Below are 115,343 nucleotides of genomic sequence, written 5' to 3' on the forward strand. Positions count from 1 at the left end.
ACCACTGTGCCGAGGTGGACGGGCATACCACGCGCAGGTTCTCGTCCGCGCACAGTTGCAGGAACCGGCCGAGATAGCCGCTCGAATGCTCCGGACCCACGCCCTCGTGGCCGTGCGGCAGCAGCACCGTCAGCCGCGATCGGTAGCCCCACTTCTGTTCGCCTGCCGCGAGGTACTGATCGACGAACACCTGCGCGCCGTTTACGAAGTCGCCGAACTGCGCCTCCCAGATCGTCAGCGCGTCGCGCGTCGCGACGCTGTAGCCGTACTCGAAGCCGAGCACGGCCTCCTCGGTCAGCGGCGAGTTGACGATGTCGAACCTGACGTGGTGGTCGGCGGCGATCGCGCCGAGCGGGGTGTGCAGGCTGCCGGCATCGGCGCCGCCGTCCTGCAGATGCCATACGGCGTGCCGATGCATGAAGGTGCCGCGCCCCACGTCCATGCCCGAGAGCCGCACGCCGAAGCCGTCGTCGAGCAGCGACGCATAGGCCAGGCTCTCGGCGAAGCTCCAGTCCACGCGGTCCGTCTTGCCGGCGGCCGCATCGCGCCAGCGGTCGATCAGCCCGGCCACGAATTCGTGCAGGCGCGCGCCCGGCGGCACGCGCGTAAGCTCGGCGGTCAAGCCGCGCAGCCGCGCGAGCGACAGCGCGTGCAGCGGCCTGATGGCGGCGGCAGCGGCGCCGGCGGTGTCGTCGTGGCTCGCCTCGTCATGCAGCAGCGCATGCTCGGCCGCCTCGCGCAGCGCGTCGAGCGGCGGCACGCCGTCGAGCGACGCATGGTACAGCTCCGCCACGCCCGGATGCGCGTCGATCGCCGCCTGCAGCATCGGCTGGGTGAGCGCCGGGATGTCGTGCTCGGAATGGCCCAGGCGGCGGTAGCCGATCAGGTCGATGACGATGTCGGCATGAAAGGCCGTCCGGTAGTCGAACGCGATCGCCACGGCGCGCAGTACCTCGTCCGGACGGTCGGCGTTCACGCGCAGCACCGGCGCATCGACGCTGCGCGCCACGTCCGTGCAATAGGTGTGCGCCTCGGCGTTCATGCGGTTCGGCGTGGTGAAGCCGATCTGGTTGTTCACGATCACATGCAGCGTGCCGGCCGGCGAATAACCGGCGTTGCGCGCCAGATTCAGCGTTTCGGTCACGACGCCCTGGCCGGCGAAGGCGGCGTCGCCATGCACCACCACCGGCAGGCAGGCGGCCGCGCCGTGCGCGTCCTGGTAGGCGCGCGCCATGCCGACCACCACCGGATAGACGCTTTGCAGATGCGAGGGGTTGTGCGCCAGCTGCACCGTGATCTCGCCGTGCGGCGCGCGCCGGCGGGCGATGCCGCCGAGGTGGTAGGGCAGGTCGGCCTGCGTCGCGGCGAGCGCCGAGTCGGGGTCGAGCCGCGCCAGGATCTGCGTCGCGCTCATGCCCATCACGTTCACGAGCGCGTTGAGCCGGCCGCGGTGCGGCATGCCGAGGAACAGCCGGCCCACCCGGTGGCGGGCGGCGGTGTCGATCACGGCGGCCAGCAGCGGAATCAGGCTTTCGCAGCCTTCGAGCGAGAAGCGCTTCGCGCCGGCGAAGCGGCCGGCCACGATGCGTTCCCAGCTTTCGGCCGCGAGCAACTGGGCCAGCACGGCTTGCTGCTGCTCGGGTGCCGGCGCGCGGTTCGACGCGGCGGACTCGAGCCGGCCGAACAGCCAGCGCCGGCGCGTTTCGTCGCGCACGCCGCTGCAATCGAGCGCGACGGCGCCGCAGTAGCGTTGCTTGAGCTGCCGCGCCAGCTCGCCGACGGTGCGCGCCGTCTCGAAGCCCACGAGCGGCGCGTCGAGCGGCTCGTCGGGGCTGAGCCCGTGGAAGCCCGGATCGAGTTCGGGGATGCGGGCCGGCGCGACGGTCCGCAGCGGATCGATGTCGGCCACGCGGTATCCGGCGTGGCGGTGCGCATCGACGAAACGGCCGATCAGCAAGGGCTTCGCGCTTTGCGAAGCGTCTCGCACCTCGGCGCGGACAAAGCCGGCGGTGGTGGCGTATTCGGGATATCGGCTGAACATGACGAGTGCCTGTAGGGACAGAATCAATTAATCGAAGCTCGCCATTCGAACGCCGGCACGCCGCTTCCCTGACCATTCCCGAACCATTCCGACAGGGGGGGGCGTGCCAACGGACGGCGATCCTGCCGGAGCGCCTGCCCTGCTTGGCATCGACGCTCCGGCATGCGGCAGCGGCCCGTGCTTCGGGCCGTGTCTGCGTTTCTGATGCCGGGAGCGACCGGCTCTCAGGTGACGGAGAGCATGGGCATGGGGGTCGCCCGTTGCGAGGGTCGGGCCGCCGCGGTGACGGGGCGGCGCGCGTCGCCTTCGAGCCGGAACGCGGCCACGGTATCGGCCAGCGCGTCGGCCTGGTTGCGCAGCGCCTGCGCCGCCGCGGCGCTTTCCTCGACCAGCGCCGCGTTCTCCTGCGTGACCTGATCCATCTGCGTGATGGCGTGGTTGATCTGCTCGATGCCGTCGCTCTGCTCGCGGCTCGACGCGCTCATCTCGTTGACGATCGACGACACCGCCGTGATGCTCTTGACCACCTGCCGGATCGTCTCGCCGGCCTGCTCGACGATGCCGGTGCCCACCCCGACGTGGCTGACCGAATCGTCGATCAGCGTCTTGATCTCCTTGGCCGCCACCGCGCTGCGCTGCGCGAGGCTGCGCACCTCGCCCGCCACCACCGCGAAGCCGCGGCCGTTCTCGCCGGCGCGCGCGGCCTCCACCGCCGCGTTCAGCGCGAGGATGTTGGTCTGGAACGCGATGCCCTCGATCACGCCGATGATCTCCACCACCTTGCGCGAGGAGGCATCGATCGCGTTCATGGTGTCCACCACGCGGTCTACCGCCTCGCCGCCCTTCACGGCCACCGCCGAGGCGTCGCCCGCGATCTGGTTGGCCTGCTGCGCGTTGCTGGCGTTCTGCTTGACGGTGGAGGTGAGCTGCTCCATCGCGGCGGCGGTCTGTTCCAGCGCGCTCGCCTGCTGCTCGGTGCGCGTGGAGAGATCCATGTTGCCGCTCGCCACTTCCTGCGAGGCGAGCGTGATGGCGTGGGTGCCGCCGCGCACGTTGCCGACGATGGTGTTGAGGCCCTCGATCATCTTGCCGAGCGCGACCAGCAGGCGCGAGACCTCGTCGCGGCCCGTCACGTCGAGCCGATGCGTGAGGTCGCCGCTCGCCACGGCCTCGGCCAGCGCCACCGCGCCGTGGATCGGCCGGGTGATGCTGCGCGTGATGAACCAGCCGGTCAGCACCGAGGCCACCAGCGCGCAGAGCGCGATGACGCCCATCTGCAGCTTGGCCCAGTGGCCCTCGGCCGTGGCCTCGGCGACGTCGTTGTTCATCTGGGCCGCCTGGAAGTCGACCATCTTGTCGACCAGCGTGTAGTAGTCGTCCTGCAGACGCGCCATGTCGCCCTGGTAGAGGTCGCGCGCGCCGTTACGATCGTTGGCGGCCACCAGCTCGAAGAATTTCTTGACGCTCTGGCCGTAGGCGCTGCGCGCTTCGAACTGACTCCTGAACAGCGCGCGGCTCGGCTCGTCGGTCAGCTGCTTTTCGAATTTCGCGTAAGTGTCGGCGTTCAACTTGCGGATGACGGCATAGTCATCCATGTACCGTTTCGCCTGGTCCGCCGTGGTGGCCAGCAGCAGGTGGCTGAGAATGGCGTTGGCCTTGTAGCCGTTGTTCTTGATCTGACTGCTGGCGGCGATTAGCGAATAACGCTGACCGACGATGCCGTTCATGCGGTCGACGCTCGATTCGATGTGGCGGATGCCGAGCAACGTCGTGCCGATCAGCAGCAAGACGACGATTCCGAATGCCGCGCTTAAACGAACCCCGATTTTCAAGTCGGAAATTTTCATGGTGCATTTCCTTGTCAAGAACACCTTTTTTAATAGTGCATTCCTTTCTTCGGGGACCGAACCCGCCACCACCAGACTGCGTCTTTATCAGTCGTCGATGGCGAATTCGGCCCGTTGCGCGATCAGGGTTTCCTGGCGTGGATACCGGATCGGGCGGCCGAAGAACTGCAGGCCCCGGGCACTATCTCTCAGGCATGTTTACGGCATGGGCCTCAAACCTTTGAATTTTTTTTCGACGAATCAGACGTTGCGGCCGCATCGACTTTTCGGCAGTGCGGTGCAATAACGCCCCCGGCCTTTGTGCACGCCGTTTCGGTGGTTCGTTCGCTGTTCTGCGGAAATAGGAATTCGATCGCGATGCGATTTATCCAGGAATAAGAACAGCAATTTTTATGGGTCAGATTGCCGCAACTATTGAAAAGGGGCCTATGAGACGCGGCCATGCCGGCGACGCCACGGACCGGGCGGTGAAGTCCGCCGAATCGACCGCCCGCCCGGCGACACCGACGGATTTCGCCGGGCGGGCAGGCGACAGCCGGCGCGGGCGGCGCCTGACGGCTGGCCGCTGGCGCGGCCGGGCAGGCGGCCACCCGCGCCGCGCGCTGCGTCCAGCCTCCAGGCACGAACGTCGCCGGCGGGGCGGTGCCGACGCGGTGCGGGCGGCCGTCACGGCCGGGCGCGGGCGGCAAGGGCGGCAAGGGCGGCAAGGGCGGCAAGGGCGGCAAGGGCGGCAAGGGCGGCAAGGGCGGGCCGTCTGGACGGCGGCCCGGCGCCGGGCCATGGCCGGCGGGGCGGGGCCGGCGGGGCGGGGCCGGTGCGGCATGGCGCGGACGGTCCGGGCGGCGCTCCGCGCCGGGCCGCCGATACGGGTACGATCAAGCTTGTTGCGTTTCCGGCCGATAAGACGGAGAGCAGCACGCCAGTTTGGCGTGTCACCGGAGATTGCATGAACGACAAACCCATCCTCATCCATCCGGCGGACGGCGCCGTGCCCGCCCAATGCACGGGCTGCCGGACCCCGCCCGGTCAATTCGGGAAACTCAGGTTTGCGTTCCAGCCGATCGTCGACACCGGCACCGGCGCCGCCTATGCCTACGAGGCGCTGGTGCGCGGTCCCAACGGCGAGCCGGCCGCGGCGGTGCTGGAGACGGTCGACGAGGCGAGCCGCTACCATTTCGATCAACGCTGCCGGACCTCGGCCATCGAACAGGCCGCGGCGCTGAACATCGACGTGCATCTGTCGATCAATTTCATGCCGAACGCCGTCTATCGGCCCGAAGCCTGCATCCGCAGTACGCTCGAGGCCGCCGAGAAATTCCAGTTTCCGAGCGATCGCATCATTTTCGAGACGGTCGAGGGCGAGAACATCCTCGGCCGCTCGCATCTCGTGGATATTTTCCGCTCCTATCGCAGCTTCGGGTTTCAGACCGCCATCGACGATTTCGGCGCGGGCTTTTCCGGGCTGAAGCTGCTGGCCGACTTCCAGCCCGATCTGATCAAGCTGGACATGGATCTGGTGCGCGGCGTCGACACCAACGCCGCCCGGCAAAGCATCGTGCGTGGCGTGGTGTCGATGTGCCGCGAGCTGGACATCCGCGTCATCGCCGAAGGCGTCGAGACGCTCGGCGAGCGCGATTTCTTCACGGCGCACGGCGTCTCGCTGATGCAGGGCTATCTGTTCGCGAAGCCCGCGTTCCATTCGACGCCCGAGCCCGGCGCCGAGTGGCTGGCCGGGGCCGCGCGACTGTCCTGACCGGGCGGGGCGGCTCTGCCGCTCGGGCGATGATTTTTTTTGGGGCGCGACCCCTTAAGGTGCCGGAACCTCGCGGCCGAGGCCGACGAGGGCGCGTAGCCGAAATTGAAGGGGACCGATTCGGCGCGGCGCCCGCTTCCGGGCATCGCGAGCGCGCCCCGGCTGCCGGCTGCGCGGCGCCCGCCATCGCGACCGAGCCCAAGCTCAAGCTCTGCTGCGGGCATGTTCTCCGCCGCCGGTGGCTCGGCCCGTGCAACCGCTCCGATCCCGGTATCGGCCCAATGTCGAGGTTCGCGAACCGCCGCGAGGCCCCGGCGGCCCCTGGCCGGGGGCGGGCGCCGCAGCCTGTTCCCCGCCGGCCTGAGCTGGGCGAGCCCCGCGGGGCGAGCGAGACACCGGCACGCGGCTCGCGTAGGATCGTCGACTCCGGCGAAGCGCCGTCCCGCGATTCGCCCAGCTTCTTCGTTCGGCACCTCCGGAGCCCCCATGTCCGATCCCGAGATTCAGCAGGTTTCCCTCTACGATCTGTTCCAGCCGCGCTGGCGTGCCGATCCCTATCCGCTGTACCGCCGCCTGCGTGACGAGAGCCCGGTCCACGCGGACCCGAACGGCAACGGCTGGATCGTCTCGCGCCACGCCGACGTGGTGGCGGTGCTCGACGACGCGCGTTTCTCGGCCGCGCGCCTGGGCGGCATCGAGGACCCGGGCGGCGCCGAGCAGCTGATCCGCCGCACGCTGTCGAGGCAGATGCTGTTCCTCGACGGTGCCGATCACACGCGCCTGCGCAAGCTGTTCGCGAAGGCCTTCACGCCGCGCCGGCTCGACACCTTCCGGCCGCGCATCGAGGCACTCGCGCAGCGGATGCTGGCGGCCCGGAAGGGGCACACGATCGACTTCATCGGCGAGTTCGCGGTGCCGTTGCCGGTGATGGTGATCGCCCTGGTGCTCGGCGTGCCGATGGACGCGCATGCGCAACTGCACGACTGGTCGCTCGCGTTCGGCAGCGTGATCAGCGGCCGGATGCTGTCGGAGGCGGAGACGGCGCACGCGGAGGCCGGCATCGCCGCGTTCGGTGCGTATTTCGCGGCGCTGATCCGCGAGCGCCGGCGCGAGCCCTGCGACGACATGCTCAGCGATCTGCTCGCGGCCGAGGAGGCCGGCGACCGCCTGGACGAGCCGGAGCTGATCGCGAACCTGATCCTGCTGCTGGCGGCGGGGCACGCCACCACCACCCACCTGCTCGGCAACGGCCTGCTCGCGCTGTCGCGCGAGCGCGAGCAGTGGCGGCTGCTGGCCGACGACCCCGCCATCGCGCCGGCTGCCGTCAACGAGCTGCTGCGCTTCGACGCGCCGGTGCAGCTGACGGGGCGCGCCGCGCGGGAAGACGTCGAACTGGGCGGACAGCGGCTGCCGAAGGGCGCCTATGTCTATACGCTGCTGGGCGCGGCGAACCGCGACGAGCGCCATTTCGCGGCGCCGGACACGCTCGACGTGCGGCGGCCCGTGTCGCGCGTGCTCTCGTTCGGGCACGGCGTGCATACCTGCCTCGGCGCGCTGCTCGCGCGCATCGAGGCGCAGATCGTGTTCACTTCGCTGGCCGCGCTGTATCCCGGCATCGAGGTGGATGCGCAACAGGCGCAGCGCACCGAGAGCCTGTCGTTCCGCGGGCTGCGCAGCCTGCCGGTACGGCTGGTGTGAGCGGCCCGTGCCGTCGGGGTTGCGCCCGCGAACACCCTCGACTGGCCTGAAGGTCGAAGCCGGCGCGCGCCTGGGGCGGGCGGCTCGCAACGATGCTGCCGTACCGCACCTCGCGCGAGCGCTCGCTGCCGCCCAGCGGCGAACTGCCGTGCGATCCAGCCAGGGAGCGCGAAGCGCCGGACCGAACACGGCAGCGGACCCGGCAAGTATCGTTGGGTGGTCGAACGCACGGCACGCCTGGCTTCACCGTTTACGTCGCCTACGGACTCGCTTCGAGCGACGTGCTGACGTTCACGCAACCATGCTTGAGACTCGCCGGTGCGCTTGTGTGGTGGAACATATTTAGGCATACCGAACAGAATTTGAACCGGCCTGTCAGAGAGGCCCCACGCGAAGCGCGAAGGCCCGGCCCGCAGCGCAGGACGACGCCCGGCCCGTCATGTCGATCGAACGGCCGATCAGCTGGCCTTCGACGACCGCGTAGATACAACGGGCTGACCTGCACAATCGGCAAGCATGCAGCATGCGGCACGGTTCGCGCAGGCGGGCTTCTCCCTTGCTGCGGCGGCCACCGGGCGCAATCGCCGATTCCGTCCACCCGCTCGCCGGCAGCGCGTCCATCACTACGCAGCGCAATCAGCCTCTCCTGACAAATGATTTACCAAGTATTTTTAATTGCTTTCGTTCAGCGAAATTATTATGTCGCACCGCTGCTGTAAGGCAAATGGAATTGCTTCGTGGATGCGCTGCCATGCTTCGATTGGACAGGAAAAAATGACTTGTCTGCGGCAGGGCATCTGGCTTATTTGCCGATATGGACGTGAATTACGATTTTCAGTGGGAAAGAATTGTAAACCCCAGGCGATCCAGCCCGATTGACTGTCGGATGGCATTGCTAGAAGCCCTCCGCCATCTCTAAAATCCGAACCGGTCGAAAACATAAAACTTCCGGTACGGCGCATGGCTTCCGAATCGCTGAGCAGAACATTACGAGGTGGTTATGCGCAGTTCGAGCGCGTGGTCAAACTCGACACGCCCGCAGGCCCCGACCGGTTGGTGCCGCTCTGGGTCAAGGGCACTGCCCGCCTGGGCCGGGACTACGAATTCGTCGTCGAGGCCGCCGCGCTGCTCGACGGCGGCGACATCGATGCACGGGCCATACTCGGCTCAGCGGTCACCTTGTGGATCAGGCAAACCGACCGCTCCTACATGCCCATTCACGGCTACGTTCATCACTTCGCCGAATTGGGCGCGGACGGCTCGTGCGCCTACTATCAACTCCGATTCTCGTCGTGGCTCTACTTCCTGCGCTTGCGCCGCGATCAGCGTGACTGGCAAGAAACGACCGGCGAACAAATTCTGATCGACGTTTTTCGAGCCCACCCTCAGGCAACCACACATAACGCCTACCGTTTCGATCTGAACGAGCCGATGCCGGCATATTCCTACCGCATGCAGTGGGAAACCGATCTGAATTTCGTGTACCGGAGCATGGAGGAAGCCGGCGTGTTCGGGCGCTTCGAATTTGCCGAAGACGGCCGCTCGCATACGTTCGTCGTGACGGACAGCGTCTCTCAGGTGCCGGTGCTCAAGCAGAGTGTCGTGCAGCTCAGCCACGCGGGCGATAACGAGGAGTTCGACGGCTTCGTCTCGTTTCGCGAGCGGATGCAGTTGCAAAGCGCGCGACTTACCGCCAACACCTTCGACTACAAGCAACCCAGCGCCGACAAGCGCATCGAATGCGCCACCGCATCGCCGGACGGGCTGCCGGTTGACGGCGAAGTGTACGACTACACCGGCGCCTATACCTGGGGGGCAGACAGCGACGGTGAGCGTTACGTGCGCAACCGTATCGAGGCGTGGGAATCGCAGATCCAGCGATTCGACGCGGTGGGCGGCTTGCGGGCTGCGATGCCCGGCTATCGGTTCACGCTTTCGCGAGGCGCGGCGCTCGACAGCGGCCAGTCAGGCGACAACGAATACGTCATTCTCGGTGTGGACTGGATGATCCGCAACAACGTGCCGGGCCTGGACGCCTATCCGTCGCTCGAGGACAGCCTGCGCGACGAGCTCGCGGCACGGGCCGCCGGCCGGGCAGGCTCGGCGGGCGGGGACGTGGACGGCAGCCAGGGCTTCTTTCAGGTCAAGGTGGAATTGCAGCGGCGCAGCACGCCATTCCGCCTGCCTCGGGAGCATCGCAAGCCCACCATGTCGCTGATGAACGCCGTCGTCACCGCACCCAACGGCGAAGAAGTGCTCACCGACCGCCTGAACCGCGCGAGGCTGCACTTCCCCTGGTATCGCGACGCGCAGGCCTGTTGCTGGGTACGTACGGCGTTTGCCGATGCGGGCTCCCAGCGCGGCGCGGTTCATCCGCTGCGCGATGGCGATGAAGTTCTCGTGGACTTCGTCGGCGGCGATTGCGACCGCCCCGTGGTGGTTTCGCGTGTCTTCGGCGGCGACACGCAACCGGTGTGGCACAGCGATGGACTGCTCTCCGGCTATCGGTCGAAGGAATATAGCGGCAGCGGCTACAACCAGCTGGCGCTGGATGATTCGACCGGGCAAAACCGCGTCCAACTTTACTCGAGCAGCTATCAGACTCACTTGCATCTCGGCTATCTCATCCAGCACGAGAACAATAGCCGCGGAGCCTTCCTGGGCCGGGGCTTCGACCTCAAATCCGACGCCTACGGCGCCTTGCGGGCCGGTCAGGGATTATTCGTGTCGACGCATCCGACCACAACGGCGCAGCCGCTCGACGTGGCCCCGGCGGCCGATCAGCTCGCCGGCGCACGTCAGGTTGCCGACCTGGCCTCGCAGGCCAGCGCGGCGAATCGTGCGGAAGGCCTTGACGACGGGTTGCACGCACTCGATCGGTTTACGCAGGCGACCCACTACAGCAACGCCGGCAGTGTGGCTGGAGGGCGTACCGCGGGCGGCGGGCAGGGAAGCGCCAACGGCTTCGCCATGCCGGTCATGCTGCTGGCCAGCCCCGCCGGCATGGGGCTGTCCACGCAGGACTCGCTTCAGGCCACCGCCAGTCAGCACGTCAACGTGGTCAGCGGCCAGAGCACGCACGTCGCGGCGGGCAAATCGTTTCTCGTGAGCGCGATGGAAAAGCTCAGCCTGTTCGTGCAGAACGCCGGCATGAAGCTTTTTGCGGCCAAGGGCAAGGTCGAGATTCAGGCGCAAAGCGACGCGATGGCGCTCTCGGCGCTCAAGGATCTGACGATCACGAGCGCCAGCGGGCGGCTCGTGCTGTCGGCCGACAAGGAAATCTGGATCGGCGCCGGCGGCTCGTATATCAAGATCACGCCGGACCTGATCGAGAACGGCACCACGGGCCAGATCCTCGAAAAATGCGCGAGCTGGGACAAGCCCGGCGCCGCCTCGATGCGCCTGCCCGCCGAACTCCCGAGCGCGGCAAAGAGCTGCGCATGGAGGATGGGCGGCGCCGCGGCCGACAGCGCCTCGAGCGTAGAGCTGGGATGACCATGAGCGACCTGAATATGCCCACGCTGGGCAACACCGATCCCACCAGTCCCCCAGCCGTCGAAGCTGTCGTCGTCGCCTTGCGCAAATATTTCAGCCGCAACCGCGAGATGCACTGCCTGCTGCTCGTCGATCCGCATCCACGTGAGCTGCCGGCGCCAGACAAGGGCAAACCGTCGCTGCTTGAACTCTCACGCATCACCATACCGATTGGGCACGACGCATTCCCGGCGCATCAGTCGCCCTACCTGCTGGAGCTCGATCCATCGGCGCCCCAGTTCGGCGCGCTGCTGGCCGACAGCGTGCGCGTCGCGCTGGCGGACCGGCGCCCCGAGGCGATTGCGCGCGGCCCCGGGCAGCGCATCGGCGGCTGGCTGGCGACGCCCGCACCGGCGCAGGATGTCGCGCGGCACTTGGCGAGCCACGTATTGCAGACCGACGACCAGGGCGTGACATGTGCGCTGCGGTTTTACGATTCGCGCGCCCTTGCCCTGCTGTGGCCGGTGTTGACGCTGATGCAGCGTGAAACGTTGCTCGGCCCGGTGAAGGCCTGGCACGCGCTCGATGCCGGCGCCCTGCCGAAGGCCTACACCGGCCTGTATCCGGCCATGCACAGTGAGCTCGCGCTCAAACCCGAACAGTGGGCCGCGATCCGCCGGCATGGCCTGGTCAATCGCGCGCTCGCGCTGCATATCAGCGCCACCGGACGACAGCCCGATGCGCAGACGGTGGAAGCTGCGGTGGCTGCCGCCGCCCGCGCGGAACATCACCGCCTCGCGGATCGCGACGACAAGCTCGCCTTCATCGGTCACGCGCTCGCCTGGCACCCGCACTTCGACACGCATCCGCGGGTGGCCCAGGCGCTCGGCGAGGTGTCGCCCGAGTACTTCTACACGGCGGCCGTGAGCGAATTGTCGACGGATGAAATCGACGAAATCCGGCGCGGCGAGTGGCATGGCGCACAGAACAACGACGGGGATCGATTGCCAGCATGACCCAAGAGACGACCCGCAAGAAGAACTGCGCCAACTGCGAAAAGACCGGCTTGCCGATTCTGCCGGTGCGCTACGCGGTGTTGCCGAAGAATGCCCATCTCAAGCTGCCGGCCGGCATCACCGGCAAAGGCATGACCGATATCGCGCTGCAGGAACACCAGTACGGCCTGCGCACGCTGCGTGAGGGCTGGCTGTTCGTGTTCTACGAGCGCGGCGCGCGCGGCCGCGATTATTGGCAGGCCTACCGGGTGACGCCGGACGGGCGACTGTGGAAGCAGGACCTGCCGTTGCCGCGCGAGCCGCGCACGGACCCGGCCTGCGTGCAAACGGGCGTCGCGCTCCAGATGGACATCATCACCGTCGAGCAGCCGCAGAAATGCGGCACGGTCTGGCTGGCGTTTTCCGAGCACGCCTGGCACGACGAGATCTTCAAGCAGTACGCCAGCAATGCCGCGCTGCGCGCCCAGCGCATGCAGTCGATCGAGCCGGCGCAGTGGATCGGGTCGGGCACGGATCCGCATGGTCACGCCGTGCTGGCGACACAGGCCTGCGTCGACGACGTGGTCGAATACATGCCCGGCTTCGATCCCAAGCTGCTCAATCCGCCCCCGGCAGCGCTCTCCGATGGGACCGGCCAATACAAGCCGGACCTGCTTGCCCGCGTGGCGACGCGGTATCCGTTGGCGATCCGTCAGGCGACGCCCGACTCGGCCAGCACGCAGCTGGTGAAGCTCATGCATACCGTCGGCGAAACCAGCCCCGGCAAGTCGCATCCGCCGATGCTGCTGGCTCTGTGGGATGGCATCGGCGCGGTGCATGAGCTCAATGGTTTCCGTAACGACGCCGGAAGCATGCTGCAGCTCTACGTCAAGGAGCGGGCCGCGCAGGTCGACGCCATGCAGTCGATTGACGAGGCCGAAATCCTCGTCCGCAACGGCGCGGTGGCATCCAAGAGCCGGATGCGCTCGGCCCTGCAGGCGGGGTGGGAGGCGCTGAAGGCGAACCCCTACGCCGGCGACGGCGTGGTGCCGATCACGCCCCTCCTCTCGCCCGCCGAGCAGGCGGCATCCGACAGACGCATCGAAGCTGCGGGCGAGATCAGTCCCGCCGAGGCGCAGCGCATCGGCAACGAAGCCTGGCCGAAGTACCGCGAGAAGCTCGACATCACGAAGCTGGAGCACTTCAAGTCGCGGTTCGAGGCACTCCAGCACGACATTGAGGCGCTACAGGCCAAGCGTGCCGATGACATCGATGCCTGGTTGAAGGCACCGGTACTGCTCGCCACGCTTCACGACTACAGCGAAACCGACATCGGCGACGGCGTCGCGTTCGATGGCGTGGTGGCCGAGGCCATCACCGGCCTGCCTTCCGAGGCAAAGGGCGAGAAGATCGTCGAAACCCTGGTCAATCAAACGGACCCGACGCAGGCCACGAGCCTCGTCTGGCGTGCCTATGCGTACAACCAGCGCGAGCCGAAAGCCGAGATCAAGGAACTGCTCGCGCAGGCGACCGCCTACCGCGCACCGCTAGGCGAGCAGCTCGCGGAGTGGTCGGAGAAGATCGCCAAGGCACTGGAAAAGCTGAAGACGTTCTCGGAACTCCGAGAGAAGATCGGGGAGGTGGATGAGCACGCGACGCCCGTCTCCTCGACCGAAGCGGCGCTCAAGAAGTATCACACCGACCGGCTGGTCGTCGCCACTGGCAACGCGCTCTTCAAATGGACCGGCATCGGCAAGACGGGCGATTGCGCCGGCGAGTACCTGATCCGCGCCGTGCTGATGATGCGCGTGGGCATCAGCAAGGACGATACGGTCAAGATCGTGAAGGAAGCGGTGAAGGCGGAGCCCGCGCTGCGGGAAGCGTTCGAACGCGGCTACCAGGCGCTCAGGCGGGCCGGCGTACCAGCACAACGGGCTTTCACGGAAGCGATGCGAGATCTGGCGGCGGATAAGCGCGGCGAGGTCATGCGTGCACAATGGAACGCCGTGCGAGTCACGAAGGAAGGCGAGGAAGCGGCCACTGGCATCCGAATCGCCGGCGTGCTGGCGATCATCGAGGTGTTCTGCTTCGCGGCAGCACTGACGAAGGTTGACAAGAGCGGGCAGGATTATGCGCTGCTCGTGGCGAGCGGCTTGTCGGCCACGTCGGCCTGCCTCACGGCGTCCACCAAGGCAATGACCGCGATGGCAGAGCATGCCGCGCAGACGTTGGCGAATCTTAAGGCGATCACGGGGTATTTGGGGGGGGTATCGGCGCTTATCGGCGCCGTCGTGGACGCAGGTAAGGTATCCGACAATTTCAAAAATCGAAAGTATTCGCTCGGGGTGGCCTACGTGTTCAAAGTAGTCTTGGGATTGGGGACCGTATCTGCCAATCTTCTGACGGCGATGTCCTCGTCGGCACCACTGATCGCGCGCGTCGCTGGAGGAAAAGTAGCCTGGCTCGGCAAGATCGGCGCAGGAATTGAAGGTGCGGCGGCGCGAACGGAGGCACTGGCTGCTGGCAAGGCTGTTAACGTCGCAGTTACTACGGCCATGGATGCAGCGGCTGAGGAAGCGGGGGTCGTCATTGGCGAGCGCGCTGCGCTGCTGATGCTCGGCCGCGCCGTGCTGTTCCTGTCGGGATGGGAAATCGCGATCGTTATTATGGTGATCCAGTTGCTGATCGCGTGGTGGGAAGACGACGAGATGCAATCGTGGCTAGAGAAATGTGTATTCGGTAAATCGCCCAATTCGCCACCTTGGTCTGCGGGTAAGCAACACGAAGGATTCGAAAAAGCGTTGAAGGCAGTCGGTCTTCAGGCAGAGGGAGCAAAGGAATGACAACGAAAGTTACGCAGGGTACCGCACAGTTGTTGCGCGGCCGCATCCAGAACCTGCGCAAGACGCGCTGCCGTCGGGATTTCGTCTTTACCGCGAGTGACCGCACCAACATGGGTGCCACGGCAATCGCAGCAGGTCTTACCGGACTTGGAGGTGTCGCGGCCGGATTGGGCACGATGGCAATGGACACGACAGAGGAGGCCGACCTCCTCGAGTTCGAACTCGACGGCAAGTCGGTTCAAGCGTGGATCTGGATATCAGTTTTTAAGGAAGGGGACGAGGTAGAAGTCGTGGCCGAGCCCGGCAGCGAAGGTTGGATCGGATATGGCATCCGTCGAGTCGACGACCGCATCGTCGCATTACATCCACATTGCAGCCGGGGACGCTACGCTCACTATAAAGCATCGTTTTCGTGGTTCTGCAAGCTAGTCGGGGGATTACTGTTCGCTTCTTGGACATTGATAGCGATAGTCGCCTATTTTAAATCAGTTTCTGCCGCAGACATTGTTCCTTTCATATTGGTTTGTCTTGCAGGAGGTCTCCTTGCCGCACTGATCTACGGAGTCATAGCCTATCGAATCGCCAAACGGTTCATGGGCTTTGTACATCTAGCAGAAGGTATCTTCGAAGTTTTCGGCTGGCCGAATGTCAAACACATCGACCTGCCAGCGATCACGAAGAAGACCAAGACGCCGAGCGATCCTGGTGCGCTCGGCATACTCTATTTCCGCTACTGAACCGCCGACTTCCATGATGAATCTAGTGCGCCTCGGCGACGACACCGACCACGGCGGAAAAGTCATCACCGCCTCCACCACGATGCGCTTCGACGGCCGTTTCGTGGCCCGCAAGGGCGACGAAGTGTCGTGTCCCCGGCATCCTGACGTAAAGCCCAATGTCATCGTCGAGGGAGACGCCTCGATGACTGACAACGGCGTGCCGATCGCGCGGCATGGACACAAGGCAACGTGCGGATGCGCGCTGATTTCGAGTTTAGCGGCCTCGGCATAGCAGGCTCCGGGTCATCTTCACAATGAAGTGCGGGCCGTTATGCCGAGCGTCAGTGGCCTCGCATCGGCGTGCCGTGAATTCCCTTGAAGACTTCGCGCGGGCCCCCGCCCGGCGGGGCGGCGGCACACGCCCGTCCGCCCGGGTTCGCGATTTCCAGTAAGCTTGCACCGCGGCGGCCGCGCTCCTGGCGGCCTTCGCCATCGTCGGGTGCCGGCGCCCGTGTACGATCGTGCCTGACGGCGTCCGGGCCGGCCGATTCACGGCGCGCACCGCCGCCGGCCAACGGGACGGAGGCCGCCGCGAGGCCTCGCCAACCGCTTCTTTTCACAGGCCGCCCATGCCGAGACTTCCGTTTTCCACTCAGATCGTCGCGCTCTGGATTCTGGTCGCGGTCCTCTGCAGCCTGCTCACGGCTGCGGTGTGGCTGATGCTGTCGTCGGCGCTCGGCGAGCGCGTGGCGCTCGGCACGCAGCAGGCTTCGGCGGCCTGCGCGACGGTCGCCTCGCGATACGACCTGTCGATGCAACGCGCGAACGAAGCAAACGTGGATCTCATGCACGCCGTGCTCGATCTCGTGCTGAGCCGCAGCGAGGGCATCGAAGGCGGCTTCTGGCTGCGCGGGTCCGCGGCCGCGGCGGGCGGCTTCCAGGCCTACGCGTTCCCGACCTACGACGGCAGCGGCGTGAAGCGCGACATTCCCGAGGCGGAAACGCCGCTGATCCTGCGCGCGCTGGCGGACACGGCAGCCGCGGGCCGGACGCGCTCGCATGTGGTGTCGAGCGGCGCGGATGCGGTGATCGCCGTGGGCTGCCCCGTGCCGCATCACGAGGCCTTGTTCGCCTGGACGCTGACGCGCGCGCATCCGCCGCTCGGCCCGCGCGGCGAAAGCGCCGCGCAGGTGCTGGCGGCCATGCTCGCGATCATCCTCGTGCTGGCCGTGTTCCTGGCGCTGGCGCTGCGGCGCTGGCGGCGCGACCTGACGCGGCTGGAGCGGGCGCTCGCCCCGGCCGGCGCGTTCGAGCGCGGCGAGCGGCTGGCGCCGCTCGGGGAGCGCGATCTCGACCAGATCGTCGATGCGCTGAACCGCTACGCCGAGCGCGCCGCGACGCTGCAGCGCGAGACACGGGCGCTCAGCGAGCAGCTCGCGCAGGCGCAGCGGTTCAGCACCCTGGGCAAGCTGGCCGCGCAGGTCGCCCACGAGATCCGGAATCCGGCCGGCGCCATGCGCCTGAAGGCGGAAAACGCGCTCGCCGGCGACGATGCCCGCCGCGAGGCGGCGCTGCGTACCATCATCGTGCAGCTCGGGCGCATCGAGACGCAGGTCGCCAGCCTGCTGGCCCTGACGCGGCCGGTGACGGTCCAGGCCTGCGAGGTCGATCTGCCGGCCTGGCTTGCCGACATCGTGCATACCCACGAACCGAACGCCGAGCGGCGCGGCCTGAAGCTGACCGTCGAGGCCGCACCCGGCACGTCGCGGCCGGTGTTCGATCCCGCCCAGCTTGCTCGCGCGCTCGACAATCTGATCCTCAACGCACTGCGCCACGCGTCGCCCGGCGGCCAGGTGTCGGTGCGCGCGCTTGCCGCGCAGGCGCCCGAGGGCGAACGGCTCCGGCTGGAGGTGAGCGACGACGGGCCGGGCGTCGGCGCCGCCGAGCGCGACCGGATCTTCGAGCCGTTCGTGACGGCCCGCCCCGACGGGGCCGGCCTCGGCCTCGTCGTCGTGCGGGAAATCGCTGCGGCGCACGGCGGCCGTGCCTGGCTCGCCAGCGACGCGAACCCCACCTGCTTCGTGATCGAACTGCCATGGCGACCATACTGATCATCGACGACGACGATGCGTTTCGCGAAGGCCTCGCCGAAACCATCGAGGACCTCGGCCACGTTCCGCTCGAGGCCGGCTCCGGCGACGAGGCGTTCGCGATGTTGCGGGCCGGCGCCGCGCCCGCCTGCGTGTTCCTCGATTTCCGGCTGCCCGGCGCGGACGGCCTGGCGGTGCTCGAAGCGCTGCGCGCCATGGACGGCGCCGACCGCGTGCCGGTGGTGATGCTGACCGCGCATGCGACGAGCGCCAACACCATCGGCGCCATGCGGCTGGGCGCCTTCGAGCACCTGACCAAGCCGGTCGGCCGCGCCGAGATCGCCGCGCTGCTCGGCCGCGTGCTCGCCGGGCAGCGCGAGGCGGCCGACGCCGAGGCGCCGTCGGCCTTCCTCGACGACGCACCGTCCGACGGGCCGCAACTGCTCGGCATCAGCGAGGCCATGCGGGGCGTGCAGAAGCGCCTGGGGCGTGCCGCGGCGGCCGATTCGACCGTGCTCATCACCGGCGAGACGGGCACCGGCAAGGAGGTGGCCGCCCGCGTGCTGCACCGCGAGTCGGCGCGCGCCGGCGGCCCGTTCGTCGCCGTCAACTGCGCGGCGATCCCCGAGGCGCTGCTCGAAAGCGAGCTGTTCGGCCACGACAAGGGGGCGTTCACGGGCGCCCACGCGCCACGGCAGGGGCGCATCGCGCAGGCGCACGGCGGCACGCTGTTCCTCGACGAGATCGGCGACATGCCGATTGCGATGCAGGCCAAGCTGCTGCGCGTGCTGCAGGAGCGCCAGGTCACGCCGCTCGGCGCGGCCCGCCCGATGGCGGTGGACGTGCGCGTGGTGGCGGCCACCCACCGCGACCTGCAGGAGCGCGTCGCGGCCGGCGCGTTCCGCCAGGACCTGCTGTATCGGCTCGACGTGATCCCGCTGCATATCCCGCCGCTGCGTGAGCGCGTGGCCGACATCCTGCCGCTCGCGGAGCACTTTCTCGCCGCGCTTGCACCGGCGGCGGCGCGCAAGCGGCTTTCCGTCGAGGCGCAGCGCCTGCTCGTCACCTTCACCTGGCCCGGCAACGTGCGCGAGCTGGCCAACGCGATCGAGCGCGCCAGCGCGCTCGCGCCAGGCCCACTGCTCACGCGCGACGACTTCGCGTTCCTTCTCGATGCCGCGGCCGGCGCCGCCGACGCCGACGCCGACGCGGTGCCGGCCCAGTTCGCCGAGCTGCCGCTCAACGAGGCGCTGGCGCAGCTCGAGCGCGCGCTGATCGTGCGCGCGCTGGCGTCCAGCAACGGCAACCGCGCCGAAGCGGCGCGCCGGCTCGGCATCAGCCGTCAGTCGCTCTACACCCGGCTGGCCAGCCTGGGCATCACGTCTGCCGACGCCGAGCCGGGCGCCTGACGCGGCGTGCCGGTGTCAAGCATCCGGACGCAGGTGTCCGGTTTGTTTGACACCGGCAGCCCCATGCGCGCGGCGCGCGCCCCACGCGACGGGGCTCGCGCCGGTGGCACGGCGTTTGCATGAGACCTGGCGTGACTTCTCAAGGAGCGCAACATCATGCAAATCTCGTCGACATTCCCGGGCCGCCGCGTCGCCGCCCACCTTCTCGCTGCGGCCAGTCTTGCCGCGCTGTTCGCGGCAAGCGGCGCGTGCGCCGCGCAGCCGGCCCCCGGCGCCGTGCCGCCCGTGCCCGCGATGCCGCCCGCCGCGGCGGTGCCGCCGCCTCCCCCGGGCGTGGCGCCCGCACCGGACGCCACCCTGGACGCGACCGTGACGCGCTTCGTCACCAATCCGGACGGCGACATCGACGGTTTCATCGGCGACGGCGGCGCGCTGGTGCGCTTCTCCCCCGGCCTGGGCGCGCGCCTGGCGGCCGACGTGCGCGTCGGCGATCGGGTGCAGGTGAGCGGCACGCGCGACGGCGCCGGCAATGTCATGGCGCAGCGCGTCGTCGCCGGCAATGGGCGGCAGTTCGTCGATCTGCCGCCGGCCGACGCGTTGCCGCCCCCGCCGCGCGAGGCGCGCGGCATCGCGCTGTCGCGCCTGGGCGTGCAGGGCCGGGTGGCGCACGTCACCACCGCCCCGCGCGGCGAGCCCGACGGCGTGGTGCTGACCGACGGCACCGTCATCAAGCTCACGCCGCCCGTCGCCCAGCGGTTCGCCACGCTCGTGCAGCCCGGCGCGGAGGTGGCGGCGCAAGGCTACGGCACGCGCAACCGCTACGGCACGGCGCTGCAGGCCACCGCGTTCGGCGCGCCGAACAACCTGACCCGGCTCTACGACGACGCGCCGCCGGCCCCCTGATCGCGCGGCCCGATTCCCACATTGCTCCCAATTCACAAGGATGATCGACATGCACTGGATCGACCCTGAAAGCCTTCCCGAATCGCGCGGCACGGTCACGCGCTTCCTGCTGAATCCGCACGGCGAGATCGACGGTTTCGTGCTCGGCACGCGGCAGCCGCGCCAAGTCCACGTGCCGCCCCACCTGTCGGCGCTGATCGAGCGCCAGGTGGCGGTGGGCGACGAGATCCGCGTGCGCGCGGTGAAGCCGCGCGGCGTGGAGATGCTCACCGCGGTCGCGCTGACGACGCGGCGCGGCACGACGATCGTCGACGAGGGGCCGGGCCACGGCGGGCCCGCGCACGACAAGCCGCGCCTGGAGCCGAAGCCGATGGAGGCGAGCGGCGAAGTGGTGCTGCCGCTGCATGGCCCGAAGGGCGAGCTGCGCGGCGCGCTGCTCGACGACGGCACCTCGCTGCGCATGCCGCCGCACGCCGCCGCCGAGCTGGCTGCGTATCTCGCGCGCGGGGCGCACGTGCAGGCCTGGGGGCGCGGCGTCAGCACCCGGCGCGGCCGGACCATCGACGTCGACGAGATCGCGGAACTGATCGACGCGCAGGACTGACATGTCCGCCGTTCAACCCACCGGGCGGGCCCGGCACGCGCTCGAAGCGCTGAATTTCTTCATGGCCGACGTGCAGGCCGGGCTCGGCCCGTTCCTCGGCGTGTTCCTGCAGGCGCAGGGCTGGCGGGCCGACGCGATCGGCACGGTGATGACGCTCGGCGGCATCGCCGGCATGCTCGCGACCTCGCCGGCCGGCGCGCTGGTGGACGCGAGCCGCCGCAAGCGCGGCATCATCGTCGTGGCGGCCGTGTTGACCACGCTCGCCTCGCTCGTGCTGTGGTTCTCGCAGCGCGGCTGGGTGGTGGCCGTATCGCAGGTGTTTACCGCGCTGACCGGCGCCGTGCTCGGCCCGGCCGTGATGGGCGTGACGCTCGGCATGGTGCGCGAAGGCGGCTTCGACCGGCAGTTCGGGCGCAACCAGATGGCCAATCACGCAGGCAACGTCGTCGGCGCGGCGCTGTCGGGCTGGCTCGGCTGGCACTTCGGCTTCGCCGCGGTGTTCTTGCTGGCGGGGGTGTTCGGCGTGCTGACGGTGGGCGCCACGCTGCTCGTGCCGGGCGGGGCGATCGATCACGACAGCGCGCGGGGGCTCGGCGCGACGCATGCCCCGGCCGGCGGCGCGCGCGTGCTGCTCGGCAACCGCTCGCTGCTGCTGCTCGCGGCGGCGCTCGCGCTGTTCCATCTCGGCAACGCGGCGATGCTGCCGCTTTACAGCCTCGCGGTGGTTGCGGCACACGCGAGCAACCCGAGCGCGCTGGCCGCGCAGACCATCGTGGTCGCCCAACTGGTGATGGTGGCCGCGGCCTGGGTCGCGCCATCGCTGATCCGGCGCCTCGGATACTGGAACGTGGTGCTGCTCGCGTTTCTCGCGCTGCCGCTGCGCGGCGCGCTCGCGGCCACCTTCATCACGGCGTGGGGCGTCTGGCCGGTGCAGGTGCTCGACGGCATCGGCGCCGGGCTCCTGGGGGTGGCCGTGCCGGCGCTCGTCGTGCGGCTGCTGCGCGGCAGCGGGCGCATGAATGCCGGGCAGGGCATGGTCATGACGGTGCAGGGCGTCGGCGCGGCGCTGAGCCCCGCGCTGGGCGGCATCGTCGCGCAACACTTCGGCTACGCCGCCGCGTTCGTCACGCTCGGCGCGGTGTCCACCGGCTCGCTCGCGCTGTGGCTCGGTTTCGGCGCCACGCTGCGGCGGGCTTGCAGCCCGAGCGGCGCGGCGCCCGCCGATGCGTCGCCAACGGCGTGAAGCGGCGGCGGGGCGGCGCCGCGCGCCGCGTTGCATCGGCGCCATGCCGGCCCGCCGCCAGCGGCGCGTGATGGCGCCGGGCACGCGCATCGTGCGCATCGGGCAGGAAGCGATGCGCAGCCGCCGTCATGCTCCGGATGGGCGAGGCCGCGGCATTGCCGGCGCGGCCGCGTGATCTGCGCCCGATGCGCGGGGCGCATCGGCCGAGGTGGAATCGCACGGCGGGCTTGCCCGGCCTCGGCCCGGCTGCCGCGAAAATGACGGAGTGCGAAGCAGGCGAACCGGAGCACGTCTTGCCCTCGAAAGGACCGCCTCCTGCCAAGCTGGACGACAGATCGGCTTCGGACGGCATAGCTGTATGCCAATGATTCGGACAACGGACGGGCCGAGGATGAGGCCGTGTCGCCCGTGTCGCCCGTGCCGTCAGGACCGGCCGACGCCGGACGCCAGCAACTCCACCATCAGCAGGTTCGTATCGTCACGCGCGATCCAGGCGATGTCCGGTTCGCTCCTCACCGCCGCGCCGCCCGGCTCCGCGCTCAGATCTGCTGCTGGCCGCCATCGACGAACAGTTCCGCACCGTTCACGAAGCTCGCATCGTCCGAGGCCAGGAACAGCGCGGCGCTGGCGATTTCCTCCGGCTCGCCCAGGCGCTCCAGCGGAATCTGCGCGGCCAGATAATCGGCCAGCTCCTGCCGCTGCGCTTCGTCCTGGCCGGCCAGGTCGAGCAGGCCGGGCGTGCGCGTCGAGCCCGGGCTGAGGGTGTTGACGCGGATGCGTCGCGGCTTCAGGTCGAGAATCCAACTGCGGGCGAACGCGCGCACCGCCGCCTTCGAGGCCGAATAGACGCTGAACGCCGCGGTGCCCGAGCTGCCGGCCGTCGAGCCCGTGAGGATCACCGACGCGCCGTCGGCCAGCAGCGGCAGCGCCTTCTGCACCGTAAACAGCACGGCCTTCACGTTGCGATCGAAGGTGTCGTCGAAATGCGCCTCGGTGATCTCGCCGAGCGGCAGCATCGAGCCGCCGCCGGCGTTGGCGAACAGCACGTCGAGGCGGCCCTGTTCCTCGCGGATCCGCGCATACAGCGCATCGAGTTGGTCGAGCCGGGTGGAGTCCACGCGCAGGCCGGTGGCCGTGCCGCCGGCCGCGCGGATCGAGGCGACCGCCGCCTCGAGTTCGGCCTCACGGCGGCCGGTCAGGTAGACCTGCGCGCCTTCGGCGGCGAAGCGCTGCGCGGTGGCGAGGCCGATGCCGCTGGTGGCGCCGGTGACGAGTGCGATCTTGTTGTCGAGCTTGCGTGCCATGATGATTCTCCTGGTTTCGATCCGTTCGGTCGGGGCGACGCCGCGGTTCGCGTTGGGCGCGGCGTGCCGTGTGCTGCTGCGATGTAGGGAGAATATCGACCTGCTTATCTTTTCGAAATAGAATGCATTGCAAACCAGCATTGCATTTTTGAAATGATGAGCGCCGATGTCGAAGCTGCCTGATTTCGAGGGACTCGCGATGTTCGCCAAGGTGGCGGAGGAGGGTTCGTTCGCCGCGGCGGCGCGCGAGATGGGGGTGTCGGTGGCCACCGTGTCGCGTGGCGTGGCGCGGCTGGAGGACCGGCTCGGCGCGCGCCTTTTCAATCGCACCTCGCGCCAGCTTGCGCTGACGGAGTTCGGCAGGGCGCTCTGCGAGAAGGCCGGCGAGATCTACCGGCAGGCCGAGGCGGTCGAGGGGGCGGCGCGCGAGCTGTCGGTGCAGCCGCGCGGGCTGGTGCGGCTGGCCGTGCCGATGTCGTTCGGGCTGCGCTGGGTCGCGCCGCTGATGCCGGGCTTCTTTCGTCTATATCCGCAGGTGTCGGTCGATCTGCATCTGGCCGATGCCACCGTCGATCTGGTCGCCGAGGGCTTCGACGCGGCGCTGCGCATCGCCGCGCTGCCCGATTCGTCGCTGGTCGCGCGGCGCCTGTGCGCGGTCACGCAGTATCTGGTGGCCTCGCCCGGCTATCTCGCCCGCGAGGGGCGCCCCTCGCATCCGCGCGAGCTGAACGGGCGCGCCTGCCTGTCCTATGCCTATCGCGCGCACAGCGACGTCTGGCGCTTCACCAACCAGGCCGGCGACGAAGAGCCGGTGATGCCGGCCGGCCCGCTGCGCGTGACGAATTCGGATGCCTTGCTGCCGATGCTGCTCGAAGGGCTCGCGATCGCCGAGCTGCCCGAGTTCATCGCGAGCGAGTATCTGGCCGACGGCCGGCTCGAGGCGATTCTCACCGACTGGTCGCTCACGCGCGGCGGCCTTTACTTCGTCACGCCTTCGGCGCGCGCGCGGCCCGCCAAGGTCAGCGCGCTGTCCGACTACTTCGCCGAGCACCTGAGCGAGCCGGCCTGGCGCTGGCCGAAATGACGGCGGGCGGCGGCCGGCACCTGCCGGTCGTGCGGAGCCAGCGCATCGCTGCTGCCGGCCGCCGGCTCATTTCGGAGCCGCCGCGATGCGGTCGCGTTCCAAGGCGATTCGCACCGTCGTGGACGCCACATGCAGGGCGTGCTGCAGGATCGCCTCCATCGGCACGCCGGCGTCCAGATACGCCTGGACCGTCACGACGGTAGGCTTTCGAGGCCGCGCTTGACCGGCCGGGCTCACGGTGATTTCGACCTCGGCGGGCTTGTTCGTCGTTGCCACGGTGACGTTGGTGCCCGATACGGTTGTCGCCAATTTTGCCATGCTCTCGTTTTTCTCCAGGTCTCCCACACTGCCTTGCGGCCCTCGTGGCGACTGAGTGGATGGGACGGCGCCCAGGCTGCGTCGCGCGTCCGATCCGGCCCCCGCGCCGGCATGTGCCTCGCGCTCGCTGCGCCGCGCCGCTGCCGGCGTCGCGGCGGCACCGCCCCGCAATATTACCCGTCGATGGCCGCGCGCCGCGCGCGCGACCCCGATTTCAGCGGCCCGCACCGCGCTTATCGGAGCGAGGCGAGGGCACCGCGTCCGGTCCGCCCGCCCGTAGGCCACCGGAATTGAAAAAAGGAAAGGCGCGCGCCTGCCCTTGAAATTTCTGCCAGGAACACTATCTTCCATTCCGCTCAGGCAGTCGCGCCGCTACCCGGCGCGCTGCGTGTTTCGATTTGTTTGCCCGCGGCACGGCAGACGGACTGGAGCGCGTAGGCCGGTTCGTCTTCCTGCTGCTTTCCAGGAGGAAATGACGATGAGCGATCTCGAGTACGGGGCCGACCTTTTCCGGGAGTTCGACCGGCTGCAACGGCAGATGGCCGGCCTCTTCAGTGGTTTTCCTTCCAGCATCCGCGCCGGGCGCGCCGGAGACTTCCCGCCCGTCAACATCGGCTCGACCGACGACTCGATCGAGATCGTCGCGTTCGCGCCGGGTGTGGACCCGGCGAAGCTCGACGTGTCGATCGACAAGGGGCTGCTGACCATCAGCGGCGAGCGCTCCCGTGCACGGCCCGAAGCGGCCGGCGACGACTCGCGCGTCTACGCGCAGGAGCGGTTTTCGGGCGCCTTTAGGCGCGTCATCGAACTGCCGCGGCATGCGGACCCCGACAAGGTCACGGCACGGTACACCAATGGTTGCGTGACCGTGAGCATCGGCAAGCGGGAGACCTCGAAGCCGCGAGTCATTACCGTGCAATGAAACCCGTCGCAGAACCGAGGAGGACATCATGAACGACACGACAGCACTTGCAAGGAAGGACGACACGGCGCTGGCCCGGCGCGAAGACGGCGAGCCGCAGCGTCGCATCACGCTGACGCCGCCCGTGGATATCGTCGAGGACAGCCAGGGCATCACCCTGTGGGCCGATCTGCCCGGCGTGACGAAGGACCGGCTCGAGGTGAAGGTACACGACGGCAACCTGCACATCGAGGCAGAGGCGGTGGTTCCCACCCCGGCGGGGCTGCGCCTGCAGCACGCGGAGCTGGGCCAGCCGCACTTCGCTCGCGCCTTTTCGCTGGGGGCCGAGTTCGACGCGTCGAAAATCGACGCGAATCTGAAGGACGGCGTGCTGAAGCTGGCGATACCGCGCCGCGACGACGCCCGGCCGCGCCGCATCGAAGTGCGGACCAGCTGACGCCGGCAGGTGCGCGGCAAATGCCGCGAGGCAGCCGGGCGGCGGCCGGCCGCCCGGCTGCGATACCGCAGAGGAGGATACGATGAACACCGACCTGAAGAAGTGGAATCCCTTCAAGTTCCTGCGTGGCGCGGGGCGCAAGCCCGACGCGGACAGCCCGGCCGGCACGCCGGCGGGCGAATCGTGGCGCGCTCCCTGGAGCGAGATGCCGAGGATTTTCTCGCGCGAACCGTGGCGTGCGGTCGAGGAGTTCTTCCACGATCCGTTCGCCGGACGCGGCGCGCTGGAGCGATGGTTTGGCGACTTCAGTTCATCACGCTTCCAGCCGCGTATCGACGTGGTCGATGAAGGACGGGTGCTGCGCGTGACCGCCGAGCTGCCCGGCATGGAGCGAGAGGAACTGAGCGTCACCGTCGAGGACGGAGCGCTCGTGCTGCGCGGCGAGAAAAAGCAGGACGTGCGCCGTGAGGAGGACGGCTGCTACCGGCTCGAGCGCGCCTATGGACGATTCGTGCGCACGATTCCGATGCCGGAAAACGCGGACCCCGATCACACCCTGGCGAAGTTCGACAACGGGGTACTCACGCTGACCGTGCCGAAATCGGAGTCGACACGCGCCGCGAGCCGGACGATCGACATCGGCTAGCGGTTTGCTCCCCGGCCGAAGCACCGGCGCGGACCGTCCACGGTGATTCGGCCGGGCTCTCGTGCGGCCCGACGCGCCGCCACCGCGCTGCCGCCCGCCGCGGGCGAGGTTCCCGCCAAGGCTGCCGCGATCGCATCCGACGCCGCATCGGCGGCGCCGTTCCGCAAGAGCTTGCCGGCCCGATTGAAACAGGATGCCGCGCCGGGCAAGAACGGCGCGGCCCCCGCACCATACCCGGGCGGACATGAAAGCATGGGCAATAACAAATGGAATGAAGTTTCCATTCAGCTCCCGCTCCTGGTTGATTCATCTGTCGGATGGTTTGACATATTCCCGAAATATTTCTTCGAGTCGAATGGTGGCATTCAATTGCGCATGCAATCGTTAATGCGGCTGGCGGTTCATGCTGATTTGGTGAAATCGAATCGTCAGGAGAATTCTATTTTCACGAATCCCTCGATTCTGATTCGAGGGAATTAATCTCCGTCGAGCCGGCAATACATCCGTTTTCGACGGATTCGTAATGGAAGCCGGGGCTCGCCGACGCAAGCCATCCATGCGGTGTGCGCCGCCGCCCGCGCCTGGCCGATGCGGCGAACGCCTGAATCAGCATGGCCGGCGCCATCCACGCTTGCTTGCCGATGGCCTGGCAGCCGCCTGTTCGGGTTGGATCGGCCGTGGTAAGCACTCCACAGCACTGCGCTCATCAGCTGCCCGATTTCAGCAGGACGGCTGCCCGGATACCGAAATGCGCATGCAGGCATGCCGACCGTGCGCAACGCCATGATCGAATCCGGCACGCACTGGCACGATTCACTTCATTCGGCTTACTAAAACAAAGTGACTTGTCCGGGCATGCCGGGGCAAGTGCGGGGCCGGTGATATTGATATGCCAATCTGTTTGACGCACTGCACGATGCAGGAATAGATTTCTGCACATAGTCCGAGAGTTAAACGTGGCTGGCGGCTTTGATGTGAATATTGCCGTTATTCGAGTCGCGGATAAGCTTTCGTGCTATTCCATAAATAAGGCACCCGAATTTCAGATGTTCTCTTGGGGAGGTTTTCAATGTTCAGATTTAATTTGCACAACTACGGGCGTGCCATCGCGGTGGCGGTGCTGCTAGCCAGTGCCGGCCCGGTGCTGGCTCAGACGGTTGGGACCTATCCGCCGATCGAAACGGCGATCAGCCTTCCCAAAGACGAGACGTCGCACCGCCAGCCGGTTGAATGGTGGTACATGACCGGCCACCTTACCGGGGTCGATCCGCAGGGCGGACAACGCCAGTACGGCTTCGAGCTCGTCGTGTTCCAAGTGGTCGGCGTTGCGGGCCTCACGCCCGTCTACAGCTCGCATTTCGCCATCTCCGACTTGAACCGCGGCCAGTTTTCGTTCGAGGAGCGGACTGCACCGGGCGGATTCTCGGTTCAGCCGGATCGTTTCGACCAGAACGTGCTCGGCTTCCAGATGGGCGGCAGTAGCGGTCAATACTATGCAAAGGCCAGCCGGTCCGATCTCGACTATGCGATCGATTTCAAATTGACGCAAAAGGTACCCGTCACGTTGAATGGCATCAATGGCATCGAGACGATGGGGACCTTCGTCTCTCCTTACTATTCGTACACCGCACTCGATACCAAGGGCACGCTCTGGGACCACGGCGTCCCTGTTCAAATTACTGGCGGGGCTACCTGGTACGACCACGAATGGGCCAACTCGGTGCCCGGTACGGACGGCGGCGGCTGGACCTGGTTCGGCGTCAGCATGGCCGACAACACGCAGTACAACTTGAGCTTCCTTCAGGACTCGACCGGCAAGGTCGTCAAGGCGATTGGCGTGAAAACGGCCAATGGCAGCTACGCGCCGATTCCGGAGGACCAGCTCGCCATGCAGGAAATCGGAACCTGGAAGAGCCCGCACACCGGCTACACGTATGCGCGGAGCTGGCGCCTGACGCTGCCTGGCGGAACGATTACGGTTGTGCCGAAAATTCAGGATTCCGAGCTATCTGAGACCGGCCATCACTACTACTACGAAGGGCCGGCGAGTGTCACCGGCACCATCAATGGGCAGCCCGCGACCGGCAACGCCTATGCGGAAGTCAATCCTCACGGGGTGGAATCAGGCGTTCTCCTGCCCTGAGGCGGCCCGCGATGTCGCTGCCGTGCCCGATGAGCGGTCGCGCGCGATCGGCGTGCCGGCCAGCTCGCCTTACCTTTCTTACTCCATGGAGCATATGATGCATTGGGATCACAAACTCGGTCGAATCGTTTTTCTGGCGGGCGCCTTGATGGTGGCCTTCGCTGCGCCGGCCGCGCACGCGCAAAGCTTCGAAACGCCCGCGCCGGTGTCCTTGCCAAAGGACGAGGCGCCCCATCACAGCCAAGAAGAGTGGTGGTATTTCGTGGGCCATCTGAAAGGGGTCGACCCGAGCGGCAAGGAGCGCGAGTTCGGCTATGAAGTCACCGTCTTCCAAACCTGGCCGATTCCGTCGGGTGAGGCGAATTACACGTGGCACTTTGCCGTCACCGATGTCACCAACAAGCGCTTCCAGTCCGAGGAACGGGTGAGCTCCGCCGATATCCCGCGGCAGCTGGACAGCTTCTCCTTCACGAACGCCGATTGGTCGGTTGCCGGCAGTGCCCAGAACTATGCGATCAAGGCGAAGCTCGGTGATGATCGCTACGGCATCGATCTTCAGACCAGCTCAGACCAGCCCTTCGTCCTTCATAACGGTAACGGCGTGGTTCCCTACATGCCGCTTAGCGATACATCCGCCTATTATTCGTCGACGGCGCTGCACACGACCGGGACGATCTATGACAACGGCGTCCCGATCAAGGTGACCGGGATTTCCTGGCAGGACCGGCAATGGTTCAATTTCAAGAATACGGGGGGATGGAATTGGTTTGCGATACAGCTCGACAACAATACCCAGTACATGCTGTATTTCCTCCAGAACTTTCCGGCGGGTGACATCGTGTTGAGATACGGCACGAAGGTCACGAACGGCGTCGCCACGCCGGTCGATCCCAATACCCTGAGCCTCACCGTGCTCGATCACTGGACCAGCCCGAAGACCCTCTATACCTACCCCTCGAAATGGCAGATCGGCCTTCCCGAAGGCACGATGACGGTAACGCCGCTGGTGCAGAATCAGGAACTGAGCTGGCCGGGCCATCGGACCTACTTCGAGGGCGACTCCGCGATCGCCGGAACGCTCGATGGCCGGCCGGTGACGGGGCGTGGTTACACCGAAGTCAATCCCGCATTCGAGCCGCTCAGCTCGCTGCCCTGATGGGGCGGATTCAAGCGCGGTCGCAACACCTTTAAGCGAGTAGGGGTTGCGCGAAGCGAACGGGTCGACGCCGATAGCCGCCGGCGGGGCGCGCAGCGATGTATGCTCCGCGAGCCCCGCCGCCTCGGACGCCGTTGATTCACCATCTCCTCGCACCACGTTACGCAGGAGTCCTTCAAGCCTCGCATTGCAGAAACTGGTGGCGCGGCGACAGCCGATGCCGTCGCCGCGTCGGGGCGGCCTGAGGCGTGCTCAGTTCGCTGCGACCGGCGTGCCGATGCCGTCGATGTCCGGCGCCCAGCCCGACGAGTTCGAGAAGATCAGCGTGTTGGCGCTGCCCGACTTGAACGTGCCGGTGACGGCGAGCGTCGAGATCGTGTTCCATCCGCCGGTCGGCGGAAACGAGACGGTAACGGGCGTGGTGCCGTTGAAGCTGATTTCAGCGGAGCGAGGGGCGGAGTCGCCGTTCGCGTAGCCGATGAGCACGGTGTACTTACCGTCCGCCGCGGCCGTGATGCCGTTCATCGTCAGCGTGCCGCCGTTGCCGATATAGCCCACGTCGGCGCCACCCGAACATGCGCTGCACGACGCGGTGCGCGCGCCGCCGGCGAGCACGTTGTTCGACGCTTCGGCTTCGTAGGCGGCATGGAACGGCGGCAGCCGGACCGGGCCGGCCACCACCGCGAGCGTGGCGATCTCCGGTGCCGGCGCGGTGCTGTCGGCGCTCGAAATCGAGATCGAATTCTGGCCTGCCGTGAACGGCACGTACAGCGTGACCGTGCCGACCTTGCCGTCGCGGCCCGTCGGCGGGAACGCGACCATGGTCGGTTGGCCGCCGTTGGCCGTCAATTGCGCGGTCAGCGTTTCGTGCGTGCGGTTCGCGTACGTGATCTCGACATAGCCGCCGCTGTTGTTCGCGGCCGCGATGTTGCCGAACGTCACCGTGCCGAGGCCGTGCACGATCTTCCCGCCGGCGCAATCCGAGCAGCGCGTGTACGAGGCGCCACCGCCGAGCGCGGTCGGCTCGTAGACCGTCGATGCTACGTCGCTGCCGCTGATCGCGAGCATCACGGCACCGCCCGCGGGCACCGTCGGCGCCGTATAGGACGTCGTGAACGATCCAAGGTCCTTGCCCGCCCACAGGTCGCGGACCGTCGCGCTGCTGTTCGGCGCGAAGCCGAGCTGCTGCCAGGTGACCGTCATCGGTGCATCGCTCGTGCCGTTGTTGAACAGCACCACCGCGCGCTGGCCGCTGCCTGCGAGCAGCTTCGCCCACACCTGCTGCGCGCCGGACTGCGCGACCAGCACGCCTTGTATGCCAAGCGGATCCTGATCGACGGCAATCACGCCGCTGTTCGTCATCAGGTTCGTGGCGTCGGCGGTGAGCGGCTTCGAAAGATCGTTGCCGAGAATCAGCGGTGCGCCCGCGATCGCCCACAGGCTCATGTGCGCCTGATCCTGAACCGCCGTCATCCCCATGCCGGCGACCATCATGTCCGGATCGTTATAGAAACCGGTGTGCTGACTTTCAGGGTGATAGTTGCCGAAGAAGTTGCCAAGCACGCGATCGTAGCTCGGTGCGCCGGTGTTGGGAACGTAGATGTCGCCCGTCGTGCGCCACATGCGGCCGACGCCGGCGGCCCATGCCCACGGTCCCTGCTTGTAGTCGGGATAGGCGGGATTGCCGGCGATCGTGCCCCAGTCGCAGATACTCAGCGTGAGACGCCGGCCGGTTTGCACGTAGGCCTTCTCGATCGCCGAAGCGACGGCCGTATAGGCCTGCTGGGGATCGTAGCCCGCGGCGCTGCCGCCGCAGAAATCGACCTTCACGAAGTCGTAGCCCCATTGCGCGAACTGCAGGAAATCGTGATCGTAGTGCGCGAAGTCGCTGCCGACGAAGTGCGAGCCGTCCGTGCGCGTGCCGCAGCCTTGCGGACCGGCGTCGATGTAGATGCCGGCTTTCAGGCCCTTGCTGTGGATGTATTGCACGATGGCCTGCATGCCGCCGGGCCATTGCGTGTTGTCGATCACGAAATTGCCGTCGGCATCGCGTACGCCGGACGTCCACCAGCCTTCGTCGGTGTTGACGTATTCGTATTTCGCGCCGCTCTTGATCTGTGCGTTCAGCGCGGCAAGCCCGTCGGCTTCGGCCTTGATGGTGTTGTAGTTGACGTTCTCCTCGAGGCTGTTCCATGACGACCAGCCCATCGGCGGCCGCACGACCGCCATCTGCCTGGAGCCGGCGCCAGGCTGGCTCGATCGCTGCGCGTCCGCCTGGGCGCCTGCCGCGGCGGCAGTGTTCTTTGCGCCCATCAGCGATGCCGCGCCACTGCCATCCGTCGAATCGCCTCCACAACCCGACAATGCCAGTGACATACTCAGGGCCATTCCGGCCAACAGCATTAACGCACGACTTCTGTAAACGAGCAGATTCATGTCAGTCTCCGTTTAACTCCGGGGTTCCGGAAGGCGTAATGGTTTTTGGGCACGACTATAGGCAGCGACCTTGAGGATGTTCAAATATTTTCTGTCCGTCCCATTAGATGGGAATGCGAATTGAATTGAGCGAAACGTTTACGGCGCCGGCATAGCTTCCAGCATGGCCGGCAACGCAACCAGCGCGGTGATTGTCTCGCCGTTTGAAATTCGATAGATTGATTCGGATAATCAGCTGCGGCTTGCCGGGCTTGCGGCGTCGGCTACGCCATGGTTGGCGAGACAGGCCGGCTGATCGATCGCGAAGCCGGCGTCGCTTGCATCATAAGGAATCCTGCCGGGTGCTTGGTCGGCGGGATGGCATCGATTGCGAGTGGCTTTCTTTAATCTTGTTTTGTGCTTTCGCAAAAAACTCGAAATCAAACGGATAGCCAATCAGCGCGGCGACATGGATTGAGTCGGGGGCAGCGAGGCCGGGGCATGGTATTGCCAGGTTGTCCGGTAGACGGGCGGGGCAGGGCAACGTGAGCACGCAAGCCTCCAGGTCCAGCACCATCACCTTGCAATGCAACATCTGAGCCGCCACTTCGCGCTCGGCGCGGCCGTTGGCCCGGCTTGCCTGGGCGTTCACCACCCGGCCGCGCCGATTATCGGTCAGCACATGCCCGAGATAGCTCGGCAGCGCCGGAGCCCGCATTGCTCTTGCGATACACCGGCTGTCGCCATCGCTCCTTGATTCGTGCGGACATCGCCGAAAACCTGGCATCCATCTTCGAGAGCGCTTCGTTTTGCCATGTCGGATCGGCCGCAACGGACGGGTCCGCGAAACACATTGCTTCAGCCTGACCGTGCTGCGCAGCGATTCGTTGCAGCCGTCGGCGCCTCGCATCTGCTCCTTCTTCCTTGATCTCGCGAGCCTGCATCGCGCAGCATAGGCCGAGATATTTCGACGGGCCTGTTAGGAGCCGGCGTGGGCCACGTCAGGCGGCTCCGTGCGATAGGCAGATGATGCGCACATCGAGATTGCCAACCTCCAGTGCGCAAAGCCAAAGGCTTTAGTTCTCCAAAGTTATCAATTCGAATCTTGGATTGATTTTGGAAAAATTAGGAAAATATACTAACAATGGCGAGCTTCATATAAATAAATTTTCTTTTTGTTTCGTAAAAAAGGGAGGGACACCCTATTTTTTCTTCAAAAGCCTTTCCAAATGAAAGAAAAGATGATGAATTGGGCCAGTGTCGTATCAGATTTTTTTCTTGCTGCCGTTATCCTGATCGAACTGTCAGGGTGTCACACACGCGGGGTAGCTGAGCATCGCTTCAAACACTGAAGCTTGCGCGAGACGTCGGGGCGGTAAACCCGGATAGCGTCGGGCGGACCTTCAGAACATCCGCCCGCTGTCGTCGCGCCGTTACGCCATATGTTCCTTCTCCCGTCGCGGGCTTCTGGCAGCAGGTTTGATGGCCTAGAGTCAACATAAGGACGACACCCCATGCTACCCAGTTATCGCGACTTGTCCATTGGCGTACGTCTCGCCATTGCCTTCTTCATCGCGGCCTTGATGACCGCACTGCTGGGTGCCGTCGCCTACACCCGGCTCTCGTCCATCTCCGAGCAGTGGCGGACCTACGAGTCGGTGACGCTGGCGAAGCTGCAGTTGCTCCAGCATGCGAAAGACGTGTTCGGCGACGCGGTTCACAACTACAAGGACTATGTGCTGCGCGGTGGCGACTACCGGACGAAGTTTCTCGCCAACCTCGACGCAATCGATCAGGCTGCACAAACGTCCTTGGAGTTGGGAACCTTCGGATCGGGCGAGTCCGATGCCGTCCGTACGCTCACCGCGGCCACCGCCGGCTACCGTGCGTCGCTCGACAAACTGGATGCGCTCGTCAATTCAGGCGCGTCGATTGAAGCCCGTGACCACGTCGTCAGCGGGGCCGACAAGCCGATCGGCAAGGCGCTCGATGTCCTGATTGCGATCGGCAGGGAGCGCACTCATGAACAGGGTAAGAACGTGACCCATCTCGCATCAGTCGCGGAATCGACCATCATCGCTGTCACAATCACAGCGCTGGCTGCGGCGGTACTGCTGGCATTCTTCATCACCCGCGACATCACCCTGCCGATCGGTGTTGCCGTATCCGCTGCCGAGGCGGTGGCACGGGGCGATCTCACACAAGACATCACCACCGACCGCGCCGACGAGACCGGCCGCTTGCTGCGTGCCCTGCGCGACATGAACGAGAATCTGCTGCAGGTCGTCGGACGCGTGTGTAGCGGTGCCGACACCATGGCGACGGCCACAAGCGAGATCGCCGCGGGCAATCATGACCTTTCCTCGCGCACCGAAGAACAGGCGAGTTCGCTGCAGGAAACCGCCTCTAGCATGGAAGAACTGACGGCCACTGTCCGGCAGAATGCGGACAACGCCCATCGGGGAAGCACCTTGGCGACCAGTGCGGCCGATGTTGCACACCAGGGCAGTGCGGTCGTCGGCAAGGTCGTGAGAACGATGGAGGAGATCAGCGAGAGCTCGAAGAGGATTTCCGATATCACGGGCGTCGTCGAGGGTATCGCGTTCCAGACCAACATCCTCGCGCTCAACGCAGCCGTCGAAGCCGCTCGCGCCGGCGACCAGGGGCGCGGCTTCGCCGTCGTGGCAGGTGAGGTGCGCAACCTTGCCCAACGTTCGGGCAGCGCGGCGAAGGAAATCAAAGAATTGATCGCGGCGTCCGTGCGGAAGGTTCAGGACGGCACGAATCTCGCATCCGAGGCGGGCGCCACGATGTCGGAAGTCACGCGTGCGGTGGCGAGGGTCAGCGACATTATGGGCGAAATTGCGGCCGCGTCGACCGAACAGAGCCGCGGGATCGAGCAGGTCAATCTCGCCGTCTCGCAGATGGATCAGGTCACCCAGCAAAACGCCGCACTGGTCGAGCAAGCCGCGGCCGCCTCGGCATCGTTACAGGAACAGGGACGGCAATTGAGCGAGGTCGTCGCGTTTTTTCGGTTGCGGTCCGGCACGCGGCTCCCAATCCGGCGGCCAGCAGGCCATCACGATGCTGCGTGAGCGTAGCAGCGGGTATTGTCAGGGTGTTGCAGGAGCGGCTTGTATAGCAGGGCGTGCACAACTCCGTCCATGCCCTCGCGCTGCATCTTGATTTGCCGATTTCCGCTCGGGCTGCGCATGGTGGAGGAAATGCTGGTAGCCCGGGCCCTGATCTGATCTACGAGACGGTACGATGCCGCGCCACCAGGTTTGGTCTGTCGATCGCCCGGCGGATCCGGGCGCGGCCCCGATCCGCAAGACAAATGCCACTTTGACGAGGTGGTGGTGACGATCCGCGGCGTGAAGCACCGGCTCTGGCGAGCCGTAGGTCAACACGGCGCCGTGCTGGATGTCCGGGTTCAGCGTCGGCGCGGCGCCACGGCGGTCAAGCGACTGATGCGCAAGCTGCTCGAGCGCCACGGCCGCCCGCGCGTCACATGGTCAGGTTTCCAACCTGTGCATGGGCTGCCGCTATCATCGGGATGCGAAACATAGACGCGATGCCCGTTCCCAGGCAAAAGTCGCCTGGGAACGGGCATCGCGCACCCGCTCGGCAGCCTTTAAGCGAATGGCTTACGTGCTCAGGTTGCCCTACCTCGCCCTGCTAAGGAACAACCCGCCAGTACCGTCCGATGCGCTTTGCGCGAAACCATCTCGGCCAGTCCCTCCGTGCCGCGCAATTACGCCTCGCGCTCGGTCGCACTTTGGCGCCCCTGCACCGTGAAGCCGAAGCGCACCTGAGCGCGCTGAAGTCCCGGGAGATGTCCGTCGCCTGGCTGCCATCCTGGGTGGCGGCCCGTGCGCAACATGCCGACAGGCGCTATCGCGACGCACGCGATGCATGCGTCGAGGCTTTCGAAAACGCGCTGCCCTACAAGAATGACATCCCGCCAGAAGGCCCGGCGGCTCGGGTTTCCCGCGCCACGGCGGCGTCGGTTAAACCATATTGCAGCCCAACGCGCCGGCCGCATGCTGGCACGCTCGATCAGCGACAGCGCCGCGCGATTGCTAGTGCAAGCGAAGTCAATCGTCTGGATTGACGCGGCCTAAATCCCGAATCGGGTCGTAAAAATAAGAAGACATGCTTGCATAACGATGCGGCTTGGGAGGCAGCGACACGCTTATGTCAATCCTCTCGATGCCGCGTTTTATGGTGTAGGAAACGGATCGGGTGCAAATGAAAAGATAATTTCCTTGCGGGCACGGGTATCGTTTTTCACCGGCCGGCAGCCATGCCTCGCGCAGCCTTATTTCGGTCAATTCATTGTCCGCGGAGTAATGCGCCAGCGTCGTCACCCTGAGCGTATCCTCGGAATTGACCATCATCATGATCGAGCGCGAGGCCGCGGCAAAGCTGATGGCGATGATGGCGAGTGCGATCAGCGTCTCGATGAGGGTGAATCCGGGTTCCGAAGATTTGCCGAGGCAAGATCCCCCCCTGGTGCTGGTTGGCTTGACAGGTCGAGTCGTCATAGTCGGCCGATGAAAAAATAACGCCCGGCGATGCATCGCCACCGGACGTGCGGGAAAGCCTGCCGGCGGCACCCCCTCGGCCGAGGAGTTGAACTGGCTCGGCCAGGCCGGGCGCAGTCAACTCCTCGGGCGCTATCCGATCAGGTCAACACCTCACGTAGACCGGCTTGATGTCGCCGTCCGCCATCCCGTTGGGCAGCGTGAGCGGCGTCAGCACCGTGACGTTGCTTGCACCTTGGTACGGGTAGTACCAGAAGAAATGGCCATACATTCTGCTGCCATAATGAACCTCGAGCCAGCCATGCGAGCGGCGGTACTTCGGAACAAAGGTCAGCCACGCCTTCTGCCCCGGCGGAACATTCAGCGTATAGGTTTGCGTTGCCGTGCTCGTCGTGCCGGTGGTGTAGGTGGTCGAACTACCGCTCTGACCGTTCAGGCCCAAGGCCGCCTCGACGCCATCCGAGAAGCCCCCGCTCAACGACCAGCCGCTGCTGGAGTTGGTTTCGCGTGACACGCTTGCCGAGGTCGCGTAAGACCAGCTTGCGCTTTCCGAGTTGGTCGTCGTCCCGTGACAGTTGTAGTACTCGGTGCTGACCTGACTGGCACGGCCTTCGCTGAAATCATGGCTCACTTCGTGCCAGATGCATTTGTCCGGTTTCGTTCCGCCATTGCCTCCCAGGCAGTCGCCCTGGGCATCCGGACTGGTGTTGTTGTCTGGCCAAAGAGGGGAGCGCCAGATTCCGTTGTAGGAAGCATAGGCGGCTCCGCCAATCGAGAGGTTGAGAATAGCGAGCAGCAAAATTGCCGATGTTTTGTATTTCATGATTTCCCCTGTGATGTGAATTGCCATTTCAAAGCGATGGCGAATATTTGATTTCTTTTGATTCTGCTTACGCCTCCTTTAATGATTGTTTGCTGGATGCGGTGATGCCTTGGATGGCGGGGAGCCAACCGGGTATTCGATTTTCTGGTGCTTGTGATGCCGGATGCGTTTCTTATGAAGCGGTCCCTTGGTATGGGCGGAAATCTATCAAATTTAAAAAAACAGGTTAATTCTATTTGGCTATTGGAAATATGTTTTCATAGGATCGAGTTTATTAAGTTACGTTTAAGGTTCGATATATGGAAAATGTAATTTGTAATGTTCTAATTAATGATTTTTGACATTTATCTGAATATCGATCTTTAAGGCGGGTTGCAGCTATCTTCCGGGCCTCGTCACGCCGAAGCAGTGTTATCGCCACCGCGGCCTGGTTTCGAAGGCGGTACTCGAGGCGAACGGGACCTGATCGAAGGACCGACCGGAGGGCGGTGTCGACGTGCAGGAATTGGCGTGCGTTTGCTGTCGATGTCATCAAGGCCATGCCGTGTGACGACGTTCCGTCCGCTTGCGCCGACACTCGAGGCAGGTGGTGACAACCGACGGCGATCTTTAGTTTGCGACGTTCGTACTCCTTGCGATTGATCTCGCGCCTTCGCCCAGCGATCGGCTTCGGCAAGCGGTTCGCGATCGCGACGTCGATCGGCGCCTCGGCGCCCTGCATCCGCACGCTGCTCGGCGAGCGGATGCAGCGCCGCCCCGTTCTGCGCGAGCGGGTTTCCTGCGTCGCCACGCTCGCCCGGGTCACTGCCCCCAGTGCCAGCCGATTCCGGTACGGATCGAGCCCCCGGCGCTGCGTGTCGATCGGCGGGCTGGTCGCTTCCGGCTTTCGTCATGGGCCGGTCCGCCATTTCGGCCGATACGGATGGACAAACGGGGTCGCACGCGTGATCGACTTTTTCACCGGCGGGAAAGGCGCGCGGCGCTCGCCCTGCTGAACGGTCTGGCCGCGGCAGGGCGTTTCGCCCGTCCCGCGGCCGTTCCACCGCCATGCGCTGGTGCCGCGATTCTGCCGGCGATCCGGCTGGCGGCGTTGCCCGGCGCGCCGTGAACGGCTCGACCGGAGCGGATGGTGGAGGCGGTTTGCGCCGCCTCGCTCATTGAAAAGCAGGAAGCGGGCGGCCGGCACGTCGAGCGTAAACCCCAATGAAGGCGATTTCACGCGCGCTTGGACTCAAGCAACGCGGCCGCCGTCCGTAGTCATGGATAAGGAGCGGCGGATCCGGCTCTGTCGAGGCGACGGCCAACGAACGGGAAATCGTATGGCCGTGGCCGCGGTCAAAACCCCGGTCGAGCGGAAGGTTCGTTCGAAATGCCGACGACGCTCGTGCGGCCGGCGTTCAAGGACCGGCCGTGCCGAGCGGCCGGACCGCGTGGGCAAGCCAGGGCGGGATTGCGGCCTCGCCGGCAGGCGCCTGCCGACGAGGCCGAGAATTGCCAGGCGTTCTGAGCAGCACGGATTATTTACTCACGGAGGCAGCGTTATGAATGGAATACGGGAAGTGTCGAGAATGAGCGACGCCAATGACACGCAACCGCAGCAGGGCGCCCAGGAGTCACAGGAGTTCGTGACGCTGCGGCTTGGCAACGAGGAGTATGGGATCGACATCTTATGCGTGCAGGAAATCCGCTCCTACGAGCCACCCACCCGCATCGCGAATGCCGTTCCCTATATCAAAGGCGTGATCAACCTGCGCGGCGTGATCGTGCCAATCCTCGATTTGCGTATCAAGTTCGCGCTTGAATCGGTTGAATACAACGAATCGACGGTGGTGATCGTCCTCAACGTGCGTTCGCGTACCGTGGGCATCGTCGTGGACTCGGTCAGTGACGTGCTCGCACTGAGCCCGGCCGATCGCCGGCCGGCGCCGGCACTGGGGGCGGCAATCGATACCGGCTTCATCACGGACATCGGCTCGGTGGCGGGGGAGGACGGTGAGCGGATGCTGATCCTGCTGGATATCGAGCGGCTGATCGCCACCGCGGACATCGGCCTGTTTGCCTGAACCACCGAAGCGGCGCGCACAAGACGGGCCAGCCCGCCGCCAAGCGCGACGGTGCATTGCAGGCCCATGAGGGATCGGATCGTTGGACGGCGGCAGCGGCGGCGCTAATCACGTGACCGTTCAACGATCGCGGCTTCAGGCTGGAATTAATATTGCGCGGCCTGAGGCGATTTTGAAATGGCATGCTACGGCACGCGAGCTCGTGTGCCGTTCAAGCCGCGATCAGTCCATGCCCTGCCGAGCCTCGGCGGTGTCGCCACTCGCGTGGCCGAAGCGGGCGTCGTCTAGTTAGGACGTCTGCGATTCAATCGAGTTGCCATCGAGTTTTTTTCGAGCGCCACGCGCGATGCGGGCAGGCAAGCCGGACTCGCCCGCGCATGCGTCGCGGAAGCAGCCGCCCCGTCTATCGAGATCGATGTTTTCCGTCCACCTGTCCGCAAGAATGGCGGCAGCATCCCATATCCACACACCATACGACGCGCCTGCCGATGCAACGGCCTGGCCGCCGCACTCCCTGTCATTGCAACGTCAAATCGCGGTTTTATAGTCGCACATCTTTTCGCAGACCTGGAGAAAACGCGCCGTGGCATTCAAAAAGATTTCAATCATTTACTGGCTGATAGCCTCGGCCTTGGTTATCTCACTGACGGGGTGCGGTGGCGATACGGATTCGACGGCCCAGGTTTCGCCCTCGCCCTCGCCGGGCAGCCAGAAAGTCTTTCATTGCGGTAATACTAATTAAGCATCCTAATCATGGACCGTAGAAAATTCATCAAGAAAACCGCAGCCGCCGCTGCATCGGTCGCCGCGATGTCGGCACTGCCCGAAAGCATCCGCCGCGCGTTCGCGATTCCCGCGGCGAGCCGGCAAGGCACGATTGCCGACGTCGAGCACATCGTCGTGCTGATGATGGAGAACCGCTCGTTCGAGCAGTATCTGGGAACGCTGGCCGGCGTGCGCGGCTTCAACGACCGCCACACCCTGCCGATCGATGGCCAGCCCTCCGTCTGGCAGCAGCCGGATGGCAAGGGCGGTTACGTGATGCCTTTCCACCTCGACAGCAAGACCACCAAGGCGCAGGCGATGAAGTCCCTGCCGCATGGCTGGCTCGACGGACACCAGATGTGGAACCACGGTCGCTGGGACAATTGGGTGCCGGCCAAGGGTTCGCTGACGATGGGCTATTTCACGCGCCAGGATTTGCCGTTCCATTTCGCGCTGGCCGACGCGTTCACGGTATGCGATGCCTATTTCAGCTCCTGCATGGGGCCGACCAATACCAACCGCTCGCACCTGATGACCGGCATGATCGACGTCGCGGGGACGGCGGGCGGCCCGCTGCTCGACAACTCGCCAACCAACGGCGTGCCGTTGACCTGGACGACTTATCCCGAGCGCCTGCAGGCCGCGGGCGTCAGTTGGCAGATCTACCAGGGCGTGACAGGCAACGAGCCTTTCAAGACCTCGGCGACGGTGCCCACTGTTCAGGGGGATATCGACAACCCGATCAGCCCGTTCAACGTCCTCAAGTTCTTTCCGGCCTTCAGCCAGTCAGCCGCAGGCTCGGCCCTCGCGCAGCGCGGCTGGTCGATCCGCACCTATGCGCAATTCGCCGCCGACATTGCCGCGGGCTCGCTGCCGCAAATCTCGTGGCTGCTGCCGCCGGCGCTCTGTTCCGAGCATCCCGTCTATACGCCCGCTGACGGCGCGACCTATATCGCGGCGATCCTGGATGCGTTGACGGCGAACCCTGCGGTATGGAGCAAGACTGCGCTGTTCATCACCTATGATGAGAACGACGGCTTCTTCGATCACGTCGTGCCGCCGACGCCGCCCGAGAATGCCAGCTACGGCCTGTCGAACGTCGATACGACCGGTGAGGTCTACGGAGGCAATGCCAAGCATCCCGCAGGGCCTGTCGGGCCGGGGCCGCGCGTGCCGATGTTCGTGGTGTCGCCGTGGTCCAGAGGCGCATGGACCTGCTCGCAGGTGTTTGACCATACCTCGGTGATTCGCTTCATGGAGCAGCGTTTCGGCGTCATGGAGCCGAATATCAGCGCCTGGCGGCGCGCGGTGTGCGGCGATCTCACCAGCGCCTTCGATTTCGCGAATCCCGATGCGAGCGCGATCACCGTATCGTCGGTGACGGGGCTCAGCGCGGCCGCCGACGCGCAGAGCACGCTGCCGATGCCGGTGGTGCCGGCCAGCCAGCAGCAGCCGGTCCAGGAGGTGGGGGTGCGCAATGCGCGAGCGCTACCTTACGAGCTGTTCGTCGAAGCGAGTGACGATCCGAATTCGGGCGGAATTGCGCTGACTTTCGTCAACACCGGCTCGGTCGCCGCGGTTTTCCAGGTCTACGCGGCAGGCGCGACCAGCTCGGTCAAACGCTACACGGTTGCTGCAAAGTCGCGCCTGTCCGACAGCTGGGCCCGGCAGGCCGCCGGTGCGGGCCAGGCCGTCTACGATCTGACCGTGACGGGCCCCAACGGCTTTCTGCGCCGCTTCGTGTCCGGCGGATCGACGGTGGCACAGCAGGGCGTGAGCGCCTGCTACGAGGTCAGCCAGGGCGATCTGCGCTTCACGCTGATGAATGGCGGCAGCGCGCCTTGCACCTTCAGCCTGGTCGACAACCGCTATGGCGCCGCGGCGCAGCACGTCACGGTAGCGGCCGGCGCGACGGTCCAGCAGGACTGGAGCCTGGCAGCCAGCCATCGCTGGTACGACGTCAGCGTGAGTTCCAGCGTGGATCCGGGCTTCCTGCGCCTCTTCGCCGGTTACGTGGAGACCGGCGGCGCGGGCGTGACCGATCCGGCGATGTAGTACCCGCGCAGCTGGCGTGGCATGCGGCTCCGGGTTGCCGCGACACGCCAGCCGACACGATACGGCTCGAACTGCTGGCCGGGCCCGGCGCCTTCGCCGGCCTTTTGCCGGCCTTTTGCCGGCCGTCGGGCCCGGCAAGCAGCGCGGTTTATCACGGTGAAAAAATCGCGCCTCTTTTGAGGCGCGGTCCGGTTGGCTATAGTGAGGTGGTTTGCCGGCGCATCCGCCGCCGCGCTTTTCCCACCTTCGCGCCGGGCCCCTTGCGCCCGCGCCAGGGTTCCCCGGAGCCACGATGACCGACACCCGCCACACCGAACTCGCCGACCTCGCCGGCGACACCTCCGAGCTGCTCGAGATCCGCCACCATCTGCATCGCCACCCCGAACTCGCGTTCGAGGAGGTGGCCACGGCCGCGCTGGTCGCCGAGCGGCTCGAGAGCTGGGGCTGGCAGGTCACGCGCGGAGTGGGCGAGACGGGCGTGGTCGGCACGCTGACGGTGGACGGCGGCACGCGCCGGATCGGCATCCGCGCCGACATGGACGCCTTGCCGATCGGCGAGGAAACCGGCCTGCCCTACGCGAGCGCGACACCCGGCAAGATGCATGCGTGCGGCCACGACGGCCACACCGCCATGCTGCTCGGCGCGGCGCGTCAGCTCGCGCGCACGCGGCGCTTCTCGGGCACGGTCCACCTTTATTTCCAGCCGGCCGAGGAAAAGGGCGTGGACAGCGGCGCGCAGCGCATGATCGCCGACGGCCTGTTCGAGCGCTTTCCGTGCGACGCGGTGTTCGGCATGCACAACCACCCGGGCGCGGAGCCGGGCAAGCTGCTGTTCCGGCGCGGCCCGTTCATGGCGGCGGGCGACCGCGTCTGGATCGAGATCGAGGGCGTGGGCGGCCACGCGGCGCGCCCGCACCTGACGGTGGACGTGGTGGTGGTGGCGGCCAGCATCGTGATGGCGCGGCAGACCGTGGTCTCGCGCAACCTCGACCCCGCGCAGCAGGCGGTGGTGACGATCGGCTCGATCCACGCGGGCAGTGCGAACAACGTGATTCCGGAGCGCGCGCAACTCGCGCTGAGCGTGCGCTCGTTCAGCGAGGCGGTCCGCGCGCAACTGAAGCGCCGCATCATCGAGATCGCGCAAGGCCAGGCAGCCAGCTACGGCGCCAAGGCCCACGTCGAATACACCGAGGGCTACCCGGTGGTGGTCAATTCGGACGCCGAAACCGATTTTGCCGCGCAGGTGGCCAAGGAACTGGTGGGCGAGCACAACGTGCTCGAGCAGATCGATCCGTTGATGGGCAGCGAGGATTTCGCCTACATGCTGCAGCAGCGTCCCGGCTCGTTCGTGCGAATCGGCAACGGCGTGGGCGAGGACGGCTGCATGGTCCACAATCCGCACTACGATTTCAACGATCACAACCTGCCGATCGGCGCCGCGTTCTGGGCGCGGCTGGTGGAGCGCTATCTGTCGCGCTGACGGTCCGGCGCGTGGCGGCCCCGATTCGGCACCCGGACGGCTTCGCTCCAAGCTCGGGGGCTGGCGCGCGGCAATCGTTGCGCACGCATCGATTGCCGCGCCGTGCCATGGCCTTGCCGCCGCGTCGCGCTAGAATCGTCGGCTTCACCGCCATTCGCCGAGCCCGACGATGATCACGATTCGCCCGATGACCGACGCCGACTTCGACCGCTTCTGGCCGATCTTCCAGACGATCGCCGCCGCGCAGGAAAGCTACGCCTACGAGCCGGCGCTCACCAAGGAGGCTGCCCGCGCGCTCTGGATCGACCTGCCGTCGTACACGTTTCTGGCCGAGGAGGCGGGCGAGCTGCTCGGCTCCTACTACCTGAAGCCGAATGCCGCCGGCCCCGGCGCCCACGTCTGCAACTGCGGCTACATGGTGGCGCCGGCCGCGCGCGGCAAGGGCGTGGCGCGGCGCATGTGCGAGCATTCGCTGCGCAAGGCGCGCGAGGCGGGCTTCCTCGCGATGCAGTTCAACTCGGTGGTGTCCACCAACGAGGTGGCCGTGGCGCTGTGGAAGAAGATGGGTTTCGCGGTGGTAGGCACGCTGCCGCGCGCCTATCGCCACCGCACGCTCGGGTATGTCGACTGCTTCGTGATGTACCGCTGGCTCGGCGAGCCGGCCGCCGCCTGAACGCCGTCGCGGCTCAGGCGCTCAGGCGGTCGGCGTCCCGATCGGCGCATAAGCGCCGGTGCCTTCCGGCCAGGGCGTCAGCACCTCGAAGCCGTCGTCGGTCACCACCACCATGTGCTCCCACTGCGCGGACAGCGAGCGATCCTTCGTGACCACCGTCCAGCCGTCGGCGAGCTGCTTGGTCTCGGGCTTGCCCGCGTTGAGCATCGGCTCGATCGTGAAGATCATGCCGGGCACCAGCTTCATGCCGAGGCCGGGGCGGCCATAGTGCAGCACCTGCGGCTCGTCGTGGTAGACGGTGCCGATGCCGTGCCCGCAGTATTCGCGCACCACGCTGTAGCCGGCCTGATGCGCGACGCTCTGGATCGCGTGGCCCACGTCGCCGAGCGTCGCGCCGGGCCGCACCGCGAGGATGCCGGCACGCATCGCGTCGTAGGTGGTGTCCACCAGGCGCTTGGCCTGCGCGTCGGGCTCGCCCACGAAGTACATGCGGCTGGTGTCGCCGAACCAGCCGTCCTTGATCACGGCCACGTCGATATTGATGATGTCGCCGTGCTCCAGCACGTGCCCGGACGGGATGCCGTGGCAGACCACGTGGTTCACCGATGCGCAGATCGTCTTCGGGAAGCCGTGGTAGCCGATGTTCGCGGGGGTGGCGTGCTGCACGCCGACGATGAACTCGCGGCACAGCGTGTCGAGCTCGTCGGTGGTGACGCCGGGCTTGACGTGTTCGCCGATCATGCGCAGCACGTCGGCCGCGAGCTTGCCCGCCTCGCGCGCCTGCGCGATCTCCGCCTGCGAGCGCAGCGTGACTTTCTGGGCGCGCGCCATCATGCGACCTTCGACAGCGGGGCGTGGTCGTGATCGGCCGGTGCGCCGGCCTCGGCGCGCAGCAGCAGCTGGCAGATGTCGCCATAGGCCAGCGTCGGGTTCAGCTCGGCCAGCATGCCCACGCGCAGCCAGTGTTCGGCCTGCGCGTTGATCGAGCGGCTCAGCGCGCCGCTGGTGCGGCGCAGCGAGTCGTGCATCGACTCGGAGATTTTGATGATTCCCATATCGCCCCATATATACGAAATGTAGCTAATTCGCATAATAGCAGGAAATGCCGGCGTGGCGGTTGTCTCCTGGAACGGGCGCCCGGATTCTCGCCAAGCTGCCCGAATTGCCGGACGGCGCCGCGAGAGGAACATGCCGCGATTGGGCCTTGGGTCCAGGCCGATCGCAAGCACCCAGCTGTTGTTTCTCAGAATAGATGGCCGAATTCTCACAAAGTTGTCCGTGAGGACGTTTGTGAGAACCGCGGTCATCCTCGGTGCTGTCTCCTCTGTTGATGTGAAAGTCTCTACGAACTAGCAGCTCAAGGGGCCGAGGGTAACGCGTTTACTCCGCCAGTATCTTCTGATGCGACTAGTACAAATGCCCGGCATAGCCGGGCTTTTTTGGGATGACGTTCGGTCGCACTGCGGCTTAGGTGGCCTCCCGAAGGGTAACGGTCGATCCAATGTCTGACTACGCGATATATCAAATGTCAGAAACTGGTCGGATGCCGACTCACGTTTTTCATGTCGCTTGGCGCTGCCTCGTGCCCGCCGCAACCGGCGGCACGCGACCCAAAGGCGAAATTCGCATGATCGATCTCGACGCTCAAAACCGGACTTTCGAAACGGAGGGAATTTGGGAATTTAACGGTTGGCGCCGATCCTTCTGTGCGCGCGCTGGCGGCACTCTGCATCGAAAAGGACTCTGCGCTCCAAGCGGCGGCAGGCCCGTATGCTCAGGCTCGCATGCGCATGACGTGAGCTGTCCTGACGAGATCGACCAAGCGCATTCCCGGGCCTTCCCTGCCGACCCACGAAACCACCACTGTGACATCATTGGCGGAGCAGGCCGTTTGATCACTCCGCCAGACCCCATGTTTCCACGGGCTCTCGCTGGGACTTGCGTTTTAGGACAGACTACGTAGTCAAGTGTTATAAATAGCGCAGTGTGACATCGTAGGCACTCGCATCCCATGGCTGACTCGCTTACTTGCCTGCTCCAGACCCTCCGACCATGCTTGAGCACGGAGCTTGTCGCCGCTTTGGTCAAGGAAGGTGTGGCGCCTGCGACGGCCCGGCAGCGCGTCTCGCGCTCGACGGAGATCAAGAAGCTCGCCCACCTTGTGTTCCCTCGAGGGGCGCGCTTCGTCTACCTGCAGAGCGACTACGCCTCGCCGGAGTTCTGGCACGAGCTCGTCAAGCGCCTTCTACAGCACAGCGCGTCGTACGGCGGCGGTCTTGCCGCCCTCATGGCCCGTGGCGGCGTCATGCCGGTCAGGCACTTTCTTATCGTGTGTGGCGCCCCCATCGCCCAGAAGGGCCACATCCCGGCCCAAGGCGTCCTTGACCGCCTCAAGAGTGCTCAATTGGTGACGTGCTTCGACGCCCCGGGGATCGGTGAATGCATCGAGCTGGCTCAGACTGTCGAGGCAACGCCGTGGGAGCTCAACCGTCTGCGCGCACGCCTGAACACAGAGGCTGTGCTACTCAGCGCCGTCAAGGACTGGGCCCGGAACCTGGCGCTCGTGAGCTACAACACCGTGGCACTCCGTGCCACGGACGGTGGTCAGCCGCGGGTGGGCACCTTCAACTGGGATCTGACCGGCGCCTCCTACCTTGGCCCGCTCACGCAGTGGGACAAGGCCGCCAACAAGAAAAAGCCTGGCTATCTCGTCTGCGACGTGCTGCTCGGGGTCAACGTCGCCGCACACGAGCTCCAGCCGTTCATCAATAAATGCACCTCGCTGCGGGCGCTTGCGAAGGTGGGCCGCTGCATGCAGGTCTTTGTAGCGGATGGCTACACGCCGGAGGCCTTCGCGCTTGCGAGGGAGAGCGGTGTCGTTCCGGCGACCACGACGAGCCTGTTTGGGCTCGAGGTCGCCAAGGCTCTTCGAGAGCTGACCGACATCCTCAAGGACGCATACCTGCGCCCGGACTCGTTCGATAGGGTCGCGGCTGTCTTCGACAAGCTCAGCCACATCGAGGGCGCTGCCACCAACCTGCGAGGCGCTCTATTCGAGTACATCGTCGCTGACCTCGTGCGTCAGCGTGACCCGCACACGTCGATCGACCTCAACGAGATTCTCAAGGATGACGCCGGCGGCCAGGCCGAGGTCGACGTTCTGGTCTATCACGCCAACCAGTCCGTCCGATTCATCGAGTGCAAGGGCTACAAGCCCGGCGGCACCGTCCCTGACGAGATGGTCGAGGTCTGGCTAAAAGAGCGTATCCCAGTGATGCGACGTTCACCTCAGGCCACTTGGCAGTGGCGCGAGTGCAGGCAAGTCTTCGAGTACTGGACCAGCGGCGTACTGTCGGAGCGGGCCCGTGGGCTAATCGCGGACGAAGCGGCGCGCGTGAGGCGCTACGACTTTCGGGTTGTCGAAGGTGACGAACTGGGGCGCTTGGTTGCTAGTACTAACAGTACCGCCCTCAAGAAGACGTTCCGCCAGCATTTCCAGGCACACCCCCTGAGTGAGATCGAACGCGTCGCCAAGCGGCCGCCTCGGCGTCTGGCCATTCCGCCCTCGTCCCGACTCTCGACCCGCAACCCGTCGGATTTCGAAATCACGACGCCGTTGCTCGGCGCACCGACGGCAGAAGATGACGCGCCCGACGACGTCGTCGACAGCTCCAATTCCTAGTCGCGGACGCCGACCCTCTAGCGACATCTCGAATGCCAATCAACTATCTCGCCGAATTTCCGATCCCCGCGCGCCTACTTCCGGCCAAGCTTCGGGCCCTTCTACGTCCAATCTGTTGATTTCCACCGAGTCTTAACCCACCGATTTCATCTAAATCTGACCCACCCCGAGACAGCGTAGTACATCTATTCCGGTGTGGATAACTCTTCGTTACCCGCTGGTTTTGCCGCTCTTTTTCTTGTTGTCTTTGCCTTGGCAGAACTGGTCCTGAAGCGCCACGATTCATTGCCCGTTTCGACGATGTGGCAGTGATGGGTGACGCGGTCCAGCAGCGCCGTCGTCATCTTTGCGTCCCCGAACACGCTCGCCCACTCGCCGAAGCTGAGATTGGTCGTGATCGCGACGCTCGTGTGCTCGTATAGCTTTGAGAGCAGATGGAACAGCAATGCACCGCCGGTCTGGCTGAACGGCAGATAGCCCAGTTCGTCGAGGATCACCAGGTCGACGTACATCAGCTTGTGGGCGATCTGGCCTTGTTTTCCGATGGACTTCTCCTGCTCCAAGGCGTTGGTCAGCTCGACAGTCGAGAAGTAGCGCACGCGCTTGCCGTGGCGCTGTACGGCTTCGATTCCGATCGCTGAGGCGAGGTGCGTCTTGCCGGTGCCCGGACCACCGATGAACACGACGTTGTGCGCGCTTGCGAGGAACGACAGCTCGCTCAGTTCGCGCACCAGCGCTTCGTCGACGTGTGCCTGCGCGAAGTCGAAGCCCTTCAGGTCGCGGTGTGCCGGGAAGCGAGCGGCGGTCATCTGGTAGGCGATCGAGCGCACCTGCCGTTCGGCGGTTTCAGCCATCAGCAGCTGCTTCATGAAGCGCTCCGGGTTGAACTCCGTGTGACGCGACTGCGCCAGCAGCTCCGGCCACGTGCTCGCCATGCCATGCAGTTTGAGCCCCTTGAGCTGGGCGGCGATGTCGTTAGACATGACGGTCCTCCGGTGGGTTGGCACGCAGGGTTTCGTAGCGGCTCACGTCGGCGGCCGGCTCTTCGGTAAGCTGGAGTTTCGTCGTCGCGAGGTTGGTGCTCGTGGTGGGTGCCTTCAACCGGCTCAGCACGTTCAGAACGTGCTCTGCGCTGGGGCGTCCTGAATCCAGCGCAGCCTGTACGGCGAGCAGCACCGCATCGAGCCCGTGTTCGCGCACCGCAGCGAGCACCTGCGTCATGACGCGATCGCCGCCCGGGTGTTTCAGCAGATGCCGCTGCAGCAGTTGCAGCGGCTGCGGCATCGTGATGAACGGTGCGCCGTTGCGCAGTGCGCCGGGTTTGCGTTCGACCAGCGTGACGTAGTGGCGCCAATCGTAGAAGGTCATGTGCCGCTCGAAGCTGCGTTCGTGGCGTGCGATCTCCTGGGCGTTGGCGACGACGCTGAGATATGCCGGATAGCAGCGCACGCTCACCAACTGGTTCGTGTACTCGGTGGGCACGCTGTAGCGGTTGCGCTGGAAGTGAATCAGACTGGTCGACGAGACTCGCAGGGTCTGCTCGATGTAGCCGTCGAACGGCCGTGGATTGGGCATCAGCCTGATGCGCTCGTCCTGCAGCACGTCCTCGACTGTCAGCTCGGGCCACTGCGGGTGCCGCATCTGCCAGGCCTCACGACACTGACCAGCGACCCATTCGTTTAGGATCTCCAGCGTTTCCCAGCGCCGTAGCGCTGCTTCGTGCCAGATCTGACGTCGCCGGTCCTGAACGTTCTTCTCGACGATGCCTTTCTCCCAGCCGGCGGCACGGTTGCAGAACTCTGGCTCGAACAGGTAGTGACTGCACATTGCTTCGAAGCGCGCGTTGACCGCGCGCTCCTTGCCGCGGCCGACCTTGTCCACGGCGGTCTTCATGTTGTCGTAGATGCCGCGCCGGGGCACGCCGCCGAACGCGGCGAATGCGCGCGCGTGTGCGTCGAACAGCATCTCGTGACTCTGGGTGGGATAGGCGACCAGCCAGAACGCCCGGCTGGAGTTAAGTTTGACGTGGGCGACCTCCAAGCGTCGCCGCAGCCCGCCAACAAACGCATATTCGCAGCTCCAGTCAAACTGGAAGGCTTCGCCGGGTTCGAAGGCGAGCGGCACGAAGGCCTTCCTGCGAGGCGCCTCAGCCTGCTCCTCGTGCCAACGCCTCACGAATGCGCTCACGCGGCCATAACTGCCGGCGTAACCCTCGGCGCGGATCGCCTCGAACATGAACCGGGCGGTGCGCCGGTCACGCTTTGGGCGATGACTGTCGGCACGCAGCCAACCTGTCAGCTGTGCGGCCCAGTCGTCGATGACGCTCGGGCTGACGCGCTTCGGATACTTCGGCTCGACGGCATCAGTCTGCCGCAGCCAGCGGCGCACCGTGTTTCGGGACAGGCCCGTACGCCGCGCAATCTCGCGCAGCGGGACCTTCTCGCGGAAATACATCCGCCTGATCTTGGCCAATATGCCCACCGTGATCACCTTTGTATCCCCTGCTCAAAGATTGAGCAGGGCATTCAATCACGTGGGTCAAAATTCGATGAAAATTTTCAGCTCTAGTGGGTCAGTTCTGTGCGGACATCAACAGGCGATTGAGCGACTGGCAAAAGGCTGGTGTATGGGACCAACTGCACGAGTTGCTTCTCGACAAGTTGCGTGCGGCCGGCCAAATCGACCTGTCATACGCTGCGGTCGATTCGTCGTCCGTGCGCGCCGTTGGGGCGGGCGAAAAACTGGCCCGAACCCCACCGATCGCGCGCGACCCGGTTCCAAGCACCACGTCCTCGTAGACGCCAACGGCGTTCCTCTCGTTGCGATCCTGACTGGCGCGAACACCAACGACGTCACGCAGTTGCTGCCGCTCGTTGATGCGATTCCACCCATTCGCGGCGTTCGTGGCCGACCGCTTCAGAAGCCCGGCGTCGTCTACGCCGATCGCGGCTACGATTCCACCCGACATCGTCGCGCGTTGCGCGAACGCGGTATCAAGCCCGTGATCGCCAAGCGCCGGACCGAGCATGGCAGTGGTCTGGGCAAGTATCGTTGGGTGGTCGAACGTACGCATTCCTGGCTCCACAATTTCCGTCGCCTACGCACTCGCTTCGAGCGACGTGCCTACATTCACGAAGCATTCCTCAAACTTGGCTGCTCGATCATCTGTTGGAACATCTTCAGACGAGCTGAGCAGGGTTTTTGAACTGGCCTCTTAGAGGCCAGTTCAAAAACTCCCGAGAGGGGCTGTTTACTTCCTCGGCAAGCTGTTAACCTTGGGCATCAGAACAACGGAAGTCCAAGGATGGAAGCGCCAATCATTGACGACGAACTGTGGATACTGATCGAACCATTGCTGCCACCTGCGAAGCTTCGAGCGAAGAGCGATCCTGGTCGCCCGCGCGTGTCCGACCGTGCGGCTCTCAACGGCATCCTGTTCGTGTTCAAAACGGGAATTCGTTGGAACCACTTGCCGACTCGTCTGGGCTTTGGCTCGGGCGCCACATGCTGGCGGCGATTGAGCGACTGGCAAAAGGCTGGTGTATGGGACCAACTGCACGAGTTGCTACTCGACAAGTTGCGTGCGGCCGGCCAAATCGATCTGTCATACGCTGCGGTCGATTCGTCGTCCGTGCGCGCCGTTGGGGCGGGCGAAAAACTGGCCCGAACCCCACCGATCGCGCGCGACCCGGTTCCAAGCACCACGTCCTCGTAGACGCCAACGGCGTTCCTCTCGTTGCGATCCTGACTGGCGCGAACACCAACGACGTCACGCAGTTGCTGCCGCTCGTTGATGCGATTCCACCCATTCGCGGCGTTCGTGGCCGACCGCTTCAGAAGCCCGGCGTCGTCTACGCCGATCGTGGCTACGATTCCACCCGACATCGTCGCGCGTTGCGCGAACGCGGTATCAAGCCCGTGATCGCCAAGCGCCGGACCGAGCATGGCAGTGGTCTGGGCAAGTATCGTTGGGTAGTCGAACGTACGCATTCCTGGCTCCACAATTTCCGGCGCCTACGCACTCGCTTCGAGCGACGTGCCTACATTCACGAAGCATTCCTCAAACTTGGCTGCTCGATCATCTGTTGGAACATCTTCAGACGAGCTGAGCAGGGTTTTTGAACGTACGCGGTCTTTTAACGACGCCCCTCAGCGGTTGAGGCCAGCAGACATTCTCCAAGGCATGAGATCGGCGTAGTCGTCGGCGGTTGCAGCGAGCGGCAACCTGGTGAACAGCCAGACCAGATAGCGATACGGCTCGATGCCGTTCGCCTTGCACGTCTCGACGAGGGAGTACAGGTTGGCACTGGCCTGCGCACCGGCGACCGTATCAGAGAACAGCCAGCCCTTGCGGCCGACGACGAACGGCCTTATCGCGTTCTCGCACAGGTTGTTCGAGATCGGCCAGTTGCCGTTCTCGACGTAGCGGACCAGCTTGGGCCACTGTCCGTTCATGTACTGCAATGCCTTGCCGAGCAAACTCGACGGCACGACGCCCGGCAGATGCTCGATTAGCATGCGCTCGATGATGACGAGCACGCGGGCGCTGTACCGGGCGCGCAGCCGTCGCCGACGTTCAGACTCCCACTTCGCACTGCGCGCCTCGGCCGCGAACAGCTTGCCGATCAGTGCCACGAAGCGTGTGGCCAGCAGATCCGGTGAGCGTGCCGCCTTCGGCACCGACTCCTCGGCCTTGATGAAGCCGCGGCGCACGTGTGCCCAGCATCCGAGATGCACGAGCTGGTGATCGTGGGCGATGCCGTTATAGAGCTCGTAGCCATCCGTCATCAGCGCAGTGCCGGGCTGTACACCGGCATACAGCTTCTGCGCATGTTGAGCACCGCGCCCGGGCGAGTAGGAGAACATCCGCACGGACGGCCCCGAGCCGTTGACCTGCGCCCACAGGTAACTCTTCGTCTGCGGCCTTCGTCCTGGTTCCTTCAGCACCTGGAACGTGGTTTCGTCGCCGTAGATCAAGTTCGATTCGAGCAGCGCGTCGCGCATCAGGTTGATCACCGGCTGCGTGGCCAGACCTACCCGCACCACGCTGGCGGCCAGCGTATTCGACGAGATGTCACCGCCGAAGCGACGCAGCAGTGTGGCCTGACGATACAGCGGCATGCCGTACTGATACTTGCCGGTGATGATCCACGCCAGCGCGGATTCCGTGAGCAGCCCGCGCGGAATGATGCGCGTCGGCGCCAGCGTGACCTTGATGCCGAGATCGCAGCATGGGCACGCGTACTTGACCCGCTGGTGCTGAACGACGCGCACTTGCTCGGGAATCACGTCGAGCTGTTCGCTCGTTTCCACGCCGATCTCGACGAGGGCCTGGCCGTCATGGGCGCAGAACCGTTCGGACTCGGGCAGCTCGTGCCGCACGACCTCGCGCGGCAGATTCGGATCGAGTGGTTTGCGCCCGCGCTTGCCTCGCGTGTGGGCCGCGACCGATGTACCGGGCATATCCTCGCGCGCGGGCGCGTCGGCAGTCGTCGCCAGCGCCTCGGCTTCGTTGAACAGGCCGAGCTGGTCGGCATGGCGCGCCTCGCTCGAGGCGCCGAACAGTTCGTGCTTGTAGGCCCGCAGTTTCTCTTCGGCCAGATCGCGCTGAGCCGTCACGAGCCGAAGCTCACCGCGCAGCGCATCGCGTTCGGCGAGCAGTGCCTGGTATTGCTCAACACTCGGCATGACGGGGCTGTTCGGCATGGCCAATTAGACCACGCCACCTGCGTGGTGTTCAGCTCATCCGCGCGTAATATCGCTGGGGATGCTTCTGGATCACGGCCAGGTCGATGCCGTCGAGCAGCCAGTGCAACTGCTCGGTGCTGATCGTGATCGTGTCGCCACCGTTCGGCCAGACGAAGCGGTCGGCTTCGAGTCGCTTGAGCAGTAACCAGAAACCGTTGCCGCCCCAGCCGAGGATCTTGACTCGATCACGACGGCGGTTGCCGAAGACGAACAGCGCCGAGGTCATTGAGTTCAGGCGCATCGCCTGTTCGACCAGGATCGACAGCCCGTTGATGCCCATGCGGAAGTCGACCGGATCGCGATGCAGGTAGACCTTCAGCCCTTCGTCGAACCGGAACACGGCAGCCTCCCGAGCATCTGGACGAGCATCGTCAGTTCATCGAAGTTCGCCTGGCTCAGCTCCAAGGAAACGCCGTTTGGTAAGTGCACCTTCAGCGAGGACACCGCAGCCGATTTAGAGTCGCTAACACAAGTCATCCACGAATCTGGAGCAGATGACGGCGGCAGCCAGGACAAGCAGAGCGGTATGAATATCGAGGCGTCGTTCGAAGCGAATTCGAAGCTTGCCGAATCCGGCGAACCAGGCATGCGTACGCTCGACGACCCAACGATGCCTGCCCAGCCGTTCGCTGCTTTCGATACCGCGGCGTGCAATACGAGCCTTGATGCCGCGCTGTCTCAGATAACGTCGACAACGCCCGAAGTCATACCCTTTGTCAGCGTGCAGTTTGCTCGGGCGCTTGCGTGGCGGACCGTTCAGCCCGGGTACCGCAGGAATGGCATCGAGCGTGGACTCGAATGCCATCGAATCGTGGCGGTTGGCTCCCGTGATCGTGACGGCCAGAGGAATGCCGCGTGCATCTACGACGATGTGTCGCTTCGATCCGAGCTTGCCGCGGTCGGTCGGGTTGGGGCCGGTTTCCTGGCCCCCCGGGGGCTGGAGACGCTGGCTCCATCGAGGCTGGCGCGTTCCCAATCGATCTGGTCGTGCTCACGCAGCCGACGCAGCATCGCCAGATGCAGCCGGCGCCATACACCGGCCGCTTGCCAGTCTCGCAGACGTCGCCAACACGTCATGCCACTGCCGAAGCCCAGTTCTTGCGGGAGGTCTTCCCACGGGATACCGGTTTGCAGCACATATAGGATGCCGTTGAGCGCAGCTCGGTCATCGACCGTGCGCCGCCGTCCGCCCTTGGGCGATGGGGTGAATTCCGGAATCAGCGGTTCCAGCTCCACCCACAACTCGTTGCTGATTTTGCGTCTTGCCATATCGCAGACGATACGACTTCTGCTACGTCATGTCTAGGTTATGTTAGCGGCTCTTAGCCGGAGTGGGGGCAGCCGCAGAGGTGACGACCTGCATGAAGGCTGATTCCTCAGGCACGGAAGCCGTCGACAACTCGACGCGAGCCTCTCGTGACGGCTCCGCCGCGGAGCTGGCTATCTCGCCCGCGGCTTGTTCGCGCTGATACTTGGAAATCCACGTCCGAACGAGGTTCGGATTGATGTCGTGCTCCATGGCCGTCCGCGCGATCGACACCCCTGGCTTCAGACACGCCTGTATCAACTCGCGCTTCGCATCCTCGTCGTACTTGCGCCGTCCGTCTCGCTTGCGATCGGCCACCAACCGGCTCTGCAAACCTCCGTGTTGCTCGTTCATGCACACCTGTCCACGCTCATTGAACATGGACACGTAGCCTCGGTGAATCAGCCTCGTCGTGCAATGGCGTCCTTCAAAGAGCGCTTACTTTTGAACTGGCCTCTAACGGCTTCGACATCGTTCATCGCGACCAGGACAAAGAGGTTGCGTATCGTCAAATCAGCTGGACTTATACGCAGCGCCACGGCGACCGTGAGGTCGAGGTGACCGAGGTCAAGGATGTTCCGTACTACCGTTATCCGCGTACGAACGTTCCGCCGTACTCCATCGAGGTTGTTATCTCGGCCGACCCTGACGGTGCGCATTGCATCGTCGCCGGTCCGTTCAAACACACGGATGAACAGACCGTTGTTGCGACGAACACAGCCAATATGTTGTTCGAGCAGTTCGGCTCGTTCGAGGTGCTCGACACGTCGATGAGCCCGTCGGTCAAGGTGCCAGTGCGCCGCCTCAACTGGAAGCTTCTGCCGCCTGGCAAGAACCCGTGGAAATCCGCATGGTCGTCGCTCGAAACTGTCATCGACAAGAGCCGTGGCAAGAGCCGCGAGGTCGTTGCATCGCGCTTCAAGGAAGTGGGCAAGTACGCGCCGGAATTCGTCGCCATCGGTCTGGGTGGCTTTGACGATTACGTCGTGTTCGGTTTCCCGAGCAAGGGCCTGTGCATCCTGGAAAGCCGGTTCACGAACAACGCCACCTACATTCTCGCCCACGCGAACTGGGAAATCGTCTCGCAGTTGACGAAGGCGCAAATCCTGTCTGTGTCTGCGCATCAAGGGCGCCTGATTCACGACCGCAACTGGTTTGATGCCCTGGGCGCAGTGCTGGGAGCCCCACGGCAGACCCGGCGTAACGGAAACAAGCAGTAGGGGTGGCAGCGCGTCGCGGCCGTTCGTGCCGCGCTGCTCGAGCAAGATTTGGCAGATTGTCGAGGGAATGATGGCAGGGACGCGAACACACGAGGAGCAACAGAAGCTGCTGCTCGAAATCATCTGTAGAAGTTCAGACTTGATCTGACAGTAAGGCCTTGCCAAGAGGCGGGGTTACCCGTTTTGATAGAGGTGCGAATCTTCATCAAAACAGCGCGCAAGCGCCAAGGAGTAACCCCGTGAGTAGTCTCAACCAAAATGTCATCCGCCACAAGATCGGTCTGCTGAATCTGGCCGCCGAGCTGGGCAACGTGTCGAAAGCCTGCAAGGTGATGGGGCTGTCGCGCGATACGTTCTACCGCTATCAGAACGCCGTGGCCGAGGGCGGCGTCGATGCCCTGTTCGACAGCAATCGGCGCAAGCCGAATCCCAAGAATCGAGTCGATGAAGCGACGGAAATCGCCGTGCTGGCCTATGCCATCGAGCAGCCCGCCCACGGGCAGGTTCGGGTCAGCAACGAATTACGCCGGCGCGGCATTTTCGTGTCTGCATCCGGCGTTCGTTCGATCTGGCTGCGTCACGCGTTGTCGTCCTTCAAGCTGAGGCTCGTGGCGCTGGAGAAGCAGGTCGCTGAAAAAGGCATCGTGCTGAGCGAGGACCAGGTGGCCGCGCTGGAAAGAAAGCAGGACGACGATGTGGCTCATGGCGAAATCGAAACCGCTCATCCCGGCTATCTGGGCTCGCAGGACACGTTCTACGTGGGCACGATCAAGGGCGTAGGCCGGATTTACCAGCAGACCTTCGTCGACACCTACAGCAAAGTGGCGATGGCCAAGCTGTACACGACCAAGACACCGATCACGGCGGCCGATCTGCTCAATGACCGGGTGTTGCCGTTCTTCGAGGAGCACGGCATGGGTGTGATCCGCATGCTGACCGATCGAGGCACGGAGTATTGCGGCAAGCCGGAATCGCACGATTATCAGCTGTACCTGGCGCTGAACGACATCGAGCACACCAAAACCAAGGCGCGACATCCGCAGACCAATGGCATCTGCGAGCGGTTCCATAAAACCATCCTGCAGGAGTTTTATCAGGTCGCGTTCCGCCACAAGCTCTATCTGACGCTGGCGGAACTGCAGGTCGATCTCGATACTTGGCTGATGTACTACAACGGCGAGCGAACGCATCAAGGTAAGATGTGTTGTGGTCGCACGCCTTTGCAAACGCTCATCGCGGGCAAGGAGGTGTGGAAGGAGAAAGTGAGCCACCTGAATCTGATCTGACAGTCACGCACCGTCGGAACGGGTAACTGTCAGATCGGGTCGCGACTTCTACAAATCATCAAACGCTTTGACGGGTACATCAACGCGACGAACTCGAAAATCGCGGTCGTACTGTCGTGTTGCACGGCCTACATCGGTGGCCTCGGCTTCAAGCCCGTCGACCTTTCCGATAAGCGCGAGCACGACTGGGCCTGGTGGGGCTTGCTCGCAGTCTCGCTGCTTTCGGTGCTCTCGACATTGGTCGCAGGCCAGTACGCGTACCCCGCCGCGCGCTCAAGCTGCAAACGCCAGCCGCCCGCGCGCCATACGAGAAACCCTCTGCTATTTTTTTGCGATGTCGCCTCGCATGCCGGTGGCCGCGATGGCTACACAACTTACCTCGTGTCAATGACCGCGGAGGACGTGAATACAGACCTCTCGGCGCAGGCTTAAGTGCTCGCAACGATTGCAGCTTCGAAGTTTCGCCTGCTTGGCAGAGGTATCAACTGACTTGTCCGCGTGCAGTTGCCCTCGTTTGGCATTGTTCTGGTTATGTTGATTACCGTGCTCTCCAAGTGGACTCTCTCCAAGTTCGCCTTTCTTGAGTATAGATCGACGCGATAAGGCGATTGCGCTTTGAATGTCGCGATACATTGGATGTCTGCATAAATATCGCAATAATAGAGGGGTATATGAAATATTGGATTAATGCAGTAGGCGGGGTATTCCGACATCCGGGGGTGCGGCTTGTAGTTGTGCTTTTGGGGTTGACGTTGGCGACAAGGGTGGTCAGCTATGGTTGGGGAGCTAAGCTTATAGGAGCCTCCTTTTTCGGTTTCATGTTGTGGGGGCTATTTTTGGAGTGGCGGCGATTCCTGCCACCTTTTCGCAGGATGATGTTGAGGCGGGTAATGCGTATCATGAAAGCGCTACGGCCGCTGCGCAAGCTTCCTCCCGACGTCCCGGTCTTGTACGGAGCTGTCATGATGTACATGATTGCTCGTCTGATACTTACTACCCTGCACTGGATGCCCTGGATCGGTTCCACATACGAGATATTCTGCGTCGGTGTGGTGACATCGATTGCTGCTCTTCGGCATGCACATCTGATACTTTCCCGGATCGCGAAGTGGTCATGGGGAAAGGTGCTCGGCAAAACGTTATATGCGATGTCGACTGCGGTATGTTTGGCGATCGGAACATCGCAAGCAATACGTACGACGCGACTTTTGACACATGCAGATGCGAAGTACTTCCCGAGTTTTGTTGGTCTTCTGTCATCCTGGTATGTAGTCCTGAATTTTGTCCGATGCGCTGCAATTTTTCTGGCCGTGTGTGGCGCAATACTTATTTTGATCAACCTGCCGTCGCTCTTGTTGAGATCCGTGCGAGAGTGGTTAAAATTCATTCCGGAGGAGAAGACGGACAGGATATTCATTTGGTGGCGACGAGTGCGCTTCGGTCGCCGTGGTGACCCGGTGCTTCAAGGGCGCTACTTGCGAGACGTTATTGAACTGTTTACCCCGGCAGCATTACTCGGTATCGCTACGGTGATCGTCGCGGCGCCAGAATCGATATCAGACGCACAGGCTACGGGAATAATCCTTAACCAGACGCTATTTGCTATGGAGTACACCGCTGATGGCGGCTGCCCTGCGGTTGGCAACCGGCCGACTGTGCATCTTGATCGAGATTTTGTGTCGACTGGGGTGCTGGTAGGGGACCGGTTGATTACAACTAGGCAAGAGTGTCATGGTCCCGAGAAATCCAAGTAGCTACTCGAGCGTGATAAACAGCACGCCTTTGGCCGTGCCTGGGCGCTGGCATACCGTCACGATCCCGCAGGCCCGCGCGAACTGCCCGTTGCGCAACTGCGCGAGCTCGCGCGCCGGCAGCAGCTAGTCAGCTCGCAGGCGATCGTGCAGCAGCCCGAGCGGGTGCCGTCCGAGCGTGAAACCTATCGCGCGGTAGTTCGTCACGATCTCGCGTCCCTCCGAGGCCGCCGGCAGCACGGGCGACTACAGGCCGATCTCGATACTTGGCTTGCGTATTACAACGGCGAGCGAACCCATCAGGGTAAGATGTGCTGCGGTCGCACGCCTCTGCAGACGCTCATCGCGGGCAAGGAGGTTTGGCGTGAAAAGTGAGCCATCTGAATCTGATCTGACGGTCATGCACCGTCGGAACGGGTAACTGTCAGATCGGATCGCGACTTCTACGGTTAATGAGGATGCAGTCATGTCGATCGTTGAGTTCCATCCTAGCGGAAAAGCTCATCCACGCGCGGCCGAATTTTCCTTGGTTTGCGACCTGCTCCAGGCACCTGTTCGCTCGAGCAGGGATCTCGCCGTGCTTGCAGAACAGCGGGTAGGCATCGATGTGCTTGACCGCCTTGACGCGTACGGTCTGAAAGACAAAGAACTCATCTTCATCATTCCTCGCAGCACTCTTTCATATCGCCGGCAGCACGGCGAGCGCCTGTCCAAAACCGAGTCTGACAAGGCGATCCGCCTCGTGAAGATCTTGGCGCAGTCGCAAGCCATTTTCGGTAATCAGGAAAAGGCGATGATCTGGCTGCGTGGCCAGCAAACCCGATTCGCCGGTAAAACGGCGCTCGAACTGGCAGCAACCGAGCACGGCGCGCGACTCGTCGAAGATGCCCTCGTACAGATCGACGAGGGCATCTTCGCCTGATGGATCTCTGGCGTATCAGCAACTACAGCGACAGCCAAGGGGGCCAGCGCCAGACAGATAAAACGACCCCGGGGGCCGCCGGTAATGTATGTGTCGTCAAGCGGCCAGAACCAGACGTTCGACCGCAGTCCGTGAGTCATCGACAATCGGGCGGTAGGATGCAAGTTGGCCTTCTGTTGGAACACACGTAAAGACTTTGTGCTATGTGCCGTAACTGGGCCTCGTGCGATACTTATCCCTCAGACGAGCCTTGGGGGTTTAGATGAATGCGAACGACTGGCACAGATTTGAAGACGAATTTGCAATACGAATCGCGGAAAAAATCAGTAGCCTCTATCATGCCCAGCAAGTCACTGCCGACGTCGTGCGGCATGAGAGCGGGCACCCGTCCTGGGTTCGAATCGGAGCGAAAAGTCGTGAAGGCGATACCGGATTTCCCTACTTACTGAATGTGCATCTAACGTGGCGTGAGAGAGCTATAGAAGAACTGCTTGCGAACCCAGATAATTTCGACGCTTATTTAGAATCACTTCCGGGCAAGATGCAGGGATGGATGCAAGAACGCCCTATAGATTTCGGCTCCAGAACACAGCATGGGCCGCTTGAGCGCTTGTATCTCGACCATTTCGATGTTTAATCGGCGGCTGATCGGATGGACCATAACGCAGCGCGGCGAGCAATATATAATGCACCCGTGCTTGCCTCTATGCAAGCTGTCAACCTTCAAGGCTGGTGCTGCAGCATGCGCACGTCGAGCCCAGAAGAGAAGGGCCGCGTGAGAGCGGCTCTTCCGTCAGTCGTCGCAACTCACAAAACCGTCGATGTCGTCGGAATGAAGGTCGTCGCAACGTCCCTACGCCCTTGAGTAGCGCGACGCTTTACCCAAGTCATCCGACAAGTCAGGTCCAGTCCGAAGGATCTCGTTGTGAGAATATCTGTACCGTCTTAGCAGATATCGGAAGACATGAACTCATCGTTTGGCAAGTGCCTTGATGACGTCCTTGTGCGTCTCAAGCACTCGCTTGACAGCGCTTCGAACAATACGCTCTCCTTCTGGTCCCGATAAATCAATGGGAACAGGGCGGACGGGCTCTCCCCGGGGCTTCAACTCGATGCCGTAAAGCTTTCGTGTCATAACTTTCTCCCGCGATGCCGAAATTATGCCCGTTTCTGACCTCCCCAGGCTAGCCGAGTGTCTAGACATGGTAGCGGGACGAAGCACACGCAGATCAGCTTGGGTGGCCACTGAGTCGAACCCAATGCAATCCTTGTTGGCGCCAACGAGCGCATTTGCTCGGAGTGTATCGCTGCGCATCAACACCTGCTGGGTGTGAATGCTTGCGTATTCTGAGCTTTGAGCATGGTGTGCGGGCGACGTTCTCTCGCTTTCAGTAGCACTCGGATTTGGAGCCCGGAGTTAATTTAGCAGTGGTCGACTGGATGTGGACTTACAATCATGAGCGCCCGGTATGGCGATGAGTGATTTTACGCCAAAGCAGCGGCTGGCCATGGCCGCTTAGTTTCTACTTCTGCTTGCCGTGGAAAACGGGGCATTACCACTGACTTTTGGTCAAAGACCAATTGCCTACGTAGGTAATTGCAAGGCTCAAATATTTTCGGCACTATTCACGGAGGGGAGATGGATTTTCGAGATATCAATATTGAGCAAATTGTTGCGCGTATCTGCAACTCGGACAACACCGGTGAAGCATTTAGACTGTATCATCTTGCAGCCCCATTTCTCAAGAATTACAAATTTGTATTTGCGTCGGATAAGGGTGGAAAACCTGGTTTTGCGGTAAATCGAACGTTTGCCGCAGGTGCCGCCGTCCGTAGTCTATTCAAAACCGATCGCGTTCTTGTGCTAGACCCGGATACGGCCTTGGAAATGGAGTCGGGACAATCAACCTATCCGATTGATTACTCAATTTCCCTCGATACCAATGCAATGAGCTACCTTGTTCCTCATATGGCGGGCAAGCGTGGCGGAGGGATTCCGGCAGACTTTTTAGAGGTTTTTGAGTTCATTGCAAGTCCCGAGGTTAATGTTGATCCAATCCCCTATTTCACCGAAAATCTACCTAATCTTGCCGATGGAAAATCGGCTGATGAGATTTTCGAAAATCTCAAAGCCTACGAAATTTTACGCACGATTGATGCAAAATGGCTCAAATCGAAAGGCGAAGTTCAATCAACGCTGACTGAACAAGAGTTGACAACGTCAGCCCAGCATCTGTTGTCGAAGATGTACATGGATATCAGCGATGATTCCGGAATGAAGAGAATTAAGTTTCGGCATCAATACATGTACGCATGCTTAATCAAGATGGCGGCGATTCAATTGAAATCCCCGGGCGCAGGCATCTGCGAGAAAATGTCTGCCTTCATGGAGTTTTGTCATTCTGGGCTTGCGGCAATCAGCGTGCGAGAGGTCGCAGTTGCCCGCGCATATTTCACACGAGGCCAAGACCTCAAGTTCTTTGGGAGAATTCAGAAAAAATCAAAGAAGGATATTCTGGAGCTGCTGCGCAACATGGCTTGGGATATGTGGCATGTTCGACAAATGGAGCAGTCCATTACATTTAATCCAGTTAAGCAGGCAAGGTATTTCTTTCCTGCGCTATTGACTTTTGATCGTGGATTTATTGAGATTATGGATCTCTATTCACTTAAGGCATGTGCCTTTAAGGTTGGCGAATTTAATCCAATGCCATTTTTTGATGGTGATGCGTTCAAGTTGATCGCAACTGATGACGAGAATGGTGCCTCTGCTGTCAGAAAATATTTCTCGGAAGATGCGATTGCTACCAGAGAAGCGGCCCGAAGTAGTGTGAGAGCCAATTTTTCTACAGTCGTTGAGACTTTGGAAAAAGAACTTTTGATGATTGCAAGTAAATAGCGCCTTATTTAACTTTCTAAGTGAGAGCGAAAATTCCTTCGCTATGCGGTAGTGTGTAGACTATTGGTGTGATCGCTGTCATCAGCCTAAGAGAATTTTCTCATAGAATTTTCCGTAATATAATCTCCGCTATTCGTTGGGCATCACAGATCGAGGGTCTAAAGTAATTATCGCAAATTTAAAGTTTAGAGGTGTATGCCCTAAGTGCGGGAAAAATGCCACTTTCCTAGTTGAGGATTGCAGCCCCGGAAATCAATCCCGAATTGCTGAAGATTTCTATCGAGATAGATGGGCAGAGTTTGAATATTTTTATTTTCTATTTCTTCAAAATTTCCAAATTGCCTGCATTTTATTGGTGCAAACATTGCGGCGCTTGTTGATGAGGGAGAAAAATAAAAATACTAATCTCAAGGTGTTTGCAAATGGCCAAGGAGATTTGATTGAAGGGGGGATTCAAATGCTTATTGATCGTCCGCCGCTTATTCCGCCGCATTACTCATCCGGAATGCTTGTGACTCAACCTTGCGATCTTTATAGGCAAGCCAGGCTATGCTTTGAAATGAACGCTTGGGATGCGGTAGGAATGCTTTGCAGGAAAATAATTGATATACAGACAATTGAAAAATGGGATGGAAAAAAATGTCAATCCAATGTCAATCTCACTTTTCGATCGAATCAAGATAATTTACAAAGATAGGGGGAGAATTGCCTTGCGCATGCGGTAAGAATGATCGGCAATGATCCGGCGCACAGTGTCGTTGCTTTTGGTAGAGATGATGCTGAATCAAGAATTGTATTCGCGCGAGGCTTTTTGTAATGTGTCGCAAAATATAGTATTTATTGAAATAATATCACTTATTTTTTGGCTATTTTTGAAATGTCTTATTTTCCGTGTCGAACTTGGCAATATTTTAAGTAAAAAATGATATTTCCTTGTTATTTCAAGCGGCCCCGGCCTCATGTTGTATGTCACTTGACAGGACGGATCTCGAGCTGCCTGCATGTCAACCCACTTGGCCGGACGATCTAATGATCGCTCGGCTCATCGATCGACGCTGGCGCATTAGCTTTGAGAATGATACACGGGATTGTCCGCCAGGCGTGCCGACTGCGCTGGCCGCTGGAACGCCCATCCATTGCGCTGCTGGTCTCTAAGCTCTGTCGAGACAACTAGGCGAGGTCGTGACATTCTCGGGGACGACTTTTCTGAGAATTTTCGGGGCCACGGACATCTTTTCTGAGACGACAGGCATGCGGTGTCTCAAAAAAGATGTCCACGTCCTTGATTTTTCCAGGGTGATAAAGACACCTATTTTGAAAGCCTACACCAGCCGATTCGAGGAGCTGGCGCAGCGCCTGGCCGGGAATGGCCGCGATGCGCTTGCGGCAGCTGCCCGCGACGGCCAGATCCTGCCGCTCGCGGCGGCGGCACGACGCCGCGGTCCTGGTCCGACAGCCGCCGCGCCTGGGTGGACAGCGCCCGGCAGCCGGTGAGCGGCGCCGCCCTGTCCACCGAAACGGTGAAGTCGATGCCGTACTCGGCGTATCCCAAATCGACGCCATCCGGTCCCGCGCGCCTTCGAGGTCGGGACGCAGCGCGTCGATACCGCGAGCCTCATCGGTACCGGGCAAGCAGGCGGGCGCGCCATGCCGCCGCTCAGGAGCGTCCCGCTCAGGCAAGCGAGGGAAGCCTGAACGTCGAGACGGCCTGCTTCAAGCCTTGCGCCAGTTCGTCCAGCGATTGCGCCGCGCCCGCCGCCTGCTCGACCAAGGCCGCGTTTTGCTGCGTCACCTCGTCCATTTGAGACAGCACGTGATCGACCTGCTCGATGCCGCGGCTTTGCACCTGCGAGGCGGCGGCAATATCGCCAAGCAGCCTGGAGACGTCGTCTACCGCCCGCTGCAGCGAGCCGATCGTTTTGCCGAGGGCGGCGATCTGGGTCTCGCCGCGATGGACGATGGCGGTGGATGACTCGACTAGCGCGCCGATCTCCTTGGCGGCCGCGGCCGAGCGCTGCGCGAGATTGCGTACCTCGCCGGCGACCACCGCGAAGCCGCGCCCGTGCTCGCCGGCGCGCGCGGACTCGACCGCCGCGTTCAAGGCAAGGATATTGGTCTGAAACGCGATGCCTTCGATCAGGCCGGTGATATCGGCAATTTTGCGCGAGCTGCCACCGATCTCGGCCATGGTTCGCATCACGTCCTGCACGGCGGCATTGCCGGCGCCGGCCACCTCGGTCGCGCCGTGCGACAGCGCGCTGGCCTCACGCGCATCGTCGGCATTGCGCTTCACGCTGCCCGTGAGCTGGGCCATGTTGGCGACGGTATGTTCGAGCGAGGCGGCCTGTTGTTCGGTCCGCGTGGACAGCTCGCGCGTGCCATCGGCGATCTCGCGCGTGGCCAGAGTGACGTCATCGGCATGTCGCCGCACGCTTTCGACCAGCGTCCTCAACCCGTGCAGCATCTCGTCCAGCGCCACGACGAGGCTGCCCGCGCGGACCGCGGCGACGGGCGGCGCCCGAGACAGATCCCCCTGCGCGACGAGGTGCACGAAATGGCGCGCGACGGCCGGCTCCGCGCCCAGCTCGCGCCTCAGACTGCGGGCGATGCCGATGCCGACGGCCATCACCAGCGCCGTGCAGCCGATCAGCGCGATCCCGAGCACCAGCCGGGCGGTACGATAATCCCGCAGATTACGTTCCTTGAGCGCCCGGTTGCGCTCCGTCTCGAAGTCGGCATAGCGCGTGATGCTGTCCTGCAGCGCCTGCATGGACGGGCCGGTGCGGGTCTCCAGCCAGGTGCCGGCTTCGGCGCGACGGCCTTGCTGGGTCAGCGTGACGAACTGGTCGAAATCGGGCGCGGCGCGTCGATCGTTGGCCTCGTAGATGGCATCGACGAGCGCAGCGGCCCCGGCGGCGTCGCGATTCGCGCGGCGCAAGGCTTCGCGCTCCTCCAGAAAGCGCTGCTTCGCGGCGTAGCCGCGCTTGGCCAGGGCGGCCTGCGTCGCCGGGTCCGCGACCAGCAGCATGGTCTTCACCGCATCGGTACCGATGAACACCTGTCGCGACAGATCCGTGGCCAGCGCCAGTTTGACGTTGCCGTCGTCGACCACCTGCTCGAGCCGCGCATTGGCGCGTGCGAGCTGCCAGAGCGCGAAGCCGCCGCAGGTGGCGAACGCCAGCGTCAGCGAGCCGAAGGCAAGCGCGAGACGCGCGGAAACGGTAAGCGTGGATTTGGCCATGATAGTGGGCGCCGCTCTGTCCGAATGGCAACGCGGGCGCTCGCCCGCGGTCGAGGGGGTTCGATGCGATCGGAGCTGGAGATCGCAGCGACCGGCGCGTTCAGTCGAAATGATGCACGTAGCGCAGTATCGCGCGCGTACCTTGCGGTCGATTCCGTGCGTCCCGCTCGAAATACGCGTTGAACATCAGATGATCCTGCGGCGAAAAGCTGACCATCGCGCCGGGACCGATTGCCCATACGCCTTCGCGCGTGCCGGACACATCCTGGCCATTGGCCTTCATGTCGGTGATCTGGCGCAGCCAGTAGCCGTTCAGCCCGATTCGCAACCCCGGGCGCAGCTCGTACTCGGTCGCGAAGTTGGCATGCACGGCCTGGCCCGCCTGGGTGGAGGTCACGTCCGGGCCGAGCGCGGTGGCGGGCTCGTGGTTGCTCGAATTCCACAGATAGTGAAGGCGCCAGGAGAACGTCCACTTCGGCGTCAGCCAGACGGTTGCGGCCCAATACGGATCGAACGACCAGAAATGACTGCCCGGATTGATCGCCCGCGACGGATCGTAGGCGCCGGTCGGCACGATGAACTGCAGTTCGACGCGCTGGGCGAAGCGCGGCCCGGACGCGCCCATGAGCGGATCCGACTGCAGGAACGGCCCGATCACGAGATCGCCGAAGCCCGCCCGCCCGTTGAGCGCCATGTTGTTCAAGCCGTCGTCGGTATGGGCGGCGGCCACCCACGGCACAATGACGTCGAGCCCGGGATGGAAGCCGCCGACTTTCACGGGTGCCTGATACACGAGCTGGCTCAGGCCCGCGAAGACATCGACCGACTGCCAGGGCAGGGCCACGCGATTGCCGGCATTGTCGTTGATGCGCGACGCGCTGTAGTACTCCAGGTACTGCGTGGCATACCAGCCGGAACCGGCGGGCGGCAGGCCGTCGAGAAAGCTCGTGAAGCCGAGATTCAGCGAAGGCAGGTCGGCCGCGCTGGCCGTGCCGCAGGCGGCCGTGGCCAGCGCCACCGCGGCGAGCTTTCGAATACGATGTGTCATGGGGCGCCTGTGGGACGATGATGGACGACGAATGGCTATGCCTTCGCTACAGCCGGGTGCTCGGCGAGCGCTTGATACCGGCCGCCGTGGAACACCAGCGGCGCCTTGCCGAACACATCGAAATGCTCGACCTGGCCGATGAAGATCAGGTGATCGCCGCCTTCGTACTGGCCGACGTTGCGGCAGATGAGCCGCGCGCTCGTGCCTTCCAGGCATGGCACGCGCGTCGAGGCCGAGGCCGTGTGCGGCACCCCTTCAAACTTGTCTTCCGCGGGGCGTGCGAAGTGGCTCGACAGCGGGATCTGGTCATGCGCGAGAATGTTGACCGCGAAATGCTCGGCTTGCTGAAAGTCGGCACAGCTCGGTGCAGCCTTGCGCAGACTCCACAGGATCAAGGGTGGGTCGAGCGACAGCGAAGAAAACGAATTCGCGGTCAGGCCGATGCGCCGGCCGCTCGCCGTGCGAGTGGTGACCACGGTCACGCCGGTGGCGAACTGACCGAACACCGAGCGCAGCTGCGCGGGATCGAGCGCCGGCGCAGCGGCGCATTCAAAGTCGAGTGAAGCGTTCATGGCGACGGTTCCGGTGACGTTCATGCGGCGCAGGCGAGGTGCTCCCGAATCTCGGCCGAGCACGCCTGCGGGTCGAACCACCACGGCGAGAATTCGCGCGGATCGTCGAAGGCGTTGACGATGCGCGCGGCCAGCGACGGCGAGGTGCTGGCCGCGCCGAGCAGGTCGACCAGATGCGGCGGCGGCGGCGTCAGCAGCGAGTTGGTCCAGCGCACGACGTGCTGCGCGTACGACCAATAGCGCTCGAAGGTGGCCTGCATCCAGTCCTCGCCGAACGGTGCCGATTCGTGCGCGAGAATGGCGTCCAGGTAGACGCTGGCGCATTTGGCCGCGCTGTTCGACCCCTGGCCCGTGATCGGATCGTTGACCACCACGGCATCGGCCATGCCGAATACCGCGCGGCCCGACGGCAGACGGAACGACGGATTGCGCACGCACGGCGTGAAGCGTCCGGACAGGGTGCCGTTCGCATCGCTCAATTCGACGTTGCGACAGCGTTCGGCCTCCCAGGGCAGGTACTGGCGGACGATCGACAGGCTGCGCTCCAGATGCTGCTCGGGGCTCTGCACGTCGCCCCAGCAGTCGAGCGGGCCGCCCGGGATGCCCTCGAATACCATGATCTCGCAGGGGCCCGACAGCGTGAGCGCGGGGAAAACGAAGTACTCGCCGATGCCGGGCAGAAGATTGAAGCGCACGCGCGAATACGGCGTACTGGGCGTCATGCCGGTCACGTAGGTCAGCGCCAGCGCGCGCTGCGGACGGTCGAACGCCGAACGCGACGCGTCGCGCCCGAACAGATTGACGATGTCGCCCTTGCCGGCCGCCAGCAGGACCAGGTCGTGGCTTTGCGCGAGCGCCTCCAGCTCGGGAATGCCCACGTCGCCGAGCTGAACCTGTGCGCCGCGGCGTTCGACTTCGAGCAGCCACGCCGACATTTTCAGGCGTTGATCGACCGACTGCGCGTACCGGGTCAGCCGCGACGACCATTCGAATGCCTTGGCACCCCGGCCGTCGGGCGACACGAGCGTCAGGCTGATCCCTTCCACCGAGGGACAGCTCTCCTCCCAGTGGTTGAGGCCCAGATCGCGCTCGATCTGCAGCGCCGAGTGGAACATGCACTGGCTCGACATCACGCGGCCCGAGCGGATCGATTCCGCATCGCGGTTGGTGGCGAGCGTGACGTGATATCCCTGGTCGAGCAGGGCGAATGCAAGCTGCAGGCCGGACTGGCCAGCACCGACAATGGCGATTCGTCTCATTTGGATTCCTTATTGATGGAAAGAGTGAATGGGGCGCGTGAGCCTCGTCCGTTATTCGGTGAGCCGGGGAATCGCGGGCTGAGCCTGCTCGGGGCCCATGGCGGAGTAGCCGCCATCCACGGCATAGTCCGCGCCAGTCACGAAACTCGCCGCATCGCTGCAGAGGAAGGTGACCACGCGTGCGACTTCCTCGGGATCGCCCACTCGGCCGAGCAAATGATAGGGCGCCGCCACGCGGTCGGTCTTGGCACGGTCGCCATGGGTGAGATCGTCCATCAGCCGGGACCAGGTCCAGCCCGGCGACACCGAGTTGACGCGGATGTGGTCCCGCGCGAAATCCATTGCCATGCTGCGCGTGAGCTGCCGGATCGCGGCTTTGGAGGTCGGATAGAGCCAGCGCCCGGTCTGGGCGCAACTGGCGGAAATCGAGCTGAAATTCACCACGGCGCCGCCGCCGCGCTTCACCATGTAGGGGTGCGCGGCCAGGCTCAGCATGACGGCGGAGACCACGTTCACGTCCATCGCGCCCAGCCAGTCGTTGCGGCTCGCCTGCATGCCGTTGTCGACATAGCTGCACGCCAGGTTGACGAGGATGTCCACGCTGCCGAAGCGGTCCGCGACCCCGGCAACGGCGTGTTGAATCGCGTGGTCGTCGGTGATGTCGACGGCCATGAAAACCGCGTGTTCGCCGATCGATTCCGCGACGCGCGCTCCGTTGTCGCGATCGATGTCGAAAATCGCCACGCGGGCGCCCGCGGCGACGAGATCACGTGCCACGGCCGCGCCGATCAGGGTCGCGCCGCCGGTGACGATCGCCACCTTGTCATTCAGATCGATCATCAGTGTTCTCCTTGAAGCGGATCAGGGGGTGTCGTGAGCGGCGGCCTCGCGCCGCCAGTTCGGCATCAGCCGGTTCGAGGGCACGGTCTCGTCGAGGAGCTTGCGGGCCGTTTCCACGCCCGCGACCGGCAGGCCGGCGGGATCGAGCAGTCCGATCTGCACCAGTACGCTGGCCTGATCCCAATAGATATGCTCGTGATAGAGCTTGTCGCCGCGAAACTTCACGATCGCCACGAGCGGAATCTCGACACGCTTGCCGGTCGGCGCGACGCCCGGCAGCATCCAGTCGATTGCCGTCGTATGCGTGAAGCAGAACAGCAGTTCGTCGACGATCTGCGTGGCGCCGACGGTGCGCGACACCGGCGTGATGGTGGTGTCGGGCGGATTGGCGTGCACGAAATGATGGCGATAGAAATGCGCGAGTTCGTCGTGGCCGACGCCGCCGGTCAGCGTGGGAATGTGGTTGACGTACGGTTCGGCGACCATGGTGGCCATCGTCGCCTCGACGTTGCGCGTATCGAACTCGTGCGCGAGATGGGTTTCCCAGAGCGCGGAAAGATCGTAGCGCGGGCCGATCGTTTCCCGAAACGCCGTCACCGAGCGCTGATGCGCCATCAAGGCCGATGCCTTGTCCCAATGCGCACTGCCGGTGCGGGCGAACGCGTGGTCGGCACCGGGGTAGGTGTAGAGTTCGACGTCGGGATGCCCCGCCAGCGTGCGGCCGATCTGCTCGCGCGCCTGCGGAGGACAGAAGCGGTCCTCACCGGCCATGTGCAGCACCACGCGGCCGGTCAGCGACGCGGCCTCCGCCAGCGCCTGCTCGATGCCCACGCCGTAATAGCTGACCGCGCAAGCCACCTGCGGCAGGCGGCAGGCAGCCAGCCAGGCAAGCTTGCCGCCCAGGCAGAAGCCGAGGACGCCCGTGCCGCCGCTGCATTCCGGGCGCTGCGCCAGCACGTTCAGCGCGGCGGCGATATCGCCGACCCCGAGATTTTCATCATACGTTTCGTAAAGTGCCATCGCGCGAGCGACGTCGTCGGGCGATTCGCCCAGTTCGATGCCCGGCTCGCGGCGCCAGAACAGATCGGGCAACAGCACCGTGTAGCCTTCTTCTGCGTAATAATCGGCCACCTCGCGCATGTGGCGGTTGGCGCCGAATATTTCGTGACACAACACGATCCCCGGCCCCTTGCCGCTCGCCGGCGTGCTCAGGTAGGCCTTGAAGCATTCGCCGCCCGGCAGCGCGATCTCGATCGTTTGCCCTTTCATGCGCTCCTCCATGGAATTGGTGTTGGCCTAGTATTGGTGGCCGAAACGGCGCCCTCTATCCGTTTCATTGAAACCTTATCCGGTGACTCCAGAAAATCGCGGTGCCCGCGGCGCAGCGCTCGACCCCGCGGGTTTATGCGGATGTAGGCGCGCGAGGCGCTCTTCTACGATGCGCACAGGCCCGCTTTTTGCCTTTTTTTGCCGTAAACCGGGTGGACCGCCCGATTGTCCGGATGCTCGCGTCGCTATCCGAATCCTCCGGGAATCCGGCCGTGCGGATCACCAAGACGGTGATAGATGCCCTCATGAAGTGCAGATCAGCGTGATGGGAGAACCTCGATGGCGCATTGTTTAGCTGGGAACCGCCTTGCCGACGCCCCATGGTTCAACTGCGGCAATCTGTTGATGCAATCGACGGACCTCGACGAGGTGCGGGCGTCGGTGGCCGACGTGCTCAAGCCGCATCGGCTGACCGTCGCCGGCGGCGCGAGCGCGCTGCATGGCCGTTTGCATCACACGCGATGGGGCAACCTTTCGCTGAATCTGCTCGACTACGGCAGCGAAGTCATCATCGAACCCGATCGGCTCGAGGATTTCTTCCTGCTTCAAGTGCCGTTGCAGGGGCAGGCGGAAATCGAATGCGGCGGCCAGCGGTTCGTCTCGTCGCCTTCCACCGCTTCGCTGGTCTCGCCGTCGCTGGCGCTGCGCATGCGCTGGGGCGAAGCGTGCCCTCAGGCCATTCTGCGCATCGAGCGCTCGGCCATGGAGCGCCACGCCCAGCGCCACTTCGGTGAAGCGGCGCGCGGGCCGATCGAGTTCGCACCGGAATTCGACCTCACGTCGCCGCAGGGGCAGTGCCTCATGCAACTGCTTCCGGTACTGGCGGAAATCATGAGCACGGAGGCGCATCCGCTGCGCCACGCGCTCGCCTTCGAGCAGTTCGAATCGACACTGCTCAATGCGCTGATCTACGGCCAACCGAACAGCGCGCGCAACGACAAGGCGCGAGAGCGCCGGCCGCTGGCGCCGACTTGCGTGCGGCGTGTCGAGGAATATATCCGCACCCATTTGCAGGAGCCGCTGACCATCGAGCAGCTTGCCGAATTCGGCAACGTCAGTGCGAGCACCTTGTTTGCGGCCTTCAAGCATTATCACGGCGTGACGCCGATGGCTTTCGTGCGCCAGTTGCGGCTCGAGCGCGTGCGTCGCGACCTGATCGGCGCGGATGCCATGCACGGCACGGGGCGCCCGTCGGTGACGGATATCGCGCTGAAATGGGGTTTCGCCCATCTCGGGCGTTTCGCGATGGAATACAAGCGCGCCTTTGGCGAATCGCCTTCGGCGAGCCTGAGGATGCGCCGCGAGATGCGCTAGGCCGCCAGGCGCGTGTGACCCGGGGGAGCGGCGTGCGACGCTGCTAGCGGCTTCAACGACCCCAGGAGCCCCGCGCGGCGCAACGCACGGCGCACGCATCGTCCTGCCGCGCCCCGAGGCCCGGCCGGACCATCGGGACGCACCATCGTCGGGCAGCGTCGGCTTGCTGGGCGGCAGCGCTTGCGCGCTACCGTTGCGCTCAGGTTTTTCCAGAGCATGTTATGCACTTTCAAAAATACCGGACGGCGCGCATGAGCTTCACGCAGACCAGGACGGCGCAGTGCGAGCCGGCCGGTGGTTTCGGCCGGCGCTCGTAGTCACGCGCGAGCCTGCGAAAGCGGCCGAGCCAGCCGAAGCCGCGTTCGGCCAGGCGCGTCGCGGCGAACGCGCGCTGCCCTCCTCGCCGGGGCGGCCTGACCACCCGCAGCTCATGCCTTCCTCGTTGGCCGCCGCAGCAAAGGCTTCGGGCCGGGCAGCGCTGCCGACTGGCGCGCCTCGTGCGCCGTATAGCCCGGGCCGATGTCACTCGGCCGCGCGATGCCGGACCCGGCATCCGGCACCTTGCCGAAGCGCCTGTCACGGCAGCCGGCATCCCATCGCACGATAGCGCCGCTGGCCGGCTCATCGCTTGGCCGCCGCCACCGCACGCGGCGCGCGGCGACGCCTCACCCTATATCGGCTAAAGCGCCGCAGCGGAGGCAACCCTGCCCACGCCTGCCGCAAACCGCCTGCCGCAAACCGCCTGCCGCAAACCGCCTGCCGCAAACCGCCTGCGAAGCGGCGCCCGCCATCATCGGCGGCGCCCTGTAAAGACTGAATCGATTCCGATCGCCGGTCGCGGGAGTCGATCGTAAACCCTCTGGCAGACGGCTCGGCGAGATTCTTTATTCAAGCAACTCGCGTGTCTTCCGTAGTAACGGTTAAGGCATGCAAGACATGACTGGGTGTAGAAAAGGACCAACAAAAAGGAAATCGTATGAACATCTCGAATATGAAGGTTAAGTTCAAGCTGACTTTCTCCTTCGGTATACTAATCATTCTCGTTCTGGCGGTGTCGGGCTTCGCACTTAGCTCGCTCAACGCGGCAAACGCCAGATTCGAGGGGTTTGTAAAAGGTGTCAACGCTCGCGCCAAACTGGCCGAGCAGATCCGAACCTCCGTCGACCGCCGCGCGATCGCCGCGCGGGACATTCTGTTCGTCACCTCGCCAGCCGAAATCGAGTCGGAGAAGGTCAAGGCGATGAAGGCCCACGAGGAAGTTCACGAGAAGCTGACGCAACTGCAACAGATGCTGGCCGGCGCCTCGGACTCCAGCGAGAAAGCGAAGGAACTGGTCGCGAACATCGCGAGCGTCGAAGAAAAGTACGGGCCGGTTGCGCTTGCGATCGTTCAGGCTGGCACCGGAAACCGCCGTGACGAGGCCGTGAAGATGATTGACGAGCAGTGCCGTCCGCTTCTTACCGCGCTGATCAGCGCCACCAATGCCTACGGCGAATACACCCAGTCGCACGCGGAGGAAATGATCAAGCAGGCATCGGAGAATTTCTCCCTGCAACGCACGCTGCTCATCATGATCAGTCTTGCGTCCGGCTTGGCGGCCGTGGTCGCCGGCGTGTTGATCACGAGGAGCCTGACCCGGGCGCTGGGCGCCGAACCCGCACAGCTGGGCGCGATTACACGTCGGGTTGCCGACGGCGATCTGCGGCCGGTGGAGGACGCCGCGCATGCGCCGAAGGGGAGTGTCCTCGCCTCGCTCGGAGAAATGCAAGGCAGCCTGGTCAAGCTGGTCGGCCAGATCCGAGCCTCGGCCGACAACATCGCCACCGGCGCGAGCGAGATTGCGTCGGGCAATCAGGATCTCTCCTCGCGTACCGAACAGCAGGCGTCGTCGCTCCAGGAAACTGCCTCGAGCATGGAGGAACTGACGTCGACCGTGAAGCAGAACGCTGAAAATGCGCAGCAGGCCAGCGGACTGGCCGCCAACGCGTCGGAGGTGGCGCATAAGGGCAGCGCGGTGGTCGGACAGGTCGTCGGCACCATGACCGAGATCAGCCAGAGTTCGACGAAGGTCGCCGATATCACCGGCATTATCGAAAGCATCGCGTTCCAGACCAATATTCTCGCACTGAACGCAGCGGTGGAAGCGGCGCGCGCCGGCGAACAGGGGCGCGGCTTCGCCGTGGTGGCGAGCGAAGTCCGCAATCTCGCGCAGCGCTCGTCCAGCGCGGCCAAGGAGATCAAGGACCTGATCGGCGCGTCGGTGCAGAAAATTCAGGACGGTGCCGCATTGGCCGGCGAGGCTGGCAAGACGATGTCGGAAGTCACGCAAGCCGTTGCCCGCGTGACGGACATCATGGGGGAAATTGCAGCGGCATCGGGCGAGCAGAGCCGGGGAATCGAACAGGTGAACCTGGCTATCACGCAGATGGATCAGGTCACGCAGCAGAATGCGGCACTGGTGGAGGAAGCGGCGGCAGCCTCGCAGTCGCTCGAGGGGCAGGGACGCCAGCTGACGCAGGCGATCGCGTTCTTCCGCGTCAGTGACACCATGTCGGCCACGCCGACATGGAGGGATTCGGACGGGCTGCGCCGGGCGGCTTTGCCGCGTCCCTGATCCAAGGCCGTTTTTCCGACACCTCGTCGGCGAGTCGGAGCCCGGGCCGGGGCCGAGGCCGATAACCGGCACGCTTGCTGAGCCACCGCCGGCTACTTACCGCCGGAAGCCGTGATACGAGTGCCGTGCGCGAGCCGTCAAGCGAGGACGCGCACGGCGAGAATCCGCAGCGGGGCGCTGGGCTGCATGGCGTTGTGACTCGGCGCCGCGGAGGCTGGGATCGGCATTTGCGCGTCCGGGCAATCCGCTCATACGCGCCGTCCACGCGCATCGCCGGCGCTGCGGCTCATATCGAAGGCGGGGTCCGCCTGGGCGGTGTGATCGTGCCGATCCCGGACCCACGCATCGAGTTTGCGCTCGAATCCAGCGAATCCGACGAATCGACGGCCGGTGCCCGAGTGGATGGCGGCCGGCTGTCGGCTCCCACTCGACGACGCGCCCCGAGCCCGCCAAGCAGCGGATTCAGCATCTGGCGCAGCCGATATCGCGCGTTGGACGCCCCGGCTTCTTTACGCACCGGCGCGCGAATTTTCCTTGATTGCCAATCCGTCGATTCCATTGCCAGGGACTCGGGGCCATTCATGACGCCGGCGGCGCGGTGGATCGCGAACCCGGCAGAAGCTGCCGGGGCTTGGGCGGCTGACGCATCGCCGACAAGCCTGCGCTCGCTCGCACGAGCGATATGGCGGTTGCAGGGCGCCGAGCGGCGAGTACCGTTGCGCGTCGGTCCAGCCGTTCGCGCAGCGATCGATCGGCACGACGGAATCGGCACGACGGATGTTCGAGGCAGGCGCGCGACGCCGGTCAGCGTTGGATCGGCACGTCATCGCAAAGCTCGAGTCCGATGCGGCAGCATGGACGGCAAAGCACGATGGCCGGGTCACTGCCATGCCCGAATCAGCTCGGAGACGGCTGGAAGATGCGCCCCGAAGCTTAGAGGCCAGTTCAAAAACTCCCGAGAGGGGCTGTTTACTTCCTCGGCAAGCTGTTAACCTTGGGCATCAGAACAACGGAAGTCCAAGGATGGAAGCGCCAATCATTGACGACGAACTGTGGATACTGATCGAACCATTGCTGCCACCTGCGAAGCTTCGAGCGAAGAGCGATCCTGGTCGCCCGCGCGTGTCCGACCGTGCGGCTCTCAACGGCATCCTGTTCGTGTTCAAAACGGGAATTCGTTGGAACCACTTGCCGACTCGTCTGGGCTTTGGCTCGGGCGCCACATGCTGGCGGCGATTGAGCGACTGGCAAAAGGCTGGTGTATGGGACCAACTGCACGAGTTGCTACTCGACAAGTTGCGTGCGGCCGGCCAAATCGATCTGTCATACGCTGCGGTCGATTCGTCGTCCGTGCGCGCCGTTGGGGCGGGCGAAAAACTGGCCCGAACCCCACCGATCGCGCGCGACCCGGTTCCAAGCACCACGTCCTCGTAGACGCCAACGGCGTTCCTCTCGTTGCGATCCTGACTGGCGCGAACACCAACGACGTCACGCAGTTGCTGCCGCTCGTTGATGCGATTCCACCCATTCGCGGCGTTCGTGGCCGACCGCTTCAGAAGCCCGGCGTCGTCTACGCCGATCGCGGCTACGATTCCACCCGACATCGTCGCGCGTTGCGCGAACGCGGTATCAAGCCCGTGATCGCCAAGCGCCGGACCGAGCATGGCAGTGGTCTGGGCAAGTATCGTTGGGTGGTCGAACGTACGCATTCCTGGCTCCACAATTTCCGTCGCCTACGCACTCGCTTCGAGCGACGTGCCTACATTCACGAAGCATTCCTCAAACTTGGCTGCTCGATCATCTGTTGGAACATCTTCAGACGAGCTGAGCAGGGTTTTTGAACTGGCCTCTTAGCAAGCGGAGCCCGCCCGGAAATAGTTCCCGCTCACCATGTAGGGCGCGGCGCAGCCTTGAAAAGTATGGAAGCCGAATCGAAAATCACGACGCGAATTTCACGAGCATCTCCTGCAAAACAGCAATTTCCTGATCCGCACTCGCGAGTAACGCCGTCATCCGCCGCGCATTTTTCTCGTAGCTCGTGGATAAATAGGCTATCGCCTCGTCCACGCTGCGGGTCGACGCCTCGTCCGCCACGGCGCGCTCGGGGAGGTCGTGCAGGCTCGTGATGGTCTGCTCCAACGCGGTTTGTATATGGGCGGCCAACTGCCTTGCGCTATCCAGGTGACATGGAGCCGTCAAGGAAAAAACGGCTTCCAGGAACAACACGATATCCTCCGCCGTCTGCGGCTGCTTGCGGCCCGAGAGGCGAATGGACTCGCATACTGCCCGGCGTAACGAAGCAATCTCGCCTCGTCTCGTGTCAAGAGTCGCCGTCGCGATGCCATGCAGCCTCAGCAGATGAGCGATGTAGGAGATCTGTGCGAATTTCCATTCCACGCAGTGCTGGCCGGAAAGAGGAAGTTGCGTCATTGTTGCGCCTCGAAGCGATACGGACCTCAGTCCATGACGAGCGAATAACCAATCCGGTGAGAAGCTGGCCCGGACGCGTGCCCCATCAACGGCGCCAGCCTGCGCGGACAGGCCGGCCCTTGCCGATCTCGCCAGACGCCGTACCGGCGACAACAAGGCGGATGTAGCTGCCATGCTCGAGGCCCAAGGCTTGCAGAGCGTAGAGCTGGCTTTCGCTCCATTCGCGGTCGGGAATGGGGCGCCGCAGTGCGTAGTGCTTGCCCTCGGCGATGCCGTAAAAACCGGCGGCTAAGCCGATCGAGTAAGAAAGAAGCGCTTGGCCATCGCGGCAATCGGGCTCGTCTTTTTCCTGCGGGCGATCGATGATCGATGCCGCCAGTCCCATGCAGTGCTGTGCCCAAATGATCGGGTCCGGTCTTTCGTAATAGCACGGATGCTGTCGAGAAAGTCGCCGCAGCCGGTTTGCTGCGCTTTGATGGGCGCGCCCCAGTCGAATCCTGCTCGCGATGTTCGGCAGGCAGCTGAAGAAAGTACACATATATTTCCCGATGACATTACCGAAAAACGAAGCTGGCGGCACGGCGCGGGCATCGTGCTCGTCGGCCCGTCGCAGAAGCGTGAATAGCTTCGCGCGTCGTAGGCGCATCAGCCTGGTTTGCACGCCATGGCGCTTTGTCTTGATCGACGAATCCTGGAGAGCCGCGCGGCTCGGCCTGGCAAATTCGAATGGCAGGACGAGTCGCGCGGCCCGGGGCCCGGCCCGCGCCGTCGGCGTGCCGCGCCGCGCCCAGGCGGGCGGCGTTGGCGGCGTTCAGAACGTCTGCCAATCCGGCTGCGACGCGTGGGCTGGCGAGCCGGCCGCCGCCAGCGCGGGCGCCGTGCCCCGGCCGCGTGCCGCGGCGAGCTTGCCGCGTGCCGCGGGCGCGCGGCGTGCTGCGCTCGCGCGCGGACCCTGGTCGGGCACGCCGGGGCGGCTCGCGCAGACGCGGAACATCGTGATCATGTCCTTCAGGCTCGAGGACTGCGAGGACATCGACTGCGCAGCCGCGGCCGCCTCTTCCACCAGCGCCGCGTTTTGCTGCGTCACCTCATCCATTTGCGTGACCGCCTGATTCACCTGCTCGATACCCTTGCGCTGCTCCTGCGAGGCGGCGGAGATTTCCTCCATGAGGTCGGTGACCCGCGCCACGGTGCTGACCACTTCCTTCATCGTGGCCCCGGCCTCGGCAACCAGCGCTTCGCCTCGGCTCACCCCGTCGGCCGACGCCGTGATCAGATCCTTGATCTCCTTGGCCGCGGCGGCGCTGCGTTGCGCCAGCGTGCGCACCTCGCCCGCCACCACCGCGAATCCGCGGCCCTGCTCGCCGGCGCGCGCGGCTTCGACCGCCGCGTTGAGCGCAAGGATGTTGGTCTGGAACGCGATGCCTTCGATCGCGGCGATGATCGACGACATGCGGCCGGCCCGCTCGCTGATTTCCTGCATCGTGTCCACGACCCGGCTCACGACCGAGCCGCCATGCTCGGCCACTTCGGAGGCGCTCTTGGCCACGCGGCTGCCCTGCTGCGCGTTGTCCGCGTTCTGCTTGACCGTCGCGGTCAGTTGCTCCATGCTCGCGGCGGTTTGCTCCAGCGACGCGGCCTGCTCCTCGGTCCGTTGGCTGAGGTCGACGTTGCCGGACGCGATTTCCGAGGACGCCATCGCGATGCTGTCGGCGCTCTGCTGGATGTCGCCCACCATCCTGGCGAGCCGCGCGTTCATCTCCTTGAGCGCGGCGAGCAGCATGGCCGTCTCGTCCTTGCCGCTCACCTCGATGTCCGAGGTGAGATCGCCTTGGGCGACGGTCTGCGCGACGGTGACCGCGCGGTTGAGCGGCCGGGTGATGGAGCGCGTGATCAGGATCGCGATGCCGATGCCGGCGGCCACCGCCGCCGCCACCAGCATGACCGTGCCGAGCACCGCCGAGTGGTAGGAGGTGGAGGCGGACGCGTCGGCTGCATCGCTGCGTTCGCGGTTCGCTTGCACCGCCGCGTCGACCGCCTTCACGAAACTCGCGAACTGGTCGGCGCTTGCCTGGGTCGCCAGCGTCCGCACCTCCCGTGCCTCGGTTTTGCCCGCCGCCACGGCCTCCAGCAATCGCTGGTCGTTCTTCAGGAAAATCGCCCAGGCGGCTTCGATGTCCTGGGTGAGCCGTGCATCGTCGGACGATTTCGCCAGCGACTTATAGTGGGCAAACCGGCTGTCGTACTGCCGCAGCGCCGCGTCGTGCGCCGCCCGCTGCGCATCGCGCCCCGGCTGGTCGGCTTCGAGCAGGCCCCGCAGGGTCGTGCGTCGAACGGTATTGGCCATCGATCGGACATCGCTGAGTGCCTGCACGGTCGGCAGGATCGCAGCGGAGATTTCCTCGGTTTTCTGATACACCTTGCCGATCTGCCAGATCGCCATCGCGCCGATCACGCACACGAGCCCGACCGAAATGGCGAAGCCCATCGCCAGCCGGCTGCCGATCTTCAGATTAGTGAGAAAGGACATGGCATTCTCCACAGGAAAGAGCAGGACGTCGGAAAGACAACTGTAATTACGACCCCCGGGTGGCTTGCTGAAGTTCGTTAAGTGTTTGTCCCGATTCAAGACGCGAACCACGACCGGGCGATCTGGATACCCAGTTGCCGGGCCGCTCGAATTGCATAGGAGACTCGGCAGCAAGGCGCGAGCGACTCGCGAACCCGGCTGCACAGCTGTCGAGCGCGCCGACCGGCGCCGCCGCGAGTCCGGTCCTGCCAGTCCGACGGATCACCGGTAATGCGAATCAGTATTTTCCAACTGCTTATTGGTTTAAATCAGATTGTATATTTGCCTATTTTCTTGATTGGGAATGCGCTCGAGGTATTGGGGTTGCAAATTATTGTGTCGAAAAAATCTCCCAGGATGAAAACCCCAGTAGAGTGAGGCCGGTTCGTCGCTTAATCTGAAAACGATGCAACGGGGCTGAGAAGGGTGGGGCCGGCAGGCATGCCGTGCCGCTCGCTACAGCAGAAGCGGCGAGTGGCAACAGGATATCGACGAAGCCATTGGTTTGCGGATCGCGGCTTTCATGCGATGTTTTCCCGGCCTCGGCGCCGCGGTGGCGAACTGTCGTCGATTAGACGGGGCGCGCTGTCTCAGGAGAAATATCAGTGATCGGGGATCGGACAACGCTCGTCTGCGACGGGCAAGCCAACAGTCCTGGTACGGCGAATGCCGACGTGCGCGCGCGGGAATCGAAGCGCCTCATGGCCCTGGACGCGCTGCAAATACTTAATACATTTCCGGAAGAAGCCTACGACCGCATCGTGCGGCGCGTCAGCCAATTCTTCTCGGTGCCCATCTGCGTGATCTCGTTCATGGATCACGACGCTCAATGGTTCAAGGCGAAAGTCGGCGTGGAGATTCAATCGACGCCGCGCGAATGGTCGTTCTCCCAGGCCGCGCTCGAAACGGACGGCGTGTTCGCCGTGGAGGACACGCACCACTGCGCGCGTTTCGCTCAGCATCCGGCAGTGCGCGGCGAGCCGGGCATCCGCTTCTATGCGGGCATAGCGCTCGCGATAGAGCGTGACCAGAGGATCGGGGTGCTGTGCCTGGTGGACACGCGCCCGCGTGCGTTTGACAGCGCGGCGCGCGAAGCGTTGAAGGATTTCGCGGCGATCGCCGTGGACGAGCTGCATTTGCGCTTGCGCACGCGCCGTCTCGAGACGGAACTGGCCGCGCGGCGGGAAGCCGAGGCGGCCGCGTTGCAGGCGCAGAAGGAGCGCGCCGATTTTCTCGCGATGGTCACGCACGAAGTGCGCACGCCGCTTGCCGCGGTGGCGGGCATCGCCTCGCTGATGTGCCACGGCGGCGAGCTGCCTAATGCGCTCAGTGCGACGGCACTGCTGGAGTCGACCGAACATCTGGCGCGCCTGCTCAACGAGGTGCTCGATCTGGCGCGCATCGAGGCCAACGGCTTCACGTTCCGCCGCGAGCCCTTCGATCTGCTCCGGGAGCTGCGTTGCGCGCTCGACGTCTTTAGGCCGCAAGCCGCGGCCAAGGGCGTGGAGTTGCGGCTGCACGTCGATCCCGCCATGCCGCCGGCGGTTCTCGGCGATCGCACGCGCGTCGCGCAGATCATGCTGAACCTGTTGTCGAATGCCCTGAAATTCACCGAGCGCGGCCAGATCGAGGTGACGGCCGCCGTTCATCCGGGGCGCGACGCAGGCGCCGAAATCGCCATCGAGGTTCGCGACACCGGGATCGGCATGGAGCCGGCCGCCGCGCGCGCGCTGTTTTCCAGGTTCCGCCAGGCCGCCCCGGCGATTCGCTCCAGCTATGGCGGCACCGGGCTCGGCCTCGCCATTTGCCAGCGATTGATTCACGGCATGGGCGGAACCATCGGCGTCGAGAGCGAGCCGGGGGCCGGTACGCGGGTCCGCCTCCGCTTGCCGTGCGCGATCGCCCCCCGCGTCGAGGCCGCCGCCGCGCAAGCGCCGGCGGCGCGGGCCGCGATGCGGCGCGGCGACTATCTGGTGCTGGTGGCGGACGACGACACGGTCGGCAGGAAGATCGTGAGCGCGATGCTGAGCCGCCTCGGCTACCGCGTGGAAGCGTTCGCCAGCGGCCGCGCGGCACTGGCCGCGCTGCGCGAGCGGCCGTTCGACGTGGCGATCGTGGACCTGCAGATGCCCGATCTCGACGGCGTCTCGCTGGCCCGCGAGCTGCACACGCAGTCGGAGTTCGGCGCGACGGTGCCGCTGATCGCGCTGACGGGGCAGCCGAGGCCCGACGACGCGCTCGTCGAGCGCCTGTTCAACGGCTATCTCGTCAAGCCCGCCAGCGCCGCGGCATTGGACGAGGCGATCACGGAGATCCTGTCGCGGCGTGACTGCGCGACGCCCTGCACGCTCGCGGAGCGGGTCGCATGACGATCCCGACCAATCCGGCTGCGGGGCCCGCCGCGGCGCGGCCCTACCGGCGCCGCATCGGCTGGCTCGGCACCACGGCGCTAGCCGTGGGCGGCAGCAACCAGAGCCTGTTCCTGATCGCCGCGCTGTTCGCCGGGCAGGGCGACATTCCGGGGCAGGGCAGCGCGGCCGTGCCGCTGTTGATCGTCGGGCTGCTGCTCGGTTACGCCGCGCTGCCGGGCTGGATCGAACTGGTGATGATGTCGCCGACCCGCGTCGGCGGCATCGCGGCCGCCTGCACCGAGGCATTCAGGCCGTATGGGCGGGTCCTGTCGCCGCTCGTCGCCACCTGCTACTGGTGGGGCTGGGTGCCGACCTGCGGGCTCACGGCGATCCTGTCCGCGACGGCGATCCATGAGTGGTATCTGCCCGGCGTGCCGGTCGCGGCGCTGGCATGCGGGCTCGTGGCCGCGTTCACGGCGCTCAACCTGCTCGGCATCCGGTGGGTGACGCGGCTGGCGATACCGATCGCCACCTGCTCGGCGGTGCTCGCGCTGATCTCCGGACTCGCGCCGGTGCTGAGCGGCACGGCCGACTGGCATCGCGCCACCGACTTCAGCCTGACGACGCCGTTCGCCGGCTGGTTCGGCGGTCTCACCTCGTTGATGGCAGGCCTGTACCTGATCGGCTTCGCGGCACCGGCGTTCGAGGCGGCCGCCTGCCACGTCGGCGAGACGAAGCGGCCCGCCAGGAACGTGCCGCGTGCGATGAAGGCGAGCGCGGCGCTCGCCTCGGTCTATTTCATCGGCCTGCCGCTCGTGTGGCTCGGCACGCTCGGCGCGCGGCCGCTGGGCGGCGATCTCGGGCAGGTGCTGGGGCCGACCTTCGCGCCGGTGTTCGGCGCGTCCGCGAAATCGGCCGCGCTCTGGTTCATGATGTTCAACATGTTCCATGGCACGATCCAGCCGCTTGCCGGCGCGGCGCGTACCCTGTCGCAGATCGCGGACGACGGCTTCGCGCCGCGCTGGCTGGCGGTGCGCAACCGGCGCGACGTTCCGGTCCATGCCACGCTCGTGACGGCGGGCTTCGCGCTGGTGTTCCTCTTGATCGGCGACCCGATCTGGCTGGTCGCCGCGGCGAACTTCACCTACCTGATCGGCATCGCCGCGCCGAGCATCGCGGTCTGGCTGTTGAGGCGCAACGCGCCCGAGGCGCTACGGCCCTATCGGGCGCCGCGCCATACGATCGGCCTCGGCGTGGCCGCCGCCGCCGTCTGGCTGATGGCGACCGTGCTGGGATTCCAGCAGTTCGGCCTGCCCACGGTCGTGTTCGGCCTGGCGATGGCCTATTCCGGTGCCGCGGTGTACGCGTGGCGCTGCTGGGAGGACCGGCGCCGGGCCGGGCTGCCCGGCTTCGCATCCACGCTGCACCTGCAACTGACGGGGGCGATGCTGGCCGTGCTGGCGCTGGACGGCGCCGGCTACATTCTCGCCGTCTCGCGTCTGCCGGCCGACCAGGTCGCGCTGCGCACGGCGCTCGAGGATATTTTCGTGGTGGTGGCGCTGCTGACGATCACGGTGGGGATCGTGCTGCCGGGAATGATCGCGCATGCCGCCGAGGAGGTCGGCGCGGCGGCGCGGCAGCTGGCGGCCGGCACCTTGCGGGATTTCTCGAAGGCGATGAGCGCGTTGGGCCGCGGCGATCTCGACGCCGCGCACGCGAAGATCGATATTCGCCGGGTGCGGGTGCGTGCCCGCAACGAGCTCGGCGAGATGGCCGTGAGCTTCGACGCCTTGCAGAAAGAGGTGGCGTCGGCGGCGCTCGGGCTCGACGATGCGCGCGAAGGGCTGCGCAACGCCCGCGAGCGTCTGACGGTGGCGAATCGCGCGCTGCGCCGGCGCGTTGCCGAGCAGCAGCAACTCGCCAGCGAGCTGATGGCCGCGAAGGACAGCGCCGAAGTCGCCAATGCCGCCAAGAACCAGTTCATGGCGCGCATGAGCCACGAATTGCGGACCCCGCTGAACGGCGTGCTGGGGCCGGCCGGCCTGTTGCTCGACTGCCCGCGCGAGGGCGCCGAACGTGAACTGCTGCAGGGTATCCGCGAGTCGGGCGTGGCGCTGCGGACCGTGATCGAGCAGATCCTCGACATCGCGCAGATCGAGGCCGACGCGTTGGCCATCCATCGCCAGCCGGTCGCGCCGCTGGAGCTGGTGCGGCGCGTGAGCGATCCGTTCCGGCGCGACGCGCAGGACAAGGGCCTCGCGTTCGCCGTCCAGTGCGAGGGCGAGGACTGCCTGGTGTGGACCGATCCGCAGCGGCTGGCGCAAATCGTCGCCAACCTGCTGTCGAACGCGGTGAAGTTCACCGCGCGCGGCGCGGTGCAACTGCACGCGACACTCGCAACCGACGGTGCCGCCGCGGCCTCGCTCGTGGTGAGCGTGCGCGACACGGGCCGCGGCATCGCCGAGGAGAAGCGAGAAAGCGTGTTCGCCTCGTTCGCGCAGGCCGACGAATCGCGAACGCGCGACAGCGACGGCGCCGGCGTGGGCTTGTTCCTGGTGCGCGAGCTGGTCAAGCGGCTGGATGGGGAACTGACGCTCGACAGCGCGCCGGGACGCGGTTCGCTGTTCACCGTCACGCTGCCGCTCGCGGCACTCGCCGCGGGGGACGGCGCGCCTGCCGTGGCGCCGGCGGCCGTGCCGGGCGGCGAGGCGGACCGGCCAGCCGCGCGCCCGGACGAGGCGCAGCCGGCGGGCGCGCCCCTGATCCTGCTGGCGGAAGACAACCCCACCAATCGCGCGGTGGCGCTCGCGATGCTGAGCCGGCTCGGGCTGCAAGCGCGGGTCGCGAGCGACGGCGAGCAGGCCGTGCGCTTATACGAAGGCGGGTATTTCGATCTGGTGCTGATGGACTGCCACATGCCGCGCATGGACGGGCTGGCCGCGACGGCCGCCATTCGTTCGATGGAGCAGGCACGCCGTGCAGCGCGCGTTCCGATTGTCGCCATCACGGCCGACCTCACCTCGTCCAACCTGGTCGAATGCCGTTCGGCCGGCATCGACGAGGTGGTCGCCAAGCCGTTCACGTTCGCTGAGTTCGCTGCCGCGATCCGGAAATACCTGCCGCGATCGTTGCCGGACGGCGAAGCCCCCGCGCCGGCATCACGCGGCGCGGCAGCGCAAGCCGATTGTCGGGCGCAGGCGGCGATCGACGAGCAGTGCATCGCGGTCCTGCAGGAGTTGGCCGACGAGGACACGCCCGACCTTGCCCGCGACGTCGTCTCGACCTATCTCGCCAATGCCGGCTCGCAGGTGACCGCGCTCGTGAATGCGCTCGAGCGCGGCGCGTTGCACGAGGCCGCGAAGCTCGCGCACACGCTCAAATCCAGCAGCGCCTACGTCGGTGCGCTGGGCTTTTCGGCACTCATGGCAGATATCGAGCAACAGGCCGAGTTCGGCGAGGTGGACGCGCCGCTGGTGCCGCGGATCGCCAGCGTGTACCAGCTGGTTCAAGGCCAGCTGACTGCGCTGTTCGCCGAGGGCAGCGTCGATGGCTGAGCGATCCGCATTGGCCCCAGGCCGCACCGTGGCCGCCGCCGACGAGGCCGTACCGATCGTACCGACTGCAGCCTGCGTCGCAGGTGCGGGAAACCGGGAAACCGCTCGGTCGGCGGCGCCCTTGCCGCCGCCGGCGCAGGCCCGCCCATGTGGGCAAACGATCTAACTTGAACAGGGGGACCAGATGCCGAGAAGAAAAGCGAATCAAGCGACGCCGGGGGAGTTTCCCCAGGTGTCCGCCCCAACCATCGAACTCGTCGATCAGGCCTGCCGTGCGGCCGGCTTCACCACGTGGCAGGAACTGGTGGCAGCGGCGGGCGGCGGGGCGCTGTTCAAGCTGAGCTTCGCAGAAAGGCGGCCGGCGAACTTCGTGAAGGAGTTTGCTGCGCTGATCAAGTGGCATGGCCTCGGACTATGCGCCGACAATGCGCTGGACCTCTACCTTGGCATGCCTGCCATCCTGAAGCCGGTGATCGATACCGGCAGGAGCGCGCAGGCCCTCAGGCTGCCCGAGCTGGGCAAGCTGCAGGAGACGCAGGCGGGCCTCGTGGCGCTCTCGGGGGTACGACGTTCGGCCGGCGTCAAGTACGAGCGGCGCGCGACATCGCCGGAACTCGAAGGCGTCAGGGTGCTCGTCCTCGACGACGACGAGGTATCGTGCAAGGTCATCTCGGCGATGCTGAAACGCGCCGGCTCGCAGGTATCGGCATGCGCGGAGGCCGAGGCCGCGCTGGCCCTGCTGAAGCAGGCGCCGCCCGACATCGTCGTGCTCGACGTGGTGCTGGGCGGCGCGCTCGACGGCTTCGAGTTCTGTCGTGTGATGCGTACCAACGAGCGCTGCGCGCAGGTGCCCGCGATCTTCGTCACCGGTCAGGCCGGCCCCCATTCGCGCGCGCGGGCCGACGACGTGCGCGCGTCGGCATTTCTGGAAAAACCCCTGCGGGGCGACCAGCTGCGTGCCGCGGTGAACGGGCTGGCCCGGCACCTGCAGCCGGCCTGCTGAGGCGCGGCCGCGGCCGCACGGCGCTGGCCGCGGCCCGGGCGAATGTCGCTCTCGCCGCCGTGCGAAGCCCGCGTCGAGCCGGACTCCCTCGTCAAGCACACCTCCAGAAATCCGGCACCGCGATGACGCGATCGAAGCCCGCGACGGGCCGAAAGCGTTCGTCCGTTGCGGGCGGCCAAGCGGCTGGGCTGCTGCGTTCGAATAAGATCAGCGCCACGTTTTTCATCCGCCCATTCCGGGCGGATCGACGCGAACTCCGGCGTGCCATGCCAGGTCGCGCGCGTCTCGACGGCTTGCAGGCGATGCGCGCCGCCACGCTGCTTCAGCTAGCAGCCACGCCACGTCTGGTCGATTTGATGTGACGAATTCATCTCAAATTTACTTGATCGCCGTCAATTCCCATCGAGCGGGCTCGAAGATTTGAATTAGTAATGAAATGATCGCCTGATAAATTCACCAAAAACCACGGTGATTTTATGGCTTTCAATATCTCGATTTTGAAGGAAACTCGGGCCGGAGAGTGCCGTGTCGCGCTCGTGCCGGTGGTTGCGTCGCGTTTGCAGCGGCTTGGTGCACGGATATATATGGAATCCGGTGCCGGCATGAAAGCGAAATTCTTGAATGAGGATTACGAACAAGTCGATTTCGATTCGGATCGAATTCAGCTTGCCGCCCATGCGGATATCCTGCTCGCGGTGCAGCCGCCGCCGCTGGAGGTCGTCAATGCGCTGAAGCCGGGCGCGGTGCTGATTTCGTTTTTGCAGGCGCCGCACGAGGCGGCCCTGATCGAGGCGCTGCGCGCCCGGTGCGTCACCAGCTTCGCGATGGAGCGGATTCCGCGCATCAGCCGGGCACAGGCGATGGATGCGCTGTCGAGCCAGGCGGCGCTGGCGGGCTATTACGCGCCGCTTCTCGGCGCCGTGCATCTGCCGCGCATCCTGCCGATGCTGACCACGGCGGTCGGTTCGCTGCGCGCGGCGAAGGTGCTGGTGCTGGGGCTGGGCGTGGCGGGCCTGCAGGCGCTGGCTACCGCGCACCGGCTCGGCGCGGTGACCGAGGGCTACGACGTGCGGCCGGAGACGCGCGAGCAGGCGCTCTCCCTCGGCGCCAAGTTCGTCGATACCGGGGTCGACGCGCGCGGCGAGGGCGGGTATGCGCGGGAGTTGTCCGAGGACGAACGGCAGCGCGTCGGCGCGGTGCTGGACAAGCATATCGCCGAAGCCGACATGATCATCACCACCGCATCGGTGCCGGGGCGCCGCGCGCCCCGGCTCGTGTCGCTCGCCCAGATCGAGAGGATGAAGCCAGGTGCCGTCATCGTCGACCTCGGCGCCGAAAACGGCGGCAACTGCGAGGGCACGGTGGCGGGAGAAACGGTGGAAATCGGGCCGGTCACGATTCTCGGGCCCTGCAACGTGCCTTCCCTGCTCAGCCAGCATGCCAGCGAACTCTATGCGAAGAACCTGTTGAATTTCGTCGGACTGCTGGTCAAGGACGGCGCGCTGCATATCGATTTCGACGACGAAATCGTGGCCGGGACCGCCGTCACGCATGACGGCGCCGTTCGCTAGCGCCCCTTCCCCTCGCCAGGCCTGCCATCACGTTATCGCTTGATCCGGGAATCATCGTGACACTGATAATCGCGCTTTACATTTTCATGCTCGCCGCTTTCACGGGGTACGAGGTCATCAGCCGGGTGCCGTCGATTCTGCACACGCCGCTGATGTCGGGATCGAACTTCATCCACGGCATCGTGGTGGTGGGGGCGCTGCACGCGTTGCTGACGGCGACCAGCGTGACGGGCCAGATCATCGGCTTTGTCGCGGTCGTGCTCGGCGCGGCGAATACCGCCGGCGGCTACGTGGTGACCGACCGCATGCTGGCCATGTTTCGGGCAGCGGACAAGAAGAAGGACTGATCCATGTTCATCGATATCGAGCAGTTGAGCGGGATTGTTGCGGTCACGCTGTTTATCTTCGGGCTCAAGCGGATGTCCTCGCCGGTGACCGCCTTGTCCGGTATCAAGCTTGCCGGAATCGGGATGGCCGTCGCGATCGCGGCCGCCTTCCTGGTGATGGCCGACCTGCCTGCCGCGGCATCGGGCCGGCTTGTCGTGAACGTGGCGCTGGCGCTGCTCGCGCTGGCCTTCGGTGGCGGCTGGGCGGCATGGGCCGGCCGCAGGGTCCAGATGACGGGCATGCCGCAGATGGTTGCGCTCTATAACGGCATGGGCGGCGGTGCCGCGGCCGCGATTGCCGCCGCCGAGGTGGCGCGGGGCGGCACGCCGGGCATGCTGGTGTCCGGCGTCACGCTGGCCGGCGCGCTGATCGGCTCGATTTCGCTGACCGGCTCGGCGGTCGCCTGGGCCAAGCTCGATGGCCGGCTGGAGAAGCCATGGCGTTTCGCCGGACAGCGCGTCGTCAATGCAGCCGTCTTCGTCGCCAGCCTGGTGCTCGGCGTCGCGCTGGCGGTTGCTCCGCACGACGTCGCGGGCGGTGGCGGGTCGGCGGTCCTGGCCATGGCGTTTTTCGCATCGGCGCTCTTGTTCGGACTGCTCATGACGCTGCCGATCGGCGGCGCCGACATGCCGGTGGTGATCTCGCTCTACAACGCCTTCACGGGGCTCGCGGTGGGGCTCGAGGGTTATACGCTGGCCAGCCCGGCATTGATGATTGCCGGCATGGTCGTGGGCTCCGCCGGCACGCTGCTGACCTTGCTGATGGCCAAGGCGATGAACCGGTCGCTGGCCAACGTGCTGTTCAGCAACTTCGGCGACGCACCGGCCGGGCAGGCCGGTGCGGTACAGGGCAGCGTCAAGGAGACCGACGCCGCCGACGCGGCCATCAACATGCGCTATGCCTCGAGCGTCATCATCGTGCCGGGGTATGGCCTCGCGGTCGCCCAGGCGCAGCAGAAGCTGTATGAATTCGTCAAATTGCTGCAGGCGGCCGACGTCGACGTGAAGTTCGCGATGCACCCGGTGGCGGGACGCATGCCGGGCCATATGAACGTGCTGCTGGCGGAGGCGGGCGTGCCCTACGACATCATCTTCGACATGGAGGACATCAACGATGCCTTCGCCTCCACCGATGTCGCGCTCGTGATCGGCGCGAACGATGTCGTGAACCCGGCCGCACTGACCGACAAGTCGTCGCCGGTGTATGGCATGCCGATTCTCAACGTCAATCAGGCGCATCAGGTGTTCGTCATCAAGCGCGGCCAAGGCAAGGGCTACGCGGGCATCGAGAACCTGCTCTTTTATCAAGGCAATTGCAGCATGGTGTATGGCGATGCGCAGGCCGTGCTCACGCAGATGGTCCAGGCGCTCAAGGAAGTCGTTGTCTGACTCGGGATGGTTTTTTGCAAAGGTGGAAAGATGGCTTACGCGACGATCAACCCCTATACCGGGGAAGTAGTGAAGACGTTTGCCTCGGCAACCGATGTCGAGGTCATGCGCGCCATCGGCAGCGCGCACGAGGCATTCCTGGGCTGGCGCGACACGCCGTTCCCGGTCCGGGCCGCGGTGCTCCGCAAAGCGGCGGAGCTGCTGCGCCGGGACCGCGATGCCTATGCGCGCCTGTTGACGCTCGAGATGGGAAAGCTCTATGGCGAAGCGAAGGCGGAGGTCGAATTGTCGGCCCGCATTTTCGACTACTACGCCGAGCATGCCGCCGCACTGCTCGCGCCGAGACGGCTTGCCGTGGCGGACCCCGCGGAAGGGCGGGCGGAGATCGTCTACGAGCCGCTCGGCGTGCTGCTCGCGATCGAACCGTGGAATTTTCCTTACTACCAGATTGCCCGCATTATTGCGCCGCAGCTTTCGGCCGGCAACACGATGCTGCTCAAGCATGCCTCGAACGTTCCGCAGTGCGCGGCGGCGTTCGAGCAGCTGATGCGCGAGGCCGGCCTTCCGGAAGGCGCCTTCATCAATCTCTACGCCACCCGCAGCCAGGTGGGCCTCATCATCCGCGACGCGCGCGTGCAGGGGGTGGCCTTGACGGGCTCCGAGGACGCCGGCTCGACGGTTGCCGCCATGGCCGGCACCGCGCTCAAGAAATCGACCATGGAGCTGGGCGGTGCGGATGCGTTCGTCGTGCTCGACGATGCCGATCTGGAAAAAACGGTGAAGTGGGCGGTGTTCGGCCGGCACTGGAACGGCGGACAGGTCTGCGTGTCGTCGAAGCGGATGATCGTGGTGGACGCCGTGTACGACGCTTTTCTCGAACGTTACCGGCAAGGCGTGGCCGAACTCCGGTGCGGCGACCCGTTCCATCCCGAGACGACGCTGGCTCCGCTTTCCTCGCGCGCGGCCGCCGACGAGGTCAAGCTGAAGATTCAGCAGGCGGTGGCGCACGGCGCGAAGGCGGAAACAGTGGGCGCGCCGGTGCCGACGCAGGGCGCCTTCGTCCAGCCGACCATCCTGACCGGGATTCTCGAGGACAACCCGGCGCGCTACTGGGAGTTTTTCGGGCCGGTGTCGATGCTGTTCCGGGCCAGGGACGAAGCGCATGCCATCCAGATCGCCAACGATTCGCCGTTCGGTCTCGGCGGCTCGGTCTTCACGCGGGATGTCGAGCGCGGCGCGCGGGTGGCGCGGCAGATCTCGACGGGCATGGTATTCGTCAATCACCCCACCAAGGTGGAGGCCGATCTGCCTTTCGGCGGGGTTCGCCGTTCCGGCTACGGCCGGGAACTGCTCGATCTCGGACTCAAGGAGTTCGTCAATCACAAGCTCATCGATATCGTCGATATCGACGCCCGTTTCTAATCGTTCCGCCCGCGGCGGCCCAGGCCGGGGACGGCCGCCGCAGCACTGAACGCGGTCGTGCCCATGACGCGACGAAGCATGGCCGCCCATTTATGCTAAGGAGCGTTTCATGTCCAAGACGATGAAGGCCGCAGTGGTGCGTGAATTCGGCAAACCGCTCGCGATCGAGGAAGTGCCCGTACCGGTGCCGGGGCCCGGCCAGATCCTGGTGAGGATCGCGGCCACCGGCGTGTGCCATACCGATCTGCACGCCGCCGAGGGCGACTGGCCGGTCAAGCCGAAGCCGCCGTTCATTCCCGGCCACGAGGGCGTCGGCCACGTCGTCGGCGTGGGCGCGGGCGTCAGGCATGTGCGCGAGGGCGACCGCGTCGGCGTGCCGTGGCTCTACGCCACCTGCGGCCACTGCGTACACTGCCTCGGCGGCTGGGAAACCTTGTGCGAATCCCAGCAGAACACCGGTTATTCGGTGAACGGCAGCTTCGCGGAATACGTGGTCGCCGATCCGAACTTCGTCGGGCACCTTCCGGCCAACCTGCCCTTCGTCGACGTCGCGCCGATCCTGTGTGCCGGCGTGACCGTCTACAAAGGATTGAAGGTCACCGACACCAAGCCGGACGATTGGGTGGTGATCTCCGGAATCGGCGGCCTGGGGCATCTCGCGGTGCAATACGCCAGGGCGATGGGCCTGAACGTCATCGCGGTCGACATCGACGACGAGAAGCTCGAGCTGGCGAAACGGCTTGGCGCCGCCCTGGCCGTCAATGCCAAGCGCGAGGACCCCGTGCAGTTCGTGCGGTCCGCCGTGGGCGGCGCGCGCGGCGTGCTCGTCACCGCGGTCTCGCGATCCGCGTTTGCCCAGGCGATGGGGATGGTCGGCCGAGGCGGCACGGTGTCGTTGAATGGTCTGCCGCCCGGCGATTTCCCCCTGTCCATCTTCGATACCGTGCTCAACGGCGTGACCGTTCGCGGCTCGATTGTGGGGACGCGCCTGGACCTTCAGGAGGCGCTCAACTTTGCCGGAGAAGGCAAGGTGGCGGCGACGGTCAGCACCGCGAAGCTCGAGGATATCAACGACATCTTCTCGAAGATGCATCAGGGCGATATCCAGGGCCGCATGGTGATCGACTTTTCCGCCTGAGTCACCGCGCGCACGAGCGGCCGATTCCCGATGAATCGGCGTCAATGGGGCGGTCGAGCGGATCCGGCACCGCTCGAGCGGCCCGCGCGAGTTCGGCGTGCGCGAACCTCGCCCGCAGCGCGTGATGGACCTCACCGCGCCAGCGCGGGCCGGTGAACAAGCCGTAATGATCGCAGTCCTCGACGTCGAGGCGCATGCGTTGCCGGCCGGGCCGACCGCCGCACATCGCCAGCGCGGCATGGGTCTGGCCGGCGCCGGTGACGCTGTCGCGGCCGCCCTCCACGGTCAGCAGGTCGAGATCGCACAGGGCCGTGGGATCGACGCGCACGCCGCCTACCCGCCAGTCGCCCTGCGCGAGGCTGGCGCGCTGGAATACCGAATCGACGGTATCGAGGAAATACTCGGCTGGCATGTCCAGCAAGGCCGCATATTCGTTCAGTGCCCGCCGTGCGCCCTCGTAGGCGCGGGCGTCGCCGCTCGAGGCGGCCGACCGGCAGCGCTGCGCCATCTCGAGGTAGCGATGCGGGTAGACGAAGGCGATCTCCGCGCGCTGGAGATATGCCGGAAACACCTTTCTGCCCCGGCCGGCAAACCCTTGCGGCACCACGTCGATCAGGTTGCTGTCGCACCACGCCAGCGAATGCGAGCAGGCCGCGATGCCGAGCGCGCTTGGATGGATGCGTGCGTCGAGCGGGCCGCCGATCAGGGTGAGGCTGGCCGGTATCGGGGCGCCGCGCTGGGCCCGCAGCGCGATCGCGCCCAGGCCGGGGACCGCCGCCTGGCAGACGGCGACCACGTGCACCGGCCGGGTGCCGGTCAGCAGCCAGCCCACGAAGCCATCCAGCATCGCGACGTACTCGTCGAGACCGAAGCGGCCCGCATCGAGCGGCACGTCGCGCGCGTTGGCCCATTCGGTGACGAACACGTCGCCATCCTCCAGGAGCGCCTCGACGGTGTCCCGCATCATCACCGCGGCATGGCCGGCCAGCGGCACGCACAGCAGGATCGCGCGCCGCGCGTTGCGCCGGGCGAAGCGGCGCAGCGCGCAAAACGGCATGCATGCCGCGACCGTGCTGTCGATGCCGACGGCGCGTCCCTTCAGCACGATCGTATCGATCTCGAACGGCGGCATGCCGTCCTGCCAGCCCAGCATCGGTTCGAGCAGGTCGGCGCAGCAGGCCGCCGCCGTCGCGTCGCCGAGGGCGCCGGTCCACGCCGTCGCCGCGCGCCATGCGCGCCACCAGCGGGCTTGCTGTTCGATCAGGTCGTACCACATCGCAAAGATCCTCGACACGAGCCGGAGCGCTCACCGGCACACTGTCGTCTCCCGCTCCGGGCCGGCCTTGACCTGAGTCAGCGAGATCGCGGTATCGCGGCCTAAGCTGGCCTGCCGATCTTCCCGCATGGCAGGAGCGGAGCATGACGACCTCATCCCGACGCGCGCTGGTGCTGTTCTACTCACGCAGCGAAACCACCGCCCGGCTGGCTCGGCAGCTTGCCGACGAACTCGGTGCCGATTGCGAGCGCCTGCACGAAATCGACGAGCAGCGCCGGGCCGGCCCGGTTGGCTATCTGCGCTCGCTGGTGCACGTGCTGGCGGGACGATCCGCCGATCTTCTGCCGACGCTCAGCACCATCGCGGCCTATCAGCTGGTCGTGATCGGCACGCCGGTATGGGCCGGGCGCGTCTGCACCCCGGTGGCGACCTGGCTGGCCCGGCACGGCCGCGACGCGCGCGCAACCGCGCTGTTCTGCACCATGGGCGCAAGCGGCGACGCCGCGGTGTTCGCGCAGATGCAGGCGCTGATCGGTCAGCGGCCGCTCGGCAGCTGTGCTTTCCTTTCGCGCGACGTCCGGCGCGACGCGGTTCACGACAAGCTGACGCGCTTCGCCCGCACCATCACGGACCGGCTTGCCGAGCGGCAATGGCAGGCGCATGCGCCGTGAGCAGGCCGCCGGCGCGGACGGGGGCGCGTTGCGGCCCTGGCCGCGCCGCTGCGTCGGCACGCCGAGGCGGGCGCGGCGCCGGCCGGCCCCGCCGCGCCCGGCGCGCGGCCGATGCCCGCGAATGACCTGAGTCAATCGCGGGCCGGGCGGCATGCCTAAGGTTGTACCTGCCGCGCACGAACAGGAGCCTAGGACCATGAAGACCGACATCCAGCTGAAGAAGGACATCGAGAGCGAACTCGCGTGGGACCCGTCGATCGACGCGGCGCGTATCGGCGTCGCGGTCCATGACCGGATCGTCACGCTCAGCGGCGAGGTGCCGAGCTACCTGGGGAAGATCACGCTGCGCAAGGCGGTCGAGCGGATCGCAGAGGTCCGCGGCGTGGTGCTTGACCTCACGGTGCGGACTGCGGGCAGGGCGCAGCGCACGGACGCGGATATCGCGGCCGCGGCGCGAGCGGTGCTGGCGTGGGATGCGGCGCTCGGCGAGCAGGCGGTGCACGTCACGGTGGAGCGCGGCCGCGTGACGCTATCGGGCGACGTCGACGGGGCGCACCAGATGCAGGCCGCTGAGCGCGCCGTCGAACGCTTGAGCGGCGTCACCCACGTCAACAACGAGATCCGGGTGCGCCGGCATCCGGCGCAGAGCGATGTCGCGGCCAAGATCGCCGCGGCCATGACCCGCCACGCGGCGGACGTGGCCGGCAAGGTCGCCGTCACGATCCAGGACGGCCGCGTGACGCTGACGGGGCGGGTGGATTCGCTGCGCGAGCTGCAACTCGCCCGCAACGCGGCATGGTCGGCCCCCGGCGTGCGCGAGGTGGTTGATCAGCTGAGCGTCGCCTGAGCCCGGCGGCATGCGGCCGATGCCGGGCGCACCCTCGGCGGGTCGGCTCTCGGGCGCGAGCCGCTCCTCGTGGCGGAGGGCGGCGGCGGCTTCGCGGGCAGGCGCCGCGCTTCGTGCCGCTCGCCGCGCGTATCGACCAGGCGCCGCGCAGGCGGCGGTACGCCGTTGACTTCAATCAATCCCCAGGGCATGGCGCGATCGAGAATGTCGACTCCATTGCCCCTCAGGAGTGCAGCCATGAACGAATCCCACCACAAGCCATCGAACGGCGTACCCGCCGATCCCGTCGAGCGTGGCGCGCTCACGCGTTCGTTGCGTCATCCGCTCGAGACCCTGCGCCGCGAAATCGACCGCGTTTTCGACGATTTCGATCCGGCCGCGCGGCTGTCGGCGATCCGCCGCTCGCTGCTCGATGTCGAGCCGTTCTGGCATCGCGACGGAAACGGCGCGTCGGCCCCGGCCGTGGACCTGTCCGAGACCGAGCAGGCCTACGAGATCACGGCCGAGTTGCCCGGCATGAACAAGCGGGACATCGCGGTCACGCTCGCGAGCGGCGGCCTGTCGATTCGCGGCGAGAAGCAGGAGGACAAGGAGGAGAAAAACAAGGACTACTACATGCGCGAACGGCGTTTCGGCACCTTCGAGCGGTATTTTCCGATGCCCGAAGGCGTGGACCTCGACAAGATCGCCGCGTCCTTCGACAAGGGCGTGCTGAAGGTGACGCTGCCGAAGACTGCCGAGGCGTGCCGGGCCGCCAAGCGCATCGAGATCAAGGCCGGCTGAGGCGCGTGCCGAGCATGAGCCGGGCGCGAGGCCGGGCCGGGCGCCGCGCCGGACGCGGGCGGCCGCCGCTGCCGGGCGGCACGGCGGGCTGCCTGCTGGCGCTCGCGCTGTCCTGCTCGCCCGCGCGTGCCATGCCCGCCGCCGGCGCGCCCGCCGTGGCCGCGCAGGACGCGCCCCGCATCGTGCCCGGCGCGGTGGTCGCGGCGCAGGTCGAAACGCTGCGCGCCGTCGCCAGCCGCTACAACCTGCGGATCGCGGTCATCTCGGCACGCGGCGACTACCTGTCCGGGATCGATTTCGAGATTGCCTCGGGCCCGTGGCCGCTGTTCAGGGCGCGCACTGCCGGGGCCTTCCTGGCCGCGCACCTCAGCCCGGGACCCTACACGATCCGGGCGCGCCACGGCGCTATCGAGCAGGTTCGCGAAGTCCTGGTGCCGGCTCGCGGCGCCGTCGATCTGCGCATCGCCTGGCCGGACTCCGGCTCGCCCGGCGCGGCGCCCCGTTAGGGCAGGGGCGCCTGGGATGGAGGTGGGCTCGCGCCTGCGATGGACGTCGCGAGGCCCGGTTTCAAGCGATCGACGATGGCCTGCCGCCGCCACGCACGGCCGCGAGCCGGGCGGCCGGGGCGCGAACCGGCCGACGAAGCCCGGCCCCGTGAACTGCTCGGCGAGCAGGCGATCCTGGCGAGGAACAGCGCGATGCGCATGGCGGGCGCATCGTGGCGATTCCGGGACCGGGCAGGGGCGCGGCGTCGCGGCGCTCAGGCCTGCGCGGCAGCCACGCCGAGCGGCCCGCAAGCCGCGCAGCGCCTCGTGCCGGCGCCGTGCGCATGCTCGGCGGGCGGGTCCGCTGCGCCGGCCCGGATCGGCGAGTCGCCCGCGCCGTTGATGGGCAGCGCCGCGAACAGCGGCTGCCAGAAGCGGCGGCAGAGGTAGGCGCCGGCATCGCAGCCGGTATCGAAGCGGATCGCGAGTGCCGCCTCGGCGGGTTCGAGCGGCTCGGCTTGCAAGCATTGTCGAGCCAGCACCGCCGTGTCCGCGTCCGACGGGTCGCGGGCCAGCCTTGCCCTGGCACGCAGGCGCGCGGCGAGCGTTTCCCGGCTGGCGTCGAAGTCGAGGATCGCGGCCTCGGCGCCGAGGCGCTCGGCCAGCGCCAGGAAGGCGGCGCGGTGCCGCCGGCGCAGGAAGCTCGCATCGACGATCGCCGTCTGGGCGCTGGCGAGAACGCTGGCCGCCTGCTCGAGCAGGCGCTGATAGACGGCGTCGATCGCGGTCTCCGAATAGGCCGGGGGCGGCAGCCGCACGGCTTGCGCCACGCCCGCCATGCGCTTGCGTTCGACGTCGCTGGATAGACGGATCGCGCCGAGCATCCCGGCCAGCACACTGCTGGCCGCCGATTTTCCCGAGCCCGAAAAGCCGTGGCAGAGCAGCAGGCGCGGCCGGGCGGCGCGCCGCGATTGCGCCATGCTCGCGGCGATGCGCAGGTAGCGTGCGCGCGCGGCGTGCTCGCCGCGCAGGCGGGCGGTGAGCGCGCAGACCAGCGCGCGATAGACGAAATAGCCGGGCAGCACGGCCAGGGCCGCGTAGTCCCCGGTGCCAGCGAGCCAGACCGACAGCAGGCGATGCGCGCAGTCTCCCCGCCCGTGCGCGCAGTAGTCCATCAACGCGAAGGCGAGGTCGCTCGCGACGTCGATCCGGCGCAGGCGTTCGTCGAATTCGATGCAGTCGAACATCAGGACGCGCTGCCGCCAGCGGACGATGTTGTCCAGATGCAGGTCGCCGTGGCAGACGCGCACGAAACCCTCGGCGTGACGACGCAGCAATGCGGCCTCGATGCGATCCAGCTCGCCCGCGTACCAGGCCCGCAGCGCGGCTTCGTCCGGCACCGTCGCGTCCGGTTCGTCGAGCAGGGACCGGCACTGCGCGGCCGCCCGGGCGGCGTCCCCCTCGCGGCAGCGCGGCGCCTGGCGATGGTCCCGCGCCAGCGCGATCGCCAGGGCCTGGGCGTCCGCCGGCGCCTCGGCCTGGTGGGCGCAGCGCGCCGACAGCAGGGCGTCGGCATCGAAGCGGCGCATGCGCACCACATATTCGCCCGCTGGGCTTGCCGTCCGGTGCCGGCCGGGGCGGGCCGAGCGGCCGAATGCGCAGCGGCGGCCGCGTGCCAGGAGCGTCCAGACGCCGAGATACAGCGGGCCGGCCAGACGCTGGTTGAGCCGGTATCCGGCCAGCGCGCAGCGACGCCGCTGTGCTGCGCGGGCCAGATCGACGAAGGGCAGGCGCACCGGCTTGAGGCGCTTGTAGGCATACCGGCCGGCCAGGTAAACCACCGAAAGATGGGTCTCGATTCGCTCGATCCGGCCGGCCGGATGGGGATAGGTGGACGGACGGCGCAGCGCGCGATCGATCCGCCGCTCGGCCTGCCGGGCCGGGCCGCGGCCGAGGGCGAACGGCAGGTAGGGCGGGTGCGGCATGCATGGTCTCCCGGAGCGGCGCGCGGCCTGCGCGCGGTTCGCGGCGAGGGCGGTCCCACGGGCGGGCCGGCAGTCGCCCGCGTCCCGCCCGCGCCGCGCGGCCTGCCAGCAGCATGTACCGGATCGCGGCTCGAGCCTTGACGGAAGTCAATCGCCGCAGCGGCGGGAACGGGACGCGGCGCAGGGCTACGCTTCGCGAGCGCGGCGCGGCGCGGCGCAGCGGGGCGGGGCGGCGAGCGCGTGATCCGGCGTGAGCGCCGTCGCGGCGGCTCGAACCGCTCGTTTTCACTGCCCGCCGAGATCGACGCCGCCCGGGCACCGGCGCGCAGTCACGGCGGCATGCGCTTGCCCAGGCCGCCGAAGCCGGCGCCGGCCGGGCAGAGGCGATTGACGAGCGATTGACGAGCGGCCGTGCCGCCGCAGCGCGCCAATCAATCGATCCGCAATTGCCGTCCCGGCTCCAGATGCTCCCCAAGCGTGCCGCCGCTTGCGGACGGCGTGCGCGCGGCGGTGTCGAGACATCGCCGACAGTCTCCTGTCGCTTGACCCGAGTCCATCGAGGCCGGCGCAGCCTGCCCCGTTGACGCTTGACTTGAGTCAGAAATCCCCGGTTTCCTGCGCGCACAATCGGCTGGCGCGCGCCGCCTCGAGGCGTGCGGGAAAGGCGCCGCGGTGGACGGCGCGCTTTCCGAGATCCCGCAGGGAGGCGCGATGGCATTGTCAGGAGAACTGCATGACGCGGACTGGTCCGTGGCGATCGAGACGGTCGCCGAGGAAGCCGGCGGTTACCGATGCCGAATCCAGCTGATGCTGCGCTTGCCTGAGGGGCCGTGCGAGCATGCCTTCACGCACAGCCGCTGCCATCCGCGGGAAGCCGACGCCGCCGTCGAAGGGCTGCGGGTGGGCATGACCTGGATCGAGATGAGAAAGGCGAACGCCTTCACGATATGAGCGCCGGCCGCCCGGGCAGCGGGCTCGGAGCCTGGCGCGGGCACCCCGGCCGCCGGGGCGCCCCTCACTCACTGGCCCAGCACCCAGCGCGCGAGGCGGCGCGCCTGCGCCGGCGAGAGCGGGCCGCCGCGCTCGCCGGCCGTCGGCATCGGCGTGTCTCCCCAGTGCGCGCGCCCGCCCAGGCGCAGCTTGATGGCCAGCTGCGCCTCGGCATGCGGCACGTCGCGGTACCGTTGCGCAATCTGATGGAAGGACGGGGCGAGAAACGGCATGTCCGGCGTATGGCAGAACATGCAGTGCTGCGAATCGACCAGTTCCGTCGGTTCGGGCTCCACCGGCCGGGCAGGGCTGTTCGTCGCCAGCATGACCAGCAGGGCGAGGGCGGGCGGCCAGGTGAGCCTCATTCGGGCCGGCGGCCGGCTCCGCAACGATCGGCGGGCCGTCACGACACCACGTCCTGCAGCGGGCGGCGCGGCGAGTGAGGCAGCTGCGGGCCGCGGCCGATCCGCAGCAGCAATTGCGGGGTGCCGTGCAGGCCGAGCAGACGGCATAGCGCGGCCCGCGGGCCGCTCGTCTCGATCGGCTGGTTCAGGTAGGAGGCCGTATAGCCGGCGTCGGTGGCGGCGAGCAGCATCCGCTCCAGGGCCTGGCCGGCGGCCAGCCAGGCCTCGCGGTCGTCGTTCGCGGTGGTGATGCAGACGATCAGCGGCGACGCGTCCACCAGTTGGTGATGCAGCGCCGCCAGGCCGTTGCCGAGATCGAAAGTCCGTACCGCGCTGGTCACCAGCGGCGCGGCGAAGTCGAGCAGGGACGGCACCCCGGCCGCGAACGCCGGCATGCCGTCCAGATGGCGGCGCGGGTCGATCCAGCTGGCCAGCTCGCGACGGAAGCGCGGATCGCGGAACTGCTGGTGATCGGCCTCGGCGACCAGCTCGGCGATCTGCCTGCGCTGCGCGATCGAGTCGACCGTGACGGCGCCGGCGCCTTCGGCGATGACGGCCGACGTCAGGACCTGCTGCAGCGCCTGCGGAACCGCCTCGGGCTCGAACGCGGCGCGGGTCGTGACGCGTTTCGGGATGGCATCGGCGAGCGCGGCGAGCGCCGTGTCGATGTAGCCGTCGTTGCACACGCGCACCAGCGCGAGCAGATCGGGATCGACCTCGGAGGGAAACGGACTGATGGTGTAGGCGAGCCCGGCCCGGCTGAGCGCGACGCGCAGGTTGAGCAGCGCCGCCCCGCAACTGATGATCAGCTCGCGGTCGTAGGGGTCGATCACGGCCAGCGCGCGCATGCGGTCGGCGCACAGCGCGATCGTGTTGTCGTTGAGGACGAAGTGCCACGGCTGGGAGTTGTGGCTCGACGGGGCCAGCGTCGCGTAACGCAGCAGCAGGCCCAACTGGCTGTCCAGGCGCGCGCTGGCCGCGGGTGAGGTAGGCGAGGTCATTCGGCGATCTCCAGAGCGCCGGCCGGCGGCGCGATGCCACCACATCCTGTCAGCCGGCTTCGCATCGCCATTGACTCATGTCAAGCGCGCGACGGGATGCCATCCGTGCCGGCTTGCCAGCGTCTAGGCTTGAACCGGATTGGGCGCGGCACCGAGGTTCGCGCGGGAGGGAGTGACATGCTTGCGATGCAATTCGACGGCACGCGGCCGAGCCTGCGCGAGGTGCGCGTGCCCGACCCGCGGCCGGCAGCGGGGCAGTTGCTCCTCGACGTGCGCGCCTGCGGCGTCTGCCGCACCGATCTGCACATCATCGACGGCGAACTGGCGGATCCGAAGCGGCCGCTGATTCCCGGGCATGAAATCGTCGGCACGGTGAGCGCGCTGGGCGAGGGCGTGACCGGGTTCGCCGTCGGCGAGCGGGTCGGCGTGCCATGGCTCGGCCAGACCTGTGGCGTGTGCCCCTATTGCCGCTCGGCACGGGAAAATCTGTGCGATGCGCCGCGCTTCACCGGCTATACGATCGACGGCGGCTACGCCGAGCGCGCCGTCGCCGACCATCGCTACTGCGTCCATCTGCCGGCGCGCTATTCCGACCTGGAGGCCGCGCCGCTGCTCTGTGCCGGCCTGATCGGCTATCGCAGCCTGCGCATGGCGGGCGATGCGCGGCGCATCGGCATCTACGGGTTCGGCGCGGCGGCCCACCTGGTCTGCCAGATCGCCCGGGCCGAGGGGCGGCGGGTGTTCGCCCTCGTCCGGCCCGGCGATCTGGCCGCCAGGCGGCTGGCCTTGTCGCTCGGCGCGGTGTGGGCGGGCGGCAGCGACGAGGCGCCGCCGGAGCCGCTCGACGCCGCGCTGATCTTCGCCCCCGTGGGCGCCTTGATTCCGACCGCGCTGCGCATGCTCGTCAAGGGCGGAATCGTGGTGTGCGGCGGGATCCACATGAGCGAGATCCCGGCGTTTCCCTATGCCTTGCTGTGGGGCGAGCGCCGTCTCGCCTCGGTCGCCAATCTGACCCGCGCGGATGCCGTCGCGTTCATGCGCACCGCCGAGGCGATACCGCTGCGCGTGCAGGCCTCGGCCTACCGCCTGAGCGATGCGAATCGCGCGCTCGACGATCTGCGCCAGGGGCGGGTGTCGGGCGCAGCCGTGCTGACCCTGCCGGGCTGACCGGCGGTTCGGCGGACGCGCCCGGCGGTGCGCCGATCTGGCCGGGGGGCGGGCGCGACCGTGCCCGCCCGCAACGGGCGCCTCCCCGCCGCCTGTCGGCGTGTGCCCGACCGGCCGGCGCGGGCTTGACGCAGGACAATGGGAAATCGTCGCGCTGATCCAGGCTGGCCGGTGGGACACGGGCGAGGGCATCCGTCATGTACGAACGTATCTTTGCCGCATTGGACGACAGCCGCGGTGCGTGGCTCGCGCTCGCGCAGGCGATCGCGCTGGCGCGGGCATCGGGGGGCACGGTCGAGGCGAGGTATGTGGTGCCGGACGCGCCGCGGCTGATCGATTTCGACAGCGGCTACGTCGACCGGCTCGAGCCGCACCGGCCCACGCCGGACCGCGCCGCGACCGTGACCGCCGCAGCGCAGGCGGCGCTGCGGCGCAGTGGAGTGCGCGGCAGCGCGTTGGCGATCGAGGCGGGTGGCGAGGACGTCTCGGCGGTGCTGGCGCGCGCGGCCATCGAATGCGACGCCGACCTGATCGTGATGGGCACCCGCGGCCGCCGCGGCTGGCGCAGGATGCTGCTCGGCAGCATCGCCGAATCGCTGGTGCGCGTCGCCGGCCGGCCGGTGCTGGTGGTGCGGGAGCTGCCGGCGCGCTGAGCGGCGGGCGAGATCCCGAGCACGCCGGCGGGCGCGGCCCCGGCGGCGCGCCGGATCAGTGCGAGAACAGCACGGGCACCGTCATCCTGTCGAGGACCGTGCGCGTGGCGCCGCCCAGGATGCGCTCGTACCTGCGGGCGTGACTGTACAGGCCCATCACGATCAGGTCGGCATGCAACTCGGCCGCGCGGTCCAGCAAGCTCGCTCCGGTGCCGGCCGCGCGCTCGCGCGGCACGGTCGAGAAGGCGGCGCGCACCCGATGGCGCTCCAGGTAGGCCGCCACGTCGACGCCGGCCGGCGCGTCGGGATCGGTGCCGCCGTGCTCGACCGTCACCACGTTGACCAGATGCGCGTGCGCCAGCAGCGGCAGCGCGTCGGCCAGCGCGCGGGCGGCTTCGCGTTTGCCGTCCCAGCCCACCAGCACGTTCTCGCCGCAGCTTGCGACCGCGCCCGCGCGCGGCAGCACCAGGATCGGTCGCCCGGCACCCATCACCACGTCCTCGACGAAATGGCCGGCGACATGACTCAGGCGGTCGTTCGGATCCTCCTGTCCAAGCAGCATCAGGTCGGCATGGTGCGCATGCCGGATCACGGTCCGCACCGCGTCGCCCGCGGGCGCCTGCCATTGCACGCTGCGTCCGGCGGCCTCGGCAGCCGCCAGGAAGCGCTGCTCGGCCGCCGTGCGGCGCTGCTCGCCCAGGCGCTCGTACTCGCCGAGTGCGAGCGGCTCGCCGGGCCGGCGCAGCGGCTCCAGCAGATCCTGGCAGACCACGTAGAGGCCGATCAGATGGGCGTTCCAGCGCGCGCTCAGCGCGAGGGCCAGCGCGGTGCGGGTGCGGCAGCGCTGGCTGTCGTCGAGATGGACGATCAGGGTTCGATAGCTCATGACGGCTCCTTGTCGATCGAGGCCGGACGCGGCCGGGCGGCTGCCCGGCGTGGCCGTGGCGCGGTTCATCATCGGCCCGCCCGGGCCGCTCGCGCTGACCTGGATCAATCGCGGCGGATGGCACGCATGAGGCGCGCCGCGTCGCGCGCCACGATCCAGGCTTCGTTGGCCGGCTCGACCACCACCGTCACCTTGCTCGCCGGCGTCGAGACGACATGCGCGTGGGCCGCGTTGGCGGATGCGTCGAGTTCGATGCCGAGCCAGCCCAGCGCGGTGCAGATGCGTTCGCGCAAAGGCGCGCAATGCTCGCCGACGCCGGCGGTGAACACCAGCAGGTCGAGGCCGCCGAGCAGGGCGGCCAGCGCGCCGGCCTCGCGCACGATGCGGTGCACGTAGAGGGCCAGCGCGTCGTGCGCCCGCCCGTCGCCGGACGCCTCGTGCGCGAGCAGCACGCGCGGGTCGCCCGAGATGCCGGAGACGCCGAGCAGGCCGGACCCGTGATAGAGCATCCGGCCCAGGGCCTGGCCGTTCGTCGCTCCGGCCTCGAGCAGGTGCAGGATCACGCCGGGGTCGAGGCTGCCGCACCGGGTGTTCATCATCAGGCCGTCGAGCGCGGAGAAGCCCATGGTGGTCGCGATGCTGCGGCCCTCGCGCATCGCGCAGAGGCTCGCGCCGCTGCCCAGGTGGGCGGCGATCACGCGCGCGCGGCAGCCGAACGACTCGTCGAGTACGACGCTGAGGTATTCGTAGGACAGGCCATGGAACCCGTAGCGGCGCACGCCCTGCTCGAACCAGGCATGCGGCAACGGCAGCAGCTGCTCGACACGCGGCAGGCTGCGATGAAAGGCGGTGTCGAATACCGCGATGTGCGCCGCGCCCGGAAACGCTGCCCGGAGAACCTCGATCGCGTCGAGGCTGTGCGGCTGGTGCAGCGGTGCCAGCGGCGCCAGCGAGCGCAGCGTGTCCATTACCGCGGCGTCGAGCAGCACCGGCTCGCCGTAGCGCGCGCCGCCGTGCACGACGCGGTGGGCGACGGCGCCCACCGCGACATGCGGCAGCCGCTCGCGCAACCAGGCCACGACCTGCGCGAGCGCGGCGCGATAGGGGGCGCCGCTGCCGTGCGGGGGCAGCGGGCGTGGCGGCTCGTCGTCGAAGCGGATCGTCATGCCGGCGCCCTCGTCGCACGCCTGCCCCGCATGCAGCGGCCGGCGCTCGGGATCGCCGTGCGGTGCATGGGCGAACACGGCGAACTTGATGCTCGACGAGCCGGTGTTGATCGCGAGCAGCGAGAGAATGCGCATCGTCCGGCTCAGCAGGGTGCGAGCAATCCGGCCCGCCCCGGCGCGCGGTCCGTGTCGAACCCGATGCGCCGGACGCGGCGGCCCGCGAAGGCCGGGCAAGAGGCACGCCGTGCCCGCGCGGCGCGGCCGGCCCGGCTGGTGGTATCCCACATCGGCAAGGCTCCCGGGAGGATGCTTGGATCGGTGCCGGCCAGTCTAGGAATGTCCCACGATCCGCGCTTGACGCAAGTCAATGGCGGGTGCGCGGTGCAGCCCCACAGTCAGGCCCATTGCCGGAGGCGAGCGCGCAGGCGCGGGCCGGGCGGCGGATCTAGACAGGAGCCACGATGAACGCGTCGACGAGTCCGGAACGGGACGGCCGCGAGCGTCGCGACGATGCCTGCGGCGCGCCGGCTGGCGAGCCGCGCCGCCAGCCGCACGCGCCGTTGCGCGCCGAGGCCCGCGCGCGTCGCGAGGCGGCGCGCGCGGGCGGCGCCTCGCCGCGGCGCGGCACCGCGCGGGAGCCGGCCACGGCCGCGCAACAATGGGACCAGGTGGCAAGGGCCAACGTCGCGGCGGCCACGCTCGGGCTCTCGCCGATCTCGCTGGCGCTCGCGCTGATCGACTGGGGCGCGCATCTGGCGATTTCGCCGGGGACCTGCCTCGAGCTGGCGCTGCGGCCCTGGCAAGGCGCCGCGGCGGCGCCGGGCGCCGATCCGGGCGCCGCCGGGCCGGCCGCCGCCGACCCCCGCTTTGCGTCGCCGGCATGGTCGGCTTGGCCGTTTCGCGCCTATCGCGACGGTTTTCTGGCGGTCCAGCGCTGGTGGCGCGACGCGACGCGCGAGGTGCCCGGCGTCGAACGCCATCACGAGGAGCTGGTCGGCTTTCTGGCGCGCCAATGGCTCGACGCCTGCTGCCCCGGCAATTTCATCCTGACCAACCCGCTGGTGCTTGAGGCGACGCTGAGCAGCGGCGGCGCGAATCTCGCCGCCGGCCTGCGCCACTGGCTGGAGGATCTGGACGCCGGGCTCGATCGCGCCGGTGGCGTGCGCCCCCGGGCGGCGCAAGCCTACCTGCCGGGGCGCGAGGTCGCGCTCACGCCGGGACGCGTGGCATGGCGCAACGCGCTGTGCGAGCTGCTGCAATACGATGCCGTCACGGCGCGCGTGACGCGCGAGCCGATCCTGATCGTGCCGTCGTGGATCATGAAGTACTACATCCTCGACCTGCAGCCGCACAATTCCCTGATCCGCTTCCTGGTCGAGGCGGGCCATACCGTGTTCGTCCTGTCATGGCGCAACCCGGGGGCGGAGTCGCGCGATCTCGGGCTCGACGACTATCTGCGCGACGGATGCCTGGCCGGGCTCGAGTGGGTGCGCGAGCACTGCGGCGAAGCGGTCCATGCGGTCGGGTATTGCCTCGGCGGCACGCTGCTGGCAATGGGCGCGGCGGCGCTGGCGCGCGACGGGCGTCAGCACCGGATGCTGCGCTCCATCAGCTTGCTGGCGGCCCAGACCGATTTCAGCGAGCCGGGAGAGCTGGGGCTTTTCATCGATGCCAGCGAATTGTCCGCGCTGGACGCGCTGATGTGGCGGCAAGGCTACCTGGACGGCTCGCAGATGTCCGCGGCGTTCCAGCTGCTCAATGCGCGCGACCTGATCTGGTCGCGCATGATGAGCGAGTACCTGCTCGGCAAGCGCACCAAGCCCAGCGACCTGATGGCGTGGAACGCCGACACCACGCGCATGCCGTACCGGATGCACTCGGAATACCTGACGCGGCTGTTTCTCGACAATGATTTGGCGGCCGGCCGCTACAGCGTCGAGGGCCGGCCGGTGGCGCTGTCGGACCTCGAGGTGCCGGCCTTCGTGGTGGGCACCGAGCGCGATCACGTCTCGCCCTGGCGCTCGGTCTACCGGCTCCATCTGCTCACGCACAACGCACTGACCTTCGTGCTGACGGCGGGCGGCCACAATGCCGGCATCGTCTCCGAGCCGGGCCACCCTGGGCGTTACTACCGCTGCGCCACGCGCGAGGCGGGGGCGCCCTATCGCAGCCGGCACGACTTCCTGGCGCAGGTTCCGAGCGTGGACGGCTCGTGGTGGATCTGCTGGCGCGACTGGCTGCGCGCGCATTCCTCGGGCGAGACGGCGGCGCGCGTGGCCGACGCGCGGCTCGCCCCCGCCCCCGGCAGCTACGTGCTCGAAACATGAACCCCGCGCAGCGGCCCGAGCAGCCCGACTGGCGCGGCCGCCGCCTGCCCGGCCTGCTGCCGCGCGGCCGCGCCGCGCCGCCCCTGGTCGAGCGCGCCCGGCGCCTGCCGCCGCTCGCGATCGCGGTGGTGCATCCCTGCGACGCGAGCAGCCTCGGCGCCTTGGCGGCGCTTCACGATTCGCCCCTGGGCGGGCTGCTCGCGCCGCTGATCGTCGCGCCGCGCGCGCGGCTGGCGCGCGTGGCGGCCGAGGCCGGCATCGACGCCTCGCGCTGGCCGCTCGACGAGGTACCGCACAGCCACGCCGCGGCCGCGCGCGCCGTCGAGCTGGCGGCGGCCGGCCGGGTCGGCGCGATCATGAAGGGCAGCCTGCATACCGACGAGCTGATGGGGGCGGTGGTGGCGGCCGGCTCGGGCCTGCACACCGGCAAGCGGATCTCCCACTGCTTCCTGGTCGAATCGCCCGCCTACGCGCGGCCTTTCATCCTGACCGATGCGGCGGTCAATATCGCCCCGGACCTGGCGCAAAAGGCCGCCATCACGCAGAACGCGATCGATCTGGCCCACACGCTCGGCGTGGGATGCCCGCGGGTGGCCGTGCTGTGCGCGGTCGAGACGGTGAATCCGGCGATGCGGGCCACGCTCGATGCCGCCGCGCTGGCGAAGATGGCCGAGCGCGGCCAGCTCGCGGGCGCCATCGTCGACGGCCCGCTGGCCTTCGACAACGCAGTATCGCGCCGTGCCGCGCTCGACAAGGGGATCGCTTCACCGGTGGCCGGGCGCGCCGAGGTGCTGGTGGTGCCCGATATCGAAGCCGGCAACCTGCTCGCCAAGCAGCTCGAATACCTGGGCGGGGCGGCCAGCGCCGGCATCGTGCTGGGTGCGCGCGTGCCGATCGTGCTGACCAGCCGCGCCGACGGCGCCGCGGCTCGCATCGCCTCCTGTGCCCTGGCGATGTACCTGGCGCAGACGCCCGGCCGCTCGCCGGCCGCGCTCGCCGAGGCGCCGTGAGAGCTGTGAGCGCTGTGAGCGCCGTGAGCGCCGCGGCGCGGCGATCCATCCGACATCCGGCCGGCACCGGCAGGCGACGAGCCCGGCAGGAGCACCGCCGCTACCGGGCGGGCAGCCCGGCCGGCGGCCGGCGTGCCGCGGCGCTCGGCCAGCGGCGGCGCCCGGCCGGCCCCGGCCTCAGATCTCGCGCAGCCGCTCGGCGTCGATGATGTAGATCTGCTTGCCGTTGGCCGCGACGATGCCGGTGCGCTGGAGCCGCGAGAACATGCGGCTGACCGTTTCCAGCTTCAGGCCGAGGTAGCTGCCGATCTCGTCCCGGCTCATCCGCAGATTGAACTCCACTGACGAATAGCCGCGCGCGCGGTAACGCTCCGACAGGTTCAGCAGGAACGCGGCCACGCGCTGCTCCGCGGTCATCGTGCCGAGCAGCAGCAGCAGCGAGGATTCGCGCACGATCTCGCCGCTCAGGATCTGGTAGACGTGCTGCTGCAGCGCCTTGATCTCGTGGCAGATCTGATCGAGTCGCTCGAAGGGGATGATGCAGACGGTGCTGTCCTCGAGCGCGATGGCATCGCAGTTGTGCCGGCCGGCGTGGATGCCGTCCAGGCCGAGGGTATCGCCGATGATCTGGAAGCCGGTGATCTGCTCGTGTCCGTCGCGATGCGTGACGACGGTCTTGGACGAGCCGGTGCGCACGGCGTAGATGCTGCGGAAGCGATCGCCGGCGCGATACAGCGTCTTGCCGCGGTGTATCAGGCGGGTCGTGCAAACCAGCGAATCGAGCTGCGCCAGCTCGGTTGCCGTCAGCCCGAGCGGCAGGCACGCCGGCCGCAGCGCGCAGGCGGAACAGCGCGCCTCGCCGCGCTGCGGCCAGTCGCGGCGCGACAGGGCCGGCGGGCGGCTGCCCGGCTCGCTCGGCGCACTGATGGTCCTATCCATGTGGCTGGGCATCATTGGCTCCTGGGGAAGCGATGGGCAGCGCGCCGGGCTGCCCGCGCGCAAGCCTGCCGACCACGCGCGGCCGAGGCCCGGGGCGGGCCGCAACCGGTGATTGCGGTGATTGCCCTCGCCGTTCAAAAGTATCGATCAGGCTGCGTCTGACGAAAATCGGCGACGCTTGAAGCGGGGGTAGGAACCACAGAAGTGCTGTAGGCGATTTCCTACAGGCAGGCGGGGCGCGCCGTGCGCCGGGCCCTATCGTCTGCGGAATCGAGGCCGGTCCGCCGGCGGCCTGGCCGCCGGCAGCCACCGCCGAAACGGCGTGAGCCCGGGCGCGATGCCCTGGCTTCAGGCGCCAGCCGAGGCAGGGCCGCTCGCGCCGAGCGGCGCCGGCGCGCCGCCATGCGCGGGCATCACCAGCACCGGGCAAGCCGCGCCGCGCAGCACGCGCTCCGCGATGCTGCCCAGCATCAGGCGGGCCAGACCGTGCCGGCCCTGCGTGCCGATCACGATCAGATCGGCGCGCAGTTGCTGCGCGGTCGACAGCAGGCGCTTGGCGACATCGTCGCAGAGCGATCCGGTCGATACCAGCCTGGTGGCGCCGGCAATGCCGAACTGCGCCATCCTCGCCCGGGCGCCCTCGAGAATCCGCTCGCCCGAACGGCGTGCCGCGCGCGCCGCCAGTGTGGGTTCGAAATCGGGAATCTCGAAGGCATAGGCCGGGATCTCGATCACGTGGACGGCATGGAGCACGGCGTGGGTCTCGCGCGCGATGGCCAGCGCGGCGTCGAGCGCGTGGGATGCCGTCTTGCCGCCGTCCATGGCGACCAGGATGTCCGAATACATTTGAGACTCCTTAGGGATCGGTTGACGGCACCGCGAGGGTTCGCCCCGCCCTGGCCGGCTGCGCGCCGCGCCGGCGCGGCGGGCGCCCGTGCCACGCAGTCTAGAAACGGGCGCCGCCGGCCGGCTGACCCAGGTCAAGCGCGCCCGGCTCGCCCGATGTCCCGGCGCCGCGAAGGGCGCTTGATCACGATCAATGGCGGTAGGCCAACCGGGCCTAGAGTCGGGTTCGGCAGACACCACGCGACAGGAGTCGACATGCATGCCAATGGACGTATCGCCTTCGTCACGGGAGGCATGGGCGGGCTGGGCAGCGCGATCAGCCGGAAGCTGTCCGACGCCGGCTTCACGGTGGCGATGTCGTACTCGACGCGCAACGATCACGTCGCGGCCTGGTTGTGCGCCGAGCGCGACGCGGGGCACGTGTATCGCGCCTTCGAGCTGGACGTCGGCGATTACGACTCCTGCCAGCGCTGCGCGCGGCAGGTGAACGACGCCTATGGACACGTCGACGTGCTGGTCAACAACGCGGGCATCACGCGCGATGCCGTGTTCTCGAAGATGACGAAACCGGAGTGGGACGAGGTGATGCACACCGATCTGGACGGCATCTTCAACGTCACCAAGCCGTTCATCGGATCGATGGTGTCGCGCGGCTTCGGGCGGGTGATCAATGTCGGGTCGGTCAACGGCATGCGCGGCGCCTTCGGCCAGACCAACTATTCGGCGGCCAAGGCCGGCGTGCATGGCTTCACGATGGCGCTGGCGCGCGAGGTGGCCCGGCACGGCGTCACCGTCAATACCGTGTCGCCGGGCTATCTGGCCACGCATATGGTGGAGGCCATGCCCAAGGAGGTACTGGAGACGCGCGTCCTGCCGCAGATCCCGGTGGGCCGGCTCGGCAAGCCCGAGGAGGTGGCGGCGCTGATCGCGTTCCTGTGCTCGGCCGAGGCGGCCTTCATCACCGGCGCCGAGATCGCCATCAACGGCGGGATGCAGATGCAATGATGACCGCCGTCGGCTCCGCGCGGCCGCCGGCCGGCGGCGCCATGCGGGACTCGTTCGGGGGCTCGCTGATCCTGGTCGCGCTCGACGGCAGCCCCGGTTCCGACTTCGCGTTCAACGAGGCCTTCGCGTTGGCCTCGCTGGCCAAGGCACGCCTGTGCGCACTCTGCGTCGTCGAGCGCGCCTCGCGCCCGGTCGATCCGGCGTTGCCGTTCGCCGAGCAGGATACCGGCCGGCCGGGCCCGCAGGTGGTGGCGCGCGCGCTCTCGCGCGCGCGGCAGATCTGCGCGACCTACGAGATACCCTGCACCGTGCAAACGGTGGATTCCTGCGGCGACGGGGTGGCGGCCACGATCGTGCGCGTGGCCGCCGAGCAGGACGCTGGCTTGATCGTGATGGGAACGCGTGGGGCGAGCGGGCTGCGCCGCTACTGGCTCGGTAGTGTCGCCGAGCAGGTGATGCGCATTGCGCCCTGCCCCGTGCTGCTCGCCCGCGCGCCGCACGGACTCGCTTAGCCGGCCACGGCAAGCGGGCCAGGGCTGGCCGCCGCATGCGTCATGGCGCGGCCGGCCGCCAGCCGGCCGGCGTCGGGCGGCCGGCCGCACGTGCCGGCGTGGCCGGCACCGCCGCGCCAGGCACGCCGGTGCCGGGCCGGGCCCTTATCGATAACGAGGTGAGTCATGTATCGAACCATCATGGCGGCGGTGGACGGCAGCGAATGCTCGACACGCGCGCTCGACGAGGCGATCCGCATGGCCCGGCTGACGCAGGGGCGGGTCTTCGCCGTGCATGTGATCGACAAGGCGCAGGTGTTCCTGTACGCCGGATGCGACGACCCTGCCGGCACGCTCGCGGGGTTGCGCGAGGCCGGCCGCCGGATTCTCGAGCGCGCGCGTGAGGCCCTGCGCGAGGCCGGCGCCGACGGCGAGGCGCTCGCGATCGAGACGCACGATGTCGGCGAGGACGTGCCGTCATGCCTGCAGCGCGAGGCCGTGGCGCTCGGCGCGGAGCTGGTGGTAATGGGCACGCATGGTCGGCGCGGCCTGGCGCGGGCGGTGCTCGGCAGCGTGGCCGAGCGCTTCGTGAGGCAGGCCACGCTGCCGGTGATGGTCGCGCGCGACGCCCGAGGCCGGGACGGAATCGATGACGACACGCCCGAGCGGCCCTGATACGCGCGACCGCAAAGCCGGCCGGACGCCGGTCGTCTGCGCGACGTTCGCGGTGTTCGGCGCGCTCGCGGGCCTGGGCATGCTGCTCGACGGCCTGCTGTACGGGCGTGCCGACGAATGGCAGGCGGGCGCCGCCCTGCTCGTGGCGGGCATCGCGGCGGCGGTGGTGGCGCTGAATTGGCGTCCGCCGCGGCGCTGACCCGAGGCGGCGGCTGCCCCCGGCCTGCCGCAACCGGCGCCGCGGCCCGCGATTGACTCACGTCAATCGAGAATCGCAGCGACTTCCTAGAGTGGCCCTGCGCGGGCGCTCGCCCACCCGCTTCGGAAAGCTGACCATTCATGCGGCGCTGATGCCGCGCTATCGGGAGAGACGAGGTGAAAAGCGACGAACAGTTGAAGCGCGACGTCGAGGAGGAACTGGCGGCGGATCCGGCGATTCATGGCAGCCTCTGGCGCGTCAGGGTGGTCAACGCGGTCGTGGAGCTGTCGGGTCACCCCACCAGCTATGCGAGCAAGCTGGCGGCGGAGCGGGCGGTGCAGCGCGTGTCGGGGGTGCGGGCCCTGGTGTCGGAGCTGGACGTGCGGCTGCCCGACGGCGAGCGGCGCGACGATCTCGAACTCGCCCAGGCGGTGCGTTCGATCCTGCACTGGACCGTCGGCACCCACGGCGATGCGATTCACGCACAGGTCGAGCACGGTTGGGTCACGCTGACGGGCCGGGTCGATTGGGCCTACCAGAGCCATGTCGCCCTGCGCGCGATCTCGCAGATGCGCGGCGTGCTGGGCGTGTCCGACCGGATCGAGATTCTCGGCGATGTCGGCGCGGACGAGATCGGCACGAACATCCGCCGCGCGCTGGAGCGGCACGCACAGCGCGAGGCTCGGCATATCGAGGTGAGCGTGAAGGACGGCATGGTCACGCTGAGCGGCAAGGTCGGCTCCCACGCCGAGCGCAGGGCCGCACGCGGTGCCGCCTGGTCCGCGCGCGGGGTGCGCGCGGTGGTCGATGAACTGACCGTCCGATGATGCCGGGGCGACCTGCGCGGATCGCGGCGCGCGCGCGGCCGGCAGTCGCGCGGCGCCGGCGAAGCGGGGCCGCGCGCCGGGACGGACCGGCAAGGGGCCTGGACGCGGGGGAGCGCGCGATGGGCATGCGCATGCAGATCGCCTATTTCGGTTTTGCCGGCTCCGCCCGGCTGGAGGCCGAGGCAGCCATCCAGTCGAGGCGGCTGGAGCGCTTCGGCGCGCGCTGGTCCGGCTGCTACCTCGCGATCGAATCATGTAGCCGGCACGCCGTCCACACCGGCTTCGACGTGCGGCTCGATCTGATCGGCCGCGATGGCCGGCTGCTGCCCTTGCCGCACGTGGCCGGACCGGACCCGGTGGCGGCACTGCGGTGCGCCTTCGACGGCGCCGTGCAGCGGCTGCGCGAAACCGAGGCCGGCCGGCCCGACGGACCGCCGCCGCCGGATGGCGGCGACAAGCCCGTCAGCGTTCCTGACCGGTGAACACTTCGTGCTCGGCGCAGGGGCTCGAACGGTCGATGCACTGAGCCCGCCAGGTACCGGCCACGGGCGCCGCGCCCGGCTGCGGCCACCAGCGGGCGGGTCCGCCCTGGCCCTCGGCGGGCCCGCGGCCGGCCGCGAAATCGAAATCCTCGAGCAGGCAGCAGGTGTCGCAGCCGTCTTGATTCGTCATCCGGATGCCGTGCCCCTCGACGGCCACCCGACCCCAGACCGGCAGGTCAATGCCGGCGTGGCCTTCACGCGACCAGCGCGCGGTGGCGGTGTCGATCCAGACGATGGCATAGGCGTGTGCCTCGGGACCGTCGAGGCCGTCGAGATGCAGGGTGATTCGCACGATGCGCTCCTGATCGAGGTGGGACCTCGCTCGCGAGGACGCTCGCGCCGGCCCGACGCGGCGCCGGTTTCGGCGGCCATCGGGGCGCGAGCCCTCGGCCGGCGCGGGATGGGCATGGTCGCGGCGCCGGCCTTCGGGCAAGAGATCGGCCCAGTCTAGGTGGCGCTGCGCCGCGACGATTGACCAGGGTCAAAGGCGGGCGCCGCAGGGAGCCGGCCGGACCGGCGGGCGGCGCACAGGCACCACGCGCCACGGGCGGCGCGGGGCGCGCGTGTCAGACGTCGAGCTGATCGTCGAACAGCTTGTGCCGGATGGCGTAACGCACCAGCGCGGCCTCGTGTGGCAGCTTCATCTTTTCGAGGATGCGCGTCTTGTAGGTGCTCACGGTCTTGACGCTCAGGCCGAGCGCATGTGCGATCTCGCACACCGTGCAGCCCGCCGCGATGCGCCGGAACACGTCGATTTCGCGACCGGACAGGCGCTGGTCCGGCAGGGTATCGAGACGTTCGTTGAGGCTTTGGGCAAGGCGCTCGGCCATCGCCAGGCTCACATAGACGCCGCCGGCGGCGATTCTGGCCAGTGC

The 115,343-nt window shown here is 66.1% G+C and carries 97 protein-coding genes and 7 pseudogenes (2 of these 104 cut by a window edge); 66 read left to right on the top strand and 38 right to left on the bottom strand.

Features of this window, described 5'->3' with window-relative positions:
* Together KS03_RS03780 and KS03_RS03785 are read right to left on the bottom strand one after the other, a co-directional pair.
* Positions 1-2,041 carry the 5' portion of a 2-oxoglutarate dehydrogenase E1 component gene (locus KS03_RS03780; RefSeq protein ID WP_015878102.1) on the bottom strand. The gene continues 611 nt to the left of window position 1, outside the view, so the window shows 2,041 of its 2,652 coding nt (coding positions 1-2,041); it begins with the start codon at positions 2,039-2,041; its stop codon lies off the left edge, out of view.
* Between the two features lie 224 nt (positions 2,042-2,265).
* Positions 2,266-3,888 (bottom strand): methyl-accepting chemotaxis protein, encoded by a 1,623-nt coding sequence (locus tag KS03_RS03785; protein ID WP_015878101.1) that lies wholly within the window; start codon positions 3,886-3,888, stop codon positions 2,266-2,268.
* A 946-nt stretch (positions 3,889-4,834) separates the two neighbouring features.
* On the opposite strand from KS03_RS03785, the gene KS03_RS03790 reads away from it, so the two are divergent.
* The 13 genes and pseudogenes from KS03_RS03790 to KS03_RS03845 all read left to right on the top strand — a co-directional run bounded on the left by KS03_RS03790 (position 4,835) and on the right by KS03_RS03845 (position 21,619).
* Positions 4,835-5,641, top strand: coding sequence for an EAL domain-containing protein (locus tag KS03_RS03790; protein WP_015878100.1), 807 nt, complete (start codon positions 4,835-4,837; stop codon positions 5,639-5,641).
* A gap of 486 nt (positions 5,642-6,127) precedes the next feature.
* The gene (locus KS03_RS03795; RefSeq protein ID WP_015878099.1) at positions 6,128-7,339 is read left to right on the top strand and encodes a cytochrome P450; all 1,212 of its coding nucleotides are present in this window, start codon (positions 6,128-6,130) and stop codon (positions 7,337-7,339) included.
* Positions 7,340-7,486: 147 nt separating this feature from the next.
* A pseudogene (locus KS03_RS32160) lies at positions 7,487-7,698 on the top strand (transposase); the annotation flags it as partial.
* Positions 7,699-8,299: 601 nt separating this feature from the next.
* Positions 8,300-10,834, top strand: coding sequence for a type VI secretion system Vgr family protein (locus KS03_RS03800; protein WP_015878098.1), 2,535 nt, complete (start codon positions 8,300-8,302; stop codon positions 10,832-10,834).
* A gap of 2 nt (positions 10,835-10,836) precedes the next feature.
* Positions 10,837-11,829 (top strand): DUF4123 domain-containing protein, encoded by a 993-nt coding sequence (locus KS03_RS03805; RefSeq protein ID WP_230674404.1) that lies wholly within the window; start codon positions 10,837-10,839, stop codon positions 11,827-11,829.
* Positions 11,826-14,651 (top strand): T6SS effector BTH_I2691 family protein, encoded by a 2,826-nt coding sequence (locus KS03_RS03810; RefSeq protein WP_015878096.1) that lies wholly within the window; start codon positions 11,826-11,828, stop codon positions 14,649-14,651. Before KS03_RS03805 ends, KS03_RS03810 begins: the two co-directional genes overlap by 4 nt.
* Positions 14,648-15,388 (top strand): putative type VI secretion system effector, encoded by a 741-nt coding sequence (locus KS03_RS03815; RefSeq protein ID WP_015878095.1) that lies wholly within the window; start codon positions 14,648-14,650, stop codon positions 15,386-15,388. The genes KS03_RS03810 and KS03_RS03815 overlap by 4 nt, the downstream gene beginning before the upstream one ends.
* Before the next feature lie 13 nt (positions 15,389-15,401).
* Positions 15,402-15,662: a PAAR domain-containing protein gene (locus tag KS03_RS03820; protein ID WP_015878094.1), complete on the top strand. Its 261-nt coding sequence runs from the start codon at positions 15,402-15,404 to the stop codon at positions 15,660-15,662.
* Positions 15,663-15,999: 337 nt separating this feature from the next.
* Positions 16,000-17,481 (top strand): sensor histidine kinase, encoded by a 1,482-nt coding sequence (locus tag KS03_RS03825; protein ID WP_015878093.1) that lies wholly within the window; start codon positions 16,000-16,002, stop codon positions 17,479-17,481.
* The gene (locus KS03_RS03830) at positions 17,466-18,869 is read left to right on the top strand and encodes a sigma-54-dependent transcriptional regulator (protein ID WP_015878092.1); all 1,404 of its coding nucleotides are present in this window, start codon (positions 17,466-17,468) and stop codon (positions 18,867-18,869) included. The genes KS03_RS03825 and KS03_RS03830 overlap by 16 nt, the downstream gene beginning before the upstream one ends.
* 156 nt (positions 18,870-19,025) lie before the next feature.
* Positions 19,026-19,772 (top strand): hypothetical protein, encoded by a 747-nt coding sequence (locus tag KS03_RS03835; RefSeq protein WP_015878091.1) that lies wholly within the window; start codon positions 19,026-19,028, stop codon positions 19,770-19,772.
* 49 nt (positions 19,773-19,821) lie between these two features.
* Positions 19,822-20,376 (top strand): hypothetical protein, encoded by a 555-nt coding sequence (locus tag KS03_RS03840; protein ID WP_015878090.1) that lies wholly within the window; start codon positions 19,822-19,824, stop codon positions 20,374-20,376.
* A gap of 1 nt (position 20,377) precedes the next feature.
* A complete protein-coding gene (locus tag KS03_RS03845) occupies positions 20,378-21,619 on the top strand; it encodes an MFS transporter (protein WP_015878089.1) in 1,242 nt (413 codons plus the stop codon).
* Between the two features lie 539 nt (positions 21,620-22,158).
* Here the strand turns inward: KS03_RS03845 and KS03_RS03855 are convergent.
* Positions 22,159-22,923, bottom strand: coding sequence for an SDR family NAD(P)-dependent oxidoreductase (locus KS03_RS03855; RefSeq protein WP_015878088.1), 765 nt, complete (start codon positions 22,921-22,923; stop codon positions 22,159-22,161).
* A gap of 166 nt (positions 22,924-23,089) precedes the next feature.
* Between KS03_RS03855 and KS03_RS03860 the strand changes: the two genes are divergently transcribed.
* Positions 23,090-24,007, top strand: a complete 918-nt coding sequence (locus tag KS03_RS03860; RefSeq protein ID WP_015878087.1) for a LysR family transcriptional regulator — start codon at positions 23,090-23,092, stop codon at positions 24,005-24,007.
* A 66-nt stretch (positions 24,008-24,073) separates the two neighbouring features.
* Here KS03_RS03860 and KS03_RS03865 read toward each other — a convergent pair whose 3' ends face one another.
* Positions 24,074-24,325, bottom strand: coding sequence for a hypothetical protein (locus KS03_RS03865; protein ID WP_230674521.1), 252 nt, complete (start codon positions 24,323-24,325; stop codon positions 24,074-24,076).
* 478 nt (positions 24,326-24,803) lie between these two features.
* On the opposite strand from KS03_RS03865, the gene KS03_RS03870 reads away from it, so the two are divergent.
* The 6 genes from KS03_RS03870 (at position 24,804) to KS03_RS03890 (ending at position 29,628) form a co-directional block, all read left to right on the top strand.
* Positions 24,804-25,247, top strand: a complete 444-nt coding sequence (locus KS03_RS03870) for an Hsp20/alpha crystallin family protein (RefSeq protein ID WP_015878086.1) — start codon at positions 24,804-24,806, stop codon at positions 25,245-25,247.
* A 28-nt stretch (positions 25,248-25,275) separates the two neighbouring features.
* Positions 25,276-25,683 carry an Hsp20/alpha crystallin family protein gene (locus KS03_RS03875; protein WP_015878085.1) on the top strand — a complete coding sequence of 136 codons (408 nt, stop codon included), beginning with the start codon at positions 25,276-25,278 and terminating at the stop codon, positions 25,681-25,683.
* Between the two features lie 82 nt (positions 25,684-25,765).
* The gene (locus KS03_RS03880) at positions 25,766-26,329 is read left to right on the top strand and encodes an Hsp20/alpha crystallin family protein (RefSeq protein WP_015878084.1); all 564 of its coding nucleotides are present in this window, start codon (positions 25,766-25,768) and stop codon (positions 26,327-26,329) included.
* Positions 26,330-26,371: 42 nt separating this feature from the next.
* Positions 26,372-26,809, top strand: coding sequence for a hypothetical protein (locus tag KS03_RS30930; RefSeq protein WP_124836641.1), 438 nt, complete (start codon positions 26,372-26,374; stop codon positions 26,807-26,809).
* Between the two features lie 589 nt (positions 26,810-27,398).
* Positions 27,399-28,472, top strand: coding sequence for a carotenoid 1,2-hydratase (locus tag KS03_RS03885; RefSeq protein WP_015878083.1), 1,074 nt, complete (start codon positions 27,399-27,401; stop codon positions 28,470-28,472).
* A complete protein-coding gene (locus KS03_RS03890; RefSeq protein WP_230674522.1) occupies positions 28,423-29,628 on the top strand; it encodes a carotenoid 1,2-hydratase in 1,206 nt (401 codons plus the stop codon). The genes KS03_RS03885 and KS03_RS03890 overlap by 50 nt, the downstream gene beginning before the upstream one ends.
* A 252-nt stretch (positions 29,629-29,880) precedes the next feature.
* Here the strand turns inward: KS03_RS03890 and KS03_RS03895 are convergent, their stop codons facing one another.
* The 3 genes and pseudogenes from KS03_RS03895 to KS03_RS33310 form a co-directional block, all read right to left on the bottom strand.
* The gene (locus tag KS03_RS03895; RefSeq protein ID WP_035981959.1) at positions 29,881-31,857 is read right to left on the bottom strand and encodes an alpha-galactosidase; all 1,977 of its coding nucleotides are present in this window, start codon (positions 31,855-31,857) and stop codon (positions 29,881-29,883) included.
* A 529-nt stretch (positions 31,858-32,386) separates the two neighbouring features.
* Entirely contained in the window at positions 32,387-32,761 is a 375-nt protein-coding gene (locus tag KS03_RS33305) for a hypothetical protein (protein ID WP_017432415.1), read from the bottom strand.
* Between the two features lie 49 nt (positions 32,762-32,810).
* Positions 32,811-32,953: pseudogene (locus KS03_RS33310) on the bottom strand (IS5/IS1182 family transposase); the annotation flags it as partial.
* 604 nt (positions 32,954-33,557) lie between these two features.
* On the opposite strand from KS03_RS33310, the gene KS03_RS03900 reads away from it, so the two are divergent.
* From KS03_RS03900 to KS03_RS30940, 3 genes and pseudogenes are all read left to right on the top strand, one after another.
* Positions 33,558-35,138, top strand: a complete 1,581-nt coding sequence (locus tag KS03_RS03900; protein ID WP_017432414.1) for a methyl-accepting chemotaxis protein — start codon at positions 33,558-33,560, stop codon at positions 35,136-35,138.
* 246 nt (positions 35,139-35,384) lie between these two features.
* Positions 35,385-35,670 (top strand): annotated as a pseudogene (locus KS03_RS32610) (DDE-type integrase/transposase/recombinase); the annotation flags it as partial.
* Positions 35,671-35,749: 79 nt separating this feature from the next.
* Positions 35,750-36,157 (top strand): hypothetical protein, encoded by a 408-nt coding sequence (locus tag KS03_RS30940; RefSeq protein WP_153478341.1) that lies wholly within the window; start codon positions 35,750-35,752, stop codon positions 36,155-36,157.
* On the opposite strand, the gene gspI is transcribed toward KS03_RS30940, so the two are convergent.
* Both gspI and KS03_RS03905 read right to left on the bottom strand, forming a co-directional pair.
* Positions 36,141-36,626: a type II secretion system minor pseudopilin GspI gene (gene gspI, locus KS03_RS29490; RefSeq protein ID WP_230674442.1), complete on the bottom strand. Its 486-nt coding sequence runs from the start codon at positions 36,624-36,626 to the stop codon at positions 36,141-36,143. The two genes, KS03_RS30940 and gspI, sit on opposite strands and share 17 nt — an antisense overlap.
* Before the next feature lie 109 nt (positions 36,627-36,735).
* A complete protein-coding gene (locus tag KS03_RS03905) occupies positions 36,736-37,440 on the bottom strand; it encodes a hypothetical protein (RefSeq protein WP_232252204.1) in 705 nt (234 codons plus the stop codon).
* Between the two features lie 605 nt (positions 37,441-38,045).
* Here KS03_RS03905 and KS03_RS03910 point away from each other — a divergent pair.
* The 5 genes from KS03_RS03910 (at position 38,046) to KS03_RS03930 (ending at position 44,449) form a co-directional block, all read left to right on the top strand.
* Positions 38,046-38,408 carry a hypothetical protein gene (locus KS03_RS03910; RefSeq protein ID WP_127913883.1) on the top strand — a complete coding sequence of 121 codons (363 nt, stop codon included), beginning with the start codon at positions 38,046-38,048 and terminating at the stop codon, positions 38,406-38,408.
* A gap of 546 nt (positions 38,409-38,954) precedes the next feature.
* A complete protein-coding gene (locus KS03_RS03915) occupies positions 38,955-39,476 on the top strand; it encodes a chemotaxis protein CheW (protein WP_015878078.1) in 522 nt (173 codons plus the stop codon).
* 753 nt (positions 39,477-40,229) lie between these two features.
* Positions 40,230-42,296, top strand: coding sequence for a phosphocholine-specific phospholipase C (locus tag KS03_RS03920; protein WP_015878077.1), 2,067 nt, complete (start codon positions 40,230-40,232; stop codon positions 42,294-42,296).
* 292 nt (positions 42,297-42,588) lie between these two features.
* Positions 42,589-43,776 (top strand): M20 aminoacylase family protein, encoded by a 1,188-nt coding sequence (locus KS03_RS03925; protein WP_015878076.1) that lies wholly within the window; start codon positions 42,589-42,591, stop codon positions 43,774-43,776.
* Between the two features lie 169 nt (positions 43,777-43,945).
* Positions 43,946-44,449, top strand: a complete 504-nt coding sequence (locus KS03_RS03930; protein ID WP_015878075.1) for a GNAT family N-acetyltransferase — start codon at positions 43,946-43,948, stop codon at positions 44,447-44,449.
* A 21-nt stretch (positions 44,450-44,470) separates the two neighbouring features.
* Here the strand turns inward: KS03_RS03930 and map are convergent, their stop codons facing one another.
* Entirely contained in the window at positions 44,471-45,280 is an 810-nt protein-coding gene (map, locus tag KS03_RS03935) for a type I methionyl aminopeptidase (protein WP_035979370.1), read from the bottom strand.
* Positions 45,280-45,504 carry a ParD-like family protein gene (locus KS03_RS03940; protein ID WP_015878073.1) on the bottom strand — a complete coding sequence of 75 codons (225 nt, stop codon included), beginning with the start codon at positions 45,502-45,504 and terminating at the stop codon, positions 45,280-45,282. The genes map and KS03_RS03940 overlap by 1 nt, the downstream gene beginning before the upstream one ends.
* 1,001 nt (positions 45,505-46,505) lie before the next feature.
* On the opposite strand from KS03_RS03940, the gene KS03_RS03945 reads away from it, so the two are divergent.
* Positions 46,506-48,131 carry a hypothetical protein gene (locus tag KS03_RS03945; RefSeq protein ID WP_230674575.1) on the top strand — a complete coding sequence of 542 codons (1,626 nt, stop codon included), beginning with the start codon at positions 46,506-46,508 and terminating at the stop codon, positions 48,129-48,131.
* 185 nt (positions 48,132-48,316) lie between these two features.
* Here KS03_RS03945 and istB read toward each other — a convergent pair whose 3' ends face one another.
* Together istB and istA are read right to left on the bottom strand one after the other, a co-directional pair.
* Positions 48,317-49,114, bottom strand: coding sequence for an IS21-like element helper ATPase IstB (gene istB, locus KS03_RS03950; protein ID WP_012732720.1), 798 nt, complete (start codon positions 49,112-49,114; stop codon positions 48,317-48,319).
* A complete protein-coding gene (gene istA, locus KS03_RS03955; RefSeq protein ID WP_217908314.1) occupies positions 49,107-50,585 on the bottom strand; it encodes an IS21 family transposase in 1,479 nt (492 codons plus the stop codon). Before istA ends, istB begins: the two co-directional genes overlap by 8 nt.
* A 140-nt stretch (positions 50,586-50,725) precedes the next feature.
* Between istA and KS03_RS29495 the strand changes: the two are divergent.
* Positions 50,726-51,336 (top strand): annotated as a pseudogene (locus KS03_RS29495) (IS5-like element ISBugl2 family transposase); the annotation flags it as partial.
* Between the two features lie 99 nt (positions 51,337-51,435).
* Positions 51,436-52,253 (top strand): IS5-like element ISBugl2 family transposase gene (locus KS03_RS29500; RefSeq protein ID WP_085962356.1). Its coding sequence is split into 2 segments (ribosomal slippage): positions 51,436-51,784 and positions 51,784-52,253, totalling 819 coding nucleotides; the frame shifts between segments, so codons are not numbered across the junction.
* A 27-nt stretch (positions 52,254-52,280) separates the two neighbouring features.
* On the opposite strand, the gene tnpC is transcribed toward KS03_RS29500, so the two are convergent.
* From tnpC to KS03_RS28915, 5 genes and pseudogenes are all read right to left on the bottom strand, one after another.
* A complete protein-coding gene (gene tnpC, locus KS03_RS03965; RefSeq protein ID WP_012732752.1) occupies positions 52,281-53,837 on the bottom strand; it encodes an IS66 family transposase in 1,557 nt (518 codons plus the stop codon).
* A gap of 31 nt (positions 53,838-53,868) precedes the next feature.
* Positions 53,869-54,219 carry an IS66 family insertion sequence element accessory protein TnpB gene (gene tnpB, locus KS03_RS03970; RefSeq protein ID WP_012732753.1) on the bottom strand — a complete coding sequence of 117 codons (351 nt, stop codon included), beginning with the start codon at positions 54,217-54,219 and terminating at the stop codon, positions 53,869-53,871.
* Entirely contained in the window at positions 54,195-54,323 is a 129-nt protein-coding gene (locus KS03_RS32615) for a hypothetical protein (protein ID WP_411800376.1), read from the bottom strand. The genes tnpB and KS03_RS32615 overlap by 25 nt, the downstream gene beginning before the upstream one ends.
* A gap of 19 nt (positions 54,324-54,342) precedes the next feature.
* Positions 54,343-55,148, bottom strand: a pseudogene (locus KS03_RS29510) (IS5 family transposase).
* Positions 55,149-55,191: 43 nt separating this feature from the next.
* On the bottom strand, positions 55,192-55,539 hold the full coding sequence (locus tag KS03_RS28915; RefSeq protein ID WP_133164453.1) for a transposase: 348 nt from the start codon (positions 55,537-55,539) through the stop codon (positions 55,192-55,194).
* A 203-nt stretch (positions 55,540-55,742) separates the two neighbouring features.
* Between KS03_RS28915 and KS03_RS03980 the strand changes: the two genes are divergently transcribed.
* The 4 genes from KS03_RS03980 (at position 55,743) to KS03_RS30950 (ending at position 59,445) form a co-directional block, all read left to right on the top strand.
* Positions 55,743-56,405 (top strand): hypothetical protein, encoded by a 663-nt coding sequence (locus tag KS03_RS03980; protein ID WP_174484816.1) that lies wholly within the window; start codon positions 55,743-55,745, stop codon positions 56,403-56,405.
* 239 nt (positions 56,406-56,644) lie between these two features.
* Entirely contained in the window at positions 56,645-57,691 is a 1,047-nt protein-coding gene (locus tag KS03_RS03985; protein WP_015877383.1) for an IS481 family transposase, read from the top strand.
* A 57-nt stretch (positions 57,692-57,748) separates the two neighbouring features.
* The gene (locus KS03_RS33485; RefSeq protein WP_479686257.1) at positions 57,749-58,123 is read left to right on the top strand and encodes a Pycsar system effector family protein; all 375 of its coding nucleotides are present in this window, start codon (positions 57,749-57,751) and stop codon (positions 58,121-58,123) included.
* Between the two features lie 530 nt (positions 58,124-58,653).
* Positions 58,654-59,445, top strand: coding sequence for a hypothetical protein (locus KS03_RS30950; RefSeq protein ID WP_127913884.1), 792 nt, complete (start codon positions 58,654-58,656; stop codon positions 59,443-59,445).
* A gap of 3 nt (positions 59,446-59,448) precedes the next feature.
* Here the strand turns inward: KS03_RS30950 and KS03_RS32620 are convergent.
* Positions 59,449-59,685: pseudogene (locus KS03_RS32620) on the bottom strand (hypothetical protein); the annotation flags it as partial.
* Positions 59,686-59,688: 3 nt separating this feature from the next.
* On the opposite strand from KS03_RS32620, the pseudogene KS03_RS30955 reads away from it, so the two are divergent.
* From KS03_RS30955 to KS03_RS30965, 5 genes and pseudogenes are all read left to right on the top strand, one after another.
* A pseudogene (locus KS03_RS30955) lies at positions 59,689-59,837 on the top strand (IS481 family transposase); the annotation flags it as partial.
* A gap of 71 nt (positions 59,838-59,908) precedes the next feature.
* A complete protein-coding gene (locus tag KS03_RS03990; protein WP_015878070.1) occupies positions 59,909-60,364 on the top strand; it encodes an antitoxin Xre/MbcA/ParS toxin-binding domain-containing protein in 456 nt (151 codons plus the stop codon).
* Positions 60,365-60,626: 262 nt separating this feature from the next.
* On the top strand, positions 60,627-61,001 hold the full coding sequence (locus KS03_RS29520; protein ID WP_015878069.1) for a DUF5594 family protein: 375 nt from the start codon (positions 60,627-60,629) through the stop codon (positions 60,999-61,001).
* Between the two features lie 1,002 nt (positions 61,002-62,003).
* On the top strand, positions 62,004-63,263 hold the full coding sequence (locus tag KS03_RS29525; protein WP_015878068.1) for a hypothetical protein: 1,260 nt from the start codon (positions 62,004-62,006) through the stop codon (positions 63,261-63,263).
* 136 nt (positions 63,264-63,399) lie between these two features.
* A complete protein-coding gene (locus tag KS03_RS30965) occupies positions 63,400-63,960 on the top strand; it encodes a hypothetical protein (protein WP_127913885.1) in 561 nt (186 codons plus the stop codon).
* 975 nt (positions 63,961-64,935) lie between these two features.
* Here the strand turns inward: KS03_RS30965 and KS03_RS03995 are convergent.
* From KS03_RS03995 to KS03_RS04020, 6 genes are all read right to left on the bottom strand, one after another.
* Entirely contained in the window at positions 64,936-66,504 is a 1,569-nt protein-coding gene (locus tag KS03_RS03995; protein WP_015878067.1) for a methyl-accepting chemotaxis protein, read from the bottom strand.
* Positions 66,505-66,604: 100 nt separating this feature from the next.
* Positions 66,605-67,552 carry a SphA family protein gene (locus tag KS03_RS04000; protein ID WP_015878066.1) on the bottom strand — a complete coding sequence of 316 codons (948 nt, stop codon included), beginning with the start codon at positions 67,550-67,552 and terminating at the stop codon, positions 66,605-66,607.
* 35 nt (positions 67,553-67,587) lie between these two features.
* Positions 67,588-68,124, bottom strand: a complete 537-nt coding sequence (locus KS03_RS04005) for a flavin reductase family protein (protein WP_169511257.1) — start codon at positions 68,122-68,124, stop codon at positions 67,588-67,590.
* Positions 68,125-68,144: 20 nt separating this feature from the next.
* Positions 68,145-69,383, bottom strand: a complete 1,239-nt coding sequence (locus KS03_RS04010) for a styrene monooxygenase/indole monooxygenase family protein (RefSeq protein ID WP_015878064.1) — start codon at positions 69,381-69,383, stop codon at positions 68,145-68,147.
* 51 nt (positions 69,384-69,434) lie between these two features.
* Complete coding sequence (locus KS03_RS04015; RefSeq protein ID WP_015878063.1) at positions 69,435-70,223, bottom strand: SDR family oxidoreductase; 789 nt, start codon at positions 70,221-70,223, stop codon at positions 69,435-69,437.
* A 21-nt stretch (positions 70,224-70,244) separates the two neighbouring features.
* Complete coding sequence (locus tag KS03_RS04020) at positions 70,245-71,492, bottom strand: dienelactone hydrolase family protein (protein WP_015878062.1); 1,248 nt, start codon at positions 71,490-71,492, stop codon at positions 70,245-70,247.
* A 339-nt stretch (positions 71,493-71,831) separates the two neighbouring features.
* Here KS03_RS04020 and KS03_RS04025 point away from each other — a divergent pair, with 339 nt between their 5' ends.
* From KS03_RS04025 to KS03_RS29535, 3 genes are all read left to right on the top strand, one after another.
* Positions 71,832-72,866, top strand: coding sequence for an AraC family transcriptional regulator (locus KS03_RS04025; protein ID WP_015878061.1), 1,035 nt, complete (start codon positions 71,832-71,834; stop codon positions 72,864-72,866).
* Between the two features lie 976 nt (positions 72,867-73,842).
* Positions 73,843-75,480 (top strand): methyl-accepting chemotaxis protein, encoded by a 1,638-nt coding sequence (locus tag KS03_RS04035; protein WP_015878060.1) that lies wholly within the window; start codon positions 73,843-73,845, stop codon positions 75,478-75,480.
* A gap of 1,023 nt (positions 75,481-76,503) precedes the next feature.
* A protein-coding gene (locus KS03_RS29535) for an IS5-like element ISBugl2 family transposase (RefSeq protein WP_085962356.1) occupies positions 76,504-77,321 on the top strand; the annotation gives its coding sequence in 2 pieces (ribosomal slippage) (positions 76,504-76,852 and positions 76,852-77,321; 819 coding nt in all).
* 97 nt (positions 77,322-77,418) lie between these two features.
* Here KS03_RS29535 and KS03_RS04040 read toward each other — a convergent pair.
* From KS03_RS04040 to KS03_RS04050, 3 genes are all read right to left on the bottom strand, one after another.
* Positions 77,419-77,910 (bottom strand): hypothetical protein, encoded by a 492-nt coding sequence (locus KS03_RS04040; RefSeq protein ID WP_017924237.1) that lies wholly within the window; start codon positions 77,908-77,910, stop codon positions 77,419-77,421.
* Between the two features lie 85 nt (positions 77,911-77,995).
* Positions 77,996-78,571, bottom strand: coding sequence for a hypothetical protein (locus KS03_RS30985; RefSeq protein WP_127913887.1), 576 nt, complete (start codon positions 78,569-78,571; stop codon positions 77,996-77,998).
* A gap of 150 nt (positions 78,572-78,721) precedes the next feature.
* The gene (locus tag KS03_RS04050; protein WP_015876330.1) at positions 78,722-80,440 is read right to left on the bottom strand and encodes a methyl-accepting chemotaxis protein; all 1,719 of its coding nucleotides are present in this window, start codon (positions 80,438-80,440) and stop codon (positions 78,722-78,724) included.
* A gap of 740 nt (positions 80,441-81,180) precedes the next feature.
* Between KS03_RS04050 and KS03_RS04055 the strand changes: the two genes are divergently transcribed.
* The 8 genes from KS03_RS04055 (at position 81,181) to adhP (ending at position 93,293) form a co-directional block, all read left to right on the top strand.
* A complete protein-coding gene (locus KS03_RS04055; protein WP_015878058.1) occupies positions 81,181-82,848 on the top strand; it encodes a hybrid sensor histidine kinase/response regulator in 1,668 nt (555 codons plus the stop codon).
* Complete coding sequence (locus KS03_RS04060) at positions 82,845-86,384, top strand: amino acid permease (protein ID WP_035984537.1); 3,540 nt, start codon at positions 82,845-82,847, stop codon at positions 86,382-86,384. The genes KS03_RS04055 and KS03_RS04060 overlap by 4 nt, the downstream gene beginning before the upstream one ends.
* Before the next feature lie 232 nt (positions 86,385-86,616).
* Positions 86,617-87,387, top strand: a complete 771-nt coding sequence (locus tag KS03_RS04065) for a response regulator (protein WP_015878056.1) — start codon at positions 86,617-86,619, stop codon at positions 87,385-87,387.
* Positions 87,388-87,863: 476 nt separating this feature from the next.
* Complete coding sequence (locus tag KS03_RS04070) at positions 87,864-88,958, top strand: NAD(P) transhydrogenase subunit alpha (protein WP_015878055.1); 1,095 nt, start codon at positions 87,864-87,866, stop codon at positions 88,956-88,958.
* Positions 88,959-89,014: 56 nt separating this feature from the next.
* Positions 89,015-89,305 (top strand): NAD(P) transhydrogenase subunit alpha part 2, encoded by a 291-nt coding sequence (locus KS03_RS04075; protein ID WP_015878054.1) that lies wholly within the window; start codon positions 89,015-89,017, stop codon positions 89,303-89,305.
* Between the two features lie 3 nt (positions 89,306-89,308).
* The gene (locus KS03_RS04080) at positions 89,309-90,733 is read left to right on the top strand and encodes an NAD(P)(+) transhydrogenase (Re/Si-specific) subunit beta (protein WP_017432761.1); all 1,425 of its coding nucleotides are present in this window, start codon (positions 89,309-89,311) and stop codon (positions 90,731-90,733) included.
* A 30-nt stretch (positions 90,734-90,763) separates the two neighbouring features.
* Complete coding sequence (locus tag KS03_RS04085) at positions 90,764-92,155, top strand: NAD-dependent succinate-semialdehyde dehydrogenase (protein WP_015878053.1); 1,392 nt, start codon at positions 90,764-90,766, stop codon at positions 92,153-92,155.
* A 109-nt stretch (positions 92,156-92,264) separates the two neighbouring features.
* Positions 92,265-93,293 (top strand): alcohol dehydrogenase AdhP, encoded by a 1,029-nt coding sequence (adhP, locus tag KS03_RS04090; RefSeq protein WP_015878052.1) that lies wholly within the window; start codon positions 92,265-92,267, stop codon positions 93,291-93,293.
* A gap of 1 nt (position 93,294) precedes the next feature.
* Here the strand turns inward: adhP and phaZ are convergent, their stop codons facing one another.
* Positions 93,295-94,569, bottom strand: a complete 1,275-nt coding sequence (gene phaZ / locus KS03_RS04095) for a polyhydroxyalkanoate depolymerase (RefSeq protein ID WP_015878051.1) — start codon at positions 94,567-94,569, stop codon at positions 93,295-93,297.
* A gap of 143 nt (positions 94,570-94,712) precedes the next feature.
* Between phaZ and KS03_RS04100 the strand changes: the two genes are divergently transcribed.
* The 4 genes from KS03_RS04100 (at position 94,713) to KS03_RS04115 (ending at position 97,376) form a co-directional block, all read left to right on the top strand.
* A complete protein-coding gene (locus KS03_RS04100) occupies positions 94,713-95,240 on the top strand; it encodes a flavodoxin family protein (protein WP_015878050.1) in 528 nt (175 codons plus the stop codon).
* A gap of 196 nt (positions 95,241-95,436) precedes the next feature.
* On the top strand, positions 95,437-96,087 hold the full coding sequence (locus KS03_RS04105; RefSeq protein WP_015878049.1) for a BON domain-containing protein: 651 nt from the start codon (positions 95,437-95,439) through the stop codon (positions 96,085-96,087).
* A gap of 237 nt (positions 96,088-96,324) precedes the next feature.
* Complete coding sequence (locus tag KS03_RS04110; protein WP_015878048.1) at positions 96,325-96,870, top strand: Hsp20/alpha crystallin family protein; 546 nt, start codon at positions 96,325-96,327, stop codon at positions 96,868-96,870.
* A gap of 131 nt (positions 96,871-97,001) precedes the next feature.
* Positions 97,002-97,376, top strand: a complete 375-nt coding sequence (locus KS03_RS04115) for a hypothetical protein (protein ID WP_045678785.1) — start codon at positions 97,002-97,004, stop codon at positions 97,374-97,376.
* 254 nt (positions 97,377-97,630) lie between these two features.
* Here KS03_RS04115 and KS03_RS04120 read toward each other — a convergent pair whose 3' ends face one another.
* On the bottom strand, positions 97,631-99,340 hold the full coding sequence (locus KS03_RS04120; RefSeq protein WP_015878046.1) for a bifunctional aminoglycoside phosphotransferase/ATP-binding protein: 1,710 nt from the start codon (positions 99,338-99,340) through the stop codon (positions 97,631-97,633).
* Positions 99,341-100,051: 711 nt separating this feature from the next.
* Here KS03_RS04120 and KS03_RS04125 point away from each other — a divergent pair.
* Positions 100,052-100,291, top strand: coding sequence for a hypothetical protein (locus KS03_RS04125; protein ID WP_015878045.1), 240 nt, complete (start codon positions 100,052-100,054; stop codon positions 100,289-100,291).
* 68 nt (positions 100,292-100,359) lie between these two features.
* Here KS03_RS04125 and KS03_RS04130 read toward each other — a convergent pair whose 3' ends face one another.
* Entirely contained in the window at positions 100,360-100,695 is a 336-nt protein-coding gene (locus tag KS03_RS04130; protein ID WP_015878044.1) for a c-type cytochrome, read from the bottom strand.
* A 38-nt stretch (positions 100,696-100,733) separates the two neighbouring features.
* Positions 100,734-101,735 carry an Acg family FMN-binding oxidoreductase gene (locus tag KS03_RS04135; protein WP_015878043.1) on the bottom strand — a complete coding sequence of 334 codons (1,002 nt, stop codon included), beginning with the start codon at positions 101,733-101,735 and terminating at the stop codon, positions 100,734-100,736.
* Positions 101,736-101,912: 177 nt separating this feature from the next.
* Here KS03_RS04135 and KS03_RS04140 point away from each other — a divergent pair, with 177 nt between their 5' ends.
* A complete protein-coding gene (locus tag KS03_RS04140) occupies positions 101,913-102,902 on the top strand; it encodes a zinc-dependent alcohol dehydrogenase family protein (RefSeq protein ID WP_015878042.1) in 990 nt (329 codons plus the stop codon).
* A 197-nt stretch (positions 102,903-103,099) separates the two neighbouring features.
* Entirely contained in the window at positions 103,100-103,555 is a 456-nt protein-coding gene (locus tag KS03_RS04145) for a universal stress protein (protein ID WP_015878041.1), read from the top strand.
* 55 nt (positions 103,556-103,610) lie between these two features.
* Here KS03_RS04145 and KS03_RS04150 read toward each other — a convergent pair whose 3' ends face one another.
* Both KS03_RS04150 and KS03_RS04155 read right to left on the bottom strand, forming a co-directional pair.
* Complete coding sequence (locus KS03_RS04150) at positions 103,611-104,441, bottom strand: universal stress protein (protein WP_015878040.1); 831 nt, start codon at positions 104,439-104,441, stop codon at positions 103,611-103,613.
* Positions 104,442-104,545: 104 nt separating this feature from the next.
* Positions 104,546-105,742 (bottom strand): acetate/propionate family kinase, encoded by a 1,197-nt coding sequence (locus tag KS03_RS04155; RefSeq protein ID WP_015878039.1) that lies wholly within the window; start codon positions 105,740-105,742, stop codon positions 104,546-104,548.
* Between the two features lie 326 nt (positions 105,743-106,068).
* Here KS03_RS04155 and KS03_RS04160 point away from each other — a divergent pair, with 326 nt between their 5' ends.
* Together KS03_RS04160 and KS03_RS04165 are read left to right on the top strand one after the other, a co-directional pair.
* Positions 106,069-107,934: a PHA/PHB synthase family protein gene (locus KS03_RS04160; protein WP_015878038.1), complete on the top strand. Its 1,866-nt coding sequence runs from the start codon at positions 106,069-106,071 to the stop codon at positions 107,932-107,934.
* Positions 107,931-108,944, top strand: coding sequence for a bifunctional enoyl-CoA hydratase/phosphate acetyltransferase (locus tag KS03_RS04165; RefSeq protein ID WP_015878037.1), 1,014 nt, complete (start codon positions 107,931-107,933; stop codon positions 108,942-108,944). Before KS03_RS04160 ends, KS03_RS04165 begins: the two co-directional genes overlap by 4 nt.
* 177 nt (positions 108,945-109,121) lie before the next feature.
* Here the strand turns inward: KS03_RS04165 and fnr are convergent, their stop codons facing one another.
* Both fnr and KS03_RS04175 read right to left on the bottom strand, forming a co-directional pair.
* Positions 109,122-109,895: a fumarate/nitrate reduction transcriptional regulator Fnr gene (fnr, locus tag KS03_RS04170; protein ID WP_015878036.1), complete on the bottom strand. Its 774-nt coding sequence runs from the start codon at positions 109,893-109,895 to the stop codon at positions 109,122-109,124.
* 336 nt (positions 109,896-110,231) lie between these two features.
* Complete coding sequence (locus KS03_RS04175) at positions 110,232-110,729, bottom strand: universal stress protein (protein WP_015878034.1); 498 nt, start codon at positions 110,727-110,729, stop codon at positions 110,232-110,234.
* Between the two features lie 255 nt (positions 110,730-110,984).
* Between KS03_RS04175 and phbB the strand changes: the two genes are divergently transcribed.
* From phbB to KS03_RS04205, 6 genes are all read left to right on the top strand, one after another.
* Positions 110,985-111,734 (top strand): acetoacetyl-CoA reductase, encoded by a 750-nt coding sequence (phbB, locus tag KS03_RS04180; protein WP_015878033.1) that lies wholly within the window; start codon positions 110,985-110,987, stop codon positions 111,732-111,734.
* The gene (locus KS03_RS04185) at positions 111,731-112,246 is read left to right on the top strand and encodes a universal stress protein (RefSeq protein WP_232252133.1); all 516 of its coding nucleotides are present in this window, start codon (positions 111,731-111,733) and stop codon (positions 112,244-112,246) included. Before phbB ends, KS03_RS04185 begins: the two co-directional genes overlap by 4 nt.
* A 165-nt stretch (positions 112,247-112,411) precedes the next feature.
* Positions 112,412-112,900 (top strand): universal stress protein, encoded by a 489-nt coding sequence (locus KS03_RS04190; RefSeq protein ID WP_015878031.1) that lies wholly within the window; start codon positions 112,412-112,414, stop codon positions 112,898-112,900.
* Complete coding sequence (locus KS03_RS04195) at positions 112,875-113,099, top strand: DUF2964 family protein (RefSeq protein WP_017924684.1); 225 nt, start codon at positions 112,875-112,877, stop codon at positions 113,097-113,099. Before KS03_RS04190 ends, KS03_RS04195 begins: the two co-directional genes overlap by 26 nt.
* A 176-nt stretch (positions 113,100-113,275) precedes the next feature.
* On the top strand, positions 113,276-113,926 hold the full coding sequence (locus tag KS03_RS04200; RefSeq protein ID WP_015878030.1) for a BON domain-containing protein: 651 nt from the start codon (positions 113,276-113,278) through the stop codon (positions 113,924-113,926).
* A gap of 131 nt (positions 113,927-114,057) precedes the next feature.
* Positions 114,058-114,408 (top strand): hypothetical protein, encoded by a 351-nt coding sequence (locus tag KS03_RS04205; RefSeq protein ID WP_236702767.1) that lies wholly within the window; start codon positions 114,058-114,060, stop codon positions 114,406-114,408.
* Here KS03_RS04205 and KS03_RS04210 read toward each other — a convergent pair.
* Entirely contained in the window at positions 114,389-114,760 is a 372-nt protein-coding gene (locus tag KS03_RS04210; protein ID WP_015878028.1) for a DUF3564 domain-containing protein, read from the bottom strand. The genes KS03_RS04205 and KS03_RS04210 overlap by 20 nt on opposite strands.
* 274 nt (positions 114,761-115,034) lie before the next feature.
* Positions 115,035-115,343, bottom strand: partial view of a response regulator gene (locus KS03_RS04215; RefSeq protein WP_015878027.1) — the 3' end only. It continues 336 nt past the right edge of the window; only the last 309 of its 645 coding nucleotides appear in the window; its start codon lies off the right edge, out of view; it ends in the stop codon at positions 115,035-115,037.

Origin of the sequence: Burkholderia glumae LMG 2196 = ATCC 33617 (assembly GCF_000960995.1) — a bacterium.
Classification (GTDB): domain Bacteria; phylum Pseudomonadota; class Gammaproteobacteria; order Burkholderiales; family Burkholderiaceae; genus Burkholderia; species Burkholderia glumae.

Coding starts and splice junctions, on each gene's coding strand:
- KS03_RS03785 (WP_015878101.1), bottom strand. CDS start 3,888: ATGAAAATTTCCGACTTGAAAATCGGGGTTCGTTTAAGCGCGGCATTC.
- KS03_RS03790 (WP_015878100.1), top strand. CDS start 4,835: ATGAACGACAAACCCATCCTCATCCATCCGGCGGACGGCGCCGTGCCC.
- KS03_RS03795 (WP_015878099.1), top strand. CDS start 6,128: ATGTCCGATCCCGAGATTCAGCAGGTTTCCCTCTACGATCTGTTCCAG.
- KS03_RS03800 (WP_015878098.1), top strand. CDS start 8,300: ATGGCTTCCGAATCGCTGAGCAGAACATTACGAGGTGGTTATGCGCAG.
- KS03_RS03805 (WP_230674404.1), top strand. CDS start 10,837: ATGAGCGACCTGAATATGCCCACGCTGGGCAACACCGATCCCACCAGT.
- KS03_RS03810 (WP_015878096.1), top strand. CDS start 11,826: ATGACCCAAGAGACGACCCGCAAGAAGAACTGCGCCAACTGCGAAAAG.
- KS03_RS03815 (WP_015878095.1), top strand. CDS start 14,648: ATGACAACGAAAGTTACGCAGGGTACCGCACAGTTGTTGCGCGGCCGC.
- KS03_RS03820 (WP_015878094.1), top strand. CDS start 15,402: ATGATGAATCTAGTGCGCCTCGGCGACGACACCGACCACGGCGGAAAA.
- KS03_RS03825 (WP_015878093.1), top strand. CDS start 16,000: ATGCCGAGACTTCCGTTTTCCACTCAGATCGTCGCGCTCTGGATTCTG.
- KS03_RS03830 (WP_015878092.1), top strand. CDS start 17,466: ATGGCGACCATACTGATCATCGACGACGACGATGCGTTTCGCGAAGGC.
- KS03_RS03835 (WP_015878091.1), top strand. CDS start 19,026: ATGCAAATCTCGTCGACATTCCCGGGCCGCCGCGTCGCCGCCCACCTT.
- KS03_RS03840 (WP_015878090.1), top strand. CDS start 19,822: ATGCACTGGATCGACCCTGAAAGCCTTCCCGAATCGCGCGGCACGGTC.
- KS03_RS03845 (WP_015878089.1), top strand. CDS start 20,378: ATGTCCGCCGTTCAACCCACCGGGCGGGCCCGGCACGCGCTCGAAGCG.
- KS03_RS03855 (WP_015878088.1), bottom strand. CDS start 22,923: ATGGCACGCAAGCTCGACAACAAGATCGCACTCGTCACCGGCGCCACC.
- KS03_RS03860 (WP_015878087.1), top strand. CDS start 23,090: ATGTCGAAGCTGCCTGATTTCGAGGGACTCGCGATGTTCGCCAAGGTG.
- KS03_RS03865 (WP_230674521.1), bottom strand. CDS start 24,325: ATGGCAAAATTGGCGACAACCGTATCGGGCACCAACGTCACCGTGGCA.
- KS03_RS03870 (WP_015878086.1), top strand. CDS start 24,804: ATGAGCGATCTCGAGTACGGGGCCGACCTTTTCCGGGAGTTCGACCGG.
- KS03_RS03875 (WP_015878085.1), top strand. CDS start 25,276: ATGAACGACACGACAGCACTTGCAAGGAAGGACGACACGGCGCTGGCC.
- KS03_RS03880 (WP_015878084.1), top strand. CDS start 25,766: ATGAACACCGACCTGAAGAAGTGGAATCCCTTCAAGTTCCTGCGTGGC.
- KS03_RS03885 (WP_015878083.1), top strand. CDS start 27,399: ATGTTCAGATTTAATTTGCACAACTACGGGCGTGCCATCGCGGTGGCG.
- KS03_RS03890 (WP_230674522.1), top strand. CDS start 28,423: ATGCGGAAGTCAATCCTCACGGGGTGGAATCAGGCGTTCTCCTGCCCT.
- KS03_RS03895 (WP_035981959.1), bottom strand. CDS start 31,857: ATGGCGGTCGTGCGGCCGCCGATGGGCTGGTCGTCATGGAACAGCCTC.
- KS03_RS33305 (WP_017432415.1), bottom strand. CDS start 32,761: ATGCGGGCTCCGGCGCTGCCGAGCTATCTCGGGCATGTGCTGACCGAT.
- KS03_RS03900 (WP_017432414.1), top strand. CDS start 33,558: ATGCTACCCAGTTATCGCGACTTGTCCATTGGCGTACGTCTCGCCATT.
- KS03_RS30940 (WP_153478341.1), top strand. CDS start 35,750: ATGCGCTTTGCGCGAAACCATCTCGGCCAGTCCCTCCGTGCCGCGCAA.
- gspI (WP_230674442.1), bottom strand. CDS start 36,626: ATGCATCGCCGGGCGTTATTTTTTCATCGGCCGACTATGACGACTCGA.
- KS03_RS03905 (WP_232252204.1), bottom strand. CDS start 37,440: ATGGCAATTCACATCACAGGGGAAATCATGAAATACAAAACATCGGCA.
- KS03_RS03915 (WP_015878078.1), top strand. CDS start 38,955: ATGAATGGAATACGGGAAGTGTCGAGAATGAGCGACGCCAATGACACG.
- KS03_RS03920 (WP_015878077.1), top strand. CDS start 40,230: ATGGACCGTAGAAAATTCATCAAGAAAACCGCAGCCGCCGCTGCATCG.
- KS03_RS03925 (WP_015878076.1), top strand. CDS start 42,589: ATGACCGACACCCGCCACACCGAACTCGCCGACCTCGCCGGCGACACC.
- KS03_RS03930 (WP_015878075.1), top strand. CDS start 43,946: ATGATCACGATTCGCCCGATGACCGACGCCGACTTCGACCGCTTCTGG.
- map (WP_035979370.1), bottom strand. CDS start 45,280: ATGGCGCGCGCCCAGAAAGTCACGCTGCGCTCGCAGGCGGAGATCGCG.
- KS03_RS03940 (WP_015878073.1), bottom strand. CDS start 45,504: ATGGGAATCATCAAAATCTCCGAGTCGATGCACGACTCGCTGCGCCGC.
- istB (WP_012732720.1), bottom strand. CDS start 49,114: ATGTCTAACGACATCGCCGCCCAGCTCAAGGGGCTCAAACTGCATGGC.
- istA (WP_217908314.1), bottom strand. CDS start 50,585: ATGTATTTCCGCGAGAAGGTCCCGCTGCGCGAGATTGCGCGGCGTACG.
- tnpC (WP_012732752.1), bottom strand. CDS start 53,837: ATGCCGAACAGCCCCGTCATGCCGAGTGTTGAGCAATACCAGGCACTG.
- KS03_RS28915 (WP_133164453.1), bottom strand. CDS start 55,539: ATGAACGAGCAACACGGAGGTTTGCAGAGCCGGTTGGTGGCCGATCGC.
- KS03_RS30950 (WP_127913884.1), top strand. CDS start 58,654: ATGATGTACATGATTGCTCGTCTGATACTTACTACCCTGCACTGGATG.
- KS03_RS03990 (WP_015878070.1), top strand. CDS start 59,909: ATGTCGATCGTTGAGTTCCATCCTAGCGGAAAAGCTCATCCACGCGCG.
- KS03_RS29520 (WP_015878069.1), top strand. CDS start 60,627: ATGAATGCGAACGACTGGCACAGATTTGAAGACGAATTTGCAATACGA.
- KS03_RS29525 (WP_015878068.1), top strand. CDS start 62,004: ATGGATTTTCGAGATATCAATATTGAGCAAATTGTTGCGCGTATCTGC.
- KS03_RS03995 (WP_015878067.1), bottom strand. CDS start 66,504: ATGGCCAAATCCACGCTTACCGTTTCCGCGCGTCTCGCGCTTGCCTTC.
- KS03_RS04000 (WP_015878066.1), bottom strand. CDS start 67,552: ATGACACATCGTATTCGAAAGCTCGCCGCGGTGGCGCTGGCCACGGCC.
- KS03_RS04005 (WP_169511257.1), bottom strand. CDS start 68,124: ATGAACGCTTCACTCGACTTTGAATGCGCCGCTGCGCCGGCGCTCGAT.
- KS03_RS04010 (WP_015878064.1), bottom strand. CDS start 69,383: ATGAGACGAATCGCCATTGTCGGTGCTGGCCAGTCCGGCCTGCAGCTT.
- KS03_RS04015 (WP_015878063.1), bottom strand. CDS start 70,223: ATGATCGATCTGAATGACAAGGTGGCGATCGTCACCGGCGGCGCGACC.
- KS03_RS04020 (WP_015878062.1), bottom strand. CDS start 71,492: ATGAAAGGGCAAACGATCGAGATCGCGCTGCCGGGCGGCGAATGCTTC.
- KS03_RS04025 (WP_015878061.1), top strand. CDS start 71,832: ATGGCGCATTGTTTAGCTGGGAACCGCCTTGCCGACGCCCCATGGTTC.
- KS03_RS04035 (WP_015878060.1), top strand. CDS start 73,843: ATGAACATCTCGAATATGAAGGTTAAGTTCAAGCTGACTTTCTCCTTC.
- KS03_RS04040 (WP_017924237.1), bottom strand. CDS start 77,910: ATGACGCAACTTCCTCTTTCCGGCCAGCACTGCGTGGAATGGAAATTC.
- KS03_RS04050 (WP_015876330.1), bottom strand. CDS start 80,440: ATGTCCTTTCTCACTAATCTGAAGATCGGCAGCCGGCTGGCGATGGGC.
- KS03_RS04055 (WP_015878058.1), top strand. CDS start 81,181: ATGGCCCTGGACGCGCTGCAAATACTTAATACATTTCCGGAAGAAGCC.
- KS03_RS04060 (WP_035984537.1), top strand. CDS start 82,845: ATGACGATCCCGACCAATCCGGCTGCGGGGCCCGCCGCGGCGCGGCCC.
- KS03_RS04070 (WP_015878055.1), top strand. CDS start 87,864: ATGGCTTTCAATATCTCGATTTTGAAGGAAACTCGGGCCGGAGAGTGC.
- KS03_RS04080 (WP_017432761.1), top strand. CDS start 89,309: ATGTTCATCGATATCGAGCAGTTGAGCGGGATTGTTGCGGTCACGCTG.
- KS03_RS04085 (WP_015878053.1), top strand. CDS start 90,764: ATGGCTTACGCGACGATCAACCCCTATACCGGGGAAGTAGTGAAGACG.
- adhP (WP_015878052.1), top strand. CDS start 92,265: ATGTCCAAGACGATGAAGGCCGCAGTGGTGCGTGAATTCGGCAAACCG.
- phaZ (WP_015878051.1), bottom strand. CDS start 94,569: ATGTGGTACGACCTGATCGAACAGCAAGCCCGCTGGTGGCGCGCATGG.
- KS03_RS04100 (WP_015878050.1), top strand. CDS start 94,713: ATGACGACCTCATCCCGACGCGCGCTGGTGCTGTTCTACTCACGCAGC.
- KS03_RS04105 (WP_015878049.1), top strand. CDS start 95,437: ATGAAGACCGACATCCAGCTGAAGAAGGACATCGAGAGCGAACTCGCG.
- KS03_RS04110 (WP_015878048.1), top strand. CDS start 96,325: ATGAACGAATCCCACCACAAGCCATCGAACGGCGTACCCGCCGATCCC.
- KS03_RS04115 (WP_045678785.1), top strand. CDS start 97,002: ATGCCCGCCGCCGGCGCGCCCGCCGTGGCCGCGCAGGACGCGCCCCGC.
- KS03_RS04120 (WP_015878046.1), bottom strand. CDS start 99,340: ATGCCGCACCCGCCCTACCTGCCGTTCGCCCTCGGCCGCGGCCCGGCC.
- KS03_RS04125 (WP_015878045.1), top strand. CDS start 100,052: ATGGCATTGTCAGGAGAACTGCATGACGCGGACTGGTCCGTGGCGATC.
- KS03_RS04130 (WP_015878044.1), bottom strand. CDS start 100,695: ATGAGGCTCACCTGGCCGCCCGCCCTCGCCCTGCTGGTCATGCTGGCG.
- KS03_RS04135 (WP_015878043.1), bottom strand. CDS start 101,735: ATGACCTCGCCTACCTCACCCGCGGCCAGCGCGCGCCTGGACAGCCAG.
- KS03_RS04140 (WP_015878042.1), top strand. CDS start 101,913: ATGCTTGCGATGCAATTCGACGGCACGCGGCCGAGCCTGCGCGAGGTG.
- KS03_RS04145 (WP_015878041.1), top strand. CDS start 103,100: ATGTACGAACGTATCTTTGCCGCATTGGACGACAGCCGCGGTGCGTGG.
- KS03_RS04150 (WP_015878040.1), bottom strand. CDS start 104,441: ATGAGCTATCGAACCCTGATCGTCCATCTCGACGACAGCCAGCGCTGC.
- KS03_RS04155 (WP_015878039.1), bottom strand. CDS start 105,742: ATGCGCATTCTCTCGCTGCTCGCGATCAACACCGGCTCGTCGAGCATC.
- KS03_RS04160 (WP_015878038.1), top strand. CDS start 106,069: ATGAACGCGTCGACGAGTCCGGAACGGGACGGCCGCGAGCGTCGCGAC.
- KS03_RS04165 (WP_015878037.1), top strand. CDS start 107,931: ATGAACCCCGCGCAGCGGCCCGAGCAGCCCGACTGGCGCGGCCGCCGC.
- fnr (WP_015878036.1), bottom strand. CDS start 109,895: ATGCCCAGCCACATGGATAGGACCATCAGTGCGCCGAGCGAGCCGGGC.
- KS03_RS04175 (WP_015878034.1), bottom strand. CDS start 110,729: ATGTATTCGGACATCCTGGTCGCCATGGACGGCGGCAAGACGGCATCC.
- phbB (WP_015878033.1), top strand. CDS start 110,985: ATGCATGCCAATGGACGTATCGCCTTCGTCACGGGAGGCATGGGCGGG.
- KS03_RS04185 (WP_232252133.1), top strand. CDS start 111,731: ATGATGACCGCCGTCGGCTCCGCGCGGCCGCCGGCCGGCGGCGCCATG.
- KS03_RS04190 (WP_015878031.1), top strand. CDS start 112,412: ATGTATCGAACCATCATGGCGGCGGTGGACGGCAGCGAATGCTCGACA.
- KS03_RS04195 (WP_017924684.1), top strand. CDS start 112,875: ATGACGACACGCCCGAGCGGCCCTGATACGCGCGACCGCAAAGCCGGC.
- KS03_RS04205 (WP_236702767.1), top strand. CDS start 114,058: ATGCAGATCGCCTATTTCGGTTTTGCCGGCTCCGCCCGGCTGGAGGCC.